Below are 115,343 nucleotides of genomic sequence, written 5' to 3'. Positions count from 1 at the left end.
ATGCTCATAATCCTTTTCTAATCTTTGAAATTCTTCTTTGGAGAAAATATTACTCGTTGAGGTGGATTTCTGATTATTACGCTCGTAAACAATTTTAGTAAACAATATCTTACTGATTTCGTCAAAAGCAGCTTCTGGCGAAAGTTTGTCGTTATTACGAATTACGTTATGACACTGATGTAGAAGTTTTGCAAATTCATCTTTTTCGAAAACCTTTTCATCCTGAAATAATTTTTCTCTTTTTTTATCGTCAATAAGTTCCTCTGCGGTAGGTATTCTCGACAATTCAACACCTAAATTCTTTGGAATCTTTTCTTTGTAAACCTGAAAACATCGTGTTTCTTTACTGTTATGCGTAATAAAAAAATCAGCACTTACCCAAGTCGCATAATTTAATCCCTGATAATAATCTGCTGGCTGAATAGTAACATTATCTGACTTACACTCAACCACTATCGAGGCTAATTCGTGATTATCCTTTGCACCTGCTGTTTTCCAAATAACTATATCTGCACTTGCCCTACCAGTTCCTCGTTGTGAATTTGTAACTTTAAGTTCTTGTGCCATTTGGTTAAAATTATAACCTAATTCATCAACTAAATACTGTATAAATTTTTGTCTCACAATTTCTTCGGGCGTTGCTTCCAACCAAACATCGTCTCCTTTTAAAGGGGCTTTAATTTTACTATTCTTTAATTCAATGTCCATATTAATTGAGTTTGATTTGTAAGTAGTTTGATTTGTAACAAATTCTAAAAGTATAAATACACTTGTCAAATATCGTTAAATTAACCAATGTTTATTGTATCTACATAATTAAATAGTTGATAAAAACCCACGGGGGCTAAATTGGGGGTAATGAAAATGACAATCGTTAACAATATTTAATAGATTTAAAAACAAAAAACCTCGGAATGACCGAGGTTTTGTAGTCATTAAAGACTCATCTGTTTGTAATGTTGTGACCCCGACTGGATTCAAACCAGTAACCGTCAGAGCCGAAATCTGATATTCTATTCAGTTGAACTACGGGGCCTTCTTTATTTATGACTGCGAATTTACAATAAATTATGTTACGACAAAAGCTTTTTTACAATTGTTGAAATTGTTTTTCCGTCCGCTTTACCTGCTAGTTCCGCTGATGCTAATCCCATGATTTTACCCATTGCAGCCATTCCTGAAGCTTCATTTTCTTGGATAAGTCGAGAGATGATTTCTTCCACTTCCATTTCACTTAATTGTACTGGTAAAAACTTCTCAATAACCGCCGCTTGAGACAATTCTGGTTCTGCTAAATCAGGTCGTTTTTGTTCTAGATATATTGCAGCACTTTCGCGACGTTGTTTGATTAAACGTTGTAAAATTTTAATTTCCTCGTCTTCCGAAATTGCTTCTTTTGAACCTGTTTCCGTTTGTGCCAATAAAATAGCCGACTTCACCGCTCTTAACGATTCTAACGCAACCGCATCTTTCGCACGCATTGCCGTTTTAATTTCGTCCATTATTCTTTCAGAAAGACTCATAGTATTTTAGATTTATGATTTTAGAGATATGATTGGCTAAATAGCCCCGATTGAGTGTAAATCCTCGCCATTTTTCTTGGCGAGATTGCAAGGAAAGCGGGAAAATGGATAGCACAAATGCCCTAAACATTCGCTCCTACTTTCTATAGCAGCAATCAAATACGAAGGTAAAAAAAATAACCCGAAAAAAATTTTTTCGGGTTATCAAAGTTTGGTTTGAGTTAATTAATCGACATTGTCATGGAGAAATGAATTGTTCGAACGCAACTGAATGTCGTCGTTACTATCCGTTCCTAATGAAGTCCGCGATTTATTATTGTAATTCGGTGTCGACAAGTCTACTCCAAAGCGCTTGTAAGCAGGCTCTTTTTCGTATTCGTCCACACGCGATGGATTGTTGTGAAATTTATAATTGAATTCTTTCAATTTTCTGCGACGTTCGTCCGCTCTCATTCTTAATGCTTCTTCGATTGGCATTTCTGTAGGCGTAATTGCTTCGTAACTGTTGTCAAATTGCGAATCAGGATTCACCTTCATCGTGATTTTCAGTTCTTCACGTTCTGGTTCTGCTACTTTATCTAATGGTTTTGATTCCAATAAACTGTTCTCCACTTCCATATATTCTTCTAAAGAATACCGAACCACGCCACTTTGATTTACTTCCGTAATTGGCACCACTTGAACCGGTTTATTTACTTCAATATTTCTAGTTTCGTTTGTTAAGTCAAAAATCGCACGTTCTTCCGTTCTCTCAATCGATTGTTTTGCAATTGGCAAATCGAAAGAAAACAATGGTTCATCGATTTTATTAGCCACTACTTGCGAATCGCGAACAAGAATTTCTTTTACTTCTGGTGCTGTAAAATAAAATTCAGCTTCTGGTTTTGAAGGCGAAACGATTTCAAAAGTCACATCTAAATTTTTAATAAATTCAGTTGTTGGAACTAAATTATACTCGAATTTAGGCTCTTCTGTAACTGGAATTTGCATTTCAAAAACAGGCTCTTCCGGCTTTACGTCTTCTACCACTTCAGTATCAAACGAGAAAGTCGGTTGTGTAACGATTGGAGCAAATTCTGTTACCAAATTAGGAACAGATGTAGCTTCAGGCGTTTCATCTTCCATCAAATCATGCACAATAACTTCGTTAGACTTTGCTTCAAAGTTTGGTTGTGAAAAATTAAAGGATTCAATCACATTTTGCGAAAGATTGTGCGTCAACTTTTGCTCATCTTCTAACGAGTGAATGATTTTTTTTGGTTCTGTATTTACAATTTCATTTTGTTGTTCTACATTGAAACCTGTGGCAATAATCGTTACTGCTACAGCATCTCCAAGACTTTCATCTTCACCAACACCCATAATGATGTTTGCGTTGTGACCCGCTTCCACTTGAATGTGGTCGTTGATTTCACCAATTTCGTCAATCGTAATTTCAGTTGTTCCAGAAACGATAAGCAACAATACGTTCTTGGCACCTGTAATTTTATTATCGTTCAATAACGGCGAATCCAACGCTGAAACAATTGCATCTTTAGCTCTAGTTTCACCACTTGCCGTAGCTGAACCCATGATTGCAGTTCCACTGTTTGACAATACGGTTTTAGCGTCTTTTAAATCGATATTTTGTGTGTAATGGTGTGTAATAACTTCCGCAATTCCACGAGAAGCCGTCGCCAATACTTCATCTGCTTTAGAGAAACCGGCTTTGAAACCAAGATTTCCATACACTTCTCTCAACTTATTATTATTGATTACAATCAAGGAATCCACTTGCTTACGCAAACGCTCTACACCTTTTAAGGCTTGTTCTTGACGTACTTTTCCTTCGAATTGAAACGGAATCGTAACAATTCCAACCGTCAATATATCGCGTTCTTTGGCCAATTGAGCAATAACTGGTGCAGCACCCGTTCCTGTTCCACCACCCATTCCTGCAGTAATAAAAACCATTTTAGTGTTGATGTCCAACATTTTTTCAATTTCAGCGATGCTTTCAATAGCAGATTGTTGACCTACTTCTGGATTTGCACCTGCTCCAAGACCTTCCGTTAAGTGAACACCCAACTGAATTTTATTTGGAACTGAACTGCTTTCAAGCGCTTGCGAATCTGTGTTACAAACGATGAAGTCCACTCCCTTAATTCCCTGCTTAAACATGTGGTTAATCGCATTACTTCCACCACCACCTACACCGATAACTTTAATAACATTTGATTGATTTTTAGGTAAATCAAATGAAATACTTCCAAAATCTGAGTTGCTTGTCATATTATTTGGTATTTAATTTTTTTAATATATTCTTTTTCTAGCTTTTTTTTATTCTGCGTTATCTAAAAAGTTCTTGATTTTATCTAAATATTTATCAAAAAACGATTTCGAAATTTTGCTTTGTGTCGATTCTGGTTGAGCGGGAGTATTTGCCTCCACTACTTTTTCTTCGACTTCTTCTTTTTCAATTTCAACAGTTTGTGCAGGTTGACGATAAACTACTTTTTGCTCGACCATTTCTGGTTGGTATTTTACCGCACTATTTGTACCGTTTGCAATACTATTCATCACTAATCCAACAGCGGTAGCATAACTTGGACTTGAAATTTCTTCATCCGAATTACCTGCTAAATGTTCGTTAGGATAACCCAAACGCGTGTCCATTCCTGTAATATATTCTACTAATTGCTTGATGTGTTTCAGTTCAGCACCGCCACCTGTCAATACAATTCCTGCGATTAATTTTTTTCTCGGGTCTTCGTGTCCGTATGCTTTAATTTCAGCGAAAGCCTGTTCTACAATTTCCACCACACGTGCATGGATGATTTTAGAAAGGTTTTTCAGTGAAATTTCTTTCGGTTCACGACCTCTCAATCCTGGAATTGAAACGATTTCATTGTCTCTATTTTCTCCTGGCCAAGCACTTCCAAATTTAATTTTCAGTAATTCCGCTTGTTTTTCAATAATTGAACAACCTTCTTTAATGTCGTCTGTAATCACATTTCCACCGAAAGGAATAACGGCAGTATGTCTGATGATTCCGTCTTTGAAAATGGCCAAATCCGTTGTTCCACCACCAATATCAATCAATGCAACACCCGCTTCTTTTTCCTCTTGGCTTAATACCGCATCGGCTGAAGCCAAAGGTTCTAACGTGATTCCTGACAATTCAATTCCGGCACTTTGAATACATCTTCCCACGTTTCTAATCGAAGAAGCTTGTCCCACCACAACGTGAAAACTAGATTCTAAACGACCCCCATACATTCCCACAGGTTCTTTTATTTCCGACTGTCCGTCGATTTTAAATTCTTGTGGCAATACGTGAATGATTTCTTCACCTGGAAGCATTGCTAATTTATGTACTTGATTGATTAACAAATCAATGTCTTTATCTCCAATAACTTCTTCCGCATTGTTACGGCTGATGTAATCGCTGTGTTGCAAACTACGGATGTGTTGACCCGCAATTCCTACCACCACGTCTTTAATTTTGTAACCCGACTGGTTTTCCGCTTCAGTAACCGCTTGTTGGATCGACTGAATCGTTTGTGTAATATTATTTACCACACCTCGTGCTACACCAAGGCTTTTGGCTTTACCAATTCCTAGAATTTCTAATTTTCCATACTCATTTTTCTTGCCTATCATAGCAACAATCTTCGTTGTCCCTAAATCTAATCCTACGGCAATCGTTTCTTTTTCCATATTCCTTCTATTTTGTACACACCACTTGCTGGGTAAACTTGAGATTTATTACTTTATACGTGTCGATTAATGTGTCGTGCACTGCTTTCTGAAAAAACGCTTTATAATTGTCAAATTTTCGTTCCACCTCGATGGTTTTTCCAAATTCAATGTCGTAATTATAATTTCTATTCGTCATTCGTAAGCTTCCACCCGGCAAAATTTCGATGCCGGTGATGTTTTTTTTCAAAAAATCGTCGTTGTAAATAAACCACAACAAGTCGTACATTTCCTTTTCATTTTTGTCGTTAATTTCACCTAAAACAAGAGGTAATCTTGCTGTTTGAATCTTCGACAACGGCATTCTATTCCCTTTACTGTCAATGTAGAACGAACCTTCTTCATTAAAAATTCGGGCGATGGGCGTTCGTTGCGTTACCATTGCTTTTAAAACCCCATCAATGCTTACAAACACCTCTGACTTTTGTATCATGTCGTGTTCATTGAGCATTTTTTCCAATTTATTCAAAACTACTTTATCTTTACCAATAGTTTTCAACTGTTGGCCATTTTCTATTAACAATTTATTAACCGCTTCATAGCTGACGAAAAGCTCTGCTTTATTGACGAATTCGACTACCGTTTTCTGTGTTTTTCGAGCATTATTTCGCTTTGAAGTGAAGGAATAAAGGAACACTACCAATCCCATCATCAGCACTATTCTGGCGTTAATCCAAAGGTTTTTCCAATTAAACTTTTTCATTCAATGCTTTTTTTATGCTTGGTACCATCGCACCAATATCTCCTGCTCCAATGGTGACAAAGACCGTTGCGTCACTCTTTAAAATTTCGCTAATTAATTCATTTTTGTTAACAACTTTGCTATTGCTGTTGGTCATCTTGCTCAAAAGCCACTCTGATGAAATTCCTTCCATTGGCAACTCACGAGCGGGATAAATGTCCAATAACAACACGTTATCGAATGCGGATAAACTTTTTGCAAAATCGTCGGCAAAATCTCTCGTTCTGCTGAACAAATGCGGTTGAAAAATAGCCAAGACTTTTTGTCCCGGATACAATTCTGAAACCGCTTGATGAACGGCATTAATTTCCGTCGGATGATGGGCATAATCGTCAATATACACCAAATTATCCGATTGTATTTGGTACGAAAACCGTCTTCTGATTCCTTTGAAGGAAGCCAACGCTTTTTTCGAATCTTCGTCTGAAACTCCGTATGTTTTTGCCATTGCGAAAGCCATCAAAGCGTTCGTTAAATTGTGTTTTCCTGGCAAAGCAAATCGAACATCATAAATCACTTCATTGTTTGTTTTTATGTCAAAAATATAAGCACTGTTTTCAATGCGAATATTTGTTGCTTCAAAATCGGCTGGTTCATTTACGCCAACGGTTTTACCTGCAAGAGGCAATTGCGTGGTTACAAACAAATTATTTTTATTTTCAATTTTCGAGGCAAATTCTTCAAACGAAGCTTCGATGGAAGCCTTGTCGCCGTAAATGTCTAAATGGTCTGCATCCATTGACGTGATGCAAGCGATGTTGGGATGTAAATGCAAAAACGAACGGTCAAATTCATCCGCTTCTACAACAGTAACGGTCTTACCATTTCCAACTAAATTTGAATTATAATTTTCAACAATTCCTCCTAAAAACGAAGTCACATCTACGCCACTTTGGAATAAAATATGTGCCAAAATACTTGACGTTGTCGTTTTTCCATGTGTTCCTGCAACTGCAAAACAGAATGTGTTTTTAGTTATAATCCCTAAAACTTCCGCTCTTTTTTTAATTTCAAATTCTCTTTCGATAAAATAATTCCATTGCGAATGTGTTTTTGGAACTGCTGGAGTAATTACAACTAAAGTCGATTCTTTATCAAATTCAGCAGGAATCAAATCAATTCTATCTTCAAAATGAATCGAAATTCCACTTGTGATTAATTCATCCGTTAATTCCGTTGGCGTTTTATCGTAACCCGCAACATTTTTCCCGAGTGTATGAAAATAACGCGCCAAAGCACTCATTCCGATACCTCCGATTCCGATGAAAAAAATGTTATGGATTTTATCTAAATTCATTTTTGTTATTTCTTAATCAATTTTACAATTTCATCTACAATATCTTTTGTCGCATTTGGTTTTGCCAATTGCAACATGTTTTGAGACAATTTTTTTTGTAATTCTTCGTCGTTCAATAACGAATTTATAGTGTTTGTAAATTGGGTATCTAATTCGCTTTCTTTAATCAATAAAGCACCTTCTTTATCAACAATTGCATTTGCATTCTTGGTTTGATGGTCTTCAGCCACATTTGGCGACGGAATGAAAAGTGTTGGTTTTCCCACCAAACACAATTCAGAAACTGATGAAGCGCCTGCTCTTGAAATTATCACATCTGCCGCAGCATACGCTAAATCCATACGGTCGATAAAAGGCAAAACTTGCACATTTGGTTCGTCGTTAAACTGCGAATATTCCTCTTGATACAATTTTCCGCATTGCCATAATAATTGCACATTTTGAGAATTAAAATTGAATAATTCTTTTGCAATTAATTGGTTGATTCTTCGTGCTCCTAAACTTCCGCCTAAAACTAATATTGTTTTTTTAGTAGCATCTAATTTGAAAAATTCAATTCCTTCTTGTCGTTTTTGTTTAAAATCCACTAAATCTTGACGAACGGGATTTCCTGTTAAAACGATTTTATTTCTTGGAAAAAACTTTTCTAAATTTTCATAAGCCACACAAATTTTACTTGCTTTCTTGCTCAACCACTTATTGGTAATTCCTGGAAATGAATTCTGCTCTTGCAAAACCGTTGGAATTCCTGCGATTCCTGCCACACGAAGCAACGGTCCGCTTGCAAAACCACCAGTTCCAATCACGACATCTGGTTTAAAATGACGAATGATTGTTCGAGATTTCAACAAGCTATCTAATAATTTTATTGGGAAAAGTGCATTGTCAAAAGTCAATTTTCTTTGAATTCCTGCAATCCATAATCCTTTTATTGGAAAACCGGATTGCGGTACTTTTTGCATTTCCATTTTATTACTTGCTCCAACAAATAAAATATCGGCATCTGGAAAACGGAATTTTAATTCATTGGCAATAGCAATAGCAGGATAGATATGTCCTCCTGTTCCGCCACCACTTAATATGAATTTTAAATTTTGCATTTTCTTACTTAAATTTTACAGCATCCATCGGATTTCCTACCTCTTCAATTGCGTAATTTTCACCATCAACCATCGCAACGTTCAATTCTTCCGCTTCATCTTCCAACAATTGCTTGTCAATTAATTTCTGTAAAGCGATTTCGCGTTGTTCTTTTTCTTGCAATTCAATTGCGATTTCTTCTTCTTTTTTGGTCACACTTAAAATGATTCCAATCGCAATACTGGTCATCCAGATCGAACTTCCACCACTACTGATTAACGGCAAAGTTTGTCCCGTTACCGGTAACAATTCTACCGCAACTCCCATATTGATTAAGGCTTGAAAAATAATCGGGAAACCCAATCCCACGACTAATAATTTCCCAAACATTGAATTGCATTTGTGTGCTGCAATGATAAATCTAAAAAACAGCAACATGTATAATAGTAACACTCCTAAACCGCCTATTAAACCATATTCTTCAATAATAATAGCGAAGATAAAATCGGAAGATGATTGCGGTAAAAAGTTTTTTTGTACACTCTTTCCTGGTCCCACACCATAAAGTCCACCACTTGCAATGGCTATTTTTGCTTTTTCAATTTGGTAATCATCCTCATCTGGTTTGTCCGTTGTGAAATTTTCAATTCGACTCATCCACGTATCTACTCGATTCGGAAACGCTCCTGGAAATGCTTTTACCACTAGAATGAAAAAAGAAAAAGAAACAATTCCAATCAAAATCACGGTCCCAATGTACTTCAAAGGATATTTCCCGATGAACACCAATAAGATCACCATTGAAAAGATCAAAGCTGCTGTTGAAAAATTGGCAGGAAGAATTAACATCAACGTAATTCCAACCGGCGTCCATAATTCCCACATCGAATTTTTAAAAGTTACAGGTGTTTCGCGTGTTTTACTTAAATAACGAGCCACGTAAATCATCAAAACAATTGCAGCAACTGTAGAAGTTTGAAATGTAATTCCTACAAAAGGCACTTGAATCCACCGGCTTGCATTGGCTCCATCTATTACCGTTCCTTTAAACATGGTATAGGCCAAAAGAATCCAAACTACAGGCAAAAGTACTTTTGAAATCGCTCTAAAATAGTGATAAGGTAACTTATGCAAGTAATAAATAAAAAAGAATCCCACGATAATATGAACGGCGTGCTTAATCAAATAACTCAAGGTATTCCCTGTTCCGTTGTTCATAAAAGCCAAGTTACTACTCGCGCTAAATACAGGCATAAACGAAAACAAGGCCAATAAGGCCACGAATGACCAAATCCCTTTATCTCCTTTTAAATTACTGATTAACGTTTTCATACCTCTTTTTTCTAACTGTATTCTTATAAATTCTGAACCGCTTGTTTGAATTGACGGCCTCTGTCTTCGTAATTTTCAAATAAATCAAAACTTGCACAAGCAGGAGACAACAAAACAGTGTCGCCTTTTTCTGTCAAGTGCTGTGCTGTTTTCACGGCATCTTTCATGGTTGAAACTTCCACCATCATATCGACAATTGACCCAAAAGCATCGATAATTTTCTTATTGTCCACTCCTAAACAGATGATTGCTTTCACTTTTTCGTTGACCAATTCCATCAATTCAGAATAATCATTTCCTTTGTCTACACCACCAACAATCCACACCGTTGGACTTGAGACACTGTCTAATGCAAAAAAAGTTGCATTCACATTCGTCGCTTTTGAATCGTTGATGTATTGCACATTTTGTATTTTCAACACCTTTTCCAAACGATGCTCTACACCTTGAAAATTGGACAAACTTTCACGAATCGTCTGCTTTCTGATTTTCATCAATTGAGCCACAGAAGCCGCCGCCATAGCGTTCTTCAAATTGTGTTTTCCCTCTAAAGCTAAATGTGTTGTGTCCATTGTAAATTCGTTATTGTCGATATTAATTTTCATTGTTATGTCTTGTATTGATGCTCCAGTTTTTACTTGTTTTGTCAGCGAAAAAGGAACTTTATGTGCTTTAATTGTATTGTTTTCTAACCACTTCTGAATCATTTCATCGTCACCGTCGTAAATAAAATAATCGTCTTCGGTCTGATTTTGTATGATTCTAAACTTTGAATCAATGTAATTTTCGTATTTATAATCGTATCGATCCAAATGATCCGGACTCAAATTGGTCAAAATTGCAATGTGCGGATTGAATGTAAAACTCCCATCCAATTGGAAACTACTTAATTCTAAAACGTAGACGTCGAAGTTATTTTCAGCTACTTGCCAAGCAAAACTCTTTCCGATATTTCCACCTAAACCAACATTCAATCCCGCCGATTTGAGCAAATGATACGTCAACATTACGGTAGTTGTCTTCCCGTTACTTCCTGTAATCCCAATCAAGGTTGCATCTGTCAAAGCAGCGGCAAATTCAATTTCAGAAATCACTGGAATTCCTTTCGCTAAAAGCGTCTGAACAATTGGTGCTTTTTCTGGAATGCCCGGACTTTTCATCACTAAATCTGCATTCAAAATCAGCGCTTCTGTATGCTGATTGTCTTCCCACTTTATACCATTAATTGAAAGAACTTCTTTATAATTTTCTTTGATACTTCCAAAATCAGATACAAATACTTCGTATCCCTTTTTCTTACCTAAAATGGCCGTTCCAACACCACTTTCTCCTCCTCCTAAAATCACTAATCTTTTCATTTATCGGAGTTTTAGTGTTACAATCGATAGAATAGCGAGTAAAATTCCTACAATCCAAAAACGGGTAACAATCTTACTTTCGTGGTATCCTTTTTTCTGATAATGATGGTGCAAAGGCGACATTAAAAATATTCTTCGGCCTTCGCCAAAACGTTTCTTGGTATATTTAAAATAGCTGACTTGCAGTACTACTGAAAAGTTTTCGACCAAGAAAATTCCGCATAAAAGTGGAATTAATAATTCCTTCCGAACCGCAATTGCTAAAACCGCGATGATTCCACCAATCGTCAAACTTCCTGTATCACCCATAAAAACAGCTGCTGGATACGAATTGTACCATAGAAATCCGATCAAAGCTCCAACAAAAGCAGCGATAAAAACCGTCATTTCTCCCGAATCTGGGATGTACATTATGTTTAAATAATTAGATAAAATAATATTTCCTGAAACGAACGCGAAAATCCCTAATGCCGTTACTGAAATTGCTGATGTTCCGGCGGCTAAACCGTCAATTCCATCCGTTAAATTGGCACCATTTGAAACGGCGGTAATGATAAAAATTACGACCGGAATAAAAATTAACCAAGCCCAATCGCGGTAATTATCACCTGTCCACGCCAGTAATTCAGCATAATCAAATTCGTTATTTTTGAAAAAAGGAATGGTCGTTACCGTAGACTTTTCCTCAAGATCAGTTTGCGATAATTCAGAAACATTTTGTTCAATTGAATAAGCCGAAACTTTTTTAGAATTTGCGTCGTCGCGAACAGTAACTCCTGGATTGAAATACAAAACCGAACCAACCACCAATCCCAAGCCAACTTGACCAATCACTTTAAAACCACCTTTTAAACCTTGTTTGTCTTTTTTGAAAATCTTGATGTAATCATCTACAAAGCCAATAGTACCCATCCACAACGTGGTCACAATCAACAAAACAATGTATATATTATCTAATTTCGTCAGTAAAACCACTGGAACTAACGTTGCCAAAATAATTATTAAACCACCCATTGTAGGCGTTCCTGCTTTTTCATTTTGTCCTGCTAAACCCAATTCACGAACCGTTTCACCAACTTGTTGATTGCGTAAAAATTCAATAATGCGTTTACCAAAAACGGTCGAAATCAACAGCGATAACAACACGGCAAGTGCAGATCGAAATGTGATGTATTGAAAAACACCCGTTCCCGGAACGTCGAAATTTTTGTCTAAGTATTCAAATAAATAGTATAGCATATATTTTTATTTTTGTAGCATTTGCAAAAATTCCTTTACCATTTTCATATCGTCAAAATCATGTCGAACGCCTTGAATTTCCTGATACGTTTCGTGTCCTTTTCCGGCAATCAGAATTATATCCTGAGCATTTGCCAACTGGCAAGCCGTTTTTATAGCTTGCTTTCTATCTGAAATCGATATTGACTTTTTGTAATTTTGAGCTTCCACTCCTTTTTCCATTTCTTCAATAATCGTTTCAGGATTTTCAGTTCTTGGATTATCTGAAGTCAAAATCACTTTGTCACTCAACTGTGTTGCAATTTGAGCCATAATAGGTCGCTTGGTTTTGTCTCTATCTCCACCACATCCTACCACAGTAATCAGTTGCTCGTTTTTTGTCCGAATGTCGTTAATAGTTTTCAACACATTTTCCAAAGCATCTGGCGTATGTGCATAATCCACAATTGCCGTGATTTTTGTATCTGAAACGATAAACTGAAACCGTCCTGAAACACTTTTTAACTCCGACATCAATCGCAATACTTCTAGTGACTCCAATCCCAATTCAATCGCAGTTCCGTAAATTGCCAACAAGTTATAAGCATTGAACGTTCCAATTAATCGTGTCCAAAGTTCGTCACCATTAATTTTTAACAACAAGCCTGAAATTTGATTTTCAAGAATTAATGCTTTGTAATCCGCATACGTTTTTAAAGCGTAGGTTCTTTTTCGAGCTGCCGTATTTTGCAACATTATCGAACCATTTTTATCATCAATGTTCGTCAATGCAAAGGCGTTTTTTGACAAACCATCAAAAAAAGCTTTCTTCACATCGCGGTATTCATTAAACGTTGGGTGGTAATCCAAATGATCGTGCGACAAATTTGTAAAAACGCCACCTTCAAAGGTCAATCCTTCCGTTCGTTTTTGATGAATTCCGTGGGAACTTACTTCCATAAAGCAAAATTCAACTCCCGCTTCGTTCATTTCTTTCAAATAGAAGTTAATCGTCAATGAATCTGGCGTGGTATGCGTCGCTTTATGCTCCACTTCTCCCACCATAATTTTCACTGTCGATAATAAACCTACTTTGTAACCTGCATTTGTAAAAAGTTGGTACAGTAGAGAAGCAACGGTCGTCTTTCCATTGGTTCCTGTAACGCCAACTAATTTTAAATTTTTAGACGGATTTCCGTAGAAATTAGTCGCCATAAATGCCAATGCCGAATGTGAATTTCCAACTTCTATATAAGTAATTCCTTCTGTAATCTTTTCTGGTAAAGTTTCGCAAACTACCGCAACCGCACCTTGGCTGACTGCTTTTTCAATAAAAGCATGTCCGTCAGAAAGCGTTCCACGAATGGCTACAAAAACATCGTCTTGACTCACTTTTCGTGAATCAAATTCGATTTTATCCACAGATACATCCGTCGATCCATGAACCGATTCTATCGCAACTTTATATAATATATCTTTTAATACCATCATGATAATTCTAATGTGATGAGGGCGTTTTTATCAATTTTATTTCCGGGAAGCAAACTTTGATTTTTTACTTTTCCCACTCCAATAATTTTGACACGCAATCCCATATTCCCTAATAATGCAACGGCATCCATGCCTGTCATTCCTTTTACATTTGGAACTACATCTTGTTTTTTCTGCATTGACGTATAATAAGAGTCGTAACTCGCTTCTTGTTTTACGTCTTTCTTTTTTAAATTCTTAACTTCATTCGTAGTAGGCGAATCGGTAAAAATCTTCTGAGCTATTCTTTTAAATACAGGTCCTGCAACATCAGCTCCGTAAATCCCTTTAGATTTACTCGGTCTGTGAATGATTATTATACAAGAATATTTTGGCTGATCTGCGGGAAAATAACCTGCAAACGAAGAAGCATAGTACATTCCGCTTTCAACCCCTTTTCCTTTTCCGTAATTTACTTGAGCCGTCCCTGTTTTTCCCGCCATCGAAAAATCTTTGGAGTATAATTTTTTACCCGTTCCGTTTTTTACCGTGTTTTCTAATACCGCTCTCACTTTTGCAAGTGCTTCATCAGAACAAATCTTTGGGTTGATAATTTCAGTGTTGAATTTCTTAATTGTTTTATTCCACTCCTTCACTTCCTTGACAAAAATGGGTTTTACCATAATTCCGTCATTGGCAACAGCATTATACAGTGTTAACATTTGCATTGGCGTCACTGAAACGCCATATCCGTACGCCATCCAAGGCAAGGTTAGTCCTGACCAACTTTTACCTTTTACTTGTGGAATAATTGGAATTCCTTCTCCTTCAATCGGCAATCCCAAAGGCTTATTAAAACCGTAACTGTTTATTCTGTCAATAAATTGAGAAGGGTTGTCTTTATAACTATTGTGAATCGCTTGTGCCATAACTGTATTCGATGACACTTCGAAACCGCGGGCCAAACTTATTTTACCATATCCGCCTTTGTGAGAATCACGCACTTTTCTTCGGTAATATTCCACTACTCCACCGTTTGTATCGTAAACCGTACTTGTATCTGCTTTTTTATCATCTAAAAGTGCAATCAAGTCGATCAACTTAAAAGTAGAGCCAGGTTCTTGCGACTCGCCAATTGCATAATTTAATTTCTCGTAATACGTTCCATTGGCTTCTCTTCCAAGGTTTGCAATTGCTTTAACTTCACCTGTATTGCATTCCATAACAACCACACTTCCATGATCTGCTTCGTAATATTCCAACTGCTTCAACAAAGCATGATGGGCAATATCTTGAATGTAAACATCAATTGTAGATACAATATCATACCCATCTTGTGGTTCGATTTCATTATTGTCGCGCAAAGGTTTCCATTGACCTTTTGCGATTCGTTGCTTCAGGATTTTACCGTCTTTTCCATTTAAATAATCTGAAAAAGCGCCTTCAATTCCTGCAATTCTCGTATTCCCATTGTGATCAACTCGTTCGTAGCCAATAGTTCGCTCGGCAATTTTACCAATTGGATGTTCACGAACCGTTTCCTGTTCCACAATGATTCCACCTTTATAAGCTCCTAATTTGAACAGCGGAAAATTTTTGATTCGAATATAATTAGTGTAACTCAAATCACGAGCGACTAGAAAGTACCTGTTTTTTAAAGTTCGAGCTCTTGTTAAACTTGTTCGATATTGATTACTGGGTTTACCAAGCAAAACAGATAATGAATCTGCTAATGCGTTAATATTTGAATTAAAATTAGCATCGCTTGGTGCCAAAGCATCAAAACGAATTCGGTAATTTGGAATAGACGTTGCCAATAAACTGCCGTCTGACGAATAGATATTTCCTTTATTTGCAGGTATAACAAAGTTTTTAACGGAACGCTCTTTAGCTAATTTTCGATAATAGTCGCCTTCTACCCACTGTATATTAGTGAGTTTTACCACAATTGCAATCACAAAAATGACTACCACAATTGCAAAGAGGTAAATTCGATAGGAAATACTTTTATCTTCTATTGCCATAATTTTTGAACGAAATTTTTCTTTTGTTCTGGTGCTTTTACTTTTATTTTTACTGGAGGAACCGATGAGGGTTTGATCTCCTTTTCAATCATTTTTCTTTCGATGGTCGACTCTAATTTCAACTCCATTAATTCCGAACGGCGGTCTACAAATTCAGATCTTAATTCTTTTACTTCGCCTTCTAATGCTTTTATTCTGAAAATTTTTCGCTCGTAATTATTCGTATTTGCAATCATTATAATGGCTAAAAGAATCACGAAAAGAATGAAACCCCAATTCCGATTAGCATCTTCATCGACTAAAAATCGTGCTTTTAAAACATTATAGATTCCACCTTTCATTCGTTCTATCTTTTTTCTGCAATACGCAACTTGGCGCTTCGAGCACGATTGTTGTGGTAAATTTCATCTGCACTTGGAACAATTAATTTCCCAATCGTTTTAAAAGGAACCGTAAAGTTTCCGAAGAAATCCTTTTCAGGTTCGCCATCAAACATTCCGTTTTTCATAAATCTCTTTACCAAACGGTCTTCTAAAGAATGATACGAAATCACACTTAATCGACCTTCTGGAGCTAAAACCTCTAACGATTGTTCTAAAAATTCTTTCAAAACATCCATTTCTTGATTCACTTCAATTCGAATAGCTTGGTACATTTGTGCCAAAATCTTGTGGCTTTTATGAACCGGAAGAAATCTTCCCAAAACATGTTTCAACTGTTCCGTGTTTCTGATTTCCTCATTTTCTCTATATTCCAAAATTGTCCTTGCAATTGCAGGCGCATTTTTTAATTCACCGTAATCAAGAAATACACGACGCAAATTTGCTTCGTCGTATTCATTTACCACTTTAAAAGCGCTTAAATCATTTTTCTGACTCATTCGCATGTCTAATTCGGCATCAAAACGAGTCGAAAAACCGCGTTCTGCTACATCAAACTGATGTGATGAAACCCCTAAATCAGCTAAAATTCCGTCAACTTGACGCACGTTATGGAATCTCAAAAAACGTTTGATGAATCTGAAATTTTCATTTATCAATTCAAATCTTTCGTCCGGCAACGCATTTGCTAAAGCATCTTCGTCTTGGTCAAAAGCAAACAACTTTCCGTTTGGTCCTAATCGACTCAAAATTTCTTTTGAATGTCCGCCGCCACCAAAAGTGACGTCCACATAAATGCCATCCGGCTTTATATTTAAACCATCCACCGTTTCCTTCAGCAAAACTGGATTATGATATTCCATTTCCATCTTCATTTAAATTTCCCATTACTTCTTCAGCCAAATCAGCAAAATCAACATCATCTCCTCCAATTGCTGCTTCGTACAACTCTTTATCCCAAATTTCGACGATGTTTACTTTCGAGGAAAGCACAATGTCTTTTTGAATTGAACCAAAAACCACTAAATCTTTCGGAATTAGCAAACGACCTAAATCATCAATCTCGATAATTTTGACTCCCGCCATAAACTTTCGGATGAAGTCGTTGTTCTTTTTATTGAAACGATTCAACTTGTCGATTTTCAACATCATTAAATTCCACTCTGACATCGGCCACAATTCCAAACACTTGTCAAAAACCGAGCGTTTCAATACGAAACCGTCCTGTAAAGAAGCATTCAACTGCTTTTTTAAAGGCGATGGCAAAAGCAAACGTCCTTTGGCGTCCACTTTACATTCGTATGTCCCGATTATTGAATTCAACATTTGTTTGTTTAATAAGAAGCAAAAATATAAAAAATTTTACCACATCTTACCACTTTTTACCACTTTGTTGATAAGTTTTACCACTTACTACTTTCAAATCTTAATTGTTGATTTTGTGAATATTAAGAAAAAATTATAGATCTATTAACGATTTGTACTGATATCGAAGCATTCAATAATCAAAGCGGTAAATTCACGGTTCAAATTGTAAAATTGACAATGATTTGATAGTCAAAAACTCCAAAGCGTTTTCTTAATTTATAACCATTTCAATTACCCTATTTTAAAAAAATGTTTTTAGCTTGTGACAAAACTTTTGTTAAAAATTATTTTTCAAAAAATGATATTGTTTGAATAAATCCTATATTTGTCGTCTCGACTTTTCGAGGAAATTGGCCCAAATATTTAGCATGGAACACGAATTAAAGAAAGAAGGACGTTACAAATATTTCGAATCAGGTGAAGGAATTCCGATCATTATTCTGCATGGGTTAATGGGTGGATTGAGTAACTTTGATGGTGTTGCCGATTTTTTTCCAGCAAAAGGATATAAAGTAGTCATTCCAGAATTACCCATTTATACGCAAAGTATTCTAAAAACAAATGTGAAGGCTTTCGCCAAATACGTGAAAGATTTCATCACTTTTAAAGGTTTTGATCGTGTGATTTTATTGGGAAATTCACTTGGTGGACACATCGCTCTGTACCACACTAAAATGTATCCAGAAAAAATGCTTGGCCTTGTAATTACGGGAAGTTCAGGTCTTTATGAAAGCGCGATGGGAGACAGTTATCCGCGTCGTGGCGATTATGATTACATTCAAAAGAAAGCAGAAGCGGTTTTTTATGATCCTAAAATTGCTACTAAAGAAATTGTGGACGAAGTTTACCAAATGGCCAATGACCGAATCAAATTGATTAAAACATTGACCATTGCTAAAAGTGCAATCCGTCATAATATGGCGAAAGATTTACCAAAAATGCACGTTCCAACTTGCATCATTTGGGGAAAAGACGACAAAGTAACCCCTCCAGAAGTGGCGTTGGAATTTGACAAACTTTTACCCAATTCTTCCTTGCACTGGATTGACAAATGTGGTCACGCAGCCATGATGGAACAACCCGATGAATTTAACGAAATCATGTATACTTGGCTTAAAAAAGTCAATTTATAACAGATATACCTTTCTATAAAAACCACTATTTGAAGAAAAAACTTTAAATAGTGGTTCTTTTTTTTAACTAACTTTGCCCCAAATCCATTTATAATGAAAATCAATACCGCCGAATTTATCATCAGTAATTCTGAAGTCGACAAATGTCCAAAAGAACCAATTCCAGAATATGCATTTATAGGACGGTCAAATGTGGGAAAATCTTCATTGATTAATATGTTGACCAACCATAAAAATTTGGCTAAAACTTCTGGACGTCCTGGGAAAACGCAGTTGATTAATCATTTTAAAATCAATAACAATTGGTTTTTAGTAGATTTACCGGGATACGGTTATGCGAAAGTTTCAAAGAAAACAAAATCAGTTTTCCAACAGTTCATCACGGATTATTTTGAAACACGTCAGCAGTTGGTTTGTGCATTTGTACTAATTGACATTCGCCATGAAGCTCAAAATATCGACATTGAGTTTATGAGTTATATGGGAGAAAGTGAAATTCCGTTCTGTATTATTTTTACAAAAGCAGATAAAATCAGTAAAACAAAAATTGACTCGCATATTGCCGCTTACACCAAACAAATGTATGCCAATAATTGGGAAGAAATGCCGCAATACTTTGTCACTTCTGCAACGGACGGATTAGGAAAAGAATCGGTTTTAGAATATATTGGAGCGATTAACGATGATTTGTTTAAGAATAATTTATTATAAACTAACTGACTAAAACAATGCAAAAAACACTTCTAACTTTCGTATTTGTATTTTTAAGCACCTATAGTTTCGCTAACAATGAAAATTCTTCTGTCGAAATCATTAAAACCGGTGTTAGTTTCGGAACTGTTTTAGCGGTAGTTATTTCATGGTCTCGAAACAAAAGTTTGCTATTAGCAATTATTCACGGGATTTTTGGATGGCTTTATGTAATTTATTATGCGTTGTTTCTACCTTCAGAATCCAATTTTAAATAGTATAAAAAAAGAGGTCTTTCGACCTCTTTTTTTATTTCACTAAATCCATTTTCTCTGCAAAATATTCACAGAAATCTTTCATGGTATCCGTCATCTGCTGGTCGTCCGTTGCTCGTTGAAACGTATCTGACATCGCCACTAATGTCTGATGAAAAAACTTTTTCATTTCATCAACAGGCATTTCTTTCGTCCATAAGTCAATTCGCAATGTTTCCTGTGCTTTACTGTCCCAAATGGAAAGCATAATTGCTTTTGCTTCTTGCTGGTTTACACCGCCGTCTTCGGCAGACCATTGCAGTTTTTCAGGTACGCGATTTTCATCTAAATCAATTAAGAATTTTATTTCTGAAGTCATTTCTTTTTGTTTAAGGTTTAAGGTTTAAAGTTTGAGATAAAAATTTACTTTATCGACAAACCTCTCGTTTTTGAAAATTACTGTTCGTTTAATCAATTTGAAAACTGAACACTAAAAACTGAACACTACTTCTTTGGTTTGTATTTTGAATTATTAAAAATTGTGGTGGCGTCCATTGTCAAAAGTTCTTTGACATCCACTTTATTGTTTTCAGCGTAAGCACGTACAATTTGCCATCCCAACCAAGCACCTACTCGGCCTGGAGATTCATTGTCAATTTCCAAATAAAATTTAGAAAAAGGCGCTCGGTGAATAAATCGGTTTGCTAATTTAGGATCGGTGTCGTACAGCAAACTTTCGTCAATAAAATAGCGCCACATGTAGCTTTCGTTTTCTTGACACCACTGAATTTGTTCCGGTGTATATCCCATTTTATCCGCATCTGAATAGTCCGGGATCAATAAATCCTTGATGTACAATTGTTTTCCTTCAAAAATCATTTGAGACAAAAGATTTTTGTTTGGATCTTCTGGAATTTGATTGTTTGACAATGCCGCAACCACATCCGGAATTATTTGAGACGACTCAAAATTTTGTCGGATGTACGCTGGAAATTCACTTTTGTAAAACTCATGTTCTTGACCCAAATAGAGTTCTAATGAAATCAACAAATAATTTCCCGTGTAGATCACCTTATTATTGTAATCCATTTCGCTAATCACCGTTACGATTTCGGGCAATCGTGTATTCGGAAAATAATATTTGGCATGTTTGAAAACTGCTTCAATCTCTGTTTTTTGTATCTCGAAATCACCGTACTTTTTTTGTACTTCTTTGTACAAATCCTTCCACATTGCATTATTCATTTTATTGGTCCACACCGAATCTGGCACTCCTTGTGGAAAGAATTCGGGATACGCAGATTTTAATTTGTTTAAATCTTGTGGTGGCGTTTCAAAAAATAATTTATCAAAACGTGCAACTTTTAACGAAACAGGAATTTCCTCAATTTTCTTTTCCGTTTCTGATTGTTCTTTACAGGATGAAATCAAAACAATAAAAGTAAAAAGCAACAGTATTTTCTTCATTTGTACATTTTCTTTTTAGCCCAGATAACAGTGTAAATCCTTTATTTTTTTTCTTTAAAAAAATAAAGATTGCAACGGATAGCTGGAAATAGCTCCTTAAAAAACAGAATACATAGTTTGAAATGCGTCCTTTTTTTATAATTTTAGCGCTAATTAATTTGAGTTGCAAATATACACCGCTTGTTGTTCAAAAACCATAAATGAAATGCAAAAAAAGAATAAAATTGACATTGAAAAAGTAAATAATCAAATTGTAAATTGGTTAAAAACCTACGCTGAAAATGCAAAAGCAAATGGTTTTGTGATTGGGATTTCAGGTGGTGTCGATTCTGCCGTTACTTCGACGCTTTGTGCTCAAACGGGTTTAAAACTTTTATGCGTGGAAATGCCAATTCATCAAGACGCAAAACAAATCAGCCGTGGACGCGAACATATTGATTTTTTAAAAAATAAATTCCCGAATGTTTCAAATGTAGAAGTTGATTTGACACAAACTTTTGACATTTTTAAAAATGCAGTTCCAAAAAGTGCTAATTTAGTCAAATATAATTTGGCTCTAGCCAATTCTAGAGCGCGATTGCGAATGACAACTTTGTACTATTTTGCAGGAATCGATGGATTACTAGTGGCTGGAACAGGAAATAAAGTGGAGGATTTCGGTGTTGGTTTCTTTACAAAATATGGCGACGGTGGTGTTGATTTGAGTCCCATTGCAGACTTGATGAAAAGTGAAGTATACCAATTGGGAACATTTTTAAATATTCCCCGATCGATACAAAATGCCGCTCCAACAGATGGCCTTTTTGGTGATGATCGAACGGATGAAGACCAACTTGGCGCTTCATATGATGAGTTAGAAACTGCCATGTTAGCCGATGAAAAGGGAAAAACAGAACTGGATTTTGAAGGACGCAATTTAGAGGTGTTCAAAATTTACAAACGGTTAAATCGAATCAATAAGCATAAAGTAAATGCAATTCCAATATGTGAAATTAAAAACTTAAGAATTGATTAACTTTTTAACATTTATTTAGCAAACTATATTTTTTTTTATTAGCTTTACCTACCCAAATCATAATACCCATCAAAACTATTTATTATGATAAAGATTAGTATCGCTGATAATCAGCCTGTGGTAATGCACGGAATTTCATGCTTTTTTAAAAACCATTCAAAAATCTCCATTAGTGATACTGTATATCACCTCAAGGATATTGAGGAATCACTGCATCAAAACAAAGTCAAAATCTTAATAATTGATATTGAATTAGAAGGTTTGCATAGTATCAGTGCATTAAAAAAAGTGATACAGAACAATCTTGATACAAAACTTTTAATTTATACGTGTGCGACGGAAAAACTCTTTGGTCTTACTTCTCTCAAAGCAGGAGCTGCAGGATTTATTTCTAAAAAAGCACCACTGGAAGATCTTGAAGCGGGAATTTTAAAAATAGCAGATGGCAAAACTGCTTTTAGCGATGGCGTACACAAAAACGCATTAACATCTTCCTACTTAAACAACGAGCGGATGTATCGGAAATTGTCATCACGAGAGTCAGAAGTTTTGCGGTATTTGATCAGTGGTAAGAAAAACAATGAGATCTCAGAGTTATTAAATCTCAACGAAAAGACGATTAGTACGTATAAGTTGCGTTTGCTCAATAAGCTGCACGTCACCAACTTAATTGACCTCGTAAATAAGGCAAAGACTCTAGAAATCGTTTAACTAAATGTGGTAGCGTGACATCACTCGTCCTAACTTAGACGAAAAAGAACCTATCAACTTGTAATAATCCATCACCATCGACAGCGTTTCTGAATTATCAGCATCGGATGCTGACGAGATTTCTTTTTTTAATTCTTCAATAATTTTATCCACAAGAAACCATCGTAACGTGAGAATGGTTTCCGTTACATATTGACTGATCGTGTGCGATTTTTCTTTGACGATAATGTTCTGTCCTTCCCATTTGTGTAAAGTCACTTTTTCATCTTCCATCAGTACATCCGTCACTTCTTGAGCCAATTCTTGTGGAAGTTGGTTCAAATAATGTTCCGTATTGAACGTTTCATTTTGACGGAAAAAAGTCATGATGTTATTGTAGATGTCTAGAAATAGTGGGTTTGCCAATTCCACCTCATCTTCTTGCAAACTTAAATAAATACGGTCAAACACTTTATAATTGCGTTTTTCAGTGTATTGCTCTATTTCTCCTTCTTCATTATTGCGTAAAAGTACGTCCTCAAATTCCTCCTCCACGTTTCCGTACAGCAATAGTATTTCAATAATTTTTCGTTCAATTTCGTTTTGAACATCGATCTTCTGAGTGCTGCTTACCGAAGAAGAATCCTTAACTACTTCCAGTGGCTTTTGCTGGTCGTTCTTTAATTTTTTTCCTGCTTCAATTGTGTCTTTTTGAATCAATTGAGCAAGCGTACTTACCAAAACTTGTTCTGAAATATCCATGATTCGCGAACATTCCTGAACATAAATCTCTCTTTGAATTCGATCCGGCACTTTAGAAATACTCACCACAATTTCCCGAATCAAATCGGCTTTTTTGACTGGGTCGTGCTTTGCATCTTCCATCAGAAGCGATGCTTTGAACTGAATGAAATCTTTAGAATTGGCTTCTAAATATTCCGTTACTTGTTCAAAATTATATTTTCGGGCAAAACTATCTGGATCTTCTCCGTCTGGAAAACTACATACTTTGACGTTCATTCCTTCTTCAAGAATCAAATCAATTCCGCGAAGTGACGCTCGAAGTCCGGCGGCATCTCCGTCAAAAAGAACGGTGATATTCTTGGTCAAACGATTGATTAATCGGATTTGATCTGGTGATAATGCCGTTCCTGAAGAGGCCACTGTGTTTTCAATTCCGGTTTGATGAAACTGAATTACATCCGTATAACCTTCCACTAAATAACAATTATTCTGTTTTGCAATGGCTTGTTTGGCATGGAAAATACCGTACAAAACTTTGCTTTTATGGTACAATTCGCTTTCCGGCGAATTCAGGTACTTAGCTGCTTTTTTATCATTTGTTAGAATCCGCCCTCCAAAACCAAGCGTTCGTCCCGACATACTTTGAATCGGAAACATCACTCTAGCTCGAAAGCGGTCTAATAAATTTTTATCTTCCTTGACGATTGTGAGTCCGCTTCCTTCTAGAAATTCTAATTTATATCCTTTTCCCAACGCTTCCTTTGAAAACGCATCCCAAGCTTGTGGCGAATATCCGAGTCCAAAACGTTTGATGGTTTCCATGGTGAAACCGCGTTCTTTAAAGTAAGAAAGTCCAATTGCTTTTCCTTCGTCGGTTTCTAAAAGAGTGTGGTTGAAATATTTTTGGGCAAATTCAGATACCAAAAATAAACTTTCGCGAAAATCTACCGTTGCTTTTTGTTCATCGGATTGTTCGGTTTCCTCGATTTCGATGTTGTACTTTTTGGCCAAATATCGGATTGCTTCTGGATACGTAAAATGTTCATGTTCCATTAAGAAAGCAACGGAATTCCCCCCTTTTCCCGAACTGAAATCTTTCCAAATTTGCTTTACCGGTGACACCATAAACGAAGGAGAACGCTCACTTGAAAACGGACTCAATCCTTTGAAATTACTTCCGGCTCTTTTTAATTGTACAAAATCGCCAATGACCTCTTCTACTCGAGCAGTTTCAAAAACGGTATCAATGGTGGCTTGGGTAATCATAGTTTATTTATGGAGGTCAAATATACGCCATTTTGAGGAAGGATAGAAAGACTAAAAGATTTAAAGATTGAAGGATTAAAAGATTTTTATAACGTAAGTTAATGAAACATTAACTCGAAGGGATTCGTGCGACAGCGGTGGTTTTATTTTTTATTTATTTAATTCAGTTTCCATTGCATTTAAGTTTTTTGTGTACTGATTTTCAGATGTAGACCATTTTTCTGCTTCGGTTTTCCAATCTTTAAACTTTGCTTTATCTTTTATTTTAAAATATTCATAAGCTAAATTATATGCAGTCTCTTGAATAAATTCATTCGTTTTGCAAATTTCCTTCAATAATTTATATGTCTCAGATACTTTTTCTAAATTCAAAAGCTTTGTGTAAGTATAAGCTAATTCTTTAAGTGTATAACAATCGGAAGGATCGTTTTTAATAGCTTTTTTTAATGAAGCTTCTGCTTTGTTATATTTTCCTAAAGCGTTATAAGAAAACGCTAATTCCGTTTGTAGTCCTTTAAAATTCGAATCTATTATATCAGCTTTTTCTAGAAAAGTTAATGCTTTTTCACATTCACTCCATCCATTGTACAAATAACCCCAACGATATAATCTTTCCACAGAATTTTCATCAGTTTTGTAAGATGCTAACCAATCAGGTGTTTTCTCAATTTTTAATTCGTTAAATTTTGAATCCGGAATTTCAGCAATCGCAGTTCTATTTGGCTGCAGTCTTACTTTCATAAATCCAATTTCATTATCAGTTGTACTTTCTAAACGAATAAAATTACCATCATTATCTATTTTGAATTTCCCCTCGTAGTTTAGGGTCAAACCTGCTTGTGAATCAACATATATAAAACCAAAAGTGTAAGTGCTATCTTTATCCATTTGGTAAGTAATCCATTTGTCTTCACATTGTACGTTGCGTTTATCAAAATTCAATACACTTTGTGCATTCAAACTAATTGAAAACAAAAATAAAAGTGTAATTATGTATTTCATATTTTATTAATTTTTAAATATTTTTTAATAGTATAACTTCTAACTTATTTACATACTTGATTTTACAACAATTTTACAGCCAAAAACAATTAGGATTTTATGAAAATTGTCATTTATAGTACTTGTAAATATATACAAAAAATATAAAGTTTTGAATTTTGTAACAAGAGATTGAACTTGCTAGAAGAAATAATAATTATTAAAACCCAAGCGAAACAAAAAGAAAAAATGGAAAATTTTGTAGCCCCGATAGCAGTGGAATCTCCTTTTTTAGGGACGAGATGCAACGGATAGCGGGAACATGGAAGCCAAAAAAGCACTATCGATTCGCTCCAGATTATAAAACAAAAAAACGCTTCTCTTTCAAGAAACGTTTTTAAATAACTAAACTAACTCAAATTTTTAATTGAAATCAAAACGGACACCTAACGAAATGTTGTTTTGTTTGATTGCATTGTCTTTAAACAACGGACTTAAATCGTATTTTAGATACAAACTTGTTGATTCGTAACCAATATAAGTACTTAATCCGTAAACAAAATCGTTGACATTAAAGCTTCCTTTAGTTACGTTTCGAGAGTCGTAACCGTCGATATCGTACTTGATAATTTGTTTGGACTTAAAGTTTAAACCTGCGAAACCTCCAATTCCCAAACGGAAACTTTCGTGTGTGTTAAAATAGGTTTTACCGTCTTTCTCTTTCTTGCCCGAAAAATCAAATTCGATATGCATTGGCACCACAATATTGACATTTCGGAAGCGGGAATCTTTCATGTGAACGGGATTTACTTCTAAATCAGTGGTTATTCCATTGTCTACGAAAAGTCGGTTTTCTGTAGGACGAAGGTTGTTGTACATAACCGAAAGTCCGTATTTAAAATGCAGTAAATTGTTGTCTTTAGCAATTCGCGTGTTCCAAGTTACACCCCATTCGTAGAAATGCGAACCCCAATAGCGGTAATCCGAATTAGCCACTTCGCCATCCGTTACCAAATTATTAATTCCGGCTGCGAAAACAAATTGTGAAGTGGTTCTAGCTTCGCCTCGTCTGTAATTGATCGTGTCATTTTTCTTCATGTACTTTGGATTCCAAATTAAAGTGAATCCAGTTCTTGTTTTAATTGTGTCGGTATCTTTGATGTTTCCGTCCACTTTTAATTGTACCACTTCGCTTAATTCTTTTTGGTAATCAGCAACACGCGTTTCAATTTTTTTAGCTCTAATTTCTGCTAGATTTTTCTTTTGTTCATCGGCTTGTGCTTTAGAAATAGTTCCGTTTTCAAGTTGCACATTAACGGCTTCAATTTCAATTTTCAAAGCGGCTTTTTCTTCTTTAGTTACGTTTTCGATGTTGGTTGCAATTTTTCGAACCCGCATTTCAAAGGTTTCTTGGGCTTGGACTTTGGCAAAAAATAAGCACAAGGTTCCTACTAGATAAATGGTAAAATTTTTCATGATTGGTTATTTATTTGATTAATGATTGGTTACTCTAGATTACGTTTGGCAACAGCGACTTTTACTTCTCTGTAGGTTTTATTGACCGATTTCAGGACTCTTTCGCGGAACGAAAGCTCTAATTCTCCGTCAACTTGCGAAAGTAAGTCATTAGAATTTACTTTCACTGGAGCTGCATTTTGGGCAATAGCTTTTGAAGGTTGATCATTATCCACAGAAGCTAATAAAGCATTAGCATCTACTTTAACTTTCGTTTTTTGACTGATGATTGATGATGCATTATTTTTATCATTTGAAACTATTGCTGTTTCAAATGGTTGTTTTTTTTCTGTTTTTACAACTTCTATTTTATCAAGAATGTTATTTGATTTTGTTTTAGAAGTAGCTTTTTGTTTCATTATTACATTTTGCGATGCTACAACCACTTCTGGAATTTCATCTATCACCAGAATTTCAAGCACTTTATCCAATTCATTTATTTTTTCCTGCACTTGATTTTCCTCAATAACTATTTTATTATGTTCTGAATCTACTACCTCTTCGGTTTGATTGAAAAACACGGTTGCAATCAAAATAAATCCCAAAAAACTGGCTGCGAAATACATCCATCGGAAATTGCGTTTTGGTTTCTCGGCAACGGTTAACATTGCGTCAAGTCGGTCCCACGAATTCTCGGAAGGCTTGATTTCTCTTTTGTTGAGTTTATCTCTGAACTGATTTTCCATATTATTCGGTTCCATTGTCATAATTCTTCATTTTGTTAACCAACTCTTGCAGCATTTTTCGCGCATGCGACAATTGTGATTTAGACGTTCCTTCATTAATCCCTAACATTTCGGCAATTTCTTTGTGCTTATATCCTTCGATGGCATAAAGATTGAAAATCATTTTGTAGCCTTCCGGCAATCGGTCAATCAAATTCTGAATATCATCCACCGAAAGATTGCTTTCTATATTGTTAAATCCTTCTTCCTTGTAATATTCGTCTTCTAGAAAACTAACTTTCTTTTGAGCGCGAATAAAGGAAATACTTTCATTAACCATTATCCGCCGAATCCATCCTTCAAAACTTCCTTTGCTTTCAAAATTCTTCAGATTGACAAACACTTTCATGAAAGCGGTAATCATGACATCTTCTGCTTGATGAATGTCTTTAATATATTGGCGGCAGACACTCAACATCTTTGAAGCGAACTTTGAATAAATCTGCTGTTGAGCATGCCGATTGTTTTCGGTTGCTAACAGGATTAGATTTTGTTCTTCTTGATGTAGATTGATAACTTTCATTTTTTGATTTAAGATTTACGAATTAAGATATAGGATTATCCGAAACTCAATTAGTAAATCTGATTTCTATTAGCATAGACGAGATTAGGTAGAAAATGGTTGCATGGAAGTATGAAAAAATTTAAATAAGATTTTTTTCGCCACTGATTAAAAGGATTAGCACAGATTTTTTTAGATATAGTTGAAAATCATTTTAATCTTTTAAATCTGTGGCAAACGATTAGTTATTTCTTCCGTTCAATCACGTAATTTACCATCAAGGTTAATGCGTCTTTATATTCTGATGGAGGAAAGGTGTCTAATAAATGTAACGCTTCTTCTTGAAATTCGACCATTTTTTCTTCGGCATAAAGAAGTCCATTGTTACTTTTGACAAAAGCGATGACTTCTTTAACGCGTTTTCTGTCTTTATTGTGGTTTTTTACGGAGTTTATTAACCACTTTTTTTCTTGGGAAGTACAATGATTTAAGACATGAATTAACGGCAACGTCATTTTTTGTTCCTTGATGTCAATACCTGTTGGTTTACCAATGGCTTCATCGGTATAATCAAATAAATCGTCTTTTATTTGAAACGCCATTCCGATGAGTTCGCCGAATTTTCTCATTTTCTCAACTTGTTCGGCATCTTCGCTTACGGATTTTGCACCAAGAGCACAACATGCGGCAATAAGCGTGGCCGTTTTTTGTCGGATAATGTCGTAGTAAACGTCTTCGGTAATGTCGAGTCGGCGGGCTTTTTCTATTTGAAGTAATTCGCCTTCACTCATTTCTCGAACGGCAACGGAAATGATTTTTAGTAAATCGAAATCGCCATTGTCAATGGAAAGTAGTAAACCTTTTGAAAGTAAATAATCGCCCACTAGTACGGCAATTTTATTTTTCCAAAGAGCATTAATCGAGAAAAATCCACGACGTCTGTTACTATCGTCTACGACATCATCGTGTACTAAAGTCGCGGTGTGAATCAATTCAATAACAGAAGCTCCACGATAGGTTCGTTCGTTTACGGTTCCGCCGGAAATCATTTTGGCAGTTAGAAAAACAAACATCGGTCGCATTTGTTTCCCTTTTCGGTTGACAATGAAATAGGTAATTCGGTTGAGCAACGCCACTTTAGAAGTCATCGAATCATAAAACTTTGTTTCAAAAAGTTCCATTTCAGATAAGATGGGCTGTTTTATTTGCTCGGTGATTTTCATTGAAGGCAAATTTACGGAATTCTGTGGAGATTAATTTAAAAACTCCGACAGAGTTTAAAACTCTTTCGGGAGTTCGTACATCTATTATTTTAAATTTTTACGCTTCTTTATTTGCCAATTGTCCACAAGCAGCATCGATGTCTTTTCCGCGACTTCTACGGACTTTTACAACGATTCCTGAAGCTTCAAGCGCTTTGATGTAAGCGTTTATCGATTCTTCAGAAGCTTGCTGGAATTCGCCGTCGTCAATGGGATTGTATTCAATTAAGTTGACTTTACACGGCACGTATTTACAAAATTTAACCAAGGCGTCAATGGACTCCTTGTTATCGTTGATTCCTTTCCAAACTACATATTCGTAGGAAATTTTGCTTTTGGTTTTTCGGTACCAATATTCTAAAGATTCACGTAATTCTGCTAATGGAAATGCTTTGCTGAACGGCATAATTCGCGAACGAATTTCGTCAATTGCAGAATGCAGTGAAACGGCAAGTTTAAATTTTACCTCATCATCGGCGAGTTTTTTAATCATTTTTGGAACGCCGGAAGTGGAAACCATAATTCGTTTGGGCGACATGCCTAAACCTTCTTCCGAAGTAATCATTTCGATGGCTTTCAACACATTATTGTAATTCATCAACGGCTCGCCCATTCCCATGAAAACGATGTTGGACAAAGGATGGTTGTGGTATAAGCGACTTTCTCGGTCGATGGCAACTACTTGGTCGTAAATTTCATCGGCACCTAAATTTCGCATACGTTTTAATCGGGCAGTTGCGCAAAAACTACAGTCTAAACTACAACCCACTTGACTAGAAACGCAAGCAGTTGTTCGTGTATCTGTTGGAATTAAAACGGACTCCACCACTAAACCATCGTGCAAACGAACGGCATTTTTTACCGTTCCATCTTCACTTCTTTGGATCGTGTCGACATTAATGTGGTTGATGACAAAGTTGTTTTCGAGCATTTCACGTGTACTCTTTGCAAGATTCGTCATATCCGTAAAATGGTGTGCACTTTTACTCCAAAGCCATTCATAAACTTGATTGCCACGAAAGGCTTTATCTCCATTTTCAACGAAAAAAGTTCGTAATTGTTCTTTGCTTAACGCTCTTATGTCTTTTTTATCCTCTTGCATGGTGCAAATTTAATGACTATTTGTTGATTTAGTGTTTTGATATTTTGATAACTTTGTCAAAAAGTAAAAAAATGCACTTTATCTCCGAAGAATTAGAAAGTTACATAGAAAATCATTCGCAAAAAGAACCTGAACTTTTAGCGGCTTTGAATCGGGAAACGCATCAGAAAATCCTGCAACCTCGAATGTTGAGTGGGCATTTTCAAGGAAGAGTGTTGAGCATGCTTTCGAAATTAATTCGGCCGATGCATATTTTAGAAATTGGAACTTATACAGGTTATGCCGCCTTGTGTCTGTGCGAAGGAATGCAGCAAAACGGCAGCTTGGACACGATTGACATTAATGAGGAATTGGAATCCATTCAAAAGAAATACTTTGATTTGTCTCCTTGGAAAAATCAAATACAGCAACATATTGGTGATGCAATTGAGATTATTCCTACGTTAAATAAAAAATACGATTTGGTATTTATCGATGCCGATAAGGAGAATTATCTCAATTATTTTGACCTAATTGTTCCAATGATGAACATGGGTGGAATTATTTTATCCGATAACGTTTTGTGGAGCGGAAAAGTTTTGGAAACACCTGACCCAAGAGATTTAAGTACAAATATCTTATTAGAATACAACAGAAAAATCAATCAAGACCCAAGAGTGGAAACGGTTTTATTGCCGATAAGAGATGGATTGACGGTGAGTCGGGTTTTATAACTCGACATGACCAACCACTTCGAGTGGTTCGCGACTCGGAAAATACTTATCCCGCAGAAACTTATACAAGGTCAATACCAAAAGCGCCATCAAAATTCCCCAAATGTAACCTACTAAAATATCGCCTGGATAATGCAGCCCCAAGTAGATTCGACTGTAAGCGAACACCAACGGCCAAAGGAACATGATTTGAATGTACTTCACACGCGATTTCAAAATCGTATATAAGAAAAAACAAGCCGCCATAGAATTTGACGCATGACCTGAAATAAAACTAAACGTTTTACTGGTATGAACTGCCCTAATAAGTCCATCTAAAGCAGGATCACTTCCCGGACGAAGTCGCACAAAACGGTATTTGAATAAGTGATTAGTTGTTTGATCGGTGATTAAAATAAGCAAGGAAATCATCAGTATGATTAAGATGGCATGCTTCCAACCGAAATGCTTAAAAATTAAATAAAAGAAAATCAAAAATACCGGAATCCAATTGATTTGTTTGGTTATCCATAGCCAAAATCCATCCCAAGGTTCGCTTCCAAAACTATTCAAATAAATAAAAACGTCTCGGTCTAAATTCATTAAATACTCTAACATAATCTAGCGTTGTCTTTTAATTGGTCCGGTTAAATCGTCTAAATTCACTTTCGCTTTCGAAATTTCAGAGTCGATATCAGCTTTAATGCTTTTTACATCTAAGGAGTTATTTAAAACTACATCGTCTTTGATTCCGTCCACATGTTCTTTTAAACTTCCGAATTCAGCGTCAAAACCGCTCGTTAAACTTTTTCTATCTAATCCGTTTTCTTCGGCACTTCGCTGAATTTCGTTTTTAATATCGTCGGTTGCGTGTTTTAATTGTGCCATTCCTTTCGCCATGGTTCGTGCAATTTCTGGTACTTTATCCGCACCAAAAAGCATGATCGCAATCAGTATAATGACAAATATTTCTGAACCTCCAATTCCAAACATAATTTCTTTTATTTACGGTGCAAAGTTACAAAGGAACTTTCCGAATAAGGGACGTATTAACACTTTTTTTACTAGTCAAATTTTGACTTCACTTCTTCTTTTGGCCATGTATTATTTGAAATATCAATATCGGCTGTTTCTAATTCGGCATCTACAATAATTTTTGAAATTCTTTTTTCAGTGGCAAAAGTTCGCGTCACCTTTTCGTCACTTAAATGCCAAATTTGAGCTGGAAAACGATGCTTTTCAACTGAACCGTCTTCTAAAATCAAGTCGACAATCAACGGCATTACTAATCCACCTGGTTTATCAAAAGTCACTTCGTAGAAATAATTTGGCGAATTTAAAGCTGCAATTTCTTTCTTAGTGAAATTGGAATTTAAATATTCTTTAAGCGTCTTAATTTCTTTTACATCTACAGATTTTGGTTTGTCGGACGATTGCATTTCAACGGCATAAACCATTGGTCCTGTCAAGTTATAACGGTTTCTTCGCGAAGATTGTGGCACGTTCAAACCTTTTGGCAGTTCGTCTGTAACCGTAAATAAACGCACGTCTTTAATACCAATATCGTTATAATCCGTGGTGTAAAACCATCCTCTCCAAAACCAATCTAAATCAACAGCAGACGCATCTTCCATCGTTCTGAAAAAATCTTCAGGAGTAGGATGTTTGAATTTCCAACGATTTGCATACGTTTTAAATGCATAATCGAATAATTCGTGTCCCATAACCGTTTCACGCAAAATATTTAAAGCCGTTGCCGGTTTTCCGTAAGCGTTATTTCCAAACTGTCGGATACTTTCTGAGTTGGTCATGATCGGTTCCAAACCACGTTGATCGCCTTTCATATAAGGAACAATTAATCGTGCTGGTCCACGACGACTTGGGAAATCTTTCTGAAATGTAGTTTCGGCTAAATATTGTAAGAACGTATTCAATCCTTCATCCATCCAAGTCCATTGTCTTTCATCCGAATTGACAATCATTGGGAAATAATTGTGTCCTACTTCGTGAATAATCACGCCAATCATCCCGTATTTCGTTTGATCCGAAGTAATGCCTTTTTCGTCTGGACGACCAAAATTCCAACAAATCATTGGGTATTCCATTCCTTGGTCTTCCGCATTTACGGAAACTGCTTTTGGATACGGATAATCAAACGTATAGCTCGAATAACTTTTCAAAGTATGTGCCACGACACGAGTTGAATACTGTTCCCACAATGGATTTCCTTCTTTCGGATAAAGTGATTCTGCCATTACGGTTCGGTCACCCATTTTCACAGCCATGGCATCGTAAATGAATTTTCGAGAAGTTGAAATTCCAAAATCACGCACATTTTCAGCTTTCCAACGCCACGTTTTCGTTTGATTGGATTTACTTTTTTCGGCTTTTTCGGCTTCATCTTGCGTAACAATAACTACCGGATTTTCGTAACTTTTTTCAGCAAGAGCCAAACGTTTTAATTGTGCAGCAGTAAAAACTTGTTCTCTATTTTGCAACACTCCCGTCGCATTCATAATATGATCTGCGGGAACGGTAATATTCACTTCGTAATCGCCAAAAGCTAAAGCAAATTCTCCACCACCCCAAAACTGCATGTTTTGCCATCCTTCCACATCATTATACACTGCCATTCTTGGAAAAAATTGTGCCAAAACGTACAAGTTATTTCCGTCTTTTTCAAAATGTTCGTAACCTGAACGACCGCCTTCTACTCTGTAATTATTAATGTTGTACCACCATTTTATTGTGAAAACCATTTTTGAATTTCCTTTCAAAGGTTCGGCCAAATTAATTCGCATCATCGTTTCGTTAATCGTATACGAAAGTGGTTTGCCGTTTTCATCTACAACCGACATAATATTAAAACCGCGATCTGCTGCTTGCTCCAAATATTTTTTTGAAAAACCTTTCGTGCTTATGGCTTCATCCATGTATGAACTTCCATTTTTCTTGGTCACTGAATTTTTATTTCTTCTGTTTTGGTCCAATTGCAACCACAAATAATCGAGAGACTCTTTCGCATTATTATGATAAGTAATCGTTTCTACGCCTGATAATTTTGCGTTTACGTCATCTAGCACGACGTCCATTTTATAATCTGCTTTCTGCTGATAATATTCGGGACCTGGCGCTCCGGAAGCGGTTCGATACATGTTTGGCGTCGCCATCAAATCATACATTTGACGAAATTTATTAGTATCTACCTGTCCTTTTTGTTTTTCAGGAGCCGTTTGAGCAACTAGAGAAACCGATGAAAAGAAAGTGCAAATGGCAAGAAAGCGATATAAATTCATAAAGCGGATTTTTTTTTGAGACCTTAAAAGTAGGAAAATATTTTTAATTTCTTGAAATCGTTATGTTTTCTACATAATAATCTCCTGTGAAAATATAGTTGTTCTTATTGTTGTAAAAATTGGTTTGAATGATGTTTTGCTGGTCCGAATAAAGGTCTAGCAAAGCGTTATTTTGAATTTTAAAAGAATTGATTTTTTTAATATCCGTAATTTTCAAATAGACAATCACCACGTTATTATCAATTTCTTTACTTAAGAAAACGACCTGTTTCTCTTTTCCGTCGATAGAAACCCGAATATGTTTTGCCAAATATTTTTTCAAAACTGCGACGTCTTGAATCGTTTCCGACTTCTCGCCTAACGTAGTTTTAATTTTGAACTCCTGTTCCAATGCTGCATTCAAATCGTCCATGAATATTCGAGCAGTGATTTCCACTCTTTTTTTCTCGGGAACAAAATCAATTTGATAAATGGAAACGTAAAATTTATGTGCGCCAAAAGAACTTAACAGCACAATGAAAACGGTCGCAAAAAAAAGAGTTGTTTTTTTATTCATCATTTATAAAAGTTCTATTTCTTTGAAGCCAAGTATTCTTGCTTCTTTACTTTCAAAAATTCGATAAGCTCGAAATCATTTGCGATCGAAAGGATTTTCTTTGAATTAGGATCGCTTTCGCAAAAAATTAAAAAAGCATTCGTTTCTGCCGGATCCATATTCAACGTATTTCTAAAAAAATCATCTGAAAATCTATTTTCAACTACGACAGAAAATCGGGTAACATCTCTGTTTTTATTTTTCTGAGCTTCATTTCGTTTGAAAGCGCGAACTAATTTCCGACCAATTTTATTGAAATCCATCATGTACCTGCTGTCTAAATATCCAGGCATTAGCTTATTTTCCGGCGTAGATTGTAAATCATCTTCGTATAATGTTGCAATTGCAGTTTGATTATCTATTTTCGCTTTTAAGGTGGCCACTTTAATATTCTTATTGTCTTTATTCAAATCGCCACTTAATGCATTTGGATTAATAACTACTTCGTCCAATGGACTCGCTTGACTTTCTAATTTAATTTTTAAAACATTAAATTTCAAATCAGCATCGTTTAAAACAAGTATTTGATGTGGGAAATTAAAGCCGGAAAAGATCAAAGTATCCTTTACGCGAACTAAAATTTGAAAAGTTCCATCCTTTTTAGAAACGGTCGCTGTTTTTGCCGTTTTATTGGTAATTAAAATATCCTCAACCGACATTGATTCTGAAAGCACTTGACCATTGAGGACTTCTCTGGGCAGTTTCTGAGCCACCAATCCGCTTGTAATTAATAGTAAGACAAATAGTAATTTACTTTTCATAATCATTTCGTTTTTTAAATTCAGTTGCAATTCGGTATAAATTAAATTCCATTCGCGGTTTGTTTTTACTAGTAATAGCTTCGATTAAAACAGCATCATAAATGGCATAATTTTTAAAAGTACCCAAATATAAGGTTTCAATCCCTAATTTTTCTGTAAAAAAGGCGTCGGTATAATTAAATTCTAATTTTTCAAGAAGGATTTCTTTTTCTTCCGCTTTCAATGCTCTTTTCAACATTGCAGTTCGACCCGAAATCCAATTCATTAATGGATCTAAACCTATCGAACCGCCAGCCATGGTTCCAACATTTAAAGACGCATCGAGTTCAGTTGCTGTTCGAAGTCGTCGTTCTGCCGGTGTATATACTTTCGCCGGACTTGATAAAATTCCTAAAGCAACAGCATTGATCCTCGCATTTTCATAAATTTGAACTTCATCAAGTTGCAAGACTTTAGAAGTCATCTTAATTTCAATACTGCCTTTATTGTAGTCCGATTCTTCCACAATCATTCGCATGTAATCTAAAAATTCTGCAGAAAAAACGAGTAAATCATCGGGCTTTGCTAAAATTGAAAAATTACCTGCTTCATCCGTAATCGCTTCTTTTTCGTTGACCAAATTAATGACGCGAATTCCTTCTAGTTTTGAGTCTTTAACACTAATTTTACCCTGAATAAGTTTCTCTTTCTGTGCAAAAACAGCTGCTGAAGAACACAGAAGAATGATCAAAAATAATTTACTTCGCATCCCGAATTGCTTTATAGTCTGAAGCCAATTTAATCATTATAAATGTGACAAGAAAAGAATTAGTTCCCTTTAACGCTTCTTTTAATTTAAAATCTTCCACGGCAAAATAATGGAATCCTCCAATTTCTTCGACTGGAATTTTAAGTGTTTCTGTGTAAAATTTTTCTGGATAACGTCCATCCAAAGCGGTTAATGCAAACTCTCTTTTTTCAATTGCGATTCCATCTTCTAATACCGCCTTTCGTCCGGAAATTAAATTTAGTAAGCCGTCAACTGGCGAGCTTGATGACGCGTACATCCGACGTTGTGCAACTGTATATTTTTTAGCAGGTTTTGATAAAATACCCAAATCTACTGCATTAATTCTGCTGTAGTTTACAATTTCAACTTCTTCTAATACCGTACTTTTTGAAGTCATTTCAACGGAAATTTTGCCAGAAGCAAACTCATCTTCCTCTATAATTTTACGCATATAATCCAAATGATCCGCACTAAATAATAATAAATCGTCCGGATGAACTTCGATTAAAAACCCACCATTTTCATCAGAAATAACTTCTTCTTCGGTATTTAAATTGATGACGTGAACTCCACTCGCTTTGGCATCAGCCACCCGAATTGTCCCTTTTATCTTGACACTTTTCTGTGCAAATACAAATGTATTAATGAAGAGAAAGAATAAAATACTAGTCGTTTTCATTTTGCTTACTTTTAAATTGACTGTGTTTCTGAATCAAATAAAACGTCATTTTACTTTTCTCTCGATTCTCTAAAATGGTTTTGAATTCTTCTTCGTCCAATATGAAATACGTGAACTCAGTTACTTGATCGGGATCAATTTTGATTTGTGAAATCAGTTCCTCTTTTGGAAAAAAATCCTGAAATTCCTCTAATCGCTTGCGGTTTTTCTCTAAGATAATTTCTTTCTTCAAGCGTTTCGTCTTGCCATTGATTGCATTGAGTATTGGATCTACCTCAATGGAACCACCTAACAATCCTAATAAATGGATGGGTTTAAAATCGCCAGCTGTCTTTAAACGACGTTCCATTGTGGTGTAGCTTTTGGCTGGTTTCTGCAGAATTCCTAAATTGACAGCGTTATAGGTTTTAATTTCTACTTCTTTTAAAACAGTTAGCTTAGAAGTCATTTCGACCGTGATTTTTGATTGCTGAAAATCAGAAACTTCGACGAGTTTTCGCATGTAATCCAAATGATCATTAGAAAAAATCAACACATCTTCAGGTTGCGCAAGGATTGTAAATAATCCGTTGCCGTCACTTTTCACTTCTTGTTCCGTATTCAAATTTAAAATCAAAACATTGGAAGGTCGTGCATTGGGAACACTAATTCTACCTTGAATTTGCTTTCTGTTTTGTGCAATTCCAATTGTAGTAAAAAAGAAGATTAAAAGTGGTAAAGTAATTTTCGTTCCCAAATAGTTTAATTTACAGTTGTTGAATAGATTGTAAATGTATTGGGAAGACTTCCAAATTAAGTCCTAATGCGATTGTAAATATTTGTTAATTAAAACAAACGCAGTTTATTACAAACATTGAATTATTGGCCTATTTCCTTTTAAAAAAACGACCAGCTAAATAAAACACCACTAAAAAAAATACGACAGCAATTGAAACTAATGCTACAAATGCTGTTAAGGTGGAAACTTTGCCCATTATGATTTATTATTTTATTGACATAGTAAAGCTAGTTAAAAATTATAAATCAATTTCAAATATCGAGGTCAAAAGTGGAATTCACCACTAATTTAAAAATTTTAATGATTCCATTTGAAACATTTACAGAAGATTTTTACCTTTAAACTCAAATTATTGATATGAAAAATTTAATTATAGCAAGTACTTCCACACTACACGGTGGCAATTATCTAGAATATATCTTACCGGAATTAAAAATTCACTTTGCAAGTTGCAGTAGTCTCTTATTTATTCCCTTTGCGCGACCTGGCGGAATTTCACATGAAGACTATACTGCTAAAGTAAAAGAAACGTTCGCGACAATCAATATTGACGTCAAAGGAATACACGAATTTGAAGATTATAAGAAAGCCGTTTCAGAAGCAGATGGAATATTTACTGGCGGTGGAAATACGTTTTTACTGGTAGCACAATTGTACAAGTTTCAAGTAATGGATGTTTTAGCCGAAACGCTTAAAAAAGGAACGCCGTATTTAGGAACAAGTGCTGGAAGTAATATTACTGGATTGACGATGCAAACGACAAACGACATGCCGATTATTTATCCACCAAGTTTTCGCACCTTGGGAATGTTGTCTTTTAATTTAAATCCACATTATTTAGATCCGGACCACCAATCAAAACACATGGGTGAAACGCGTGAAACCCGAATTAAAGAATACCACGCTTTTAATACCGTTCCTGTTTTAGGATTGCGAGAAGGAAGTTGGCTTGACGTAAAAGGAAACACGATTACTTTAAAAGGAAATTTAAATGCTCGAATTTTTAGACAAAATCAATCGGCAGAAGAAGTGGAATCAGGAAGTGATTTAAGTACGCTCGGAACGTTGAGTTTATAGCAAAAAAAAAGTCTCAAATTACTTTGAGACTTTTGGAGCGAAAGACGAGGCTCGAACTCGCGACAACCAGCTTGGAAGGCTGGAGCTCTACCAACTGAGCTACTTTCGCTTATCAACGGTGCAAATATAAGTAATAAAATTACTTTATTGCAAACTTTTTTCTCAAAAAAAATTTAAACATTTATAGAAATAGCGTTTTCGAGTTGCTAATTAATTTACCTTTAAAAAGTTATATGCTTAAAAAAATATGCCAAACATCAAAAAAATTACTGCAGAAACTACTTTTAGCGTCAGAAATCCTGTTTTAAGACCTAATCAACCGGTGGAAAGTTGCCGTTTTGAAGGCGATAATTTACCAACAACAACGCATTTTGGATATTTCGAGGATGAAAAGCTCGTTGGAATTGTTTCCGTTTTTGAAAAAGCGAATCCAAATTGGCAAACAAATAAGCAAATACAAGTTCGCGGAATGGCGATTTTGGATGAATTTCAAAAAAAAGGAATTGGCGAGAAGCTAATGCAAGGCGTTATCAATTTGGCACAAGAAAACCAAATGGAATTGATTTGGTTTAATGCAAGAAAAAATGCGGTTCCGTTTTATGAAAAACTAAATTTTCACATTAACGGAACCGCATTTGAAATTGAAACTGTTGGTACTCATTATCTGATGTACCGTTTCATTTAAAGTATTAAGACAAGTGTTTTACATCTTCCTTTTTGTCTAATGAAGGATGGTAGATATATAAACATGATTTGTCTTTTATTGTATTGATAATCTCTTTAGTCATATTCATCGGTATCGCTGGGCAACCCAAACTACGACCTAAACGACTGTGGTTTTTGATAAATGAATCTGCTACATAATCAGCACCATGCATTACAACCGCACGAGCTCTAGCGTTGTCATTCACTCCACGCTCTAAACCGTCTAAACGTAATGAAAGGCCGTGTTTTCCTTGGTAAACTTCACCAGTAGCATAAAATCCTAGACTGCTTTTGTACGATTCTCCTTCGTTTGAAAAAGAATTTGCAAACTCATTGCCCGTATTTCTACCGTGTGCTACAAGAGAATTATAAAGAACTGTTTTTGTGCTTAAATCAATAATCCAAAGACGTTTTGCATTTGATGACAAACTAAAATCAATTAAAGTCAATATGTTTTTTTGAATTTTACCTTTCGCTTGCAAATCATAGAATCCTTTTAATGCTTTAGTAAAACTCTCCACTTTTGGCAATGAAAGTTCGTTTGCATCTAATGAATTGTATAAATTTAAGGCTTTGGCTTCCGCCGAAATGGTAACGTTTGCTGCAAGAATTTTTGTCGATTGTAGGTTAACTTTTGTGTTATCCGAAGCAACTTCGGGGTTAGAACTAAAACTTGCGAACAATAAGAAAAAGAAGGGAAAAATTTTATAAATCATTGATAGTGTTTTTTATACATTAGTAATGAACGAGGCAAAAATATAAAAATTGTCGAGAAAAATAGTCTTATGAAAAACTTTAACAAAAATGTTATTTTCTAAACATTTGAAGCATAATCCGTATTATAATATCACAACTTTTACAAGACTTTAAACGATGATTGTAAAATTTAATTGTGATTCGCTAAAAATAATTGTGAAATGATTAGCTTTGTAGGTATAATACAATGATTATGCCAAAACACCATTTATCGATAAGTATTTTCTTTATAATTCTTTCTTATTCAGGATATTCACAAAAAAAAACGTTACAAACACATTCCATAAATGAGAAAATTTCGATAGACGGAAAATTAGATGAATCTGCATGGCAAACTGTATCTGCAGCGACCAATTTTGTAATGTTTGAACCCGACAATGGCATCGCAATTTCAGCTGAAAAAGAAACCACTGTTCGTGTGCTTTATGATAACGAAGCGATTTACATCAGTGCGGTTTTAAAAGACAACCAACCCGACAAGATTTTAAAAGAGATTACACAAAGAGATAATTTTGGAACCGCCGACCATTTTGGTGTTTTCATTAATGGTTATAACGACGGTCAACAAGATTTCCGATTTCTTGTAAGTGCGGCAGGCGTTCAGATGGATTGCATTGCCACGGAAGGAAATGAAGATTACAGTTGGGATGGAATTTGGGCCAGCGATGTTTCCATAACAGACGAAGGATGGATTGTTGAAATGCGAATTCCGTATGCAGCCTTGCGTTTTTCAAAAGAGAAAATTCAAACGTGGGGAATTAACTTTTACCGGGAAATTAAGCGCGACCGTCAGAAATATTCTTGGAATCCCATAAATTTAGAAGTGGGTGCTTTATTACCACAAACCGGACAATTAGAAGGAATTGAAAATATTGAAACCCCTACTCGACTGTTTTTTATTCCGTATTCTTCGTATTATTACGAAAACAATGCTACAACTTCAAGTCACACTTTTAAAGCAGGAATGGATATCAAATACGGGATTAACGATTCCTTTACTTTAGATGCGATTTTGGTTCCTGATTTTGGTCAAACCGTTTACGATAACGTCGAATTAAATCTCGGACCTTTCGAACAACAATTCAATGAAAACCGGCCTTTTTTCACAGAAGGAACCGACTTATTTAATAAAGGTGGATTGCTTTATTCAAGGAGAATTGGTGGAAGTCCGTCTACTTACGCCACTTCGGAAGATGCCAATATTGAAATTAAAAATCCAACATCGGTCAACTTAATTAATGCTGTAAAAGTTTCAGGAAGAACCAAAAGCGGTTTGGGAATTGGTGTTTTAAATGCGATTACAGAGCGAACATATGCCAATGTATTCGATAAGATTGCACAAAAATCTTCAAAAGTAGAAGTGGAACCTTTGACGAATTATAATGTTTTAGTTATCGACCAAAGATTCAATCAAAACTCGTCCGTTTCCTTTGTCAATACGAATGTTACGCGAAACGGAACTTTTAGAGATGCGAACGTTTCTGCGTTTGTTTATGATTTGAATACTTCAAATAATCGGTACAATCTTTCGGGTGACTTGAAGTACAGTTACATCAATCGTTTTGGAAATGCCGATGATAAAAATGGAATTAATACAACAATTGGCATTGGAAAAAAAGGCGGAAAATGGCGTTACAATGCGGGTGCAAATTATGTTTCGAAAGAATACGACCCCAATGATTTGGGAATAAATTTTATAACCGATTATCATGGAGGCTATGCGAATTTGGGTTATCGTATTTTAAATCCAACGAAATTATTCAACACATTTCGAATCAATTACAACAATTATCTCGAAATTCAGAACACTTCGGGACGGTTGCAGCAAGCTCAATTTAACATCGACATGAAGGCAAATACGCTAAAAAACGATTATTTAGCGTTTGAACTTTATTTGAACCCAATAAAAGTCTATGATTTTTATGAAGCTCGTGTAGAAGACCGATTCGTTACGATACCGCAGAATGTGTACACGGCTTTTATCCTGTCTACGAATTACAACAGAAAATTTGCCCTTGACATTACGCCTTACGGCAAATTTTTCAACGAAAAAGACCGAAAAATGTACGGAATTACGATTGAACCAAGGTACCGATTCAACGACCGACTGCTGATGACTTATTCGCTAGACATGACGCGGTTAAAAAACGATAAAGGATTTGCGGATTTAGATGCAAATGATGAAATTAACTTTTCCAATCGCGATATTCAAACCGTAACTAACGAACTTTCGGCTAAATATGCGATTAATCCGAAAATGACATTGAATCTTGCCGCACGTTATTATTGGGCGATTTCTGAAAATAGAAATTATTTATCTTTGAAAAATGATGGCTCATTGGTTGAAAACAATGTGTTTTCTCAAGATTCCAATATTAATTACAACACGCTTAATTTTGATTTGTCGTATTCTTGGTGGTTTGCACCGGGAAGTGAAATTTCAGTTTTGTACCGCAATAACGGTATGAATTATACTAATTTAATTGACAGAAATATCGGGCCGAATTTCCGAAACCTTATCGATAGTAATTTGAATACGATTTTTTCAGTTAGCGTTCGTTATTTCATTGATTACAATACTATTAAAAGCAGATTTTAAAGTAAAATAGCTTCGTTAAATTTAGTCATAATTGTGACCGAAAACAAAACACCGAACAATCGATTTTTTACATTTGTTTAAAACACAACAACCATGAATAAGAAAGTAATTTTAATGATTTTAGACGGTTGGGGGAAATCTCCGGATCCTAAAGTTTCAGCCATAGACAATGCCCAAACACCTTTTATTGATAGTTTATATAAAAATTATCCTTCTGCTCAACTTCGAACGGACGGTTTAAATGTGGGTTTGCCTGAAGGCCAAATGGGGAATTCTGAAGTCGGCCACATGAATTTAGGTGCGGGAAGAATTATCTACCAAGATTTGGCCAAAATAAATTTAGCTGTTGAAAATCACACGTTAAAAAACGAAAAAACATTAGTGGACGCTTTTGAATTTGCTAAGAAAAACAGTCGCAAAGTTCACTTTTTAGGATTAGTTTCGGATGGCGGAGTTCATTCGCACATCAATCATTTAAAAGGTTTGCTTGAAGCTGCGGAAGATTTTGGTTTGGAAAAAGTATTTGTTCACGCTTTTACAGACGGTCGTGATGTGGACCCAAAATCAGGAATTGGTTTCATTGCCGATTTAGAAACTTTTTTAAGTACGAAAAAAGCAAAATTAGCTTCTGTAATTGGACGTTATTATGCAATGGACCGCGATAGACGTTGGGAACGCGTTAAACTTGCCTACGATTTATTGGTAAACGGAAAAGGAAAACATTCAAAAAATGTTGTGGAAAGTATTCAAGAAAGTTATGATAACGATGTTACAGATGAGTTTATTCATGCAATTGTAATGACGGATGATGCAAATAATCCAATTGCAAAAATCGAAGAAGGCGATGTGGTGTTATTTTTTAATTTTAGAACAGACCGCGGCCGCCAATTGACAGAAGTATTAACGCAATGCGACATGCACGAATTCAATATGCATAAACTGAATGATTTGTATTATGTGACGATGACAAGTTACGACGACACTTACAAGGGAATGCATGTGATTTATGAGAAAGATAATATTACAGAAACTTTAGGAGAAGTCCTTGAAAAGCACGGAAAAAAACAAATTCGTATTGCTGAAACCGAGAAATATCCACATGTAACGTTTTTCTTTTCGGGAGGTCGTGAAGCTGAATTTGTAGGCGAAAGTCGGATTTTACGTCCTTCGCCAAAAGTCGCAACTTACGATTTACAACCTGAAATGAGTGCGTATGATTTGACGAATGCTTTAGTTCCTGAACTAGAAAAAGAAGAAGTTGATTTCGTGTGTTTGAATTTTGCAAACGGAGATATGGTTGGTCATACAGGTGTTATGGAAGCTGCGATTAAAGCTTGTGAAGCGGTTGACAAATGTGTAGAAAAAGTAATTACGACTGCATTGGCTCATAATTACACCACAATCGTAATCGCCGACCACGGAAATTGCGAAACGATGATTAATCCTGATGGTTCACCAAATACGGCTCACACCACGAATCCTGTTCCAATTATTTTGGTAGATAAAGACTTGAAATTCATTAGCAATGGTGTTTTGAGTGATATTGCACCAACCGTTTTAGAATTGATTGGTATTGAAAAACCGAAAGCAATGACGAGACATTCGCTTTTACATTAAATAATTTTAGCCACGAATTGTGCCAATTTTCACTAATAAAATAGTAATCGAGGTTTCATTAAGAAGATTATAGAGTTCATTATCCGTGGGTATTAGGGTAATTCGTGGCAAATAATAATTCAAAATGTTTCATCAAAAGCCAATTTTGTTGAAACATTTTTTTTTGGCGAAAGCCGAATATTATTGAACTAAAAATGGGTGCAAAGTACCGAACCTCGTTTCGCTAAAAATCGTTACTTTTGCACAATCAAAAAATAAGAAAATGATTATCCAGAAATCAAGAGAAGAAATTGAGTTGATGCGTCAAAGCGCTTTACTAGTTTCGAAAACTTTAGGAATGATTGCGACCGAAATCAAAGAAGGCGTAACTACTTTACATTTAGACAAATTAGCAGAAGCATACATACGCGACAACGGAGGAACTCCAGGTTTTCTTGGACTTTACGGTTGTCCATCAACACTTTTAACGAGTGTGAATGAGCAAGTAGTTCACGGTTTACCAACGAACCGACCAATTGAAAATGGCGACATCGTATCTGTAGATTGTGGTGCAATTTTGAATGAATTTTATGGCGACCACGCTTATACTTTTGAAATTGGCGAAGTGGCTCCCGAAACTAAAAAACTACTTCAAGTTACGAAGGAATCTTTATACGTTGGAATTCGGGAATTGAAGATAGGAAATCGTGTGGAAGATGTTGGAAATGCGATTCAAACGTATTGTGAAGCACATAAATATACGGTTGTTCGCGAATTAGTTGGACACGGATTAGGACGCAAAATGCACGAAGATCCAGAAATGCCAAATTATGGTAAAAAAGGACGTGGAAAATTATTCGTTGAAGGAATGGTTGTCGCAATTGAACCGATGATTAATCTTGGAACGAGAAATATCAAAACGTTAAAAGACGGTTGGACGATTGTTACGGCTGATAGAAAACCAAGTGCACACTTTGAACACAATGTAGCAATTGTAAATGGAAGACCCGAATTGCTTTCAACTTTTGGCTATGTTTATGAAGCGTTGGGAATTGTTTCTGATGAAGAAAATGAATTTAGAATGCAACCTTTAGTTTTATAATTTTACACAGATTTCACAGATTTTCACGAATTAAATTTGGATTAATTTAAATTGAAAGGAATTAAATTCTTTTTGTAAAAGTTTACACAGATTTACTTCGTCTCTTCTAGCATAGCTCTCGGGTCACAGATTTACACGAATTAAATTTGGCTTATGGATGATTTTTATTTGAAAGAGGAAACCTATAAAATTATAGGATTGTGCATGGAAGTGCATAGGATTCTTGGTAAAGGTCATAGTGAAGTTGTTTATAAAGATGCATTGGAATATGAGTTTAAAATAAATTCAATTCCGTTTCAAAGAGAAAAAATATATGAAATTGCATATAAAGAAATAATTTTACCTCGAAAATATATAGCCGATTTTGTAGTGTTTAATGAAATCATTTTTGAAGTGAAAGCTATTTCTCAATTAACATTGAGCGACACCAAACAAACTTTAAATTATCTTGCGTGTTCTCAAAATAAATTAGGTTTAATTATAAATTTTGGCGAAGACAGCTTAAAATACAAACGAATTATTCTTTAAAAATCTTTGTGAATTAGTGTAATCTGTGTGAAAAACGATTCATTAAATTCCTTTTAAAATTCAATGAAAAAAATATTCAAATTCATTTTAAACACAATTCCCCGCCCGCTATTAATTCGGATGAGTTATGTTGCGCGACCAATTATGGCTTTTGCTTTGAAAGGTTCGACGTACACAGACCCGATTGACGGAAAGAGTTTTAAAAACTTCTTGCCTTACGGTTACGGAACACAGCGAAATAATGTTCTATCGCCAAGTACTTTGTCGTTAGAACGGCATCGATTATTGTGGCTTTATTTGAATAATGAAACTGATTTTTTCACGACTCCAAAAAAAGTATTGCATTTTGCTCCTGAACAAGCATTTTACAAACTATTTCGGAATCAGAAAAATTTAGATTACACCACAACCGATTTGTTTTCGCCTTTGGCTGATGTAAAAGCGGACATTTGCAATCTACCTTTTAAAGATAATACGTACGACATCATATTGTGTAACCACGTTTTAGAACATATTCCTGACGACACGAAAGCAATGCAGGAATTATACCGCGTATTAAAACCAGGCGGAATGGGAATTTTCCAAATTCCACAAGATTTAAATCGGGAGAAGACTTTCGCAGATGATACGATTGTTGACCAAAAAGAGCGTGCTAAAATATTTGGACAATACGACCACGTTCGGATTTATGGACGTGATTATTTTGATAAATTAAGAAGCATCGGATTTAAGGTAATTGAAGAAGATTATACCAAGAAGTTAAGTCCCGAATTGGTTACAAAATACTGTTTAGCACCTAGAGAAATTATTCCAATTTGTTACAAATAAAAAAAGCCTGATTTTAAAATCAGGCTTTACTTTTTCAATTCACTAAAAATTAGTTTTCCGGCATCAAGATTCCGACAACTTTATCTTTCGATAAATATTTCTTGGCTACATCTTGCAAATCTTTTGTGGTAAGTGCTTTGATTCTTTCTTCCATTTTCAAAACATCAGAAGCTGCAGTTCCGTTTGTGTAAGCACGAGTCAAAGTTGATAACCAAAAACGATTTTCTTTACTGTCCTTTTTGAAATCTGCCAACTCCCCTTCTTTGTATTTAGCTAAATCAACGGCTTGAGGTCCATCTTTAATTATTTTATTCAATTCACGTAAAGCAGATTGCGTTAATTTTTCAGCATTATCTGGGCCGCAAGGAAACGAAATATTAAAACTATACGAACCATAAGGCACTTTACTCATACTTCCACGTGCACTAATTCCGTAAACACCGCTTTCGTTCTCGCGCAATTCCTCGATTAATTTGATAGTCAAAACTTCTCCTAAAGCTTCCATTGCTAACGCTTCTTTTGGCGAATAAGTCGTGTCACCAAAATACATAATCGTTACGTTACTTTTAGGGTCTGTTCCCTTATTTACGACCTTTTTTAAATCCCCTTTTGGCATTCTGAAACCTAAATCAGTCATTTTTTCACGCTCCTTTGTACTTGGTAAACTTCCCAAATATTTAGCAGCATACTCTTCCATTTTAGCGTCATCCACATTTCCTACGAAGAAGAATTCAAAATCGCCTGCATTCGCAAAACGCTCTTTATACTTGTTGTACGCCAACTCATAATTTGTTTGTTCCCACGCTTTATCGTCAGGAATTATTCCGAAGAATCTTGGATTGTCTTTCAATAAAAACCCATAAAATTCTTTTTGGAAATAGAAATTCGGAGTCGAAGCCATATTTTTATAAAACGAATTCTGCTTCTGTTTGTAACCGTCAAACGCCTCTTTGTCCATATTCAAATCCGTGAAATACGCATGCGTCATTTGGAACAAATACTCTAAATCTTTTGGAGTTGCACTTCCGTTAAATCCTTCTGAAGTACTTCCAATGTATGGATTCACATTTGCAATTTTACCCGTCATGAATTTATTGATGTCGTTCAATTTCAAACCTGAAAAACCTGCTTCAGTCAAAGCTCCATTCGCAAATTGAGTTTGTCTCAACTCGTCATTTGAATATAAATTACTACCTCCAAAACTGATTCCACTCATCAGAATCTCATCATTTTTGAAATCGGTTTTCTTGTACGTTACTTTCACACCATTAGAAAGTGTCAAAGTAGTAGTGCCAATTTTAGCATCTTTTTCTCTTTTAACAACAGTTCCAGCTTTCACATCTTTACGCAACAAACTTGAAGCAACTTCTGAATCTTCGTAAGCTGTAATTGCATCTGTATTTACTTTCAAAGCTGATAAAACTTCTGCTTCACTTGGCAATTTCAACCCTTCTTTTTCAGGTCCAGTCAAAATAACCACGCGATTATCCTCTTTGATATAATCGTTAATCAATCCATTAATGTCTTTCAATTCAATTGTCGGCAACACTTTTACAAGCATATTGTACGTCCATTCAATTCCCGGAGTTGGTTCTTTTTCTAAAAAATGCGCTTGATATTCACCCACAAAACTAGATGAATTTGTTTTATTACGGTCATTGTAAGCATTTTCCATTCCTGCTACGAAATCCGATTTTGCACGTTCTAATTCTCCCTCTGTAAATCCGAATTTCTTTACACGTTCGTTTTCAGTAACCAACACTTTCAACGCGTCCAATTGTTTGTCTTCAGCCGACATAGCAAAGGATTGATACGCTTCTTTAGTTCTCGCATACGTTCCGCCGTGGTACGAATATCCGTAAGTAAACGGAGGTGTTGGAGAATTCGCTAACTCACCCAAACGGTTATTTATCATCGTTGAAAACAATCCTTCGACCATTTCTTTTCTGAAGTCGCCCACCGTTACCATTGGTTTTGGCATTTCATAATCTTTATAAATCAATTGCACTTGAGCAGAAGGCGCTTCTTTGTCGCTTTCAACTGCTACGAAAGTCTCCTTATGATTCGGCACTTCGTAAATTGTTCTTGGACGCTCATTTTTAGGATTTTGATACGAAGAAAAATGCGCTTTCACTTTTTTCTCCATTTCATCCACATTAATATCACCCACAACAATTACACTCATCAAATTTGGTCGGTACCAATCTTTGTAGAAACTTACTAATTTATCATGAGTAAAATTTTCTAAAACTTCTTTTTTACCAATAGGAAGTCGGTCCGCATAATGCGATTTGTACATCATTTTAGGCATGAACCTTCCCATCATTCGTTTTCCAGCTCCAAGACCAATTCGGTATTCTTCTAAAACAACACCTCTTTCTTTGTCGATTTCAGCAGGAGTTAAAACCGCATTAAAAGCCCAATCTTCAATAATTTGAAACCCTTTTTCTAATTTTTCAGGGTCGTCAGAAGGAATCGGTAAGAAGTAAACTGTTTCGTCAAAACTCGTGTACGCATTCAAATGCTGTCCGAATTTCACACCGATACTTTGCAAATAATCAACCAATTTGTTTTTAGGAAAATTCTTTGTTCCATTGAAACACATGTGTTCCATAAAATGTGCTAATCCTTGTTGGTCATCATTTTCCAAAATTGAACCTGCATTTATAACAAGTCGTAAGTCAACTTTGTTTTCAGGTTTTGCATTTTGCTTAATGTAGTAGGTCAATCCGTTCGCTAATTTTCCAGTTCTAACACTAGAATCAAATGGAATTAACGCATCACTTTTCATTTCTTGCGCTACCATAGTTACCGGTAAGGCTAATAAAAACAAAAGCGTTCTTGTAATTTGTTTCATATATAATTATTTAATTGGTTGCGGAAATTTAAGAAATAACTATTATTTGTGTGTTTTATTGTGTATTTTTTAACTATAATGCAAAATTTATTGAAAAATAATGCCGCAGTTCTTTATTACATTAAGTCTACAACATGAATATACTCTTATTAAAAAACATCTAAAATGAAATAACTATATTTACACAGTAGAAAAATAAATCTTATGATTACCCAAAAACAATTACTGTCTTTTCTGATTTGGATTTTTTTCGTTCCAACGTTACTTCAAGGTCAAACTGCTGAAATAATTCCTCCCTACAATATAAAAACGGTGTCTTTTGTGCAAAATGGCGCTAATGTGGTTCCTATATTTAATATTAGAGAAGGATTTCAGTTTCAGTTTGACGATTTATTCGGCGATGAAGCCAATTATTTTTACACCTTGACGCACTACGATTACAATTGGAACGAATCAGAACTTTCAAAAGCAGAATATATCGATGGTTTTGACGACCAAAGGATTCAGAATTATGAAAATTCATTCAATACCTTGCAATTGTATTCCCATTATACATTGAGTTTTCCTAACAAATTTACTCGCTTTAAAGTAACGGGAAATTATATTTTGACGATTTTGAACAACAATAAAGAAGTAGTTTTCAGTCGAAAATTCATTCTTTATGAAGATTTAGTTTCGGTACCGATGCAAGTTAAACGAGCAAGAAATGGAAAGGTTATCGATTACAAGCAAAATTTAGAATTTTCTATAAAATCGGAAACGCTCCAATTTCAAAATCCATTGAATAATGTGAAAATTATGCTGTTGCAAAATGGCAGTTTTAGTACAGCGATCAAAAATGTAAAACCAATGTACACGATTGGCAATGATTTGATTTACAAATACGATGCAGAAACCCAGTTTTGGGCAGGAAATGAGTTTCTGAATTTTGACAATAAAGACATTCGTGCGGTTAACAATACTGTCGCTAAAGTGACTTCTAATCAAACCTATAATTCGATTTTGTATATCAACGAAGCGCGAAAAAATAAATTATATACCTTTTTCCCCGATGTCAATGGTAATTTCTTCGTCCGAAATTTGAATGCTGAGAACAATTATGTAGAAGCTGATTATGCTTGGGTATTTTTCAGTCTTTCGGCTCCTGATTATTTTGGCAAGAAAAATATTTACGTAAACGGAATGTTCAACAATTACAGATTGGCTGAAGAAAATAAAATGGACTATAATGCGAAAACCGGACTTTACGAAAAAGCATTATTCATAAAACAAGGCTTTACTAATTTCCAATATGAGATTGCCGACAAAAATGGAACTGTAGATTCTGAAAACGCGATTGATGGGAATTTTTATCAAACTGAAAATCAATACACCGCATTAATTTATTACAGAGAAAACGGACAACGGTACGACCGCGTGGTTGGAAGAGGAAGTGCGAATTCTGAAAACATTACTAACTAGTGTAAAATTTGGTTTCCTCTCCTTTTTGAAGTATTTTTATCAAATATTATAAACGAATTTCGCTGAAAAAATAGTTTTACAATGGTTACACAAATAACAAGAGGTATAAAAATATCGGTTTTGACTAGTTTTGAAGGTACTTACTTTAAAAACTACAAGGTCAACTTTGCTTTTAGTTACCAAATTACCATTGAAAATCACAGTAAAGATTCCGTTCAATTGATTTCTCGAATGTGGGAAATTTTAGATTCTTTAAATGACAAAGAAACGGTTATTGGCGAAGGTGTAGTTGGCAAAAAACCCGTTCTTAAACCCGGAGAAAGTCACACGTACAAATCAGGATGTCTTTTGTCGTCGCCTTTTGGAGCGATGAGAGGGTATTTCAATATGATTAATTTTACATCAACGAAAAACTTTAAAGTGATTGTGCCAAGTTTCAAATTGAGCACTCCTTTTGCGTTGAATTAATCTACAGATTTCCGAATCAAAACAATTTCCTCTTTCGTAACCGCGAAAATCGTATCACCTTCCTGTGGTTTCATGATGCCCAATCCTGTAAAGGCTCCGAAAGCAGGCAGAATCATTTGATTTTTTCGTTGAAAAAAACACGGCAATTTTAGATGACCTCTTCCCAAACCTCGCAACACAATTCCCGGATGAATATGGCCTGAAAAATTAAACATCCTTTCTACTTCTGTAGGATGATGCGTTAATAAAAAATCGTCCATTCGGATATAATCAACAACTTTTATTCCGTTATTGATATAGTTTTGAGCGTCAATAATATCGTGATTACCGACAATCAAGACAATTTCGCAAGTACATTCCTTTGACCACTTCACAAATAAATCCCACTCGCTATTCTTTGTGCTGTGAAATAAATCGCCTAGAAAAAGAATGGTTGAAGCTTTAAAAAAATCAACTACTTCTATCAACTTTTCGAAATTTTTATGCAAAGCATCATTAGGAATTGCGAAACCATTTTTTCTAAAATGCGTTACTTTTCCCAAATGAACATCGGCAATTAGTAAAGTGTTTTTTTCGTTCCAAAATAAAGCACCGCTGGAATGCATGGTGAATAATTGGTCATTAATCGTAGTTTCAAGAATCATATAATTTTATAGATTGCTCGCTTTGCGAACAGTATTTTGTTTGCCACAAATTACACGTATTTTCACTAATTAAATCGTAATATTTCTGTAAAAAAATATTGTTTTTAGCCACTAATTGCACGAATTTTTACTAATTAATGATAAGTTTTAGAGCATAGAGAAATTCTTAATCAGACAAAAACTTTTCAATGTCGAACATTAATACTATCAAAATTATTTGTAAAAAAAATTCGTGCTCATTAGTGAAATTCGTGGCAAAAATTCACCACATTATTTCAAATAAGAAGCCGTCATTTTTTTAATTCGCTCCGCTAATGTTTCGCTTGATAATTTTTCGCGCAGGCGGTCCGTAATAATCGGAAAACTAAACGGCGTTGGTTTTGAACATTCCTTCACTACGATTTTTTGTTTTGCAATTCGTTCCAAAGCCAATAAAAGTCGGCCTTCTTCGAGTTGGTGTTCAAATGTTTCTCGATAAGCTTGTTGCAGTAATAAATTATCGGGTTCATAATCTTTAAAAACTTCAAATAATAATTGTGTTCCACTTTGCAAATGTTTTGTTTTAACTGCTTTTCCAGGCATTCCCGTGAATACTAAACCGGCAATTACGGCGATGTCGCGGAATTTTCTTTTCGCCATTTCAGTAGCATTTAAGCTTTGCTGCAAATCAGCGTGAATATAGGAAGTGGATAATAAATTGTTATCCAATAAATCTTGAATAGAAAATTCTTGGTCAGATAATAATTCAAATCCGTAATCATTATATGCCAAAGAGAATGTGATTGGAGTCAATAAACTCATACGATACGCCAAAACACTTGCCAAAGCTTCATGTACAAATCTACCTTCAAACGGATAGAATATTGCGTGATAACCTTCTCGCGTTTTGAACGTTTCTATTAAAAATTCATCCGCGTTAGGAATGATTGATTCTTTTCTTTGTCTTTTAAAAATCACTTCTAATGCTTTCAACTCAACCGATAATTCATCAGGTTGGTTTGCCAAATGAATTTCTTGTCGCAACAATTCACTCATTTGTGCCGAAAATGACATTCGTCCGCCCGACCAACTCACCACTTTAGATTTACTTCCCGCCGGAGCTTTTTGAACCAACACTTGCATGTTTTTAATCGCAAAAAGTTGCAGTCTTTTTCCACCGAAAATAAAAGTGTCGCCCGGCTGTAATCGCGACGCGAACGATTCTTCAATCGAGCCAATATAGCCACCGCTTAAAAATTTGACACTCATTGAAGCATCACCAACGATAGTTCCAATCTGCATTCTGTGATGCATTGCCGTTCGCCGACTTCGGATAATCATCAAACCGTCTTCGTCTAGTTCTACTTTTTTAAATTCATCATAAGCTTGCAAACTTTGACTTCCATAAACCAAAAAATTCAAAATCCATTGCCAATCTTCTCTCGTAATATGTTGGAAACAAAACGTAGATTTTACTTCCTTATAAATTTCATCAGGATAAAATCCATCTGAAACCGCCAACGTATTTAAGTATTGAATCAACACATCATAACTGTTCAAATACGGAACTCGATCTTCAACTAAACCTAACTTAACCGCTTTTCGCAATGCAGAAGCTTCAATCAATTCCATCGCATAAGTTGCCAAGAAATAAACGCGGCTTTCTTTACCAGGTTGGTGTCCACTTCTTCCCGCTCTTTGTAAAAATCGGGCGACACCTTTTGGACTTCCAACTTGCACAATCGATTCTACAGGTGCAAAATCGACACCTAAATCTAAACTTGAAGTACAAACCACGACTTTCAGTTCCTCATTCCGAATCGCATTTTCCACCCAATGACGTGTTTCCCGACTGATACTTCCGTGATGCATTGCCATTTCTCCTGCAAATTCGGGATATTTTTCGAGTAAGTTTTGGAACCACAACTCACAAGCCGATCGCACATTTGTAAAAACTAAAGTTGTCTTACTACTTCGAATTATTTCCGCAACTTGGTCCAACAAATGCAAACCCATGTGACCTCGATACGGATACGTTTCCATTTTCTCTGGCAATATGGATTCAACACGAATCTTTTTATTGATTTTCGCACTTATTAAAATCGTTTCGTCTGGATTTTGTTCGATACCAAATAACACTTCTTGGGCCTGCGCCAAATTGCCAATTGTTGCTGAAATACCCCAAACCTGTAATTTTGGAACTATCGTTTTCAAACGAGAAAGCGCCAATTCCATTTGAACACCTCTTTTGGTTCCTAATAGTTCGTGCCATTCGTCTATTACAATCGCTTCGCAGTTTTTGAATATTTTTTCGTAGCCTTTTGTAGCCAATAATAATTGCAAACTTTCGGGAGTTGTAATTAGCAAATCAGGCATTTTGGTTTTCTGTTTCGCGCGGTCTGAAGCAGAAGTATCCCCTGTCCGAATGCCAACCGTCAAAGGCAATTCCAAATCAAGAATCATCTTTTCTGCCGCTTGTTTTATTTCAATTGAAAGCGCTCGCAAAGGTGTAATCCAAATTGCTTTTAATCCCGGAGGTGCTTTTTCTTTATAGTGTTTATTTTTACGAATGTAATTGAGGACAATTGGAATCCAAAGTGCAAATGTTTTTCCACTTCCTGTTGGCGCGTGAAGTAAACCGTTTTTTCCTTGCAAAAATGCTTTCCAAGTTTCTAATTGAAATGGGAATGGGTTCCAACTTTGGCGTTGAAAGAATGATTTTCCTATGTCGATTAGTTCTTTTTGATTCATTTATTTTATTTCGGTTTATTATTTTTCTCGCTTTATTGTTTTTTATCTCGCAAAGGCGCAGAGACGCAAAGGTTGGAATAATTAAGTTATCGGGTATTTAATTATTTTTTTTAATCAAATACTGAATATTTCACGTACAAATATTTACGTAATTCGCTTTGCGTCTTCGCGCCTTTGCGAGACAATTTTTCAAATACTTATCAAGCAATTACTTTATTCCTCAACATCACTACCAATAATCATACTCTTCAAATCATCAACTGAATTCGCTTCCTCAATTTTTTTATCTAATCGCCAACGCAAAATTCTTGGAAATCGCGTAGCAATTCCACTTTTGTGTCGTTTGGAAAGTGCAATGCCTTCAAATCCAATTTCGAAAACCAATTGTGGCGTTACACTTCTCACCGGACCAAAACGTTCGAGTGTGTTTTTCTTTATAAAATCATCTACTTTTCTGAATTCGGCATCGGTAAGTCCGGAATAGGCTTTTGCAAAAGTCACTAATTCCCGCGTTCCATCTTCCTGATTTTGCCATAAGGCAAAGGTATAATCCGTAAATAAATTGGATCGTCGACCAGAACCTCGCATCGCATAAGTCAAAACGGCATCAATGGTCAAAGGAGCAATTTTCCATTTCCACCAATCTCCTTTTTTTCGTCCAACGAGGTAAGGTGAATCATTTTTCTTGAGCATCAATCCTTCGCTTTTCATTTCTCGGGAACGCGTTCGCTCTTCGGTTAATTCTTCCCAAGTAGAGAATTGAACTCTTTCCGAAAGTCGGATGGGTAAACCTTTATTTTTTATTTCTTCGAATAATTTTTCTAATAACAAGCGTCTTTCTTGATAAGCAACCGTTCTAATATCTTCGTTTTTCCATTCTAATATATCATAGACTTTCAGAATTACGGGTGTTTTTTTCAACAAAGCTACACTTACTGTTTTTCTTCCGATTCGGGTTTGCAAGTCGTTGAACGTTCCAATATCGCCGTTTGGAAAAGGCAAAATTTCCGCATCTAAAACTGTTCCGTCGGGAATTACATTTATGAAGGCGCCAAATTCGGGGTATTTATCGGTCACCAATTCCTCTCCTCGACTCCAAACAAAAATTTGCCCGTCGCGAATGATGGTTTGCGAACGGATGCCGTCCCATTTGTGTTCGGCACTCCAATCGCTTGGATTTCCTAAATCTTTGATGTCCATTTCTAACGGATATGCCAAATAAAATGGATAGGGTTTGGAAATATAATCACTGCTTTTTTCGTCTAAAATTAACTCTTGATAAGTAATTGTTGACGGTTCCCAATTTCCCATTAATTTGTATGCCAATACGTCTTCGTCAAGGTTTTCGGCTTTCGCCAAAGCACGCGTCATTAATTTTTGGCTAACTCCAATTCGGAAACTTCCTGTTATTAATTTAGTGAAGACAAAACGCTCGTAATAATTTAAAGCCAACCAATTTTCGTGTAAATAGACTTTCTTTTCTTCTTCTGATTTCTTTTTTAGAGCAATGATTTCTTCGAGGAAAGTGGTCAAACTTTTATCAGTACTATTGTCTGTGGTTGGAATTATCAAACCAATTGTTTCAGCTAAATCGCCAACAATGTGGTAACTTTCTTCAAAAAGCCACATTGGAATATTTGCTAATTCATTTGCCCAAAGCCGTAAAAGTGTTGTATTTACAGGTCTCGGCGGACGACGATGCGACAACAATGCAATGGTCCATACTTTATCTGTTGGCGGAGCTTCACGGAAATAATCCGTCAAGGCTTCGACTTTTAAAGTAGTTTTATTGGTACTGTCGAGAATCCGAATTAAGGTGGCAAACATTTTCATTATGTCAGTAGGGTTTTCGTTTTTGATACTTTTGTCACAAGTTCTTCACTCTCCATTTCCTTTTCGCCTTTCCCTTGCATTTCGCCTAATTCTCCTTCGTATTGGGTTTTCGCAGTTCGCGCATCGTAACCTAATTCACGTAAATATTTTGAAAACAAATCGCTGTAACCATGTGTTGCAATTATTTTTTCAGCACCGGTTGCCGATATACTTTCCAGTAAACCTTGCCAATCACAATGGTCGCTTAACACGAAACCTTTATCCACCGCTCTGCGTCTTCTTGCTCCACGAAATGCCATCCATCCGCTGGCCGAACCAGTAACGTAAGGTGTCATTTTTTGAATCCAAGTACTTCCGTGGGCACTTGGCGGAGCCAAAACAATATTTCCTAAAAGTTGTTCTTTTTTAGTTTCCCGAGTGACTAATGTGGTTTCCGGAAAGTCGACTTGTGCACGAAGCACTTGCGTCATATTCTCAATCGCTCCGTGAGTGTAAATTGTTCCGATACTTGGGTCAAGAAATTTAAGTAGTCGTTGTGCTTTTCCCAAAGAATAACCAAACAGAACAGATGTTTTTCCTTCCGCTCTGTTTTCAGCCCACCATTCGTTTACATCATTCATCACTTGTGCTTGCGGCAACCATTTAAAAACAGGCAATCCAAAAGTACATTCGGTAATAAACGTGTGGCACTTTACAACTTCATACGGAACGGAAATTCCATCGTCTTCGGTTTTATAATCGCCAGTAAAAACCCAAACTTCGCCTTTATGTTCGACACGAATTTGAGCCGAACCAATAATATGACCTGCGGGATGAAAAGAGAATTTCACGTTGTTGATAACGAAAGTTTCATTCCATTCTTTACCCACTACATTTGTAACTCCGAGTCGGTGTTTGATGATTGGAACATTACTTGAATGTGTGATGTAGCGTTCATTTCCCCACATGGCATGGTCGGCATGACCGTGAGTGATAATAGCATTTTTGACTGGTTTCCACGGGTCGAGGTAAACGTCGGCTTGGGAACAGTAAATGCCTTTGTCGTTAAATTCAAGTAAGGGTGTTGTCATGTGTTTTGTTTTTTTCTAGGTAATTTATTTTAACTCGCAATAATGACAATCAAAGTTGGAAAGTTCCAAAAATCTTATAACCAAAAGTGATGTGACGCTTCTTTCATTATCCTGACAACATATAAGAAATCTGTCAATCAATATTAATTATTTATTTTAGTACTAAGCCCCCTTTTTGTCCAAATAATTACCATTCCGTTTTTAGCATTTTGCCCAAAATACTTTACTTCTTGAGGCTCCAGTTTTATAATTATATCAGCAATTTCTTTTTCTTCTAAATTTTGAAGTACTTTCTTAGCTTCGAAATGAAAAACTTTCTTATTATCGACGTATAGCACGGGGTCAGTTCCACCGGTGAATATGTGCTGAGATGAACCGTAATAAATATCAGTGAATAATTTTTTTACTTTTCTATATTTTTTTCGAACAATTTTAGGTTTTAAAATTGATGCGTAACTAATTAAGATTACATCATTACGACCGATTCCAATTTGTCCTTCGTTTTTAATGGAAGTGATTCCAGATATAACCTGACTTATATTTCGCAACTTATCATTTAAAATAAGACTGTCATTTTCAGAATATGGGACGCCATTTATCACAAATACAGTATTTGAACGTAATTTAAAAGTTTCAATTAATTGTCCTCTTTCTAAAATTTTAATTTTGGCCTCATCATTATGAATTCCTACTTGAGCATATGAAATTTGAAATAATAAAAATACTAATATTAGATAATTTAAATTTGTCATTTGTACAATTTTTAAATGTGAAAAATTGCTTGATATTACTCTAGTGAAATAGGTAATGTGTAAAGTTGACTTCCATCTTTGGCACTTTCTTCAAATAAAATTAATGTTAGTGCCGAATTCTGTTCCGCTTTTTTTGCTTCAAAAGTGAAATCAAAATCACCCCATTCTGGTGCTCCAATTGTTGTGGTCGTAAATCCGTCAATTATAACATAATGTCCGTCTTCAACTGACCAATTTATTGTGGCTTCGAAAACTTGAGCTTGACCTTTTACTCGAAATTTATTGTCGCCCAATTTTTCCAAAGTAACTTTTCGGAATCGTTCATTTTTATATTCTTTTAAAACTTCGCTTTGTTCTATAGGTTTTTCAACTTGTATTGTATCTGCGGAAACAGTATTTGTAATTATTTCCGTCTCACTAGATTTGTTTTTATTACACGCGAAAACGGTAAAAACTAAAAATATAAGTAAGTGTTTCAATTTCATTTTGTGATTTTTAATAGGTTTTTACTACGACTACTTTTCGTTTTCGCAGTTGTAGTAAATTTAATGAAAATTGTAAGTCCTGAATTATAACTTCTCTAGTCATTAGTTGTGAAATTTTGCAATTTAATACACAGTTCCGAATCGCACATTAAATTTTAGAACTAAAAACAGAAAAATTATAATCAAGGATGTTGTTGTAATTCTCTATCTTTATTAAATACAAAAAAATAGTACACTATGAGTTTAATAGATTTAATCACTGGAAATACTGGAAATAAAGTTGCTGAAGATGCTGAAAATAAATTCGGAATCAGCAAAGGTCAGATGATTGGGTTGGCGGCTGTGGCTGTTCCACTTATTATAATGTATTTAAAAAACAAGTCGGAAGATTCAGATGAAGCTGAATCTTTAAACAAAGCATTGGACAAAGACCATAATGGTAGTATTTTAAACAATCCTTCAGAAGCGCTGGAAAAAGAATCGGAAGGAAATTCCATTTTGGACCATATTTTTGGTGATAAAAAAAGTGATATGGAAAGTTCTCTAGCAAACAAAACAGGAATTTCGATGAGTACAATTGGACCATTGTTGGCAACTTTAGCTCCGCTTGTTATGGGTTACATTGGTAAACAAAAGCAAGATTCAGGCGTTTCAAGCGGCGGTGGATTGTCGGATTTACTTGGTGGGATTTTAGGAAAAGCATCTACTGATGCAAAAGCGGAACCTAGTAATCCTTTGAATGATATATTAGGCGGATTGCTTGGCGGTGGAAATAGCGCATCAGGTGGAAATCCTTTGAACGACCTACTTGGTGGACTGATGGGTGGTGATTCTAATAAAAAATCGGACGAAGGTGGTTTGGGTGGACTTTTAGGAGGATTGTTTGGTAAGTAAAATTTTCTTATAATATAGGAACCGTTTCAGTTGAAGCGGTTTTTTTTTGGATTATTAGTATTAAGAAGATTGAAATTTGCGAAGTTCGTACACCTCTTTTAAACTAAATTCCACGAAAAAATTTGGGGATAGCAGTGAACTTCGACTCGTTAGAAACGCTTGCATAAGTTGGCTAACTATATTTGTATTTAATGAATTTTAAATATATTTTTAACGGGAACAAATAGACCACCAAGAATGAAAAAAATTACGTTAGTGATTGCCGTGTTTTTTACACTAGCAAATACGTATGCTCAAAGAGAACAGGGTTTTAGAGTTGGACTAGATTTCGGAGTGGCTTTGCCTTCGGGCGGAGGTAGTGGTTTGCTCTTTTCTTTGGAGCCTAAATATAACATTAGGGATAATATGAATGTTGGTTTACGAATGGGTGTGGCTGCAATGGTACCTACTGTTATTAGGATAGATGGCAAAAATACTAGTGGACATATTGCCGCTAATGGCTCTTATGTAGCCACTTATGACTACTATTTTAATAAGGACGGCAGCTCTTTTGCTCCTTATATTGGAGGAGGTGCAGGTTATTACGGAGTTGCAAATTTTAAATTAGATGAGGATGTTTATTATGATAGTTCAGAAGGTAGGTGGGAAACAGACGGGAAATTCGGTGCTTTAGTGAGAGGCGGATTTGAGTGGGCTAAATTTAGAATTGGAGTTGAATATAATATGATTCCAGAATCGCTTTTGCAAAATAATTCAGGAGTTAAAAATGGGACCGTATCTAATTCATACATCGGAATTCATTTGGGCTTCTTTTTTGGTGGAGGAAAATGGGGCGGATAAAATAAGTTTTTTTCAAAATAAATAATCCCATAAATTTTTACTTATTTATGGGACTATTGTAACATCATCAAGGTTTTTTTGGTGTCGGTTTTTTTCGCTCACTTTTCTTTGTTCCACCTGCCATTTCATACTGCGAACTGTTTTTGCCATATTTGGCAGCAACCCCACTCAACACACGTTCATTCCAATCTTTTAGCACGTCAATTTGTGCAATGCATGAATTGTATAAATCATCAATGGTGCTCAATGCGGTATTGTAGGCATTCAAATCATCAGCAAACTTGTTTACTTCCGCTTCATACTTGGCTGCGGTTATATCGCTGCCTAAATCTAAAGATTTATCAATACTTTTAATAGATGCCAAGCGCGTTTTTGCCTTGTCAAAGTCCGGAACTCGAATTAATTTTTTTCGTGCCATACTACTGTAATTTAAATTGTTACAAGTCAAATGTATGTAATAATTTAATACAAAATTATTTTTCAGAATATTATTTTAAGAGTTGTTTATTGTTTTTTAGGAAAGGTTTCTTTTACCGTAGAGTACACAAGTAATAAATGTATAAACGAGATTAATAAAGTAGTTCACGTTTATTGATTGTTAGTTCTAGTTATTAATAAAGTAGTTTACGTTTATTGATTGGTAGTTCTACTTATTAATAAAGTAGTTCACGTTTATTGATTGGTAGTTCTAATAATTAAAAAAGTAGTTCACGTTTATTAATTTGTAGATCTAGTTATTAATAAAGTAGTTCACGTTTATTGAATGGTAGTTCTAGTTATTAAGAAAGTAGTTTACGTTTGTTGAATGGGAGTTTTATGTTAATCATTTTTTTTAGATATGTTGCTATTGATGCTCGTGCGAGCGTCAAGCTCGTACCCAATTACGAAGGAAAATTTGTTATTATATTACTTGGGTGGCACGAGCGGGACGCTCGCGCTGGCGGGGGTGGAGGAGGAGGAAGCATTTTATAATTTAATTTTTCAAAATCTATTTTTCCATTTATTTTTTTGAATTCAGTTTTGCTTATTAATATTTTGATTTTTTCGGCAAGTTCATAAAATTCTTTTGGACCATTATCGCCATAAACAAAAATTGAATCTATTTTTTTATCACGTTTTATTATAAATCTAAAAGCTTCGCCATCTTGTAAATGTTCGTCAGAATAACTCGTCTTATATTTTGAAAAATCAATTTTTTCAAGCAAATCGAATAAAGAGTCTTTTTCTTCTTTTCTTAAGATTCCAAATTCATCCTTTTCAGGATTAGGAAATCTTGTTTGAAGATAAATTGAATCAAAAGAATTCAGTTTTATTGAATAATCAAAAGGCATTGATTCATTAGAGAAAATGAAAGTTTTTATTGAACTTGTTTTTTCTTTACAAGAATTTATTAAAATCACTAAAAATAAAACGTAAAATATTTTCAATTTATTCATTGTTTTTAGGTCTAAATTTCTGATTCTGCGGTATAATTACTGCCAACTAGTAAATGTTCTTAAGTTTTTACAACTTTCTCCAAATATAAATCATTTAGGTTAATTATCCTCTCTCACAAAATCAGATCAATAACCAAATGAGATAATTAATAAATTACTTCGACTTTTAGCTAAAAAGATCTGATCCTTCGGATTAACAAATATCCGTGAAGATATTTCTGCAAAAGTCATGTGACCCTTCCGTAGTCAAGATGACAAAGTTGTGCTTGATGTAATTTCACTTTCTTCAAAACCCAAAACACCCCCAAAAAAACCCAAGAAACTCCCCTAGCCGCGACAGAAAGGAGCATCCTCGCTTTTTTTCGAGCGAGATGCGGGATGATGGCGGGAATAAGGAAACCTGAAAAAGCACTACCGATTCGCTCCTAATTGTAGTACTGAAAATGTTGATGTTGTCTTAAAAATAGACTTTTGTAAATCTGATTTTGTACATTTGCCGCAGATTTTTTTTGATAAATTTATAAAATACGATATTATGTTAAAAGGATTTTTTAATGTGCCTAAAGCGGTTAACGAGCCGGTGAAATCTTATGCACCAAATAGCCCGGAGAAAAAAGCGGTTTTAGAAGCTTATAAAAAAATGTGGAACGAGAAGATTGAGGTGCCTAGTTACATAGGTAGCGAACAAATCAGAACGGGAAACACTGTAAATATGACGGCACCTCACGACCATAAACATGTGGTTGGGACGTACCATCTTGCAGAGAAAAAGCACATTGAGCAAGCGATTACGGCTGCTCTTGATGCGAAAGAAAACTGGGCAAACTTGGCTTGGGAACAACGTGCAGCGATCTTCTTGAAAGCGGCAGAGTTAGTTGCTGGTCCGTACCGTGCGAGAATTAACGCGGCTACGATGATTGCGCAATCAAAGACGATTTATCAGGCGGAAATTGACGCTTCTTGTGAGTATATTGACTTCTTGCGTTTTAACGTGGAGTTCATGACGCAGATTTATGCAGACCAACCAAAATCAGATTCATCTGTTTGGAACCGTTTAGAATACCGTCCTTTAGAAGGATTTGTATATGCAATTACTCCTTTTAACTTTACGGCTATTGCAGGAAATCTTCCGGCGAGTGCTGCATTGATGGGAAATACAGTGGTATGGAAACCGGCTGCAACGCAAGTTTTTTCGGCTGAAATATTGATGCAAATTTTTAAAGAAGCAGGTTTACCTGATGGTGTTATCAATATGGTTTTAGGCGATTCTGAAATGGTTTCGGAGGTTGTTTTATCTAATCCAAATTTAGCTGGTGTTCACTTTACAGGTTCGACAGGTGTATTTAATAGTATTTGGGGAAAAATTGGAACAAACATTGGCAACTATAAAACGTATCCAAGAATCGTAGGTGAAACGGGTGGAAAAGATTTCATCGTTGCACATCCAACTGCAAATGTGAAACAAGTGGTTACGGGAATTTCTCGTGGTGCTTTTGAATTTCAAGGTCAAAAATGTTCGGCAGCTTCAAGAGCTTATCTTCCGCAAAGTATGTGGGCTGAAGCCAAAGACTTGTTGATTAAAGACGTGAAATCTATGAAAATGGGTTCGCCAGAGGATTTTGGAAATTTTGTGACTGCAGTTATATCTGAAAAATCATTTGACAAATTAGCAAAATTCATCGACCAAGCGAAAGCGGACAAAGATGCGGAAATCATCGTGGGTGGTGGTTATGACAAATCGAAAGGATACTTTATTGAGCCTACGGTTATCGTGACTACGAATCCAAAATATGCAACTATGGAAACGGAATTATTCGGTCCTGTGATGACTATTTACGTTTACGAAGATGCAAAATGGGCTGAAACGTTGAAATTGGTTGACGAAACTTCTCCTTACGCCTTAACTGGTGCGGTTTTCAGTGGAGACCGTTATGCAATTGCTGAAGCGACTGAAGCGTTGAAAAATGCAGCTGGTAACTTCTACATCAACGACAAACCTACGGGAGCTGTTGTTGGTATGCAACCTTTTGGTGGAGCGAGAGCTTCGGGAACGAACGACAAAGCGGGTTCTGCATTGAACTTGTTGAGATGGGCTTCGCCAAGAACAATTAAAGAAACTTTTGTTACTCCGGAAGATTATAGATATCCGTTTTTAGGGGAATAATCTTTGTTGTCAGTTGACAGTTGTCGGTTGACAGTTTTGAGCAATTTATAGGATAACCGAGTCAATTAGTTGGCTCGGTTTTTTTTGTTTTAATATTTTTATGATTTTAAAATTTAAAAAAACTGCTTTTTATATATAAATGAGAACGCCGATTTATATAAATCGGCGTTCTCATTTATATATCTTTCTATCTTTTTGTCCTTAAATCTTACAATCCTAATTTACGCTTTAAACTTCAAAGGCAAATGCACCACTTTCTTAGTTTCGAAGAATTCATCTTCAAAAAACTCAGCGATGTTGTACTCTTTGGCGCTTGGAAAGTCTTTTAGTTCTTCGGTTAAATCGCCACCTTTTAGGTAGAGAATTCCGTTTTTAAGTTGGTGTTTGTTTTGCTTTTTGATCTTGGTTTTCACCCAAGAAACGAAATCAGGCATATTGGTAACGGCACGACTGACGATAAAGTCGAAATCTCCTTTTACGTTTTCAGCACGCATTTGTTCTGCTTTAACGTTTTTTAATCCTAATTCTTCAGCAACGGCTTGCACCACTTTTATTTTTTTCAAAATAATGTCAATCAAATAAAAACGCGTTTCTGGAAATAAAATCGCTAATGGAATTCCTGGAAAACCGCCACCCGTTCCTACGTCTAAAATGTAAGTTCCTGGTTCGAAAGGTTGGATTTTTGCAATTGCCAACGAATGCAATACATGTTTGGTGTACAATTCGTCAATATCTTTACGCGAAATCACGTTGATTTTGCCATTCCATTCGGGATATATTTGGCCTAATTTTTGAAACTGTTGTTTCTGAACATCAGATAGGTTAGGGAAATACTTGGTTATTTCTTCCATTTTAAACTTTTTTACAAAAGTAAGAATTTTAAAAGGCAAATATTTAACCTTTGTGTTGTGTTTTCAATTTTATTATTTTTTATCTTTGACGATCTTTATTTATTACATTTAAATACTATATGAATACCAATATACCCACGTTTTCAAAGCAAGACAGCCTTAAGTTTTTCCGAACGTTAAACTCAAGAGTGAACGCTTATTTTAAGGAAAACAACTTACAAAAAACCGGAAACTGGAAATTGCACGTGAAAGCCGCAATCATGTTTATCTTGTTTCTTACGCCTTACTTTTTAATTTTAACAATAGAAGACATGCCGTTTTGGGTAATGCTTTTGTTATCAGTTGTCATCGGAATCGGTATGGCTGGCGTTGGAATGAACGTAATGCACGACGGAAATCACGGTTCGTATTCGAACAAGTCTTGGTTGAATAAATTTATGGGTGGAAGCATCTATATTTTGGCTGGAAACGTTCACAACTGGCAAGTGCAACACAATGTTTTACACCATACGTATACGAATATTCACGGTCACGATGAAGATTTAGATGCAGGAAGAATTATTAGATTTACGCAAGAAGCGCCTTGGTATAAATTTCATAAATTCCAACATTATTACTCGGTTTTCCTTTACGGATTACTGACATTCAACTGGGCTTTGACTACAGATTGGAAACAAATGAAAGCTTATTTGAAACGTAAATTATCTTACGGCGAACCGCAAAATCCTGCAAAATTATGGACGGTTTTAGTAATAACTAAAATTATTTACATCTCGCTTTGGTTGGTTTTACCAATGGTTATTGGAATCGCTTGGTGGAAAGTTGTAATAGGATTTTTTGTGATGCATTACACAGCTGGTTTGATTTTAAGTATTGTATTTCAATTAGCACACGTAGTTGATGAAACTACAAATCCATCTCCAAACGAATTAGGCGAAATGGAAAACACTTGGGCAATTCACCAATTGTACACAACGGCAAATTTTGCTCCAAAAAATGCAATTGTAAACTGGTTTACTGGTGGTTTAAATCACCAAGTAGAACACCATTTATTCCCACACATCAGCCACGTTCACTATGGTAAAATTGCAGAAATTGTAAAGCAAACCGCAAAAGAATGCAACTTGCCGTACCATGAATTTCAAACAATGACTGGAGCGGTTGTTGCTCATTTCAAACACTTGAAAGAGCTGGGACAAAAACCAATGATGGTAGCTTAAATAGTTGATCGAAATTTAAAAAATTTTGAATATTTCACTCATAAATAAATCGGCACGGATTTCAAAAATCACGTTGCCGATTTTTGTTTTTTTAATAAATAAGGATTCGTATTTCTGGTTTAATAATCTGAACTAAAGCCTTATATTTGTAACTAAATAATAACATTTTAAACTTTATTCCATGAATCAATTATCGGATAGAATTAATAAGGTATCAACTTCACAAACCTTGGCTATGGCTGCTTTAGCTCGTGAATTAAAAGCACAAGGTAAAGATATCATCAGCTTAAGTTTAGGTGAACCTGACTTTAATACACCTGACTTTATTAAAGAAGCTGCTAAAAAAGCAATTGACGAAAACTACAGTACGTATTCGCCAGTTGATGGTTATATGGATTTGAAACAAGCGATTTGCAAAAAATTCAAACGTGATAACGATTTAGATTACACACCTGCAAATGTAGTTGTTTCTACAGGAGCGAAACAGTCGTTATATAATATTGCACAAGTAATGATTAACGAAGGTGATGAGGTAATTCTTCCTGCACCATACTGGGTTTCTTACTACGAAATTGTAAAAATGGCGGGTGGAATTCCTGTTGAAGTTCCTACTTCAGTTGAAACGGATTTCAAAATAACACCAGAACAATTGCAAGCTTCGATAACTCCAAAAACAAAAATGATAATGTACAGTTCTCCTTGTAATCCAAGTGGTTCTGTATTTAATCGTGAAGATTTAACTGCTTTATCAAAAGTGATTTTGGCACAGAAGCAAACTATTTATGTCGTTTCAGATGAAATTTACGAACACATTAATTTTTCTGGAACATTCTGTAGTATTGCATCAATCCCAGGAATGTTCGACAGAACAATTACTGTGAATGGTGTTGCAAAAGCATTCGCAATGACAGGATGGAGAATCGGTTACATCGGAGCTCCAGAATTCATCGCAAAAGCGTGTACAAAAATGCAAGGACAAGTTACTTCCGGTGCAAATTCAATTGCACAAAGAGCAACAATCGCAGCTGTGGAAGCGGATCCAAGTGTTTTAAATGATATGGTTGCTGCTTTTAAAAGTCGTAGAGATTTAGTTGTGAAATTAATTCAAGATATTCCAGGATTAAAGTTGAACGTTCCTGAAGGTGCATTTTATGTGTTCCCTGACGTTTCTTCGTACTTCGGAAAAACGTTGAACGGAACTGAAATTAAAGATGCTACTGATTTTGCGATGTATCTTTTGGCGGAAGCCAATGTTGCTACAGTAACAGGCGAGGCTTTTGGAAATCCTAACTGCTTGCGATTATCTTATGCGACAAGCGAAGAGGAATTAACGGATGCTTTGACAAGAATCAAGAAAGCATTAGCTTAAATAAAGATTTTATATAAAATGGAAACCCCGAAATTTTTTAGATTTCGGGGTTTTTGCTTATTTAGAAAATACACATTATCTGCATTTACATTATAAATCCAATATTCTTTTTAAAATTACAATATCTATACTACTCTTTTTACTTTTATCATATATAGAAGCTAACACGACATTTTTATTACTTACATTAATTATGGTTTCATAAGTGATTATTCTAGCGCCTCCACTTTTGCCTTTTCTTTTTGAAGTTATATTCAGCCTAATTTTTTTAAAACCATCACCAAGATTGGTAGCAAGCATAAGTTCTTTCTCAATATTTTCTTCAAACAGAAGTAAATCATTTTTAATGACGAATGCTTTTTGAGCAAGTTTTTAAATTCTCGCTTAAAATGCTCACTAACAATGACATTATACTTCATCTAAAAAAGATTTTAAAGATTGTCCCTTTTTTTTACCTAATGAAAGTTCTTTTATTTCAGGCATAGCTTTTTTCAATCTTCTTAAATAGTTTTTATCTTCATTACTTAAATTACTACCTGAAATAGTATCGCTTGACAAATTCTCATCAACTAGCTTGGGAGACTGCAAAACCTTAACTCCCATTTCCAAAGCTATTTCTTTCAGTAATAAAAGTTTCTTTTTCGAAGTGCTGTCTAATACTAAAGTCATAATTTCTATTATTTTATACTCAAAGATACGAAAAACACGGCAATCTTATTTCTACTTTATTGCACACATAAAACAATTGCTGTCGCTTCAATTTCAATTAACCAATCCCGATTTCCCAACATTGAAACTCCGACTAAAGTGCTCGCGGGATAATTTTCATTTCCAAGAAATTCTTTTCTAACTTTTCTAAAAACCGGCAAATCAATTTCAGGATTGAAATTCACTATATAAGTGCTTATTTTTACTACATCCTCAAATGTAGCACCACACTCTTTCAATAGAACTTCTAAATTTCGAAAAGTAGCAATAGTTTGTTGCTCTAAATCTTTTCCTTCGCCAATCTGTCCAGAAATATGAAGCGTTTTGTATCCTTCAGCTTCTACAACAACTACTTGCGAAAAACCTTCGTTCGGATGGAGATATTCTTTTTTTATCATTTGTTTTTTTCTATGCGGTAATAATTATTTCTATTACTGAATTCAAATTTACAATTAAACAAAAAAGGATAGTTGGCAAATGTCAAAAATTATATTTCTTTCACTGCTAAATCTATTTTATTAATGTTACAAAATTTATCTTTGTCGAAATTAAATTTTCATCCCATTGGCAAAAATAGTATTACTCGGTTCTATAAAAATGGAAAACATTGGAGGATGCTATGCCGTATTATTTGGCTTACCATTTAGTCTACTACTTTCTTATGCGATTTTCAAACCTACACTTCTATTAGATGTATTTCAAGAAATTGCTGATTTTGGGCTTCAAGTAACATCCTTGTTTTGGGGAATTATCTATCCTATTCTTTATCTTATCATTTTATTTATTTCCGGTAGAAATATAACTTTAATAGCTAACAAATCAACTTTTCAAATAATATCAAAATTATCCTTTTCTTCAACTATTAAAATTATCGCAGTTTTGTTCTTTTTATTCGTAGTCGACAAAATAATAAACGGTATTTCAACATCCGTAATTCCTATTACATCTTTAATTGTTTTTTCACTTATTGCTTTATTGTCTATTATTTTTATATCAACAATTATAAATTTTATCGTAAGTTTTTTCACTGTGAAAGCTATTCGAATTAAATTTCAAAACAAACAAAACACTAACTAATGGCAAAAATACTATTACTCGGTTCAGGCGAACTTGGAAAAGAATTCACAATTGCAGCTCAACGAATCGGTCAAACGGTAATTGCTGTTGACAGTTACGAAAATGCACCAGCGATGCAAGTTGCCAATGGATTTGAAGTCATCAATATGCTAAATGGTGCGGAACTAGATAGAATTGTTGCTAAACATAAACCAGATTATATTGTTCCCGAAATTGAAGCCATCCGAACGGAACGTTTCTACGATTACGAAAAACAAGGAATTACAGTTGTTCCATCTGCGAAAGCGGCGAATTTTACTATGAATCGAAAAGCAATTCGAGATTTAGCTGCAAAAGAATTAGGACTAAAAACAGCCAAATATCAATACGCTACTACTTCCGAAGAATTACAAAAAGCAGTTGCAGAAGTGGGGATGCCTTGCGTGGTAAAACCTTTGATGAGTTCGTCGGGAAAAGGGCAATCGACTATTAAAGTGGAAGCGGACATTGAGAAAGCATGGAATTATGCACTTGAAGGTTCGCGTGGTGACATGATTGAAGTAATTGTAGAAGCCTTTGTGAATTTCAATTCAGAAATTACACTTTTGACGGTTACCCAAATTAATAACCCAACGCTTTTTTGCGCACCAATTGGTCACCGACAAGAACGTGGTGATTATCAAGAAAGCTGGCAACCGGCAATTATTTCGGACAAGGATTTATTTGAAGCTCAAGATATGGCTGAAAAAGTTACCGAAGCTTTAGGTGGCGCTGGAATTTTTGGTGTTGAATTTTTTATCGCTGACGACGGCGTTTATTTCTCCGAATTATCTCCAAGACCTCACGATACCGGAATGGTAACTTTGGCGGGAACGCAAAACTTTAATCAATTTGAACTGCATCTTCGTGCGATTTTAGGTTTTCCAATATTCGAAATCAAATTAGAAAAAGCGGGTGCAAGTGCTGTAATTTCTGCGAAAGAAAATTCAGAAGACATAACGTACTCTGGTTTAGAAAAAATAGCTGCTTTACCGAAAACTGATTTTAGAATCTTTGGAAAAAAAACCAGTCGACCCTGCCGAAGAATGGGAGTTGCGTTGACTTACGACACTTTGGAAACTCCAATTGAAGAAGTGGTGGAGCGGGCTGTTGAAGCCGCAAAATTGGTTCAATTGAAATAGAAAATATAATTTCAAGGAAATATTCTATTTAAATTTTGCCACAGATTCAAAAGATTACCACAGATTTAATCTTTTAAATCAAAATAATCTGTGGCAAAAAAATATTTATTTATTTCATTTTTTTCTATATTTAAAGAATGAATTTACTCCTTAAAAATATCGCAAAACACGTTACTTTAACTCCCGAGGACGAAGGACGTGTTTTGTTTTTGACTGAACCTCAAACTTTCAAAGCAAAAACCATTTTACTAAAACAGGCTGATGTTTGTACGCAATCTTATTTTGTGATCAAAGGTATTTTAAGAAGTTACACGATTGACGAAAATGGCGTTGAACACGTAGTCAGTTTTGCTTGTCCCGAATGGTGGATTGCCGATATGTACAGTTATCTCTCACAACGTCCAGGCCAACTTTTCATCGAAGTAATTGAAGATGCAGAAGTTATTGTATTGACTAAAGAAAATCAGGAAAAGCTTTATTCTGAAGTTCCTAAAACGGAACGTTTCTTCCGAATTTTAATTGAAAATTCGTTAATAGCAAATCAAAAGCGACTCATTAATAACCTAACTTTTACTGCCGAAGCGCGTTACGACATTTTTACGAAAAAATTTCATTCTATTCTCCCCTATCTTCCGCAAAAGCAAATTGCCTCTTACATTGGCGTGACTCCTGAATTTTTCAGCCGAATGAAAGCCAAACTTTTGAAAAAATAATTTCATAATCTAGGTCAAGTGCATTTTCTGTAGACGCTTTGTAAATTTGTATTATACAAATCAATAAAGTGAAAAGACATGAAAAATACAGTTTTACATAAAGCCGATTCTCGAGGTCATGCCGACCACGGTTGGCTAAATGCGCATCACAGTTTTAGTTTTGGAAGTTGGTTCAATCCAAATCGTGTTCAATTTGGTGCTTTAAGAGTTTTGAATGACGATACGATTGCAGCCGGAATGGGTTTTGGAACACACGGACACGACAATATGGAAATCATTACGATTCCACTTGAAGGCGATTTGGCTCACAAGGACAGTATGGGAAATACCGAAACCATCAAAACGGGAGATATTCAAGTAATGAGTGCTGGAACGGGAGTTCAACATTCAGAATTCAACCCAAATGACGACATGCGAACTAAACTGTTTCAAATTTGGTTGTTTCCAAACAAACAAAATGTAACGCCTCGTTACCAACAAATTACTTTAGACAATTCATTACAGAAAAATGATTTTGCTCAAATTCTATCTCCAAATGTTGATGATGAAGGAGTTTGGATTCATCAAGATGCATGGTTTTACTTGAGTGATTTTGATGCCAAATTTTCAAAAGAATTGACTTTAAAAAAAGAAGGAAATGGTTTCTATATCATGAATATTGAAGGCGAAATTGAAGTGGACGGTGAGAAATTAGAAACTAGAGATGCGATTGGAATTTCAAATGCTTCTGAAATTGAAATTAAAGCTACTAAAAATTCAAAGTTTTTAGTAATGGAAATTCCGATGAAAAATTAATTTGATAATCCAGGTCAAGTAAATAAAATTTGACAAACAATAACTTTGTCTTATAAAAATTAACAACAATAAAAAAATATAAAAATGGCAACAACTAAATGGGCAATTGACCCAACACATTCAAGCATAGGATTCGTAGTTAAACACATGATGTTTACAAATGTTAGAGGAAATTTCGAAAAATACGAGGCAACAATCATTTCTGATGAAGCCGATTTTTCTAACGCAACAATTGAATTTTCTGCAGATGTTGATTCAATTAATACAAACAACGCTGATAGAGATAAACACTTAAAAAGTGCTGATTTTTTTGATGTAGAAAATAATCCAAAATTAACTTTCAAAGCCTCTTCTTTTACAAAAACAGTTGACGATTACGAAATCGCAGGAGATTTAAGTATGCATGGAATTACAAAATTTGTAAAATTTCCAGCAGAATTCAGCGGATTAATGACTGACCCATGGGGAAACACAAAAGCAGGTTTGAATATTTCAGGGAAAATCAATCGTAAAGATTGGGGATTAAACTGGAATTCAGCTCTAGAAACAGGTGGTGTTTTAGTAAGCGAAGACGTAAAGTTGGATGTTGAATTACAACTTTTAAAACAATAATTCAACTGCTATTGTAAGAACTAGCTAAATTAAAAATATCAGAAACCCTGTTTTAGTATTAAAACAGGGTTTCTTCATTTTATATATGTCGATCAATTTTAAAATTGCCGTTATCGGGAACTATTTTACTATAGTACCCTATTCTCTTTTTCAGCTTTAGTTTCTAATTTATTTCCATAAGCAACGCCAAAAAGCATTCCGATTGGAATACCTATTAGCAAACCTAATGCTATTTTTCCAAGTAAAACACCAAAAGCTAAACCTAATGCAGGTCCTAAAGTTAAGCCTAATGGTAGGTATTTACGCTTAAACTTACCCTTCTTAATTAATCCGAATTTCTCCTCAACATACAATTGCAAATTCGAGATTTCAATGAGTTGTGTTCTATTATAACGCAATTTTCCATCGTTTTTTTGAGGCATATCATTAATCACGTATTCTAATTTTGAACGCAATTCTACATCAGTAACCATACTACCCTCTTCAATTCTTGACAAAAGATTTGTAAAATAGGTATAGCTTACATGTTGTTTTTCCAGAATCGAAAACTGTTTTGTTTTACTATCCAAAGTTACTTTCATTTCTTTCTCCCAATTTTCCATAATATCTATATTTTGCTATATCGTAGTATTTATTTTTTTCCAATCGAAAGATTATCAAAATCTGAAACGTCAATTATCTGTTCCATATCGACGTCAAAATGAATTCGAATACTATCGCCCACATTTGTCACCGGAAGTTCATTTGACAATTGGGACGAACCCACGAAAATCGACGGACTGTCTTTTACCATAAAGTAGTAGAAACTATTTCCATTTTTAATATCGTTTGAAATTCGTGTGATTACAGAGCTTAAATTTTTCTTGGTCGTCAAACTTTTCGCATCTAAACCATTATCCGCCATATTATAGACGTTTTTATACGACATCAAGGTTTCCCGCATTGTATTTCCAACACCTACAATTGTATAATCTTTTATAGAAACCATCGCAAACATTTTTACCAACCCACCATCATCTTTCAACGTCATTACATAGGTAGGAATATTATTAATCACATACGGAATCGGCAATGAAGCGTGATATCCTTTCTCTTGCACTTTTCCTTCTGCTGAACTTTGAGCTGCATATTCTGTCGCACCACTTTGTCTGTAATAAGTTGTTTCTTTTGTTCTTGTGTCAACCAAAACAAAACCAACCGTTGATTCTTCTTTGCCTACAGATGACAATCCGGTGTACCAATACGATTTGTGATTTTCGCCGTAAACTAACGTCAAACCTTCTGTCGTTTCTAACTTATTTTCATTCGACCAGTTCCAATACCCTTGTACATATTCGCCCCAATCAGAAAGCTGTTCTTCAATTAAATGCAAAGGTTGAATTCTATCTACCCAAAGTGGTGTATCCGTCATCGAATATTGAGTGATTTCACCCGTTTGTGCATTTACAACAAGCGTTCCTGTAGCATCGCTTCCGCCAAAACCTACTTTTTTATCATAAGTTGTCACTACCCAAAAAGGCAAACCTGCATCGTCAATTTCAAAACTAAAATCAGTTAAACCAATTGTTGCATAACCGCTAAAATAAACGTGTCGCTCGATTTCTGAACCAAAAAAAGCTTCAGGTTGGTACTTGATTTTAACTGCTTTTCCGTTTACTTCCTGTACTAGTTTTACATCCCGTTCATTAGTTGCAGAAACCATTACATAACCTGGAGTTCCTTCACTATTATTAAACCATTTTAGAAAACCGGTGTGCAAAAGTGGCGCGACCCAATACAATTCATTATTTACTTTCTGAATGGTGAAGTCTCCAATTTCCGCTTGACTACCTAATGAAGGTTGTGAACCAATAATTTTTTCACCCAATAACATCGCTAATCGTTCATCAACAACACGAATTTCATCCAAAGAAATCGGTGCGATGTGATTTTTCAAGTCGTTACCGTTTTTAACTTCACCTATTAAGCTCCGATAATCTTCACTTCTAAACATGGGTAAGGAGGTAACTAATGGTACAATAATTACATAAGCGAGAACAATAGCAATTAATATTTTGAAAATTTTACTCGGCTTTTCTCTCACTATTAATTGTTTATTAACCGGATTGACCGCTAGTTTTGTGAAAAGTACCACGCCAATTAACAGTAACAATAAAATCAAAATGGGCAACTGCACAAAACCATAATTTAGCACGGGTTGACCAAAATAAAACATAAGAAATGCAACAAAAACTAAAATAACAACTGCGAATATTTTTTTCATGACTTAATTATTGATTGTTTAATAAGTCGCATTTAAACGTGAATGTTACACTTATTCTCGATTAAGTTTTCAAATGCATTGCAAAGTGATTGAGAAATTGGTTTGAATTAATTAAATACAGTATTTTTGTTTTTCTATATTATAAAAAAATTCAAATATGAAAGCATATATATTTCCAGGACAAGGCGCTCAATTTACAGGAATGGGTAAAGATTTGTATGATAATTCTCCATTAGCCAAAGAAATGTTCGAACAAGCGAATGCTATTTTAGGTTTCAGAATTACAGATATCATGTTTGAAGGAACTGCAGAACAATTGAAAGAAACGAAAGTAACACAACCCGCTATTTTCTTGCATTCCGTTATTTTAGCAAAAACTTTGGGCGAAGAATTCCAACCTCAAATGGTTGCTGGACATTCTTTAGGCGAATTTTCTGCTCTAGTTGCGAATGGCGCTTTATCTTTTGAAGACGGATTACAATTGGTTTCCAAAAGAGCTTTGGCAATGCAAAAAGCGTGTGAAATCAAACCATCCACAATGGCTGCCGTTTTAGGGTTAGCCGATAATGTTGTGGAGGAAGTTTGCGCTTCAATTGATGGAATTGTAGTTGCAGCAAACTATAATTGTCCAGGTCAATTGGTGATTTCGGGAGAAACTTCTGCTGTTGAAAAAGCATGTGAAGCAATGAAAGTAGCTGGTGCAAAACGTGCATTGATCTTACCTGTTGGCGGTGCTTTTCATTCGCCAATGATGGAACCGGCTCGTGAAGAATTAGCTGCAGCAATTGAAGCGACTACATTTTCAGAACCAAGTTGCCCTGTTTATCAAAATGTAACCGCTACCGCAGTTGCTGATGCAAATGAAATTAAGAAAAACTTGATTATACAATTAACAGCTCCTGTAAAGTGGACGCAAACAGTTCAGCAAATGATTGCAGATGGAGCAGACTCGTTTACGGAAGTAGGACCAGGAAAAGTACTGATTGGTTTGGTTGGAAAAATCAACAAAGAAGCGGCTGTTTTTTCGGCTTAATTTCCTTAAAAATTTATATCTTACAAATCCTCATTTAGTACATAAATGGGGATTTTTAAATTAAAACCTATGAATAAACTAATTGAAATTCTACAAAAGCAAAAAAACATAAAAGTCATCGCTCCTGAAATTGAGTACGAAGATTATGTGGCGTTCGATTTATCGGCTCCCACAACTGACAAATTGAATTTACCTTTAACGGATGCGAATGCATTTGAGGATTTTGTTGAAAGTCATTTAACGAAAAATAATTCGAAAGTCGCTTACGGCGGATATTTAGAACACCGAAATTTGTACCAAAGAAGTACGGTTTTCAAGGACGTTAATGTTGAAGAACGCAACATTCACATCGGTTTGGATTTATGGATAAAGGCGGGAACTGATGTTCTAGCAGCTTTAGATGGAACCATTCATAGCTTTCAAAACAACACAGCCTTGGGTGATTATGGTCCGGCAATTATTTTAGAACATCAAATTGAAGGCTTGACTTTTTATACTTTGTATGGACATTTGAGTTTGGAAAGTTTAGATGGAAAACATGAAGGTCAAAAAGTTAGTAAAGGAGAAATTATTGCTCAACTTGGAGCACCACCTATAAATGGTGATTATGCACCACATTTGCATTTTCAAATAATTAAAGATTTGCAAGGAAAAAAAGGTGATTATCCGGGAGTTTGTTCGAAAACGGAATTGAGCTTTTATAAGGAAAATTGTCCAGACCCGAATTTATTACTGCAGATTAAATAAGTTGAGCTTCAGAACAGTGGTTGTTTAAAATGCCTGTAACCAAATAACTCGTTTTATTCTTTTCGAAAAATATATACCAAGTAGTTCGAGCGTTTGATTTATAGAAGATATAATTTGCTCCTAAATGAAGTAAACCCTTGGGTGTTGATTTGTGGGGAAATATATGGACACTTTTTTCAATGAACTCATAAATTTTTTCAACATATAAATCTACATTTTCAACATATGAAAAATAGTCGTCAACGTATAATTTATTAATAAGTGTATCTAAATAATAAATCACCTCAACTTCAATAATTACATCTCTTTTTTCCACCACTCACGCATCAATGATTTCGAAAGTTTCTTCGCCTCTTCAATCGTCAAACCTTTAGCAAACTGTTTGTCAAAATCAAAGTCTTTGCCAATTCCTTTTTGCTGCTTTCTTTCGTTATAAACAGTTGAAGGCTCTTCTACGTTTTTCTTATTTGTGCTATCCTTTTCCATGGCAAAATATTTATATTCAAATGTAGTGAATTTATAAAATTGAATTTCAAATAGTTATAATTATTTCAATTCAATCTTATCCAAAACTAATTTAAAATTTTCTTCCCTTTTATTGCCAATTAAAAACACAATTTCTTCAAAAAAATCACTTTCGAAATTTGGCAAATCTAATTTTCGACCTCGAAAAGAAGGATATAAATCAGATAATTTAATTTCAATAGTTTGCCATTCTCCCGACGTTTTGAAAGTTGTGATATACGAATAAGAAGTGCTAGATTTGTCTTTTATGCGAAATTGATAGTCTTTGCCATCACCTTTTAAAGTTATCAAAACTGCACTGTTTTCTGTTACAGCTACTTTTTCAAACTGATATCGAACGGATGAAAATCCACCATTATTTTCTAATGAAATTTTCCCTTCGAAAATACCGTGTCCGTCACTATCAATCGAAAATCGTCCGTTGGATCGTCCACCCATTACTACGTCATCAACAATTCTCCAATCATTTGCAGAAGCGCTCTTGTCGAAATCATATATCGTTATTGTACTCATAAATAGAATTAATTGAATTAAAAAAAGTTTCATTTTACATCATTTTCTCTTTTAAAGATAAATAATATAAAATGAAACTTTTAAAATTTTGCAAAACAGTAAGAAACGTTTATGCTCTAATTTTTTGTTCCCATTTCCAGGCACTTGCTAAACTTTCTTCCAAAGTCGATTGTGCTTTCCATCCTAAAACTTCGTTCGCTTTATCCGTATTGGCGTAAGCCGAAGTAATATCGCCTTCTCTTCTGCCAACAATTTTATAATTTAATTTCTGATTTGAAACTTTCTCAAAAGCATGAATCACTTCTAAAACCGAGCTTCCTGTTCCTGTTCCTAAATTAAAGGTTTCTACTTTATCAATATTTTTATTTTCTAAAAGTCTTTTTAAAGCAACAACGTGGGCTTTCGCCAAATCAACTACGTGAATGTAGTCGCGAACTGCTGTTCCATCAGGCGTTGGATAATCGTCACCGTAAACCGCTAATTGTTGACGCAGTCCCATTCCTGTTTGTGTAATAAACGGCACTAAATTTTGTGGAACACCAATTGGCAATTCCCCAATTTCAGCCGTTGGATGTGCTCCAATTGGATTGAAATATCTCAATAAAATTGATTTGATATTCGAAACTTTAGCTACTTCCGTAATGATTTCCTCACCAATTTGTTTCGTGTTTCCATAAGGAGACATCGCCATTTGAACAGGAGCATCTTCGGTTATTGGCATTTTTTCGGCTTGACCGTAAACGGTACAAGAAGAACTAAATATGAAACTAGCATCGTCTTTTTTCTGTAATTCTTGCAACACGTAAACCAATGTATTGATGTTATTTTCGTAATACAACAACGGATTTTCAACACTTTCACCAACCGCTTTAGAAGCAGCAAAGTGAATCACTCCATTTATATCGTTGTGTTTTTCAAAGAAAGAAATTACAGCATTTTTTTCACGCAAGTCCATCTTTTCAAAAACCGGTTTTTTACCTGAAATATTCTCAATTCCCACCAAAACTTCTTCAGAAGAATTGGATAAATTATCAATAATTATCACTTCAAAACCTTCATTTTGCAATTCCACAACCGTGTGAGAGCCTATAAATCCTAAACCTCCTGTTACAAGTACTTTCATAAGTGCTATTTCGTTTTTTGGTGTTTTACGGTATAATCAAATACCTTGTTTTGTTCTTTATCTACAAAAATGTACTGCAACGAAAGATCGTTTTCCCGATAGTCTTTCATTGCTTCATTTGTATCTATGTTCATTTGTGCACGCGATTTCATAGTGTTTTTTACTTCGTCTAAATCAATTTCAGTAGAATCCTTTACTACATTTACCAAAGTATAATGATAATTTAGTGTTGAATTTTCGACCGAAGTACTGTCTAATCTCGTTTCAGCATCCACCATTTTAGGCATTGTTTTATTCATTTCTTTCGAAACGGTTACAAGCATCTCATTAGGTGTAGCCTCATTTCTAGAAAAGAAATAATCAACCGCAAAATAAGCAACTGCAAAACTTACTATAAAAACGACAATTTGAAGCGGGCTAATTTTGCTCGACTTATTTTCCATTGATTATTTATTAAAAAAGTCTAAAACTGTTTTTGTAATAAAGGATATTTGGTCGTCTTCTAATTCCGTATGCATTGGCAAGGAAATCACTTCTTGAATCAATTGATTTGTAACAGGAAAATCTTCCTCTTTGTAACGCGAATCCTTGTAAGCCTTCTGACTGTGCAACGGAATTGGATAATAAATCGCACAAGGAATTTCGTGGTCTAACAAATGTTGCATCAATGCATCGCGATTTGCATTTACAATTCGCAAAGTATATTGGTGAAAAACGTGGCAATCGCAAACGTCACAAATCATTGGTGCGATAATATTTTCATGACCTTCAAAAGCCGCTGAATATTTTCGAGCTGCATTTTGACGAGCTGAATTATATTGGTCTAACAAAGGCAATTTTGCATTTAAAACCGCAGCCTGAATACTGTCTAATCTCGAATTTACCCCCACAACATCATGGTGATACCGAACGTACATTCCGTGATTTACAATTCCACGAATTGTGTGCGCCAAAGCATCATCATTCGTGAAAATCGCTCCACCGTCTCCATAACAACCTAAATTTTTAGAAGGAAAAAATGAAGTTGAACCTACGTGACCAATAGTCCCAACTTTAGTTTTTTCGCCTTTTCTATTTGTGAAATTAGCACCAATTGCTTGTGCATTATCTTCAATAACAAACAAATTATGTTCGTTTGCAATGTCCATTATCGCATCCAGATTTGCCGCACGGCCAAATAAATGAACAGGAACAATTGCTTTAGTCTTTGGCGTAATCGCTTTTTTAATTGCGTCAATCGAGATATTCATATTTACTAAATCCACATCAACCAAAACTGGCGTCAATTGCAGTAAAGCAATCACCTCCACCGTTGCGGCAAATGTAAAATCAGCAGTGATCACTTCATCGCCGGGTTGCAAACCCAAGCCCATCATGGCAATTTGCAACGCATCTGTTCCATTTGCACAAGGAATCACGTGCTTAACGCCCATATACGTTTCCAGATTTTTCTGAAAAGCATACACTTCCGGTCCGTTTATGTAAGTATTGGTATCTAAAACCGTTTGAATTGAAGCGTTTACGGTCTCCTTTATTTTTTCATATTGACTTTTAAGGTCAACCATTTGAATTTTTTTCATCTTAAGAATACGATTTAAAATCAAGCAAAAATAAACATTTAATGACGCTTAACCAATGAAATTAGAGCAAAGTAATGTAATTTAGCCCTAAATTTTTTTGAATGCATTTTCTTTACAATCTCATAACTTACATTGCTTCCTTTTTAGTAAAGGTGATTGCGTTATTCAGTCCCAAAATAAAATTGTTTGTTGACGGACGAAAAGATGTTTTTACAACTTTAAAAAGTCAGATTTCTCCTACAGATAAATGCATTTGGTTTCATGCCGCTTCCTTGGGTGAATACGAACAAGGTTTGCCTGTAATGGAAGAAATAAAAAACCGATTTCCAAATCATAAAATCGTACTTACGTTCTTTTCTCCTTCAGGTTATGAAGTTCGGAAAAATACGAAAGCTGCAGATGTAGTAGTTTACTTGCCTTTAGACACGCCTTCAAATGCGAATCAATTTATTGAGCTTGTTCGTCCTGAAATGGCTTTCTTTATCAAATATGAATATTGGCCAAACTACTTAAACGAACTTAAAAAACGAGAAATCCCAACCTACTTAATATCCGGTGTTTTTAGAAAAAATCAATTGTTTTTTAAATGGTACGGCGGATTTTACAGAACAGCTCTGAATGCTTTTCATCACTTTTTTGTACAGAATTCCTCTTCAAAAGAACTTTTATTGGAATTAGGAAAAACAAACGTTACTGTTTCAGGCGACACTCGTTTTGACAGAGTCGCAGCAATTTTAGAAAAAGACAATTCGTTAGATTTTATTTCAGCATTTAAAAATGATGCGTTGACAGTTGTTGTGGGAAGTTCATGGCCGAAAGACGAAGAATTATTGGTGAATTTTATTAATTCTACAAATCACAATGTGAAATTTATCATTGCACCTCATAATATTAAAAGCGAACAAATTGCAGAATTAAAGAAAAGTATTACTAAAAAAACAATTCTGTTTTCTGAAAAGGAAGAGATTCTGAAACAAGTTCAGAATGACAATAAAATTCAAAATGACAAAATATCGGATTACGATGTATTCATCATTGACACAATCGGGATTTTAACCAAAATCTACAGCTACGCAGATATCGCTTATGTGGGTGGCGGATTTGGAAATCCCGGCGTCCACAATATTTTAGAACCGGCAACTTTTGGTGTTCCAATAATTATTGGTCCAAACTATTCTCATTTTGCGGAAGCAACAGCTTTAGTAAATATGGAAGGTTGCGTATCAATTTCAACACAAAAGGAAATGGATGAAGCCTTCGAAAATTTAATTCGCAACGAAGACATTCGGGCTGATAAAGGACATATTTCCAGCACTTTTGTGCAAATGAATAAAGGAGCGACGACGACGATTCTCAATCAAATTTTGAACTTATAGACTCAACTTTTCTTTAAAAGCACTGGCTTGTCTTCTAGAGATTTCAACTTTATTCTCATTTGGTAAATGAACTAGGAGATTGCCACTGAACCAAGGGTCGATTTGGGTGGCATACTGGATATTGATAATCTGATTTCTATTCGCCCTAAAAAAAAATTCTTCGGGTAATTTTGCTTCAATCTGATTGAGTGACTTTGCAACAATTGCTTTTTTATCTTTAAAAAATACTTTGCTGTAGTTTCCGTCGACTTCAATTAAGTAAATATCTTCAATTTTCACGAGCCAACATTTCTCTCCATCCTTAATGAAAATCTGATTGGACAACGCTAATTTTCGTTCATTATTAGTTTGTTTGTCGGCAACAATCTGTTTTACTTTTTCAATTGCAAGTGCGAATCTTTTGGGGTTAATTGGTTTTAACAGATAATCTAGTGCATTGTATTCAAATGACTTAATTGCATATTCATCAAAAGCAGTTGTAAAAATTGTAATAGGAACATCATCTAACATTTCCAATAATTCAAAACCGTCCTTTTCCGGCATATTAATATCTAGAAAAAGCAAATCCGGACGTAATTCAGTAATTAGCTTGAATCCATCATCAACATTTTCTGCTTCGCCAATGATTTTAATTTCAGCAAAATCTTTTATCAATTCCTTGAGCTCATTTCTAGCTAATCGCGAATCTTCAACAATTACTGCATTAATTTTATTCATCTTTCTGTTTTAATGGTAGTATTATCGTAGCAATTACATTGTTTTCAATTTCTTCTAACTTAAATGAAGCTTCTTTTCCATACAAAAGCGAAATTCTATCTTTAATATTCTTCAGTCCAAGTTGTGTAGATTCTTGACTTATAGTAAGTTGTCCCGTATTTTGCACTTCTATAATCAAATTATCCTTTGAAATTTTCGTGGTTAATTTCACTAAACCACCTTCTCTATAATTTGAAATTCCATGCTTAATTGCATTTTCAACCAAAAGCTGAATGACCATTGGCGGAATTTTCATATTCAAAGTTTCGGGTTCAATTTCTTTGATAAACTGCAATCGCTCTTCCATCTGAATTTTAGAAATTGCGATGAAATTGTCAACTACTTCAATTTCTTCCTCTAATTTAATCGAATCCATATCGTTTTTCAATAATGAAAATCGCAACATTTCAGAGAGTCTTGTAATCATTTCTCTCGATTTATTTGGGTCTTCCAAGACAAGTCCTCGAATATTATTGAGACTATTGAACATGAAATGTGGATTAATCTGTCCTTTCAAAGTATTCAACTTTGCCTCTTTCAGACTGCCTTCAAGTTCCAATTTATTCAACTTAATTACATTTAAATATTGAAAAACTTCATAAGAAGCGACAACAAAAAACCATACTAAAAAAGCTACAAAGAAAAATGGGATGTTCGCTAATTTCATCAAAAAGCTCAACTGATCACTAAAAGTTCTATCCAAATAGTAAACTGCCGGAATATCTAACATCGGCCATAATAAAATATGATACAACACTTGCACTCCAAAGAAAACAGCTACCAAAATCACAACGTTCTTTTTTTTAACGTTTGAAAAATCAATTGATTTTTCAAAAAGATACAAGATAATGTAAGACAGTAGAAAACCTAAAATGGCGCATAATGTTCCTTCTGCTATAAGATAATTAAATCGGTTCTGATGGCTTGATGTCCAAATCTCCACTTCGAAAAAACCGTATGACAATTTATCAAAAGTAAGGGTAGAGAAAACATACAACATCCACCCTATTAAGTTTATGATGTGGTACTTATAACTTCTAGTTAATTTCATTATTCTATTTTATAATCCTTTGCCTAAATTAATAGTTGATTAGCCAAAGTTAGTATTTATAAATTTTATCAATCCACTAAAATCAATTCGTGATAAAATATTTTAATTTTTGATGCTTTTACCCTTGAATACTAAAACAACCACATGATAAAATCCATCACTATTTCAACCAATGCTATTGCTAATGCGATCATAATTTCTAATTTTTAAATGTGAAATAAAATTTAACTCTTTTTTGATATTCGAATTTACTTCTAATCCAACCATTGAAAGTTCAAAAAATGACGAGTGGTATTTTTTAATAGATGAGCGGTTTGAATCCTGAAATGTTTATGAAATTAAGTTTTATGAAAATTATAATAGTGATATTCTATCAAAGTAATTATCTTGTGCTTATGGTCGATTCTATTCAGTTCAAGCTTTTCCCACTGATAAGTATCATACCACAACCTTTTTAGAAAAAATATATGATAGAATTTCATCCTTTAAAGAAATCCGATATCGAATTAATTGTTCCAATGATGGAAGATTTTTACGCAATCGATAATTATCCAATAGAAGCTGAAACCACTAAAAAATTGTTTCAAACTTTTATTGAAAATGAAAATTTTGGCAATTGTTGGCTAATCTCACACGACCAAATTATTGTTGGCTATGTAATTTTAACCTACATGTTCAGTTTTGAGTACCAAGGAAAAATCGCTTTCCTTGACGAATTATATTTGAATGAAAACGCAAGAGGCAAAGGAATTGGAAAAACGACACTTGAGTTCGTACACGATCAAGCAATTCAAAAAGAGTTGAAAATCATTTATTTGGAAATTGAATCACATAATGAAGTAGCTAGAAAACTTTATTTATCAAACGACTATATTATTCACAATCGGCATTTAATGAAGCTTACGCCAAAGCCCTAAAAAATGTTAATTCTACACGTTTTAGGACTTAAAATAGTATATTGCCGAACATTTCGTCCAAAGCGAAGTGTTTTTTTGTTTTTACTAAAACCCATTATTACATGAAATTTTTAAAAGTACTTTTGTTATTTTTCGTTGTACAAACCCAAGCCCAACAAGGCGGAATGTGGATTCCCTCGTTATTAGAAGGAATGAACGAAACAGAAATGAAAAATTTAGGCATGAAAATGTCGGCTTCCGATATTTACGATGTCAATAAATCGAGTTTGAAAGATGCCGTTCCGCATTTTAACGGAGGTTGTACTTCCGAAGTAATTTCTCCAAAAGGACTTTTACTTACAAACCACCACTGTGGCTACAGCCAAATTCAAGCACATTCATCAGTAGAAAATGATTATTTGACCAATGGTTTTTGGGCGATGAAAATGGAAGATGAATTGCCAAATAAAGATTTGGACGTTACTTTCATTGTAAAAATTGAAGACGTAACCAAACAAATTTTAAATGGCGTTGAAGCCCTAACTTCTGAAGTTGAAAAACAGAAAAAAATTCAACAGAACATTGCCGATTTAAATAAATCATTTCCAAAAGAAAGCTTTCAGGAAATCAAAATTAGAACCTTTTTTGAAGGAAATCAATACATGCTTTTCGTAACTGAAACGTTTCTTGACGTTCGATTAGTGGGAGCGCCACCAAGTTCAATTGGGAAATTTGGCTCAGATACAGACAATTGGGTTTGGCCAAGACATACAGGTGATTTCTCTTTATTTAGAATTTACGCAGACAAGAACAATCGTCCAGCGGCTTATTCAAAAGACAACGTGCCTTATACTCCTAAACACTTTTTACCGGTTTCGCTTGACGGCGTTGCAGAAGATGATTTCACTTTAGTTTTTGGTTATCCAGGACGAACTACCGAGTATTTACCGGCAGTTGCAGTAGAACAAATTGTAAACGAAACGAATCCAGCGAAAATTGAAATTCGAGACCGTGCTTTAAAAGTAACGGACGGATTTATGCGTAAAGACCAAGCGATTAAAATTCAATATGCATCGAAATACGCAGGAATTGCAAATTATTACAAAAAATGGATTGGCGAGACGCAAGGTTTGAAGAAATCAAACGCCGTTCAAGTGAAGAAAGACCAAGAGAAAGCGTTTCAACAAAAAGTTGTTAAAGCAGGAAAACAAGCGGAATACGGAAACTTACTAGCAGATTTCGATAAGAATTATGCAGAAATTTTACCTTATACTTTAAGTCGTGATTATTTTATGGAAGTGGTGTTAAGAAATACGGAACTTCTTGGTCTAGGTTTCAAATTATACCAGTTGGAACAAGTTCAAAGCACAAGAGGAGATCAAGCATTTACAGACCGTAAGAACAATTTGCGTGACGGTTTAGGTGATTTCTACAAAAACTTTAATGTTCAAGTGGACGAAAAAGTGTTTGAACAACTGATTGATTTGTATTTAAATAAGTCTCCACAGCAGTTCATACCTTCAAATTTGAAAAACACCAATATTGCACAATTGACAGCATCCGTTTACGGAACTTCAAAAATGACTACGTATGAAGGTGTGAAAGAATTATTGACAGGTGATACGCAAACCGTATTGAAAAACTTGAATAACGACAAAGGATACCAGTTGGTAAAAACATTAGCTGACGCCTTCTTGAAAGACGTAAATCCTAAATTTGAATCCATAAATACTGAATTAAGTGCGTTGCAAAGAACGTACATGAAAGCACAATTGGAGTTAAACAAAGATTCTCGTATTTTCCCGGATGCGAATAGTACATTACGAGTAACTTACGGCGTTGTAAAAGGATACGAACCACGAGATGCGGTAGTTTACACACCGGTAACTTATTTAGACGGAGTTATGGAAAAATACATTCCAGGCGACTATGAATTTGATGTTTCGGAAAAATTGATTGACTTATACAATAAGAAAGATTACGGTCCTTATGCTGAAAATGGAAAAATACCTGTGAACTTCATTGGAACAAACCACACTACAGGAGGAAATTCAGGAAGTCCAGCGATTGACGCTCATGGAAATTTAGTTGGTTTGAACTTCGACCGTGTATGGGAAGGTACAATGAGCGACATCTATTACGACCCTGCTATCTGCAGAAACATCATGGTAGACATGCGGTATGTACTATTTATCATCGATAAATATGCAGGTGCAAAACATTTAGTAGATGAAATGAAATTAGTTCACCCAAAAAAGAACAAACAATCGTCTAAAAAACAGAAGGTTAAAAAAAATAAGAATAAAAATTAACGATTATTAAGTTTTCTTTATGGTTTTGTGTTTTTGGCACAGTAATTGTAAATCACTTTATCGTTGAAGAGGTATTTATTTTTTTTGAAAATTTTTACAAAAAAAAATTATCGTATCAAAAAATTTATATCTTTGCATCGAATTAATAATTAACCTTTTATAAAAAGTAAGATGAAAAAAGCATTTTTAAGTTTAGCATTAGTATTGGCATTAAGCGTTTCTTTCGTATCTTGTAAAGATACTAAAACTGAAGAAACTACAACTGAAGAAACTACAATCGAAGTTCCAGTAACTGAAGAAACTACAACTGAAGTTTCTGTTGATACTATGGCTGTTGAAACTACTACTGAAACTACTACTGAAGTAGCTCAGTAATTGTAACAAATTACAGAAAAAATGAACCTCGCTTTTAGCGGGGTTTTTTTTTGCTTTTTTTTTAGTCGACAAAAACCGGTGCGCCAGAAAAATCCAAAACTTCTGCTTTAGAAACATATAATGCCACTTCAGCAATTCCTTTTGCTAACCGCAATTCTGTATTGAATTTCCTACTCTTAGCATATTCTTTTTCACCAATCATAAGTTTGTAGAAAAATGCCCCATTCGACGCTTTAAACTTTATACATTGAGCATCTGCCGCATTTGCTTTAATGATTTCAATATCTTCCTCACAATACATTTTAAGCTCATAGGACTTACTACTGAATACAATTTTTCCTTTGCGTGAAGTGTACACAAATTTATATTCGTCGTTGTGTTTTTTAGAAATAACGAAAGCCCCCATTTATGAAGAATTGGTTTTGGAAATTGAAAAAATTTAATGAAAATTGAATCTAGATTTGTAAAGTCAAGATATCTAAAAGCTCAATTTTATTTTTGAAATTTCTTGTAGGCAATCTACTTTTTAATTAAAGATTTTCAAAGTGAAATTATTTAGCTTTTTTTAATTTAAATACAAGTACACTTTATACCAAAAAAAAAGCCCGTAATTTTCATTACGAGCTTTAGTACTCAGAGCGGGACTTGAACCCGCACGAACATTGCTGTTCACTGGATTTTAAGTCCAGCGTGTCTACCAATTTCACCATCCGAGCGATTTACCTTTTTGTTGGATATAATTTTTTTAAAAAAATTAATTAAAGATATCCACCATCCGAGCGTGTATTGTAGAGCGAAAAACGGGGCTCGAACCCGCGACCTCGACCTTGGCAAGGTCGCGCTCTACCAGCTGAGCTATTTTCGCATTTCAAAATCTTAAAGAACTGCTTCACTATTGCTGTGATGCGGGTGCAAATGTAGCACTTTTATTTACTTGTGCAAACGTTTTTTTAAATTATTTCCAATCTAATTTATAACCTTCTGAAAATGTACTTTTTAAAAATAAAATTTTAACAAACTTATTTTTTAATTAGCATCCGCTTGATTTCATTCAACTTCATTAAAGCTTCTACAGGCGTCAACGTATTGATATCAATATTTAAAATTTCGTCTTTGATTTCTTCCAATAATGGGTCGTCCAAATTAAAAAAGCTCATTTGCATTTCCTGTGTTTCATTCTTCACGCCGTCCAAAGCTTCGGAAGAATGGTTTTTTTCTAATTTCTTCAAAATCTTTTGAGCACGAAGAATAACGGTTTGTGGCATTCCCGCCATTTTTGCCACGTGAATTCCGAAACTATGAGCACTTCCTCCTTTTACCAACTTTCGAAGAAAAAGTACATTGTCTTTTAATTCTTTCACAGAAACATTATGGTTTTGGATGCGACCAAAAATATCCGACATTTCATTCAACTCATGATAATGCGTTGCAAAAAGTGTTTTAGGTTTTGAAGGATGTTCGTGCAAATATTCGGCAATTGCCCAAGCGATAGAAATTCCGTCATACGTACTTGTACCGCGACCTATTTCATCTAACAATACTAAACTTCTATCCGAAATATTATTCAAAATAGAAGCCGTCTCATTCATCTCGACCATAAACGTAGATTCGCCCATCGAAATATTATCAGATGCTCCTACTCTAGTGAAAATTTTATCCACAACACCCATCCTAACGGATTCCGCAGGAACAAAACAACCCATTTGAGCCAACAATACGATCAAAGCCGTTTGTCTCAAAATAGCTGATTTACCGGACATGTTCGGTCCCGTAATCATGATTAATTGTTGGGTTTCCCGGTCTAGAAATAAATCATTTGCAATGTAGGGCGTTCCAATTGGCAATTGCTTTTCAATCACAGGATGACGTCCATTTTTAATTTCCAACTCAAAACTATCGTCTAAATCTGGACAAACATATTTATTTTCAACTGCCAATTGCGTGAAAGAAGTCAAGCAATCCAACTGTGCAATTAAATTCGCATTCAGCTGAACGGGTTTTATGTACGTTGAAATCCAAACCACTAATTGTTCAAAAAGTTCAGATTCTAATTTTTGGATTTTCTCTTCCGCACCAAGAATTTTTGTTTCGTATTCTTTTAATTCTTCCGTAATGTAGCGTTCGGCATTAACAAGCGTTTGCTTCCGAATCCATTCGGTTGGCACTTTGTCTTTATGGCTGTTTCGAACTTCGATGTAATAACCAAATACATTATTGAACGCAATTTTCAAAGAAGAAATTCCCGTTCGTTGTGATTCGCGCTTTTCAATTCCATCCAAATAATCTTTTCCGGATGTTGAAATCGCTCGTAATTCATCTAATTCTTCATTAATTCCTTTAGCGATCGCATTCCCTTTGGCTAAAGCCACTGGAGCATCTTGATTCAACGTAAGTTTGATTTTTTCGCGAAGCAAATCGCAACTGTGCAAGCTATCTCCAATAATCTTAACCGCTTCGTTTTTACTTTCCAATGCAATTTTCTTAATCGGAATAATGGCGTCGAGCGAATCTTTCAAATAAATAATTTCTCGTGGGCTTACTTTTCCCGCAGCGATTTTAGAAATCAAGCGTTCTAAATCAGAAATTTGTTTGATTTGGTATTGAATATTTTTCAGCAAATCTTTATTGTCTTTCAAATAAGCAACCACTTGATGGCGTTTCTGAATGGCTTTCATATCTTTCAACGGCAAAGCCAACCAACGTTTCAACAACCGACTTCCCATCGGCGAAATGGTCTTGTCAATCACGTCCAAAAGCGTTACTGCATTTGGATTGTAACTGTGATAAAGCTCTAAATTCCGAATCGTAAATCGGTCCATCCAAACGTAAGCATCTTCCGCAATTCGCTGTAAAGTTGAAATATGTTGTCGTTTATTGTGTTGCGTTTCCGATAAATAATACAAAGCCGCTCCCGAAGCGATAATTCCTTCTTGCAAATCTTCCACGCCAAAACCTTTCAATGAATTGGTTTGAAAATGATTTGTCAATAATTCAAACGCATATTCTTCCTTGTAAATCCAATCTTCCAAATAAAACACATGAAAATCTTCGCCAAAAGTGGCTTTGAAATCTGCCTTATTTACTTTTGGCACCAAAACTTCACTCGGATTAAAGTTTTGCAATAATTTATCGATGTATTCTTCATTTCCCTGAGCCGTCAAAAATTCCCCTGTAGAAATATCTAAAAAGGCGACTCCAATATTTTTTTTACCAAAGTAAACCGACGCTAAAAAATTGTTCGATTTGGAATGCAACACTTCATCGTTCATCGAAACACCTGGTGTAACCAATTCCGTCACGCCACGTTTCACAATGGTTTTGGTCATTTTTGGGTCTTCCAATTGGTCGCAAATCGCCACCCGAAGTCCGGCTTTTACCAATTTTGGCAAATACGTATTCAAAGAATGATGTGGGAATCCTGCCAAAGCCGTTTCAGTTTCAGAACCTGCTCCACGTTTCGTTAAAACAATTCCAAGAATTTTAGAAGCCCGAACGGCGTCTTCACCAAAAGTTTCATAGAAATCGCCTACGCGAAAAAGCAAACAAGCATCTGGATATTTTTGTTTAATATCATTATACTGTTTCATCAGCGGCGTTTCTTTAACTTCTTTTTTTGGTGCTTTCAAGGTTGTGTATTTATTTTTTGAATGAAATTTGAGTTAGCGAATTTAAAAATTTTATAAGTTTAAACCGATACTATATAAAATTTAATTCAATTTTAAGAAAACATACTACTCAATATCATTCTATTTCTTTAAATTTGTCATTATCAAACTATAAAAATCATTTTACAATGAAAAAAGGTATATTATTATTTTCAGCAGTAGCGCTTTTATCGTTCTCTGGATCTTTTGCACAAGAGTCTTCTAAGAAAGCGACAAAAGTAAAAACTTCGAAGGTGGTTGTTGCTCCAAAAGTACAAGGAGCTGGAATGAGTTTCACAAATGAAACAATGGATTACGGAACGATTGAGCATAAAGCTGATGGAAACCGTGAGTTCGTTTTCACAAACAACGGAACTGAGCCTTTAATCATTATGAATGCACAAGGTTCTTGTGGTTGTACAGTACCAACTTGGCCAAAAGCGCCAATCGCACCAGGAGCTTCAGCAACAATTGGTGTTAAATACGACACAAATCGTCCTGGACCGTTTACTAAAACGTTTACTTTAACGAGTAATGCAAAAGAAACACCTTCAAAAGTGTTGACAATTAAAGGAAATGTAAAAGCAGCTGAAGCAACTCAAACTGCAGTTAAAAGCTAAATAAAATAAAATATTTAAGAGAAAGCTTCCTGAAGAGGAGGCTTTTTTTTTGTTCAATCAAGCATATAATAATGAGAAAATTAGAAAATTCTGAATTAGACCGAAAAACGGTTGAAGATTTTAAAACGGCTTCAAAAACACCATTAATTATCGTGATGGACGACATCAGAAGTTTGCACAATATCGGTTCGGTTTTTAGAACAGCGGATGCTTTTTTAATAGAAAAAATTTATCTGTGTGGCATTACCGCAACGCCTCCTCACAAAGAAATTCAGAAAACAGCACTTGGTGCGACTGAAACGGTAGCTTGGGAACACAATAAAAATGTGCTTGACGTCATCAAACAATTGCAATCAGAAAACGTGACTGTTTTAGCCATTGAACAAGTGGAACAAGCTTATTTATTAGACGAGTTTGTTGTTGATTCTAGTAAAAAGTATGCGTTGGTTTTTGGTAACGAAGTCTACGGTGTTTCTCAAGAAGCGGTTGCTTTGTGCGACGGCTGTGTTGAAATTCCACAATTGGGAACGAAACATTCATTAAACATTGCCGTGAGTGCGGGAATTGTAATTTGGGATTTATTCAAGCAGTTAAAAGCCTAATTTTTTGAAAGCGCTTTCTCTATTTCTTCCAAAATAAAAATATAATCGGATTGGTTTTTGACGAAATCTCTATCGGAAACATCAAGTACTAAAATATTCAAATCGGGGTGCGTTTTGATAAAATCAAAGTATCCCTGATTTATTTTCTCTAAATAGTCCGCCGGAATTTCTTGTTCGTAACTTCTACCGCGTTTTTTGATGTTTTGCAAAAGACGCTCGGTGTTTTGGTACAAATAAATGTACAAATCCGGTTTTGGAATTTCTTTGTAAATAATTTCAAACAACTTTCTATACAAACGAAATTCATCTTCTGTCACCGTAACTTTTGCAAAAATAAGCGATTTAAAAATGTGATAATCGGCAACGATAAAGTCTTTAAACAAATCAAGTTGTGCTAAATCATCTGAAATTTGTTGGTATCTGTCCGCTAAGAAAGACATTTCCAACGGAAAAGCATAACGTGCTTGGTCTTTATAAAATTTTGGTAAAAACGGATTGTCGGCAAAACGTTCTAGTATTTTTTTTGCATTGAAATCATCGGCGATTTTATGTGCTAAAGTGGTTTTTCCTGCACCAATATTTCCTTCAATCGCTATGAAATTATAGTTGTTGATTTGTGTCTTTTTAAACGGATTGTCAACTGAATCAATCACTTTACATTCACCTTGGTCTGTACAGTTTGCTATTAACTCTTGAACATTTTGATTTAAAACAGGATGCACAAAATCCGTGTCTAAATCATTCATTGGCAACAAAACAAACAATCTGTTTTGCATTTGAGGATGAGGGATATGCAGCGAATACGTTTCAATCTTTTCATCATTGCAACTGATAATGTCAATGTCAATCGGTCTTGCTTTATAACCTACTTCATCTGTTCGCCTGCGGCCTAATTTTTTTTCAATTTTTAAAACTTTGTTTAAAACTTTAGAAACTGGTTTAGAAGTATGTACCAAAATGGCGCAATTATAAAAAGGTTCGCTTTCAAAACCCCATGCAGGTGATTCGTATAATTTAGATACAGATATTACAGTAGCAACTTCCCGATTAATAGCATCAATCGCTTGCTGAATCATACTTTTTCGGTCGCCTTGGTTGCTTCCAATTGATAAAACGATTTTATTTTGCTCCTCCATAGATTGCAAATTTAATTAAAACTAGTTCTAAAAAAAGTAAAACACTTTCAGTTCCTCTATTTTTTAAAAAATTCTCATTCGAGTGTAACAATTTCCTTGTTTAACCGACTTATCAACTAAAATAAAAGAATATGAGATTTTTAGGAAATGTATTGGCAACCATCGTCGGGTTGTTTGTATTTATCATGATTTTCGTTTTTGGAATCATTTTTATCGGCGTGATTTTCGGTGGTGATTCTGAACTTGTGAAAGTGGAGAATAATTCAGTTATCGAATTGAATTTGAAAAACGTTACGAGTGATTACACCGGAAAATTCACTGACCCGTTAGTAACTTTATTTCAAGGTGAAAACAAAGTTGGATTTACCGAAATTTTGAATGCAATTGGAAACGCAAAAACAGACGATAATATTAAAGGAATCACCATCGTCAATAATTATTCAATGCTAGGAATGGCTCAATTGAAAGAATTGCGTGACGAATTAAATCGGTTTAAAAAATCAGGGAAATTTATCGTTTCGTATGCTGATGTATATTCACAAAAAGAATATTATTTAAATTCAGTAGCGGATACGATTTACTTGAATCCATTGGGAGAAATGGATTTCAAAGGATTGTCATCTGAAGTGATGTTTTTCAAAACGCTGCAAGAAAAAACAGGGGTAAAAATGGAAGTGATTCGTCATGGAAAATATAAAAGTGCCGTTGAACCTTTTATTTCTGACAACATGAGTGATGCGAATCGCGAACAAATTACGGCTTTGCTAAACTCCGTTTGGAGCGGAATTGCAAGTGATATTGCAACTTCACGAAAAATTTCAATTGAAGAATTGAACACCGTTGCTGATGGACTTTTAGCGCGAACGCCTGAAATGGCAAAAGCGGCGAAACTGATTGACAAAGTAGGTTACGAAGACCAATTTCACGCAGGAATTAAGAAAGCGTTGAAAGTGGAAAAAGACAAGGAATATAAGAAAATTGACATCGTTGATTATGCTTTGAACAACAATACGAAACCGAAAAACGAAAGTTCTGAAAACCGAATTGCAGTTATTTATGCACAAGGAGAAATTCGTTCAGGTGAAGGTGGTGTGAATTATATTGGTGAAAAATCAATGAATCGTGCGTTGAAAGAAGCACGTGATAATAAAAACATCAAAGCAATTGTTTTACGAATTGACAGTCCGGGTGGAAGCGCTTTGACTTCTGAATTGATTTGGCGTGAAATTGAATTGACTAAAAAAGTTAAACCTGTTGTGGTTTCTATGGGAAATGTGGCCGCTTCTGGAGGTTATTACATCGCTTGTAATGCGGATAAAATTTTCGCAGAAAACTCAACAATTACTGGTTCTATAGGTGTTTTTGGAATGTTGCCTAACTTTTCTACTTTGACAGAGAAAATCGGAATTCATACCGAACAAGTTTCTACACATACGAATTCGGCTGATTACAGTCCGTTTGTTCCTTTGACTGATAATTTCCGTGCATTCACACAAGAAAGCATCGAGCGTATTTATAAAACTTTTGTAAATCGTGTGGCAACTGGTCGAAAATTGACTTTCGAACAAGTGGATGAAATTGGTCAAGGAAGAGTTTGGACTGGCGCTGAAGCGTTGAAAATTGGTTTAGTGGATGAAATTGGAGGCATGGACAAAGCTTTGGCGGAAGCGGCAAAATTGGCTAAAATCAAAGAATACCGTACAATTAATTTCCCGGAATTTGATACAAAATTTGGCGAGATGTTTGCTGGATTTCCTTTCGCATCTTCAAAAGCTGCGTTGATTGAGGAAGAAATTGGCACAGAAAATTACAAAATTTGGCAGCGTGTAAAAGAAATTTCGAATAGAAGCGGTATTCAAACCGTTATGCCTTATGAGTTAATTATAAAATAAGAAAAAAAATAGTTATTATTAAGCCAACTTATTTAATTTTGTTAGATAAGTTGGCTTTCTATTTAATAATTTTGTCGCTAAAGATTCTGAATTATGTTGAAAAAGATTTTAAAAATAACGGGGATTGTACTTTTAATTCTCATCATCGCACTTATTTCTATTCCTTTTATTTTCAAGGATAAAATCAAGCAAATGGTGGTCACTTCCATCAATCAAAACTTGGATGCAACTGTTGCATTTGAAGATATTGATTTGAGTTTGCTTAAAAGTTTTCCGCAGGCTAATGTGACAATTGACAAATTGAGCATCATCAACAAAGCGCCGTTTGCAGGAGATACGTTATTGTATTCGGGTGAAGTGAATTTAAAAATGTCGGTTAAAGAACTTTTTAAAGGCGACGGAGAAGCGATGAATATTGAATCTTTTTATTCAAAAGACGCGAAAGTAAATATTTTGTTTGACAAAAATGGTCTTGGAAATTTTGACATCGCATTGAAAGACGACAAGGCTGATGATAGAAAAGATAGCAAACCTTTTGTATTGAATATTCAGAATTACGAATTTGAGAATTTGAAATTCAAATATTTTGATGAAATGTCGAAAATGAAATTGGTTATTGATAGTTTGAACCACAAAGGAACGGGGAATTTTGCCGCATCTAAACTTGATTTGGATACAAAAACAACAGCACGAGTTTCATTTGATATGGATTCTACGAATTACATGAAAAACATAAAACTGGATTTGGATGCCGTTTTAGGAATTGATTTAGAACAAAGCAAATACACTTTCAAAAAGAACACAGCCTTGATTAATCAACTGCCGTTGGAGTTTGACGGTTTTATTCAAATGGTGGAAAATGGTCAGAATTACGATTTGAGTTTTAAAACCCCAACTTCTTCGTTCAAAAACTTTTTGGGTGTAATTCCGGCTCAATATGCTGGAAATTTAAAAACAGTTCAAACTACAGGTGATTTTACAGTTGTAGGTTTTGCAAAAGGGATGTTGACCGAATCTACGGTTCCAAAATTCAACATTGATATTTCATCTAAAAACGCTTCATTCAAATATCCTGATTTACCGAAATCAGTGACCAATATTATGATTGACACCAAAATCATTAACGACAGTGGTTTAATGAAAGACACTTACTTGAATGTAGACCAACTTTCCTTCCGTATTGACGAAGATGTTTTTGATGTGAAAGCAAAAGTGAAAAATATCACTGAAAATCCGTTAATTGATGCAGCTTTGAAAGGAACTATTAATTTAGCGAATGTTTCAAAAGCATATCCAATCAAATTAACAACGCCACTTTCGGGGGTTTTGAAAGCGGATATCGTGACAAAATTTGACATGGAATCGATTGATAAAAGTCAATACGAGCGAGTTCAAAATTCAGGAAATGTAAGCATTACCGGTTTTAAATATACGGATGACGACAAGAAAGTGTACACCATTAATCGAGCGGTTGCTCAATTTAATCCCTCGACGATTAACTTGCAAGAACTTGATGTAACGACCGGAAAAACGGACTTACAAATCAATGGTGTTTTAGAAAACTTCTACGGGTTCTTGTTCAAAAAAGGTGACATTCAAGGAACGTTTAATTTGAAATCCAATCAAATCATGGTAAGTGATTTCATGACGAAAACGGTTGAAAATGAAAATTCAAAAGCTACTAAAGAAGAAATTAAAGTTCCGAAATTTTTAAATGTAAAATTAAATGCTTCCGCAAACAGCGTGGTATATGATAATTTGAACTTAAAAAATGTGTCTGGAGTTTTGTTGGTGAAAAACGAAGCGGTGACGTTGCAAAATGTAAAAACTAATATTTTCAATGGCTTGATTACGGCAAATGGTTCGGTTTCTACCAAAAGTAAAATACCCGTTTTTGCAATGGAATTGGGATTAAATGGTGTTGACATTCAACAATCGTTTACGCAACTTGACATGTTAAAAAGCATTGCACCAATTGCAGGAATTATCAATGGAAAAATAAATTCAACGATTCATTTGAACGGAAATTTAGATGCTAAAGAAATGACTCCGGATTTGAAATCGATGACGGGTGACTTGTTTGGACAATTGCTATCCACAACGGTAAATGCTAAAAATTCACAATTACTAACCACTTTAAGCAGTGCTGTGAAATTTATTGACTTGAGTAAAATCAATTTCAATGATTTAAAAACACAACTGACTTTTAAAGATGGAAAAGTCATTGTTAAACCATTTGACTTGAAATACCAAGACATTAAAGTAACTGTTGGGGGAACACATGGTTTTGATCAATCGATGAATTACGATTTGAAATTCAACGTTCCGGCGAAATATTTGGGAAGTGAAGTCAATAATTTATTGGCAAAACTTACTCCGGCAGAATCAGCGAAACTTGAAAATATTCCTGTAAATGCAATGATGACGGGAAGTTTTAGCAGTCCGAAAATTTCAACGGATATGAAATCGGCGGTAACTAATTTGGCAAACCAATTGGTACAACAACAAAAAGACAAATTGATTAATCAAGGAACGACTGCTCTTGAAAATTTAATAAAAGGAAATCCGAAAGAAAAAGACACGACGAAAGCGCCAACTAAAGAAGAAGTAGTTAAGGACAAAGCCAAAGATTTAATCAATGGATTGTTTGGTGGGAAAAAGAAATAATTGAGCTTTTATAAATGTAGAAAGTACTTTTAAACACTGTTTAAAAGTACTTTTTTATTATACGGAAATTCGAACTTTATAACCTTCGTTGCTTCGCACGTTGAAAACAGTTCCATCTTCAAAAATTAAATATTGTCCTTTAATTCCTATCAACTTTCCTTGAAAACTTGGCGTTTTATCTAAACTTAAGCTCGTAATTTTCTTCGGGTAATGCAAAACAGGATACTGTAACGACGTAACATCAAAAGCGTTTATATCGAAATAATCCCGAACTTCATTTGGAAGTAAAGCGGCAACTTTATTTTTTTCGTCCATCAAATCGACTTCTACAATATCGTTGGTCAGCATTTTTCGCCAATTGGTTTTATCTGCAAAATGACTTTTTAAAGCGACTTCGGTAATTCCTGCTAAATATCGGTTTGGCACTTCCACAATGGCTAAAGCTTGTTCGGCACCTTGGTCAATCCATCTTGTGGGAACTTGCGTATTTCTCGTCACTCCTACTTTCACTTCGCTCGAAGATGCAAAATAAACGATGTGAGGTTTTAACTGCACTTGTTTCTCGTATTCTAAATCTCGGTCTTCGATTCCTAAATGTGCGGTACTTAATTCGGGTTTCATAATCCAATCGCCAACGGCTGGACTGCTGTAAAAACAGTCGTAACAAAAACCTTGACGAAAAATTTTCTTTTGTTTTCCGCAATTTAAACATTGAAAGCCGTCAAAAATTAGTTCCACTTCTTTGCCAAGTAACTGATTGACGTTTAGAAAACTATTTTCAAAAACAAGGTAATATTGAATGGGATTGCCCAATTCCGTTTGCATCTTAGTTAGAATTCCTTCGTACGTCATCAGATATTTAAATTACAGAGTAAGTATTTTGTGCTATTTTTTGTTATTTTTGGTAAAGTTAGAAATTCAACAACCATTATCATAATTTAAAATGGCGTTACCAATTATTAATTCTGTTGCCTCGTGGATTTTAAAAAAACGAATTCATCAGATTGAATTGTTTATGAAATATCCGAATGAGGTTCAGGAGGAGTTGTTGATGAATTTAATTCGCACAGCAGAACGAACCCAAATTGGGCTCGAATATGATTTTGAAAGCATAAAATCCTATCAAAATTTTGCTGACAGAGTTCGCATTTCAACCTACGAATGTCTCGAACCCATTATTGAAAAAACACGAAAAGGCGAACAAAATATTTTTTGGCCTACACCTATAAAGTGGTTTGCAAAATCAAGCGGAACCACCAATTCCAAAAGTAAATTCATCCCTGTAAGTGCGGATGCTTTGGAAAATTGCCATTATAAAGCAGCTAAAGATTTGCTTTCCCTTTACCTCAACAACAACGAAGAATCCCAATTATTTACCGGCAAAAGTTTGCGTCTTGGCGGAAGCAAACAATTGTATGCCGACAACAATACTTTCTTTGGTGACTTGTCTGCTATTTTGATTGAAAACATGCCTCTGTGGGCTGAATTCAGTAGTACGCCAAGTAATAAAGTTTCGCTGATGGACGATTGGGAAATAAAACTCGGTGCGATTGTGAATGAAACCCGTTATGAAAATGTCACTAGTTTTGCGGGAGTTCCTTCGTGGATGCTGGTTTTATTGAATAAAGTTTTAGAAGAAACGCAGAAAACAAATTTACTTGAAGTTTGGCCCAATGCCGAAGTTTATTTTCACGGAGGTGTCGCTTTTGACCCTTACAAAGAACAATACAAAGCCTTATTCCCGAATAAAAACTTTCAATATTACGAAATATACAATGCTTCCGAAGGATTTTTTGCCATCCAAGATTTGAATAATTCGAGCGATTTATTGTTGATGTTGGACTATGGAATTTTCTACGAATTTATTCCGATGGAAACATACGGTACTTTAGAACAGAAAATCATCCGCCTTGCTGACGTAGAAATCAATAAAAACTACGCGATTGTGATTACTACAAATTCTGGTCTTTGGCGTTATCAAATTGGCGATACCGTTCGGTTTACTTCATTAAATCCCTACAGAATTCGAGTAACAGGACGAACGAAACACCACATTAATGTTTTTGGCGAAGAATTGATTATTGAAAACGCTGATAATGCAATTGCGAAAGCCTGCCAAGCCACAAATTCAGAAATGATGGATTATTCGGTCGCTCCTATTTTTATGGAAGGGAAAGAAAAAGGCGCTCACGAATGGATTATTGAATTTAGAAAAAATCCTGCTGACGAAGCGCTTTTCAAAAAAGTATTGGATGAAAGTTTGCAAGCCTTAAATTCAGATTACGAAGCAAAAAGATATAATAATATGACGTTGAACGCTCCCGTTGTTCACTTTGCAAGACGCCAACTTTTTTATGATTGGTTGAAAAACGAGAATAAACTGGGTGGTCAAAATAAAATTCCACGTCTTTCGAATCAGAGAGATTATGTGGAGCAATTATTGCTTTTAAATCAAGAAGTTGTTCGAAATTAAAATGAATTTCAACTAGAAACAAAAAATCCCATCATTGCTGATGGGATTTTAATATTTATATAAAATTCGGTAATTAGATGATTAACATCGCGTCACCATATGAGTAGAATTTGTATCCTTCTTTGATTGCTTCAGCATACGCTTCCTTCATCAAATCATGTCCTGTAAAAGCAGAAACCATCATTAATAAAGTTGATTTTGGCGTATGGAAATTGGTAATCATACAATTAGCAATACTAAAATCGTGTGGAGGAAATAAAAATTTATTTGTCCAACCGTCAAACGTATTCAAGGTTCTCGCTGAAGAAACGGCACTTTCAACGGCTCTCATTGAAGTCGTTCCAACTGCACAAATACGTTTCTTTTTTATTTTCGCATTGTTCACGATGTCACAAGTTTCTTGCTTGATAATCAACTCTTCTGAATCCATTTTATGTTTCGATAAATCTTCTACCTCAACTGGATTAAAAGTTCCTAAGCCTACGTGAAGGGTTACTTCTGCAAAATCAACACCTTTAATCTCAAGACGTTTTAATAAATGTTTTGAAAAGTGCAAACCTGCAGTTGGTGCTGCAACCGCTCCTTCAACTTTTGCATAAATCGTCTGGTACCGTTCTTTATCTTCTGGTGTAACTTCACGGCTGATGTATTTAGGAATTGGAGTTTCTCCAAGTTCGGTCAATTTACTTCTGAATTCTTCGTAAGAACCGTCGTATAAAAAGCGTAATGTTCTACCTCGTGAAGTTGTATTGTCAATAACTTCAGCAACCAAAGAGTCGTCGTCGCCAAAATATAATTTATTTCCAATACGGATTTTACGAGCTGGATCTACTAAAACATCCCACAAACGTTGTTCCGCATTTAATTCTCTCAATAAAAACACTTCAATTCTAGCTCCTGTTTTTTCTTTGTTTCCAAATAAACGTGCTGGAAATACTTTCGTATTATTTAAAATTAATACATCACCTTCATCGAAATAATCGATAACGTCTTTGAACATTTTGTGCTCAATTGTCTTTTTTTCTCGGTTGATCACCATTAAACGAGATTCATCACGATTTTCTGCAGGATATTCTGCAAGAAGTTCTGTAGGTAAATTAAACTGGAACTGAGATAATTTCATAATAAGTATTAAAAGTAAAGTATGAAGATTTAAGTATCAACACGTAAGATTTTAAATCCTTATTTATTGACCTAATTGCAAAGATACGACTGTCAACTAGGCGTTGTCAAGTAAAACGAGGTTTATTTTCGTCATCCCTTATGTAGCAAGGGATTGCTTTCAAAATAAAAGCAGTAAAAACCCAATGTTGTGTTAAAATTAGCTTTATACATTTATTTTATTGAAATACCAATCCTCTTTAAATCTTCCCAAAAATCAGGATATGACTTAGAAACTACTTCAGCATCTTCAATTAGGAGCGAAGTTTTCAAAGCTAATGGGGCAAATGCCATTGCCATTCGGTGGTCTTGATAGGTTGCGATGGATACATTTTCAGAATAATCGAAATCTTTTGGAGCAGCTTTTAAAAGTAATGAATCAGCCGTTACAGAAATAGTTGCACCTAATTTAGAAAGTTCTGTTTTCAACGCTTCTAACCGATCCGTTTCTTTTATTTTCAGCGTATGCAAACCTGTCAATTCGCAGCCAAGTCCGAGTCCAAAACAAGTTACTGCAATGGTTTGGGCAATGTCTGGACAATTGTTTAAGTTGTATTTTAGTTGTACGTTGTCGGTTGTAGGTTGTAGGTTTTTGTTGGAATTGATATTGTAATTGACCTTTGAAATTGTAATCGTTTCATTGTGGTTGAAAATAGTTTCAACTCCAAAATCTTTATAAATTTCGACTAAGTTCGAATCTCCTTGCAAACTATCCCTTTTATAACTTGAAAGTGTAATTTGGGTTCCAATTGCGGAAAGTGCTACAATTGAATAAAAATAGGAAGCGGATGACCAGTCGGATTCAACCGTTATGGTTATAGGTTGTAATTTGTAGTTTGCAGGTTGTATCGTGATGGTTTTGTTTTCAAAAGAAGTTTCCACACCGATTTCTTTCAACAACGCCAGCGTCATTTTGATATACGACAACGAAGTGATTTCGCCTTTCAAATGCAATTGCAAACCGTTTTTTAATTTTGGAGCAATTAATAATAGAGCGGAAATAAACTGGCTGGACGTATTGGCTTCAAGCGAAACTTCCCTTTTTTGTAATTCCGTTCCTTTAATTCGTATTGGCGGAAAGCCCACTTTTTCTTCGTACGAAATTTGAGCACCTAAAGTATTTAAAGCTTCAACAAGAATATGAATCGGACGTTCTTTCATACGAGAAGAACCTGTGAGAATTACGTCATTATTGGGTTGAATAGCAAAATAGGCCGTTAGAAATCGCATGGCTGTTCCGGCGTGGTGCACATCTACAGTTATCGGTTGACCGTTATCAGTTGTCAGTCTTGAAATTTGTGATAATGCGTGAACCATGACTTCTGAATCATCAGAATTGGATGTGTTTTCTAAAGTTAAGTTTGGAAACAAAGCTTGAAGCAACAGCAATCGGTTGGTTTCTGATTTTGAACCGGTGATGCTAATTTCCGAGCTGGGTTTTATTTTAGAATGTTGTAAATGTACTTTCATGAATCTTTTTTCTTAAAACGGTTTCTGATCCACGGGAACACAAACACCTCAGCTAATCCCCACATGATGCCAAAGAAAATTGCTCCTTTAAAAATTTCCAAAGTCGAAGATTTAGACCCGGAAAAGGTCAGCAGGATTCCGTAGAACAGTCCCATTCCTAAAAACCCGATGATAAAAGTAGTTAATTTCGATTTCATTATGGTGACTATTGTTTGTCAACATTTTTATTGCGATTCAAATAAAACAACAGTACAGACATAAAAACAGATTGAAAACCCGCACGAAATAAGTACGAGTTGGAACACTTAGTTCCCCAATCAAAAACACACGTTTTATCGTCTTCCAGAATATAAAACATGCCGAAACTAACTAGCGTGGCGATTACAAAAATGATTAAAAAGCGTTTTAATTTTGAATTCATTACTTCAGTTTTTCGTTGTTTTTATGGCGGTCTTTGTCGCGGTTTGATTTCAATTCTAATTTTTTATCAAATGCTTCTTGCAAATTAATTCCCGTTTGATTTGCCAAACACAAAACTACAAAAACGACGTCCGCCAGCTCTTCGCCCAAATCTTTATTTTTATCGCTTTCTTTTTCAGATTGTTCGCCGTATCGTCGGGCGATGATTCGCGCTACTTCGCCTACTTCTTCCGTCAATTGAGCCATATTGGTCAATTCATTAAAATACCGAACGCCGTGTTCTTTAATCCAATTGTCAACGTCAAGTTGGGAGTTTTGTAAATCCATGGTTATATTTTTTTAAGTACAATTTTCTCTTTTTGTTTGTCTACCAGTTGGCCGAAAAAGCGTTTCAACGACGAATAATAATCAGCGGGAACGCCTGAATAATTAATTTCCATAACTACTGATAGTTGGATTTGATTACCCGTCGAAGCGATTAAGTACTTGAATGTACCTATGTTTTTTTCGACTGCAATGTTAATAGGTTGTGGCAACGATTCTATTTCATATCCTTCCGGAATCGCGATTGTAAAATTATAACGTTCTTGGTAAGGAAAAGAAAAATCAAGTGGGAAGTTTCGTGTTTCTAATTTAAATGGATTTACAGTTGACGTGTAAAACAACATCGGTGAAAAATACATTTTACCACCAATTCTTTCGGTCAAATTATCATTTTTAAATTCAAAAACCTCCACTACTGGTTGGTCTAAATCAGTGGCATTTGAAACTTCATACTTTTCAACTTGCAGTCCCGGATACCTGTTTTCCAATCGCTCTAAGTACGTCTCTTTTGACATCGACTGGTAATTTTCTCTGAAAACAAAACTTTTATAATCCACATATTGATCTCTGACAGATCCTGAAACCATTCCATCCGTGTCAATTTTAGCCATTACAGCAACTGCTTCTCTTGCATTTGTTTGCGGCATCAAGTCAATTTCCTTTGAAGTTTTATCTTCCCGAATCATTCTACCTGTCCAGTTCAAAGCGCGAATCGGAATAATATTTGGCATTGAATTTTTAGAAGTTGCATCTAATAAAATACCTTTATTATCCTCCAATTCAATTCCTGCAATTACATAATTAAAAGCACCACGCGTTGGAAAAAGTGAAATACCATTTGACCGAGTACTTACTAAGATAGGATTGGAATTTATTTTCGCATAACGCAACATGGCAACCAACATTAAATTAATATCAGCCACATTTCCCACTTTTTCAGCATAGGCTTTCTTCACACCTAAATCAGTATAGTAACCGTACTTTTCATTCCAATTCATTCGGTTTTTTACAAAGTTAAAAATCAACATGATTTTTTCATCGCGCGAAGCTATACCGTTTAACAGCACATCTATGTCTTTCTCAAAATAAGATTTCTTATTCAATTCATCGCCAAAATAATCCGACTCGTAAATGGTTTTTGCCACCGAAGCCCAGTCTGTAGCAAACGATTTAACTCCTTGTTCGGGGAAGTTGGTAGTCGCTAATTCGTATTGAATCATAGACGTATAATTGTCCATATTGTTTACATAAGGCTCTTCTTTTATCGCTTTTATATCTTTACCAGTGTATTGAATTTGTGAATTATTATAATTTTTAGTGAATGCAACGACCACTTTTTCTGGAGAAACTTTAATGTCTTCAAAACCTTTTAAAAACACTTGGTATTTAAAATATTCAGGAATAGTCACTTCATAAAACACATTATTTACAGGAATTTCATGTTGAAAATACCAATCGGGAAAATAAGTTGCATACGGTGTTTTCAAGGTGTATTTATATTCCACAATACTGCCTTCTTTCACATTAGGCAACGTGATTTTCTTTACGTTATAATTGTCGTTGATCTTCTCCTGAAATTCTCCATCACTCTTTAATTTCGTGCGTACCACTTTACCATCAACCAAATTAAAAGTCGCAGCATCATCAAAAAACAAGCGGATTGCTTGACCTCCTGTATAGTAGGGCACTTCTAAATTAGCATAACTATAACCGTCTTTTTTATAGATTTTTATTTTTGCTGTTACTTCGTTTACCAATACAAATCGACCTTCGGAAGTTAACTCAAAAAACACTTTACCGGTTTTGTGTAAATAAGCTGCGGATGCAGACGAATCAAGCGGATGCACTTTTTCAGCTAATTCTTCGACTGTAACACGATTCAAATTAAAATTTTGGCTAAAAGCCGCACTACAAAGTAGCAAAAGTGCGATTACTGAACTTATCTTTTGGGTCATAATTTAGGGTTTTTTAATCAATACTATTTTGGCATTATCCATTTTACCTATACTTTCAATAAATTTTCGAAAAGTATCGTACTCGTCCTTTTCGTAAAGTCCTGCATTTAATTGATAGGTTCTTTTATACTGCAAGGTATGATCAGCAGTCAAAATATATTCTGTTTTGTAGTGTCCAAATTTATTCTTTATTTCAAAAGGATCTGGCTTTGCTTCAACGGCATAATCGGACGGCAATTGAATGGTTATTTCATCATAATCAGCGAAACCACGATCTACTTCAAAGGGATTATTTCGAGTTCTGTACCGCTGTGGAACCGCTCTTAACGGATTGAAAGCATTTATGGAAAACATCATTCTACCGCCGCTGATCGTTGCATAATTTGCTGCTTGTAAAGAAATGGCTTCTTGAAATTCAACGTTCTCTTTGTCATTTGTGAAGTTGATTTTCTCTAAATTCAAATTGTTGATGTGCCAAAAGTAATTCTTGTAAAATTTCGTTCGCTCCTCAGCCGATTTTTCTTCATTGCCAAATTTACTGTCGTATTGTATTCCTCTAGAATTGATTGTTACCGAACCCTTCAATGTTCCTGCATTATCAATTGCAAAATTTCCGGAGCTAATCTGTGAATTTTTCTCCGCTATAAATTCATGTGTACGAATGATTTCTCCGCCTTCAGGTTTGATCATTAATGCCAGTCTATTGTCGGTAAAATCACCTTGAAAGCCAAAAGGCGTTACTTGACTCGTGCATTCCAACCATTGAATTTTACCCTCGACTGGCACACCCAAAATGACGTGATTCCCTTGCATAGAAACAAAATCGTCCTGCAAACTTCTGATTTCACTGCCGCCATAAATAACGGTATAATAAGAAGGAACTCCTACAATTTGTAAAAGTGAACGGGTATAATTTGTCAACGCTTTACAATCGCCATAGCCTAAACGGTCAACATCCTTTGCAAGCATCGGTTTCCATCCGCCAATTCCGAGTTGGATGCTTATATACCGCGTTTTGTCCTGAACGTATTGGTAAATTATTTTTGTAATTTTAAGCGGATCCTTTTCAATACCAACTAACTGCTTGATTTTATTCTGCGTTTCTAAAGGAAGTTCCGTCGTGTTTTTAAGAAGGCTTTCATGCATCCAAGACCCAAATGATTTCCAATCTGAAGCAACACCTTCCACTCCTTCAAGATTGAAAGCGGTCAAACCAAACAAGACGTGGGGAAAAAAGTTCTGGTACGATGGCGAATAATCTTCGTATTTATAGGGCGGAATTGCTGTTGCAGAAAATGTTATCGAATTAGCTGTTTCCTTTTTAATTATTTTGACTCCTGAATCAAAATTTAATTCTTTGTATTTAAACCCCAACTCAGGTAGATAGTTAATAGTTACAGAAGCCATTTCCACTCCAACATTTGTAGATTCTGAAGGATACCAAGAAGGAATAAATGCGGTATTTGAAGTTTCAACAACACTTTCAAAAACGATGGTAAAGGGATAAATTGTGGGTATATAGTCGAGATAAACCAATTTATTATCGGTAATTATGGAACCTTCTGAGATTGAAACTTCTTTAAAATCGCGGCGTTTCAATTTTTTTATTTCTGTTCCCTCTCTGTTTAAAATTACGGCTTCAATTGATTTTATCTTTGAAGAATTGTTAAAGTACTCACTCGCATCCATGTGACGCAATCCTTTATCATTCAGAACTGTTACTACACTTTTCGTAGAAACAGTCATGGCTTTTCGGGAGGAAATAATAACGTCTTTCTGTTTTAAACGAACAACAGCATTGGAGTTTTCAATTAAATCTTGAGAAATAATTGAAATATTATAATTTTCATTTTGAGAAAACAATACAGTTGAGGCGGCGATAAAAATCAGTGTAAAGAAGGACTTCATGGAACGTAAATTTATTCAAAAATATAATTTTTATTTAGAAATAATTAACAATTCATTCTTTATTTTTAGAATCCATTAGTAAGGTTATTCATGCTTAAGTTACTTACTGAATGTAATCTTCCTAAAGCTTCATTCAGACTCAAATCTTTTTAAGAACAATCTTCTCCATTTGTTTTTCTACAATTTGTTTATAAAAGTCTTTTAAAGAAGGATAATCAATTGGATTTACAATTGGAATTTCAAGATCATGTGTGATTGAAAGAAGAATTTGATTTCCATTAATTTGTGAAAGATATTTAAAACTAGCGCTATTGCTTTCCATTTTTACATGAGCAGAAGTTGGTATTGATTCTACCATATATCCTTCTGGAATTTCTATTACAATATTAAATTTGTCCTGAAATGGAAATCCGAAGTCTACGGGATACTCTCTTTTCTCTTGATCAAACGGATTTTTTTTTGAACCAAGAAAAAGCAGTGGGGAAACAAAAATTTTACCGCCTACGACATCAGAAAAATCACCTCCTGTAAAAGAAAAATTTTCTTGAATTGGCTCATAAATGTTCTGTTCATTATTACGTTCGTATGCAGAAATTTGAATTCTATCAAAGGTGTTTTCTAATTTTTCAAGGTATTGTTCGTCATTTAAGCCAACATATGCACTTCTGAAGATTTGGGCATTGTAGTCTGAATATATTTTTCTGATTTTTCCTGAAACGGATCCGTCTTGATCAATTTTATAAGTCAACGAAATTTTTTCTTTAGAAATTATTTTAGGCATTAAATCAATAGTTTCAGAAGAGCCATCGGCTCTGATTAATCTTCCAAACCAATTTAATGCTCGAAAAGGAATTTGATTTGGTAAAGAATATTTGTCCGAAGCATCTAAAAGCGTAATAATATCACCGTCTTCAACAGCGGTTATAACATAATTGTAAGCACTTTTATTCGGAAAAAAGGCGATTCCATTTGAGCGCGTACTTACCAAAACAGGTCTTGCGTTAAAACCTGCATTTTTTAGCATAGCAGTCAGCATCAAGTTAATTTCTGCACTATTACCCGTTTTTTGTTTGTAAGCTATTTTAACTCCCTCATTACAGTAATATCCATTATATTTATTCCAATTCATTCGTCCTTTTACAAATTCAAATATGGCTAATAATTTCTGATTCTTATCAGTAACATTTGATAAAACTGCATTCAAATCCTCTTCAAAATAATTTTTTTTATTAAGCTCGCCACCAAAATTTTCATCTTCGTAAATTGTTTTAACAATCGATTCCCAGTCAGTCGCATATGACTTTGGCGACATGTTTGGGAAATTTTGCGAAGCTAATTCGTGCATTACTGAAGAAGAATAATTTTCGATATTAGTTACAAATTCTTCATCCTTTGCCGCATCTATATTTTTTATAACATACTTTACCACGTTCGATTGAAACTCTATTTTATCATTTGAAAACGATGTTGAAACTTTAAGCGAACCGTTCCTTTGTTTAGCGTTAATAACAACTGAATTACTTTTAAATGATTTTGTAACTACAGGTGTCAGAAATCCTTTAAAAAAACTATTGTATTTATAATATTCTGGAATATCCGTTGTGTATTCTGAGTAATTAACCGGAATTTTATCTTGAAATTTCCATTCAGGAAAAGTGCCTATAAATGGAGATTCGATCGTATATCTATATTCAATTACTGACCCTTCCTTAACATTTGGCATTGTCATTTTTGAAAGGCCCCAAAATTTATTTTTCTTTTCCTTAAATTCTCCGTCGCTTTTTAACTTTGTTTTCTCAATTTTCCCATCGACAAGATTGTACGTAATCGCTTTTGAAAACCAAACTTGTTCTACAGGATTTGAACCAATATAAAATTCCACAGCTTTAGTAGCCCAATCATAACCTTCTTTTTTATAAATCTTGAGACGTGCCTCTACTTCGGTTACAATTGTAAATCCATCTTTATCCGTATATTTAAAATAGGTTTTTCCTTTATTATACAATAATGCCGCAATTGCCGAACTGTCTTTCGGATGCTCTTTTTCTTCTAACTCTTTCACCGAAACTTTTCCCAACTCAAATTCTTGTGCATTAACTGAAATAAAACCAAGCAGGATTCCAATAAAAAACATTTTTTTTAAAACGTTTGTCCCTACTTTTTTTGTGTTTAGATATTTCATAATATTGATTTTGATTTAATAGAAAAGCTGGCAAATTGTTTTTTCTAACTCCACCTCAAATACGCTTCACTTACCTATAAAAATGTATTGACAATAGAACATTTTTACTTCGAGAGCATATTCTAAGTTGGTTAAATTATTTTCCTTCTGCAGGAGATTCATTTTTTTGAAATGATACCAACTGCAATAACGAATCACACTAAAATTTGTGATAACAGCTTCAAAAATATAATTTTTATTTAGAAATAATTAACAATTCATTCTTTATTTTTAGAATCCATTAGTAAGGTTACAGGACCATCGTTTAATAACGCAACTTTCATATCCGCTCCAAAAGTGCCGGACTGAACAGGTTTACCTAAATCAATTTGAATTTGCTTTAAAAAAGCTTCGTATAAAGTAATAGATATTTCAGCTTTTGCAGCTTTAATGTAGGAAGGTCGGTTTCCTTTTTTTGTGGAAGCATGAAGTGTAAATTGACTGACCACGAGTATTTCGCCATCGGTATCTTTTACCGATTTATTCATTACTCCTTCTTCGTCAGCAAAAATCCGAAGGTTTGTGATTTTTGAACTCAACCATTGAATGTCTTCTAGAGCATCAGCATTTTCAATACCAATTAAAACAAGTAATCCCGATTGAATTTGAGCAGTAATTTGATTTTCAATAGTAACAGATGCAGAAGTAACGCGTTGAATTACAGCTTTCATTTACGAGATATTTGATTTAAGACTTATGATGTATGTTTATAAATTACGAATAGAAAACCATTTCAGCAATTTAAGTTCCATTGAATACTGAGCACTAAAAATCTGAACACTGACTACTTATTTACTCACTTTTTCTAGTATCATCGCTGGCTACTCTGTCGTCGTTGTAAATATCCGTTCGGTAATGATCGTCGTCGCCTTCTAAGATTTTGAGGTAACTTCGGTAACGCGACCAAGCGATTTCATCTTTTTCGAGTGCATTTTTTATAGCACAATGCGGTTCTTCTTTGTGCAAACAATTATTGAATTTACACTGGTCTTGTAGTTTAAAAAATTCAGGAAAATAGCCGCTGATTTCTGACGGTTCCATGTCAACCATTCCGAAACCTTTGATTCCAGGCGTGTCAATAATTCGAGCGTCAAAACTCAAATCATACATCTCGGCAAAAGTTGTAGTGTGTTGTCCTTGTTTACTCGCTTCTGAAATTACTTTCGTTTTTAGATGCAGCGAAGGCTCCATTGCATTTACTAAAGTAGATTTCCCTACTCCAGAATGGCCAGAAAACATACTCACTTTGCCAGTCATCAATTCCTTTAACTTTTCAACACCTTTCATTTCTGTTGAAGAAACTCGGAGGCATTCGTATCCTATTTGCTCATAAACATATTGCATGTACAACTGCTCATCCAATGTAGCTTCATCAAAGGTGTCTATTTTATTAAACACTAAAATAGTTTCAATTCCGTAGGCTTCCGCTGTAACCAAAAACCGATCGATAAAGTTGAAAGTCGTTGGAGGATTATTAATCGTAATCAATAAAAAAACACGATCAATATTTGACGCGATAATGTGCATTTGGTGCGATAAATTCACCGATTTCCGAACAATGTAATTCGTTCTTTCGTGAATTTTATGAATAGAACCCGTTACTTTATCCGAAGTTTCGTCAAGTTCATAATCCACATGGTCGCCAACGGCAATGGGATTTGTACTTTTAATTCCCTTCATCCGAAACTTACCTTTAATACGGCATTCAGTGAATTTACCATCCGAACCTTTAACGGTGTACCAACTTCCAGTAGATTTATAAACAATTCCAGTCATGGGGCAAAGGTAAAACTTATTCTTAATATAGTGTTAGTCGATTATTTCAAAAAAAGGTAAAAAAAAAAGACTGAAATAAATCAGTCCTTTTACTATTTTTTTAATCTTCAATAATCATTCTTCCAAGCTTATCTTTCTTTCTGCGAGAGGAATAAGTAATGTATTCTTTGCTCGTTTTTCTGTAATAAACGCCGGGCCTGATCACTAGTTCGTTTTTAATCGCTTCTTCAGGATCTTTACGCTCCATTGTTCCATTTTCGTTGAAGACAAACATAGAAGGAACGGCATTGTTATAATTACCCATTGATTTTATTTTCTCAATATCAGTAATTCCTTTGTTTTTAACATGGTCATTTATTACCACGCTTAACTTGTCGTCTGCATAAATTGGAATCGCACCCAAATATTCAGGTCCTTTTCCCAATTGTGCTAAAGGAATTGAAATTGCCATTCCAACACTAAATGATCCCGATTGGGCTCCAATAAAAAGATTAAATGACATGGTCGTCACAGAAGCAGTTTGCTCTTTTGGAATAACATTACTCCACTGAAGTGAACCGTCCGGATTTAAAGAAGTAACAATAATCTCATTTTTTATGTAAGTTACCGGTGTAAATGCCAAAGGTCCTATTCCTGAACTTTGTCCTACAACAATCATTTGGTATTCAGATAAAATAATTAATCCGCCGTCGTTTCTCTCAATAAGATTTGTGATGTTATACAATGGTTTCACATCCTTGCCCTTTTTAGCTCTTCGTTCCCCAATCAATTTAACTTTAGTAGGATAGTCAAACTCATTAAATTTAACTGGAGCTGCTGCATTTGAACTCATGTCAACTGAAGCATTGTAAACGCCTTTCAATTCTAAATTTGCTCTTCCGCTTTCGCGAACTTCGGAATAAAAGCCAACTAATTTCAATGTGTTTTTATTTGTTGAAATCATTTTACAATTAATAATTGAATTTCCTTTTAAATCGATGTTGACAATTTCTTTTTGGTAATTATTTGCTTTTTTAAAGGCAAAAATTTGAAATTTCTCCACGTGTTCTTTTTTCTTAGAATCACGGTAACTTTCATTAACAACTACAAATGCGTCGTTTTGAAAATTGAGTTCAAAGTCGGCAATGGTAAATTCAAAATCTTTTTTAGAAGAGTCATCAAACTGGACTTTTTCAACATTGGTAAAGATTGTTTGCAGTTTGTCGTCAAAAAGTTTGATTTCATATTTTACCGCATCTTCTTTTTTAAATAATGAAGTATGCATAATCAGTAAACTATTCTCGTCATTTGCTAATTTCATGTAAAAATTACCTCGCAAGGACTTTTTTTCAACCTCAGCACTAAATAATGTTGCACCTGTTTTACTTAAAATTCCTTTATCAGAAACTTCTGTTCCCACAAGATTGAAGATTTTTTCTTTTCTATTGTACGTACTTCCAATAGCGTATAATTTTCCATTGAGCAAATAAATATCTTCAAATTCAACTTCTTTTCCATTCAAATTAGGAATTACGATTGCATTTGAAGAAATCATTTTCATCGTCGAAGATTCGAAAATTTTGATGAAAAAATCATCTTTTTTAAGAGCGAGTGCGTAGATTTTATCATCATTTTCACCGATGATTTTGACAATTTTCTGACCATCGTCCGCTAATTCGTCTCCGTAGGTCAAGTTAATTTTGTCTAATTTATTCTGGGCGTAAAACCCTGAGGTTCCCAAAAGAAGGAAGGTTGCAACGAGTAATAGTCTCTTCATAAGTGTTTGTGTAAGATGGTTTTTTTTTAGGTTGCGATATTACAAAAAAACCATCTTTATAACACAATAATTTGAAGAATTTTTACTAAAAAACTATTTATTTATCACTTTCTCTTGATGACTGATACTTTCTTGGTGAATTGCTTTGAAAAAACTCAAGATAAATTCCTCACTCAATCCTTTCTGACTTCCCTCCTGTTTCATTCGGTCTAGAATTTCCATCCAACGCTGATTTTGCAATACAGAAATTTTATTGTCTTTCTTCAAATTACCAATGGCTTCCGAAATTTGCATTCGTTGGCCCATAATTTCTAAAAGCTTACTGTCTGAAGCATCAATTTTAGCACGAAGTTGGGCGATTTCTATTTTATAATTGGCGCTTTCACAGCTTTTATTTTTCACTTTTAATTCTTCGAAAATTTCTTTCAGTCGGTCTGGCGTGACTTGTTGAGCTGCATCACTCCAAGCATTATCAGGATCAATGTGGGTTTCAATCATTAAACCATCGTAATTCAAATCTAACGCTTGTTGCGAAATTTCGTGAATCAAATCGCGTCGACCTGCAATGTGCGATGGATCGCAAATTAAGGGTAATAAGGGAAAACGATTTTGCAAATCAATTGCCACTTGCCATTCCGGATTATTGCGGTATTTGGTTTTTTCATACACCGAAAATCCACGGTGAATAACGCCTAAGTTTTTAATTCCCGCACCATACAAACGTTCTACACCACCAATCCACAAACTTAAATCAGGATTGACAGGGTTTTTGACCAAAACAATTTTATCCGTGTTTTGCAACGCATCTGCAATTTCTTGCACCGCAAAAGGATTTACAGTAGTTCGAGCGCCAATCCACAAAACGTCGATGTCGTGTTCGAGCGCTAATTTTACGTGAGCTGCATTAGCCACTTCCACCGCCATTAACATTCCTGTTTCTGCTTTTGCTTTTTGGAGCCACTTTAAACCAATCGCGCCAACGCCTTCAAAAC

General features: G+C 35.0%; 106 protein-coding genes and 4 tRNA genes (2 of these 110 running past the window's edge). 36 read left to right on the top strand and 74 right to left on the bottom strand.

What is annotated here, in order from left to right:
• The 16 genes from YWA_RS0101630 to YWA_RS0101555 form a co-directional block, all read right to left on the bottom strand.
• Positions 1 to 708: the beginning of an N-6 DNA methylase gene (locus tag YWA_RS0101630; RefSeq protein WP_022826752.1), read on the bottom strand. 1,593 nt of this gene lie to the left of the window's left edge; only the first 708 of its 2,301 coding nucleotides appear in the window; it begins with the start codon at positions 706 to 708; its stop codon lies beyond the left edge, outside the window.
• A 254-nt stretch (positions 709 to 962) separates the two neighbouring features.
• Positions 963 to 1,036: transfer RNA gene (locus YWA_RS0101625), tRNA-Arg, on the bottom strand.
• A gap of 37 nt (positions 1,037 to 1,073) precedes the next feature.
• A complete protein-coding gene (locus YWA_RS0101620) occupies positions 1,074 to 1,523 on the bottom strand; it encodes a GatB/YqeY domain-containing protein (RefSeq protein ID WP_022826751.1) in 450 nt (149 codons plus the stop codon).
• 225 nt (positions 1,524 to 1,748) lie between these two features.
• Complete coding sequence (gene ftsZ / locus YWA_RS0101615) at positions 1,749 to 3,794, bottom strand: cell division protein FtsZ (RefSeq protein ID WP_022826750.1); 2,046 nt, start codon at positions 3,792 to 3,794, stop codon at positions 1,749 to 1,751.
• Between the two features lie 48 nt (positions 3,795 to 3,842).
• A complete protein-coding gene (gene ftsA / locus YWA_RS0101610) occupies positions 3,843 to 5,222 on the bottom strand; it encodes a cell division protein FtsA (RefSeq protein ID WP_022826749.1) in 1,380 nt (459 codons plus the stop codon).
• Between the two features lie 7 nt (positions 5,223 to 5,229).
• Positions 5,230 to 5,964, bottom strand: coding sequence for a cell division protein FtsQ/DivIB (locus YWA_RS0101605; RefSeq protein ID WP_022826748.1), 735 nt, complete (start codon positions 5,962 to 5,964; stop codon positions 5,230 to 5,232).
• A complete protein-coding gene (gene murC, locus YWA_RS0101600) occupies positions 5,951 to 7,300 on the bottom strand; it encodes a UDP-N-acetylmuramate--L-alanine ligase (protein WP_022826747.1) in 1,350 nt (449 codons plus the stop codon). The genes YWA_RS0101605 and murC overlap by 14 nt, the downstream gene beginning before the upstream one ends.
• Positions 7,301 to 7,305: 5 nt before the next feature.
• On the bottom strand, positions 7,306 to 8,400 hold the full coding sequence (murG, locus tag YWA_RS0101595) for an undecaprenyldiphospho-muramoylpentapeptide beta-N-acetylglucosaminyltransferase (protein ID WP_022826746.1): 1,095 nt from the start codon (positions 8,398 to 8,400) through the stop codon (positions 7,306 to 7,308).
• Positions 8,401 to 8,404: 4 nt separating this feature from the next.
• Positions 8,405 to 9,712, bottom strand: a complete 1,308-nt coding sequence (locus YWA_RS0101590; RefSeq protein WP_022826745.1) for an FtsW/RodA/SpoVE family cell cycle protein — start codon at positions 9,710 to 9,712, stop codon at positions 8,405 to 8,407.
• A gap of 23 nt (positions 9,713 to 9,735) precedes the next feature.
• Positions 9,736 to 11,070 carry a UDP-N-acetylmuramoyl-L-alanine--D-glutamate ligase gene (gene murD, locus YWA_RS0101585; protein ID WP_022826744.1) on the bottom strand — a complete coding sequence of 445 codons (1,335 nt, stop codon included), beginning with the start codon at positions 11,068 to 11,070 and terminating at the stop codon, positions 9,736 to 9,738.
• Complete coding sequence (gene mraY, locus YWA_RS0101580) at positions 11,071 to 12,309, bottom strand: phospho-N-acetylmuramoyl-pentapeptide-transferase (protein WP_022826743.1); 1,239 nt, start codon at positions 12,307 to 12,309, stop codon at positions 11,071 to 11,073.
• 6 nt (positions 12,310 to 12,315) lie between these two features.
• Positions 12,316 to 13,779 carry a UDP-N-acetylmuramoyl-L-alanyl-D-glutamate--2,6-diaminopimelate ligase gene (locus YWA_RS0101575; protein WP_022826742.1) on the bottom strand — a complete coding sequence of 488 codons (1,464 nt, stop codon included), beginning with the start codon at positions 13,777 to 13,779 and terminating at the stop codon, positions 12,316 to 12,318.
• Positions 13,776 to 15,782 carry a penicillin-binding protein gene (locus YWA_RS0101570; protein WP_022826741.1) on the bottom strand — a complete coding sequence of 669 codons (2,007 nt, stop codon included), beginning with the start codon at positions 15,780 to 15,782 and terminating at the stop codon, positions 13,776 to 13,778. Before YWA_RS0101570 ends, YWA_RS0101575 begins: the two co-directional genes overlap by 4 nt.
• Positions 15,773 to 16,123, bottom strand: coding sequence for an FtsL-like putative cell division protein (locus tag YWA_RS0101565; protein WP_022826740.1), 351 nt, complete (start codon positions 16,121 to 16,123; stop codon positions 15,773 to 15,775). The genes YWA_RS0101570 and YWA_RS0101565 overlap by 10 nt, the downstream gene beginning before the upstream one ends.
• A 5-nt stretch (positions 16,124 to 16,128) precedes the next feature.
• The gene (gene rsmH / locus YWA_RS0101560; RefSeq protein ID WP_022826739.1) at positions 16,129 to 17,037 is read right to left on the bottom strand and encodes a 16S rRNA (cytosine(1402)-N(4))-methyltransferase RsmH; all 909 of its coding nucleotides are present in this window, start codon (positions 17,035 to 17,037) and stop codon (positions 16,129 to 16,131) included.
• Positions 17,012 to 17,485 (bottom strand): division/cell wall cluster transcriptional repressor MraZ, encoded by a 474-nt coding sequence (locus YWA_RS0101555; RefSeq protein ID WP_026718504.1) that lies wholly within the window; start codon positions 17,483 to 17,485, stop codon positions 17,012 to 17,014. Before YWA_RS0101555 ends, rsmH begins: the two co-directional genes overlap by 26 nt.
• A gap of 413 nt (positions 17,486 to 17,898) precedes the next feature.
• On the opposite strand from YWA_RS0101555, the gene YWA_RS0101550 reads away from it, so the two are divergent.
• The 3 genes from YWA_RS0101550 (at position 17,899) to YWA_RS0101540 (ending at position 19,631) form a co-directional block, all read left to right on the top strand.
• Positions 17,899 to 18,663 (top strand): alpha/beta fold hydrolase, encoded by a 765-nt coding sequence (locus tag YWA_RS0101550; protein WP_022826737.1) that lies wholly within the window; start codon positions 17,899 to 17,901, stop codon positions 18,661 to 18,663.
• Between the two features lie 93 nt (positions 18,664 to 18,756).
• Positions 18,757 to 19,374, top strand: a complete 618-nt coding sequence (gene yihA / locus YWA_RS0101545) for a ribosome biogenesis GTP-binding protein YihA/YsxC (RefSeq protein WP_022826736.1) — start codon at positions 18,757 to 18,759, stop codon at positions 19,372 to 19,374.
• Between the two features lie 17 nt (positions 19,375 to 19,391).
• Positions 19,392 to 19,631 (top strand): hypothetical protein, encoded by a 240-nt coding sequence (locus tag YWA_RS0101540; protein WP_022826735.1) that lies wholly within the window; start codon positions 19,392 to 19,394, stop codon positions 19,629 to 19,631.
• A 31-nt stretch (positions 19,632 to 19,662) separates the two neighbouring features.
• Here the strand turns inward: YWA_RS0101540 and gldC are convergent, their stop codons facing one another.
• Both gldC and gldB read right to left on the bottom strand, forming a co-directional pair.
• Positions 19,663 to 19,986, bottom strand: coding sequence for a gliding motility protein GldC (gene gldC, locus YWA_RS0101535; protein WP_022826734.1), 324 nt, complete (start codon positions 19,984 to 19,986; stop codon positions 19,663 to 19,665).
• A gap of 125 nt (positions 19,987 to 20,111) precedes the next feature.
• The gene (gldB, locus tag YWA_RS0101530; RefSeq protein WP_022826733.1) at positions 20,112 to 21,074 is read right to left on the bottom strand and encodes a gliding motility lipoprotein GldB; all 963 of its coding nucleotides are present in this window, start codon (positions 21,072 to 21,074) and stop codon (positions 20,112 to 20,114) included.
• A 205-nt stretch (positions 21,075 to 21,279) separates the two neighbouring features.
• Here gldB and nadE point away from each other — a divergent pair, with 205 nt between their 5' ends.
• Together nadE and YWA_RS0101520 are read left to right on the top strand one after the other, a co-directional pair.
• On the top strand, positions 21,280 to 22,089 hold the full coding sequence (gene nadE, locus YWA_RS0101525) for an NAD(+) synthase (protein WP_022826732.1): 810 nt from the start codon (positions 21,280 to 21,282) through the stop codon (positions 22,087 to 22,089).
• An 84-nt stretch (positions 22,090 to 22,173) separates the two neighbouring features.
• Complete coding sequence (locus YWA_RS0101520) at positions 22,174 to 22,800, top strand: response regulator transcription factor (protein WP_022826731.1); 627 nt, start codon at positions 22,174 to 22,176, stop codon at positions 22,798 to 22,800.
• On the opposite strand, the gene dnaG is transcribed toward YWA_RS0101520, so the two are convergent.
• From dnaG to rlmN, 7 genes are all read right to left on the bottom strand, one after another.
• Positions 22,801 to 24,789 carry a DNA primase gene (dnaG, locus tag YWA_RS0101515; protein ID WP_022826730.1) on the bottom strand — a complete coding sequence of 663 codons (1,989 nt, stop codon included), beginning with the start codon at positions 24,787 to 24,789 and terminating at the stop codon, positions 22,801 to 22,803.
• Between the two features lie 150 nt (positions 24,790 to 24,939).
• Entirely contained in the window at positions 24,940 to 25,791 is an 852-nt protein-coding gene (locus YWA_RS0101510; RefSeq protein ID WP_022826729.1) for a tetratricopeptide repeat protein, read from the bottom strand.
• A gap of 402 nt (positions 25,792 to 26,193) precedes the next feature.
• Positions 26,194 to 27,246 carry a hypothetical protein gene (locus YWA_RS0101500; protein WP_022826727.1) on the bottom strand — a complete coding sequence of 351 codons (1,053 nt, stop codon included), beginning with the start codon at positions 27,244 to 27,246 and terminating at the stop codon, positions 26,194 to 26,196.
• Positions 27,247 to 27,275: 29 nt separating this feature from the next.
• Complete coding sequence (locus tag YWA_RS0101495) at positions 27,276 to 27,992, bottom strand: hypothetical protein (protein ID WP_157505275.1); 717 nt, start codon at positions 27,990 to 27,992, stop codon at positions 27,276 to 27,278.
• Positions 27,973 to 28,533 carry an RNA polymerase sigma factor gene (locus tag YWA_RS0101490; RefSeq protein ID WP_022826725.1) on the bottom strand — a complete coding sequence of 187 codons (561 nt, stop codon included), beginning with the start codon at positions 28,531 to 28,533 and terminating at the stop codon, positions 27,973 to 27,975. The genes YWA_RS0101495 and YWA_RS0101490 overlap by 20 nt, the downstream gene beginning before the upstream one ends.
• Before the next feature lie 224 nt (positions 28,534 to 28,757).
• Positions 28,758 to 29,735: a polyprenyl synthetase family protein gene (locus tag YWA_RS0101485; RefSeq protein ID WP_022826724.1), complete on the bottom strand. Its 978-nt coding sequence runs from the start codon at positions 29,733 to 29,735 to the stop codon at positions 28,758 to 28,760.
• Between the two features lie 97 nt (positions 29,736 to 29,832).
• On the bottom strand, positions 29,833 to 30,876 hold the full coding sequence (rlmN, locus tag YWA_RS0101480) for a 23S rRNA (adenine(2503)-C(2))-methyltransferase RlmN (protein ID WP_022826723.1): 1,044 nt from the start codon (positions 30,874 to 30,876) through the stop codon (positions 29,833 to 29,835).
• Between the two features lie 71 nt (positions 30,877 to 30,947).
• On the opposite strand from rlmN, the gene YWA_RS0101475 reads away from it, so the two are divergent.
• Positions 30,948 to 31,589, top strand: a complete 642-nt coding sequence (locus tag YWA_RS0101475) for an O-methyltransferase (RefSeq protein WP_022826722.1) — start codon at positions 30,948 to 30,950, stop codon at positions 31,587 to 31,589.
• On the opposite strand, the gene YWA_RS14480 is transcribed toward YWA_RS0101475, so the two are convergent.
• The 8 genes from YWA_RS14480 to YWA_RS0101435 form a co-directional block, all read right to left on the bottom strand.
• On the bottom strand, positions 31,584 to 32,186 hold the full coding sequence (locus YWA_RS14480; protein WP_022826721.1) for a phosphatase PAP2 family protein: 603 nt from the start codon (positions 32,184 to 32,186) through the stop codon (positions 31,584 to 31,586). The genes YWA_RS0101475 and YWA_RS14480 overlap by 6 nt on opposite strands.
• A 3-nt stretch (positions 32,187 to 32,189) precedes the next feature.
• Entirely contained in the window at positions 32,190 to 32,561 is a 372-nt protein-coding gene (locus YWA_RS0101465) for a Sec-independent protein translocase subunit TatA/TatB (RefSeq protein WP_022826720.1), read from the bottom strand.
• Positions 32,562 to 32,632: 71 nt separating this feature from the next.
• A complete protein-coding gene (locus YWA_RS0101460) occupies positions 32,633 to 34,864 on the bottom strand; it encodes a M1 family metallopeptidase (RefSeq protein ID WP_022826719.1) in 2,232 nt (743 codons plus the stop codon).
• Positions 34,865 to 34,907: 43 nt separating this feature from the next.
• Positions 34,908 to 35,423, bottom strand: a complete 516-nt coding sequence (locus tag YWA_RS14475; protein ID WP_022826718.1) for a DUF6702 family protein — start codon at positions 35,421 to 35,423, stop codon at positions 34,908 to 34,910.
• 11 nt (positions 35,424 to 35,434) lie between these two features.
• The gene (locus tag YWA_RS0101450; RefSeq protein WP_157505274.1) at positions 35,435 to 36,220 is read right to left on the bottom strand and encodes a hypothetical protein; all 786 of its coding nucleotides are present in this window, start codon (positions 36,218 to 36,220) and stop codon (positions 35,435 to 35,437) included.
• Positions 36,210 to 36,968: a hypothetical protein gene (locus YWA_RS0101445; RefSeq protein ID WP_022826716.1), complete on the bottom strand. Its 759-nt coding sequence runs from the start codon at positions 36,966 to 36,968 to the stop codon at positions 36,210 to 36,212. The genes YWA_RS0101450 and YWA_RS0101445 overlap by 11 nt, the downstream gene beginning before the upstream one ends.
• Positions 36,958 to 37,668 carry a hypothetical protein gene (locus YWA_RS0101440; protein WP_022826715.1) on the bottom strand — a complete coding sequence of 237 codons (711 nt, stop codon included), beginning with the start codon at positions 37,666 to 37,668 and terminating at the stop codon, positions 36,958 to 36,960. Before YWA_RS0101440 ends, YWA_RS0101445 begins: the two co-directional genes overlap by 11 nt.
• Complete coding sequence (locus tag YWA_RS0101435) at positions 37,655 to 38,404, bottom strand: hypothetical protein (RefSeq protein WP_022826714.1); 750 nt, start codon at positions 38,402 to 38,404, stop codon at positions 37,655 to 37,657. The genes YWA_RS0101440 and YWA_RS0101435 overlap by 14 nt, the downstream gene beginning before the upstream one ends.
• A 399-nt stretch (positions 38,405 to 38,803) precedes the next feature.
• Between YWA_RS0101435 and pepE the strand changes: the two genes are divergently transcribed.
• A complete protein-coding gene (gene pepE, locus YWA_RS0101425) occupies positions 38,804 to 39,523 on the top strand; it encodes a dipeptidase PepE (RefSeq protein WP_022826712.1) in 720 nt (239 codons plus the stop codon).
• Between the two features lie 33 nt (positions 39,524 to 39,556).
• Here pepE and YWA_RS0101420 read toward each other — a convergent pair.
• Positions 39,557 to 39,632 (bottom strand) — tRNA-Gly (locus YWA_RS0101420).
• A 138-nt stretch (positions 39,633 to 39,770) separates the two neighbouring features.
• Between YWA_RS0101420 and YWA_RS0101415 the strand changes: the two genes are divergently transcribed.
• The gene (locus tag YWA_RS0101415; RefSeq protein ID WP_022826711.1) at positions 39,771 to 40,208 is read left to right on the top strand and encodes a GNAT family N-acetyltransferase; all 438 of its coding nucleotides are present in this window, start codon (positions 39,771 to 39,773) and stop codon (positions 40,206 to 40,208) included.
• Positions 40,209 to 40,212: 4 nt separating this feature from the next.
• On the opposite strand, the gene YWA_RS14470 is transcribed toward YWA_RS0101415, so the two are convergent.
• The gene (locus YWA_RS14470) at positions 40,213 to 40,944 is read right to left on the bottom strand and encodes a murein L,D-transpeptidase catalytic domain family protein (protein ID WP_022826710.1); all 732 of its coding nucleotides are present in this window, start codon (positions 40,942 to 40,944) and stop codon (positions 40,213 to 40,215) included.
• 233 nt (positions 40,945 to 41,177) lie between these two features.
• On the opposite strand from YWA_RS14470, the gene YWA_RS0101405 reads away from it, so the two are divergent.
• The 5 genes from YWA_RS0101405 to YWA_RS0101385 all read left to right on the top strand — a co-directional run bounded on the left by YWA_RS0101405 (position 41,178) and on the right by YWA_RS0101385 (position 47,637).
• Positions 41,178 to 43,583, top strand: coding sequence for a DUF5916 domain-containing protein (locus YWA_RS0101405; RefSeq protein WP_022826709.1), 2,406 nt, complete (start codon positions 41,178 to 41,180; stop codon positions 43,581 to 43,583).
• 93 nt (positions 43,584 to 43,676) lie between these two features.
• Positions 43,677 to 45,200: a 2,3-bisphosphoglycerate-independent phosphoglycerate mutase gene (gene gpmI, locus YWA_RS0101400; RefSeq protein WP_022826708.1), complete on the top strand. Its 1,524-nt coding sequence runs from the start codon at positions 43,677 to 43,679 to the stop codon at positions 45,198 to 45,200.
• 262 nt (positions 45,201 to 45,462) lie between these two features.
• On the top strand, positions 45,463 to 46,281 hold the full coding sequence (gene map, locus YWA_RS0101395) for a type I methionyl aminopeptidase (RefSeq protein ID WP_022826707.1): 819 nt from the start codon (positions 45,463 to 45,465) through the stop codon (positions 46,279 to 46,281).
• Positions 46,282 to 46,434: 153 nt separating this feature from the next.
• Positions 46,435 to 46,809 (top strand): GxxExxY protein, encoded by a 375-nt coding sequence (locus tag YWA_RS0101390; RefSeq protein WP_022826706.1) that lies wholly within the window; start codon positions 46,435 to 46,437, stop codon positions 46,807 to 46,809.
• A 63-nt stretch (positions 46,810 to 46,872) separates the two neighbouring features.
• Positions 46,873 to 47,637 carry a class I SAM-dependent methyltransferase gene (locus YWA_RS0101385; RefSeq protein WP_022826705.1) on the top strand — a complete coding sequence of 255 codons (765 nt, stop codon included), beginning with the start codon at positions 46,873 to 46,875 and terminating at the stop codon, positions 47,635 to 47,637.
• Between the two features lie 49 nt (positions 47,638 to 47,686).
• On the opposite strand, the gene YWA_RS0101380 is transcribed toward YWA_RS0101385, so the two are convergent.
• The gene (locus tag YWA_RS0101380) at positions 47,687 to 50,494 is read right to left on the bottom strand and encodes a M16 family metallopeptidase (protein ID WP_022826704.1); all 2,808 of its coding nucleotides are present in this window, start codon (positions 50,492 to 50,494) and stop codon (positions 47,687 to 47,689) included.
• 204 nt (positions 50,495 to 50,698) lie between these two features.
• Here YWA_RS0101380 and YWA_RS0101375 point away from each other — a divergent pair, with 204 nt between their 5' ends.
• Together YWA_RS0101375 and apaG are read left to right on the top strand one after the other, a co-directional pair.
• Positions 50,699 to 51,955, top strand: coding sequence for a type IX secretion system plug protein (locus YWA_RS0101375; protein ID WP_022826703.1), 1,257 nt, complete (start codon positions 50,699 to 50,701; stop codon positions 51,953 to 51,955).
• A gap of 81 nt (positions 51,956 to 52,036) precedes the next feature.
• Positions 52,037 to 52,423 carry a Co2+/Mg2+ efflux protein ApaG gene (gene apaG / locus YWA_RS0101370; RefSeq protein ID WP_022826702.1) on the top strand — a complete coding sequence of 129 codons (387 nt, stop codon included), beginning with the start codon at positions 52,037 to 52,039 and terminating at the stop codon, positions 52,421 to 52,423.
• Here apaG and pdeM read toward each other — a convergent pair.
• The 6 genes from pdeM to YWA_RS14465 form a co-directional block, all read right to left on the bottom strand.
• Positions 52,420 to 53,067 (bottom strand): ligase-associated DNA damage response endonuclease PdeM, encoded by a 648-nt coding sequence (gene pdeM, locus YWA_RS0101365; RefSeq protein ID WP_022826701.1) that lies wholly within the window; start codon positions 53,065 to 53,067, stop codon positions 52,420 to 52,422. The two genes, apaG and pdeM, sit on opposite strands and share 4 nt — an antisense overlap.
• Positions 53,068 to 53,337: 270 nt before the next feature.
• Positions 53,338 to 55,797 carry a ligase-associated DNA damage response DEXH box helicase gene (locus tag YWA_RS0101360; protein WP_022826700.1) on the bottom strand — a complete coding sequence of 820 codons (2,460 nt, stop codon included), beginning with the start codon at positions 55,795 to 55,797 and terminating at the stop codon, positions 53,338 to 53,340.
• A gap of 213 nt (positions 55,798 to 56,010) precedes the next feature.
• On the bottom strand, positions 56,011 to 57,630 hold the full coding sequence (locus YWA_RS0101355; protein ID WP_022826699.1) for an ATP-dependent DNA ligase: 1,620 nt from the start codon (positions 57,628 to 57,630) through the stop codon (positions 56,011 to 56,013).
• Positions 57,630 to 58,700: a ligase-associated DNA damage response exonuclease gene (locus YWA_RS0101350; protein ID WP_022826698.1), complete on the bottom strand. Its 1,071-nt coding sequence runs from the start codon at positions 58,698 to 58,700 to the stop codon at positions 57,630 to 57,632. The genes YWA_RS0101355 and YWA_RS0101350 overlap by 1 nt, the downstream gene beginning before the upstream one ends.
• Before the next feature lie 143 nt (positions 58,701 to 58,843).
• On the bottom strand, positions 58,844 to 59,452 hold the full coding sequence (locus YWA_RS0101345; protein WP_022826697.1) for a hypothetical protein: 609 nt from the start codon (positions 59,450 to 59,452) through the stop codon (positions 58,844 to 58,846).
• Positions 59,453 to 59,487: 35 nt separating this feature from the next.
• Positions 59,488 to 59,937, bottom strand: coding sequence for a Gmad2 immunoglobulin-like domain-containing protein (locus YWA_RS14465; RefSeq protein ID WP_022826696.1), 450 nt, complete (start codon positions 59,935 to 59,937; stop codon positions 59,488 to 59,490).
• A 237-nt stretch (positions 59,938 to 60,174) separates the two neighbouring features.
• Here YWA_RS14465 and YWA_RS0101335 point away from each other — a divergent pair, with 237 nt between their 5' ends.
• Both YWA_RS0101335 and YWA_RS0101330 read left to right on the top strand, forming a co-directional pair.
• Positions 60,175 to 60,831 carry a DUF937 domain-containing protein gene (locus YWA_RS0101335; protein WP_022826695.1) on the top strand — a complete coding sequence of 219 codons (657 nt, stop codon included), beginning with the start codon at positions 60,175 to 60,177 and terminating at the stop codon, positions 60,829 to 60,831.
• Positions 60,832 to 61,068: 237 nt separating this feature from the next.
• Positions 61,069 to 61,671 carry a hypothetical protein gene (locus YWA_RS0101330; RefSeq protein ID WP_022826694.1) on the top strand — a complete coding sequence of 201 codons (603 nt, stop codon included), beginning with the start codon at positions 61,069 to 61,071 and terminating at the stop codon, positions 61,669 to 61,671.
• Between the two features lie 67 nt (positions 61,672 to 61,738).
• Here YWA_RS0101330 and YWA_RS0101325 read toward each other — a convergent pair whose 3' ends face one another.
• Together YWA_RS0101325 and YWA_RS0101320 are read right to left on the bottom strand one after the other, a co-directional pair.
• Positions 61,739 to 62,089, bottom strand: a complete 351-nt coding sequence (locus YWA_RS0101325; RefSeq protein ID WP_022826693.1) for a hypothetical protein — start codon at positions 62,087 to 62,089, stop codon at positions 61,739 to 61,741.
• A 463-nt stretch (positions 62,090 to 62,552) separates the two neighbouring features.
• Positions 62,553 to 63,107 (bottom strand): DUF6438 domain-containing protein, encoded by a 555-nt coding sequence (locus YWA_RS0101320; RefSeq protein ID WP_022826692.1) that lies wholly within the window; start codon positions 63,105 to 63,107, stop codon positions 62,553 to 62,555.
• A gap of 535 nt (positions 63,108 to 63,642) precedes the next feature.
• On the opposite strand from YWA_RS0101320, the gene pruA reads away from it, so the two are divergent.
• Positions 63,643 to 65,271 carry an L-glutamate gamma-semialdehyde dehydrogenase gene (gene pruA / locus YWA_RS0101315; RefSeq protein WP_026718501.1) on the top strand — a complete coding sequence of 543 codons (1,629 nt, stop codon included), beginning with the start codon at positions 63,643 to 63,645 and terminating at the stop codon, positions 65,269 to 65,271.
• A 221-nt stretch (positions 65,272 to 65,492) separates the two neighbouring features.
• On the opposite strand, the gene rsmG is transcribed toward pruA, so the two are convergent.
• Positions 65,493 to 66,122 (bottom strand): 16S rRNA (guanine(527)-N(7))-methyltransferase RsmG, encoded by a 630-nt coding sequence (rsmG, locus tag YWA_RS0101310; RefSeq protein ID WP_022826690.1) that lies wholly within the window; start codon positions 66,120 to 66,122, stop codon positions 65,493 to 65,495.
• Between the two features lie 119 nt (positions 66,123 to 66,241).
• On the opposite strand from rsmG, the gene YWA_RS0101305 reads away from it, so the two are divergent.
• Together YWA_RS0101305 and YWA_RS0101300 are read left to right on the top strand one after the other, a co-directional pair.
• Entirely contained in the window at positions 66,242 to 67,342 is a 1,101-nt protein-coding gene (locus YWA_RS0101305) for a fatty acid desaturase family protein (protein ID WP_022826689.1), read from the top strand.
• A gap of 181 nt (positions 67,343 to 67,523) precedes the next feature.
• Positions 67,524 to 68,711 carry a pyridoxal phosphate-dependent aminotransferase gene (locus YWA_RS0101300; RefSeq protein ID WP_022826688.1) on the top strand — a complete coding sequence of 396 codons (1,188 nt, stop codon included), beginning with the start codon at positions 67,524 to 67,526 and terminating at the stop codon, positions 68,709 to 68,711.
• A 90-nt stretch (positions 68,712 to 68,801) separates the two neighbouring features.
• Here YWA_RS0101300 and YWA_RS15250 read toward each other — a convergent pair whose 3' ends face one another.
• The 3 genes from YWA_RS15250 to YWA_RS0101285 all read right to left on the bottom strand — a co-directional run bounded on the left by YWA_RS15250 (position 68,802) and on the right by YWA_RS0101285 (position 69,817).
• Entirely contained in the window at positions 68,802 to 69,011 is a 210-nt protein-coding gene (locus YWA_RS15250; RefSeq protein ID WP_051126911.1) for a hypothetical protein, read from the bottom strand.
• 108 nt (positions 69,012 to 69,119) lie between these two features.
• Positions 69,120 to 69,380: a hypothetical protein gene (locus YWA_RS0101290; RefSeq protein ID WP_022826687.1), complete on the bottom strand. Its 261-nt coding sequence runs from the start codon at positions 69,378 to 69,380 to the stop codon at positions 69,120 to 69,122.
• Positions 69,381 to 69,436: 56 nt separating this feature from the next.
• A complete protein-coding gene (locus YWA_RS0101285; protein WP_022826686.1) occupies positions 69,437 to 69,817 on the bottom strand; it encodes a RidA family protein in 381 nt (126 codons plus the stop codon).
• Between the two features lie 166 nt (positions 69,818 to 69,983).
• Here YWA_RS0101285 and YWA_RS15605 point away from each other — a divergent pair, with 166 nt between their 5' ends.
• The 5 genes from YWA_RS15605 to YWA_RS0101260 all read left to right on the top strand — a co-directional run bounded on the left by YWA_RS15605 (position 69,984) and on the right by YWA_RS0101260 (position 73,776).
• A complete protein-coding gene (locus YWA_RS15605) occupies positions 69,984 to 70,496 on the top strand; it encodes a hypothetical protein (RefSeq protein WP_157505273.1) in 513 nt (170 codons plus the stop codon).
• Positions 70,496 to 71,656, top strand: coding sequence for a formate-dependent phosphoribosylglycinamide formyltransferase (purT, locus tag YWA_RS0101275; RefSeq protein WP_022826684.1), 1,161 nt, complete (start codon positions 70,496 to 70,498; stop codon positions 71,654 to 71,656). The genes YWA_RS15605 and purT overlap by 1 nt, the downstream gene beginning before the upstream one ends.
• A 137-nt stretch (positions 71,657 to 71,793) precedes the next feature.
• Positions 71,794 to 72,369: a Crp/Fnr family transcriptional regulator gene (locus YWA_RS0101270; RefSeq protein ID WP_022826683.1), complete on the top strand. Its 576-nt coding sequence runs from the start codon at positions 71,794 to 71,796 to the stop codon at positions 72,367 to 72,369.
• A 78-nt stretch (positions 72,370 to 72,447) separates the two neighbouring features.
• The gene (locus tag YWA_RS0101265) at positions 72,448 to 73,164 is read left to right on the top strand and encodes a pirin family protein (RefSeq protein WP_022826682.1); all 717 of its coding nucleotides are present in this window, start codon (positions 72,448 to 72,450) and stop codon (positions 73,162 to 73,164) included.
• A gap of 84 nt (positions 73,165 to 73,248) precedes the next feature.
• A complete protein-coding gene (locus YWA_RS0101260; protein WP_022826681.1) occupies positions 73,249 to 73,776 on the top strand; it encodes a YceI family protein in 528 nt (175 codons plus the stop codon).
• Positions 73,777 to 73,904: 128 nt separating this feature from the next.
• Here the strand turns inward: YWA_RS0101260 and YWA_RS14455 are convergent, their stop codons facing one another.
• Both YWA_RS14455 and YWA_RS0101250 read right to left on the bottom strand, forming a co-directional pair.
• Positions 73,905 to 74,378, bottom strand: coding sequence for a DUF389 domain-containing protein (locus YWA_RS14455; RefSeq protein WP_022826680.1), 474 nt, complete (start codon positions 74,376 to 74,378; stop codon positions 73,905 to 73,907).
• A gap of 29 nt (positions 74,379 to 74,407) precedes the next feature.
• On the bottom strand, positions 74,408 to 76,039 hold the full coding sequence (locus YWA_RS0101250; protein WP_022826679.1) for a hypothetical protein: 1,632 nt from the start codon (positions 76,037 to 76,039) through the stop codon (positions 74,408 to 74,410).
• Positions 76,040 to 76,196: 157 nt separating this feature from the next.
• Here YWA_RS0101250 and fabD point away from each other — a divergent pair, with 157 nt between their 5' ends.
• Positions 76,197 to 77,072: an ACP S-malonyltransferase gene (gene fabD / locus YWA_RS0101245; protein ID WP_022826678.1), complete on the top strand. Its 876-nt coding sequence runs from the start codon at positions 76,197 to 76,199 to the stop codon at positions 77,070 to 77,072.
• 69 nt (positions 77,073 to 77,141) lie between these two features.
• The gene (locus YWA_RS0101240; RefSeq protein WP_026718499.1) at positions 77,142 to 77,819 is read left to right on the top strand and encodes a peptidoglycan DD-metalloendopeptidase family protein; all 678 of its coding nucleotides are present in this window, start codon (positions 77,142 to 77,144) and stop codon (positions 77,817 to 77,819) included.
• A 297-nt stretch (positions 77,820 to 78,116) separates the two neighbouring features.
• Here the strand turns inward: YWA_RS0101240 and YWA_RS0101230 are convergent, their stop codons facing one another.
• The 5 genes from YWA_RS0101230 to YWA_RS0101210 all read right to left on the bottom strand — a co-directional run bounded on the left by YWA_RS0101230 (position 78,117) and on the right by YWA_RS0101210 (position 81,560).
• On the bottom strand, positions 78,117 to 78,305 hold the full coding sequence (locus tag YWA_RS0101230) for a hypothetical protein (protein ID WP_022826675.1): 189 nt from the start codon (positions 78,303 to 78,305) through the stop codon (positions 78,117 to 78,119).
• Between the two features lie 60 nt (positions 78,306 to 78,365).
• Entirely contained in the window at positions 78,366 to 78,857 is a 492-nt protein-coding gene (locus tag YWA_RS0101225) for a CIA30 family protein (protein ID WP_026718498.1), read from the bottom strand.
• Between the two features lie 109 nt (positions 78,858 to 78,966).
• On the bottom strand, positions 78,967 to 79,980 hold the full coding sequence (galE, locus tag YWA_RS0101220; RefSeq protein WP_022826673.1) for a UDP-glucose 4-epimerase GalE: 1,014 nt from the start codon (positions 79,978 to 79,980) through the stop codon (positions 78,967 to 78,969).
• A gap of 5 nt (positions 79,981 to 79,985) precedes the next feature.
• On the bottom strand, positions 79,986 to 80,423 hold the full coding sequence (locus YWA_RS0101215) for a hypothetical protein (protein ID WP_022826672.1): 438 nt from the start codon (positions 80,421 to 80,423) through the stop codon (positions 79,986 to 79,988).
• Between the two features lie 3 nt (positions 80,424 to 80,426).
• Positions 80,427 to 81,560, bottom strand: a complete 1,134-nt coding sequence (locus YWA_RS0101210) for a DegT/DnrJ/EryC1/StrS family aminotransferase (RefSeq protein WP_022826671.1) — start codon at positions 81,558 to 81,560, stop codon at positions 80,427 to 80,429.
• A gap of 101 nt (positions 81,561 to 81,661) precedes the next feature.
• Between YWA_RS0101210 and YWA_RS0101205 the strand changes: the two genes are divergently transcribed.
• A complete protein-coding gene (locus tag YWA_RS0101205; RefSeq protein WP_022826670.1) occupies positions 81,662 to 82,936 on the top strand; it encodes a 3-deoxy-D-manno-octulosonic acid transferase in 1,275 nt (424 codons plus the stop codon).
• Here YWA_RS0101205 and YWA_RS0101200 read toward each other — a convergent pair.
• A complete protein-coding gene (locus YWA_RS0101200; RefSeq protein WP_022826669.1) occupies positions 82,931 to 83,653 on the bottom strand; it encodes a LytR/AlgR family response regulator transcription factor in 723 nt (240 codons plus the stop codon). The genes YWA_RS0101205 and YWA_RS0101200 overlap by 6 nt on opposite strands.
• Positions 83,646 to 84,743 (bottom strand): sensor histidine kinase, encoded by a 1,098-nt coding sequence (locus YWA_RS0101195; protein WP_022826668.1) that lies wholly within the window; start codon positions 84,741 to 84,743, stop codon positions 83,646 to 83,648. Before YWA_RS0101195 ends, YWA_RS0101200 begins: the two co-directional genes overlap by 8 nt.
• Before the next feature lie 467 nt (positions 84,744 to 85,210).
• Between YWA_RS0101195 and YWA_RS0101185 the strand changes: the two genes are divergently transcribed.
• The 3 genes from YWA_RS0101185 to YWA_RS0101175 all read left to right on the top strand — a co-directional run bounded on the left by YWA_RS0101185 (position 85,211) and on the right by YWA_RS0101175 (position 88,326).
• On the top strand, positions 85,211 to 85,660 hold the full coding sequence (locus YWA_RS0101185; RefSeq protein WP_022826666.1) for a GNAT family N-acetyltransferase: 450 nt from the start codon (positions 85,211 to 85,213) through the stop codon (positions 85,658 to 85,660).
• A 101-nt stretch (positions 85,661 to 85,761) separates the two neighbouring features.
• Positions 85,762 to 87,951 (top strand): S46 family peptidase, encoded by a 2,190-nt coding sequence (locus YWA_RS0101180; RefSeq protein WP_022826665.1) that lies wholly within the window; start codon positions 85,762 to 85,764, stop codon positions 87,949 to 87,951.
• A 171-nt stretch (positions 87,952 to 88,122) separates the two neighbouring features.
• The gene (locus tag YWA_RS0101175) at positions 88,123 to 88,326 is read left to right on the top strand and encodes a hypothetical protein (RefSeq protein WP_022826664.1); all 204 of its coding nucleotides are present in this window, start codon (positions 88,123 to 88,125) and stop codon (positions 88,324 to 88,326) included.
• Between the two features lie 61 nt (positions 88,327 to 88,387).
• Here the strand turns inward: YWA_RS0101175 and YWA_RS0101170 are convergent, their stop codons facing one another.
• From YWA_RS0101170 to mutS, 4 genes are all read right to left on the bottom strand, one after another.
• The gene (locus tag YWA_RS0101170) at positions 88,388 to 88,732 is read right to left on the bottom strand and encodes a hypothetical protein (RefSeq protein WP_022826663.1); all 345 of its coding nucleotides are present in this window, start codon (positions 88,730 to 88,732) and stop codon (positions 88,388 to 88,390) included.
• A gap of 224 nt (positions 88,733 to 88,956) precedes the next feature.
• A tRNA-Leu gene (locus YWA_RS0101165) sits at positions 88,957 to 89,042 on the bottom strand.
• Positions 89,043 to 89,118: 76 nt separating this feature from the next.
• Positions 89,119 to 89,191 (bottom strand) — tRNA-Gly (locus tag YWA_RS0101160).
• Positions 89,192 to 89,345: 154 nt separating this feature from the next.
• Entirely contained in the window at positions 89,346 to 91,913 is a 2,568-nt protein-coding gene (gene mutS, locus YWA_RS0101155; RefSeq protein WP_157505289.1) for a DNA mismatch repair protein MutS, read from the bottom strand.
• Between the two features lie 206 nt (positions 91,914 to 92,119).
• Here mutS and YWA_RS0101150 point away from each other — a divergent pair, with 206 nt between their 5' ends.
• Positions 92,120 to 92,590 (top strand): DUF1573 domain-containing protein, encoded by a 471-nt coding sequence (locus YWA_RS0101150; protein WP_022826661.1) that lies wholly within the window; start codon positions 92,120 to 92,122, stop codon positions 92,588 to 92,590.
• Between the two features lie 71 nt (positions 92,591 to 92,661).
• Positions 92,662 to 93,192, top strand: a complete 531-nt coding sequence (locus YWA_RS0101145; protein WP_022826660.1) for an RNA methyltransferase — start codon at positions 92,662 to 92,664, stop codon at positions 93,190 to 93,192.
• Here YWA_RS0101145 and folK read toward each other — a convergent pair.
• Positions 93,189 to 94,328: a 2-amino-4-hydroxy-6-hydroxymethyldihydropteridine diphosphokinase gene (gene folK, locus YWA_RS0101140; protein WP_022826659.1), complete on the bottom strand. Its 1,140-nt coding sequence runs from the start codon at positions 94,326 to 94,328 to the stop codon at positions 93,189 to 93,191. The two genes, YWA_RS0101145 and folK, sit on opposite strands and share 4 nt — an antisense overlap.
• Positions 94,329 to 94,459: 131 nt before the next feature.
• Here folK and sppA point away from each other — a divergent pair, with 131 nt between their 5' ends.
• The gene (gene sppA, locus YWA_RS0101135; protein WP_022826658.1) at positions 94,460 to 96,220 is read left to right on the top strand and encodes a signal peptide peptidase SppA; all 1,761 of its coding nucleotides are present in this window, start codon (positions 94,460 to 94,462) and stop codon (positions 96,218 to 96,220) included.
• Positions 96,221 to 96,313: 93 nt separating this feature from the next.
• Positions 96,314 to 98,887 carry an AsmA-like C-terminal region-containing protein gene (locus YWA_RS0101130; protein WP_022826657.1) on the top strand — a complete coding sequence of 858 codons (2,574 nt, stop codon included), beginning with the start codon at positions 96,314 to 96,316 and terminating at the stop codon, positions 98,885 to 98,887.
• A 57-nt stretch (positions 98,888 to 98,944) separates the two neighbouring features.
• On the opposite strand, the gene YWA_RS0101125 is transcribed toward YWA_RS0101130, so the two are convergent.
• Positions 98,945 to 99,739: a DUF2797 domain-containing protein gene (locus tag YWA_RS0101125; RefSeq protein WP_022826656.1), complete on the bottom strand. Its 795-nt coding sequence runs from the start codon at positions 99,737 to 99,739 to the stop codon at positions 98,945 to 98,947.
• A gap of 91 nt (positions 99,740 to 99,830) precedes the next feature.
• Here YWA_RS0101125 and YWA_RS0101120 point away from each other — a divergent pair, with 91 nt between their 5' ends.
• The gene (locus YWA_RS0101120) at positions 99,831 to 101,360 is read left to right on the top strand and encodes a GH3 auxin-responsive promoter family protein (protein WP_022826655.1); all 1,530 of its coding nucleotides are present in this window, start codon (positions 99,831 to 99,833) and stop codon (positions 101,358 to 101,360) included.
• 73 nt (positions 101,361 to 101,433) lie between these two features.
• On the opposite strand, the gene queA is transcribed toward YWA_RS0101120, so the two are convergent.
• From queA to YWA_RS0101060, 11 genes are all read right to left on the bottom strand, one after another.
• Entirely contained in the window at positions 101,434 to 102,483 is a 1,050-nt protein-coding gene (queA, locus tag YWA_RS0101115; protein WP_022826654.1) for a tRNA preQ1(34) S-adenosylmethionine ribosyltransferase-isomerase QueA, read from the bottom strand.
• A 212-nt stretch (positions 102,484 to 102,695) separates the two neighbouring features.
• Positions 102,696 to 103,991 (bottom strand): 3-phosphoshikimate 1-carboxyvinyltransferase, encoded by a 1,296-nt coding sequence (aroA, locus tag YWA_RS0101110; RefSeq protein WP_022826653.1) that lies wholly within the window; start codon positions 103,989 to 103,991, stop codon positions 102,696 to 102,698.
• Entirely contained in the window at positions 103,988 to 104,188 is a 201-nt protein-coding gene (locus YWA_RS0101105) for a hypothetical protein (RefSeq protein WP_022826652.1), read from the bottom strand. The genes aroA and YWA_RS0101105 overlap by 4 nt, the downstream gene beginning before the upstream one ends.
• A gap of 223 nt (positions 104,189 to 104,411) precedes the next feature.
• On the bottom strand, positions 104,412 to 104,738 hold the full coding sequence (locus tag YWA_RS0101095; RefSeq protein ID WP_022826650.1) for a nucleotide pyrophosphohydrolase: 327 nt from the start codon (positions 104,736 to 104,738) through the stop codon (positions 104,412 to 104,414).
• Between the two features lie 2 nt (positions 104,739 to 104,740).
• Complete coding sequence (locus tag YWA_RS0101090) at positions 104,741 to 106,690, bottom strand: DUF3857 domain-containing protein (protein WP_022826649.1); 1,950 nt, start codon at positions 106,688 to 106,690, stop codon at positions 104,741 to 104,743.
• A gap of 3 nt (positions 106,691 to 106,693) precedes the next feature.
• The gene (locus tag YWA_RS0101085; RefSeq protein ID WP_022826648.1) at positions 106,694 to 108,598 is read right to left on the bottom strand and encodes a DUF3857 domain-containing protein; all 1,905 of its coding nucleotides are present in this window, start codon (positions 108,596 to 108,598) and stop codon (positions 106,694 to 106,696) included.
• A gap of 139 nt (positions 108,599 to 108,737) precedes the next feature.
• On the bottom strand, positions 108,738 to 110,780 hold the full coding sequence (locus YWA_RS0101080; RefSeq protein WP_022826647.1) for a DUF3857 domain-containing protein: 2,043 nt from the start codon (positions 110,778 to 110,780) through the stop codon (positions 108,738 to 108,740).
• A gap of 257 nt (positions 110,781 to 111,037) precedes the next feature.
• Entirely contained in the window at positions 111,038 to 111,490 is a 453-nt protein-coding gene (dtd, locus tag YWA_RS0101075; RefSeq protein ID WP_022826646.1) for a D-aminoacyl-tRNA deacylase, read from the bottom strand.
• Positions 111,491 to 111,611: 121 nt separating this feature from the next.
• Positions 111,612 to 112,595, bottom strand: a complete 984-nt coding sequence (gene rsgA / locus YWA_RS0101070; RefSeq protein WP_022826645.1) for a ribosome small subunit-dependent GTPase A — start codon at positions 112,593 to 112,595, stop codon at positions 111,612 to 111,614.
• A 100-nt stretch (positions 112,596 to 112,695) separates the two neighbouring features.
• The gene (locus YWA_RS0101065; RefSeq protein ID WP_022826644.1) at positions 112,696 to 114,351 is read right to left on the bottom strand and encodes a hypothetical protein; all 1,656 of its coding nucleotides are present in this window, start codon (positions 114,349 to 114,351) and stop codon (positions 112,696 to 112,698) included.
• A gap of 93 nt (positions 114,352 to 114,444) precedes the next feature.
• Positions 114,445 to 115,343, bottom strand: partial view of a bifunctional 3-deoxy-7-phosphoheptulonate synthase/chorismate mutase type II gene (locus tag YWA_RS0101060; RefSeq protein ID WP_022826643.1) — the 3' portion only. 184 nt of this gene lie beyond the right edge of the window; only the last 899 of its 1,083 coding nucleotides appear in the window; its start codon lies beyond the right edge, outside the window — the gene reads right to left on this strand; its stop codon occupies positions 114,445 to 114,447.

Source organism: Flavobacterium antarcticum DSM 19726, from assembly GCF_000419685.1.
Classification (GTDB): Bacteria; Bacteroidota; Bacteroidia; order Flavobacteriales; family Flavobacteriaceae; genus Flavobacterium; species Flavobacterium antarcticum.
This window is presented reverse-complemented; position numbering and strand designations above follow the sequence as displayed.

What these genes read in the sequence shown, in the direction of transcription:
- YWA_RS0101620 (WP_022826751.1), bottom strand. Translation starts at nt 1,523, where the DNA reads ATGAGTCTTTCTGAAAGAATAATGGACGAAATTAAAACGGCAATGCGT.
- ftsZ (WP_022826750.1), bottom strand. Translation starts at nt 3,794, where the DNA reads ATGACAAGCAACTCAGATTTTGGAAGTATTTCATTTGATTTACCTAAA.
- ftsA (WP_022826749.1), bottom strand. Translation starts at nt 5,222, where the DNA reads ATGGAAAAAGAAACGATTGCCGTAGGATTAGATTTAGGGACAACGAAG.
- YWA_RS0101605 (WP_022826748.1), bottom strand. Translation starts at nt 5,964, where the DNA reads ATGAAAAAGTTTAATTGGAAAAACCTTTGGATTAACGCCAGAATAGTG.
- murC (WP_022826747.1), bottom strand. Translation starts at nt 7,300, where the DNA reads ATGAATTTAGATAAAATCCATAACATTTTTTTCATCGGAATCGGAGGT.
- murG (WP_022826746.1), bottom strand. Translation starts at nt 8,400, where the DNA reads ATGCAAAATTTAAAATTCATATTAAGTGGTGGCGGAACAGGAGGACAT.
- YWA_RS0101590 (WP_022826745.1), bottom strand. Translation starts at nt 9,712, where the DNA reads ATGAAAACGTTAATCAGTAATTTAAAAGGAGATAAAGGGATTTGGTCA.
- murD (WP_022826744.1), bottom strand. Translation starts at nt 11,070, where the DNA reads ATGAAAAGATTAGTGATTTTAGGAGGAGGAGAAAGTGGTGTTGGAACG.
- mraY (WP_022826743.1), bottom strand. Translation starts at nt 12,309, where the DNA reads ATGCTATACTATTTATTTGAATACTTAGACAAAAATTTCGACGTTCCG.
- YWA_RS0101575 (WP_022826742.1), bottom strand. Translation starts at nt 13,779, where the DNA reads ATGATGGTATTAAAAGATATATTATATAAAGTTGCGATAGAATCGGTT.
- YWA_RS0101570 (WP_022826741.1), bottom strand. Translation starts at nt 15,782, where the DNA reads ATGGCAATAGAAGATAAAAGTATTTCCTATCGAATTTACCTCTTTGCA.
- YWA_RS0101565 (WP_022826740.1), bottom strand. Translation starts at nt 16,123, where the DNA reads ATGAAAGGTGGAATCTATAATGTTTTAAAAGCACGATTTTTAGTCGAT.
- rsmH (WP_022826739.1), bottom strand. Translation starts at nt 17,037, where the DNA reads ATGAAGATGGAAATGGAATATCATAATCCAGTTTTGCTGAAGGAAACG.
- YWA_RS0101550 (WP_022826737.1), top strand. Translation starts at nt 17,899, where the DNA reads ATGGAACACGAATTAAAGAAAGAAGGACGTTACAAATATTTCGAATCA.
- yihA (WP_022826736.1), top strand. Translation starts at nt 18,757, where the DNA reads ATGAAAATCAATACCGCCGAATTTATCATCAGTAATTCTGAAGTCGAC.
- YWA_RS0101540 (WP_022826735.1), top strand. Translation starts at nt 19,392, where the DNA reads ATGCAAAAAACACTTCTAACTTTCGTATTTGTATTTTTAAGCACCTAT.
- gldC (WP_022826734.1), bottom strand. Translation starts at nt 19,986, where the DNA reads ATGACTTCAGAAATAAAATTCTTAATTGATTTAGATGAAAATCGCGTA.
- gldB (WP_022826733.1), bottom strand. Translation starts at nt 21,074, where the DNA reads ATGAAGAAAATACTGTTGCTTTTTACTTTTATTGTTTTGATTTCATCC.
- nadE (WP_022826732.1), top strand. Translation starts at nt 21,280, where the DNA reads ATGCAAAAAAAGAATAAAATTGACATTGAAAAAGTAAATAATCAAATT.
- YWA_RS0101520 (WP_022826731.1), top strand. Translation starts at nt 22,174, where the DNA reads ATGATAAAGATTAGTATCGCTGATAATCAGCCTGTGGTAATGCACGGA.
- dnaG (WP_022826730.1), bottom strand. Translation starts at nt 24,789, where the DNA reads ATGATTACCCAAGCCACCATTGATACCGTTTTTGAAACTGCTCGAGTA.
- YWA_RS0101510 (WP_022826729.1), bottom strand. Translation starts at nt 25,791, where the DNA reads ATGAAATACATAATTACACTTTTATTTTTGTTTTCAATTAGTTTGAAT.
- YWA_RS0101500 (WP_022826727.1), bottom strand. Translation starts at nt 27,246, where the DNA reads ATGAAAAATTTTACCATTTATCTAGTAGGAACCTTGTGCTTATTTTTT.
- YWA_RS0101495 (WP_157505275.1), bottom strand. Translation starts at nt 27,992, where the DNA reads ATGACAATGGAACCGAATAATATGGAAAATCAGTTCAGAGATAAACTC.
- YWA_RS0101490 (WP_022826725.1), bottom strand. Translation starts at nt 28,533, where the DNA reads ATGAAAGTTATCAATCTACATCAAGAAGAACAAAATCTAATCCTGTTA.
- YWA_RS0101485 (WP_022826724.1), bottom strand. Translation starts at nt 29,735, where the DNA reads ATGAAAATCACCGAGCAAATAAAACAGCCCATCTTATCTGAAATGGAA.
- rlmN (WP_022826723.1), bottom strand. Translation starts at nt 30,876, where the DNA reads ATGCAAGAGGATAAAAAAGACATAAGAGCGTTAAGCAAAGAACAATTA.
- YWA_RS0101475 (WP_022826722.1), top strand. Translation starts at nt 30,948, where the DNA reads ATGCACTTTATCTCCGAAGAATTAGAAAGTTACATAGAAAATCATTCG.
- YWA_RS14480 (WP_022826721.1), bottom strand. Translation starts at nt 32,186, where the DNA reads ATGTTAGAGTATTTAATGAATTTAGACCGAGACGTTTTTATTTATTTG.
- YWA_RS0101465 (WP_022826720.1), bottom strand. Translation starts at nt 32,561, where the DNA reads ATGTTTGGAATTGGAGGTTCAGAAATATTTGTCATTATACTGATTGCG.
- YWA_RS0101460 (WP_022826719.1), bottom strand. Translation starts at nt 34,864, where the DNA reads ATGAATTTATATCGCTTTCTTGCCATTTGCACTTTCTTTTCATCGGTT.
- YWA_RS14475 (WP_022826718.1), bottom strand. Translation starts at nt 35,423, where the DNA reads ATGATGAATAAAAAAACAACTCTTTTTTTTGCGACCGTTTTCATTGTG.
- YWA_RS0101450 (WP_157505274.1), bottom strand. Translation starts at nt 36,220, where the DNA reads ATGAAAAGTAAATTACTATTTGTCTTACTATTAATTACAAGCGGATTG.
- YWA_RS0101445 (WP_022826716.1), bottom strand. Translation starts at nt 36,968, where the DNA reads ATGCGAAGTAAATTATTTTTGATCATTCTTCTGTGTTCTTCAGCAGCT.
- YWA_RS0101440 (WP_022826715.1), bottom strand. Translation starts at nt 37,668, where the DNA reads ATGAAAACGACTAGTATTTTATTCTTTCTCTTCATTAATACATTTGTA.
- pepE (WP_022826712.1), top strand. Translation starts at nt 38,804, where the DNA reads ATGAAAAATTTAATTATAGCAAGTACTTCCACACTACACGGTGGCAAT.
- YWA_RS0101415 (WP_022826711.1), top strand. Translation starts at nt 39,771, where the DNA reads ATGCCAAACATCAAAAAAATTACTGCAGAAACTACTTTTAGCGTCAGA.
- YWA_RS14470 (WP_022826710.1), bottom strand. Translation starts at nt 40,944, where the DNA reads ATGATTTATAAAATTTTTCCCTTCTTTTTCTTATTGTTCGCAAGTTTT.
- YWA_RS0101405 (WP_022826709.1), top strand. Translation starts at nt 41,178, where the DNA reads ATGCCAAAACACCATTTATCGATAAGTATTTTCTTTATAATTCTTTCT.
- gpmI (WP_022826708.1), top strand. Translation starts at nt 43,677, where the DNA reads ATGAATAAGAAAGTAATTTTAATGATTTTAGACGGTTGGGGGAAATCT.
- map (WP_022826707.1), top strand. Translation starts at nt 45,463, where the DNA reads ATGATTATCCAGAAATCAAGAGAAGAAATTGAGTTGATGCGTCAAAGC.
- YWA_RS0101390 (WP_022826706.1), top strand. Translation starts at nt 46,435, where the DNA reads ATGGATGATTTTTATTTGAAAGAGGAAACCTATAAAATTATAGGATTG.
- YWA_RS0101385 (WP_022826705.1), top strand. Translation starts at nt 46,873, where the DNA reads ATGAAAAAAATATTCAAATTCATTTTAAACACAATTCCCCGCCCGCTA.
- YWA_RS0101380 (WP_022826704.1), bottom strand. Translation starts at nt 50,494, where the DNA reads ATGAAACAAATTACAAGAACGCTTTTGTTTTTATTAGCCTTACCGGTA.
- YWA_RS0101375 (WP_022826703.1), top strand. Translation starts at nt 50,699, where the DNA reads ATGATTACCCAAAAACAATTACTGTCTTTTCTGATTTGGATTTTTTTC.
- apaG (WP_022826702.1), top strand. Translation starts at nt 52,037, where the DNA reads ATGGTTACACAAATAACAAGAGGTATAAAAATATCGGTTTTGACTAGT.
- pdeM (WP_022826701.1), bottom strand. Translation starts at nt 53,067, where the DNA reads ATGATTCTTGAAACTACGATTAATGACCAATTATTCACCATGCATTCC.
- YWA_RS0101360 (WP_022826700.1), bottom strand. Translation starts at nt 55,797, where the DNA reads ATGAATCAAAAAGAACTAATCGACATAGGAAAATCATTCTTTCAACGC.
- YWA_RS0101355 (WP_022826699.1), bottom strand. Translation starts at nt 57,630, where the DNA reads ATGAAAATGTTTGCCACCTTAATTCGGATTCTCGACAGTACCAATAAA.
- YWA_RS0101350 (WP_022826698.1), bottom strand. Translation starts at nt 58,700, where the DNA reads ATGACAACACCCTTACTTGAATTTAACGACAAAGGCATTTACTGTTCC.
- YWA_RS0101345 (WP_022826697.1), bottom strand. Translation starts at nt 59,452, where the DNA reads ATGACAAATTTAAATTATCTAATATTAGTATTTTTATTATTTCAAATT.
- YWA_RS14465 (WP_022826696.1), bottom strand. Translation starts at nt 59,937, where the DNA reads ATGAAATTGAAACACTTACTTATATTTTTAGTTTTTACCGTTTTCGCG.
- YWA_RS0101335 (WP_022826695.1), top strand. Translation starts at nt 60,175, where the DNA reads ATGAGTTTAATAGATTTAATCACTGGAAATACTGGAAATAAAGTTGCT.
- YWA_RS0101330 (WP_022826694.1), top strand. Translation starts at nt 61,069, where the DNA reads ATGAAAAAAATTACGTTAGTGATTGCCGTGTTTTTTACACTAGCAAAT.
- YWA_RS0101325 (WP_022826693.1), bottom strand. Translation starts at nt 62,089, where the DNA reads ATGGCACGAAAAAAATTAATTCGAGTTCCGGACTTTGACAAGGCAAAA.
- YWA_RS0101320 (WP_022826692.1), bottom strand. Translation starts at nt 63,107, where the DNA reads ATGAATAAATTGAAAATATTTTACGTTTTATTTTTAGTGATTTTAATA.
- pruA (WP_026718501.1), top strand. Translation starts at nt 63,643, where the DNA reads ATGTTAAAAGGATTTTTTAATGTGCCTAAAGCGGTTAACGAGCCGGTG.
- rsmG (WP_022826690.1), bottom strand. Translation starts at nt 66,122, where the DNA reads ATGGAAGAAATAACCAAGTATTTCCCTAACCTATCTGATGTTCAGAAA.
- YWA_RS0101305 (WP_022826689.1), top strand. Translation starts at nt 66,242, where the DNA reads ATGAATACCAATATACCCACGTTTTCAAAGCAAGACAGCCTTAAGTTT.
- YWA_RS0101300 (WP_022826688.1), top strand. Translation starts at nt 67,524, where the DNA reads ATGAATCAATTATCGGATAGAATTAATAAGGTATCAACTTCACAAACC.
- YWA_RS15250 (WP_051126911.1), bottom strand. Translation starts at nt 69,011, where the DNA reads ATGCTTGCTACCAATCTTGGTGATGGTTTTAAAAAAATTAGGCTGAAT.
- YWA_RS0101290 (WP_022826687.1), bottom strand. Translation starts at nt 69,380, where the DNA reads ATGACTTTAGTATTAGACAGCACTTCGAAAAAGAAACTTTTATTACTG.
- YWA_RS0101285 (WP_022826686.1), bottom strand. Translation starts at nt 69,817, where the DNA reads ATGATAAAAAAAGAATATCTCCATCCGAACGAAGGTTTTTCGCAAGTA.
- purT (WP_022826684.1), top strand. Translation starts at nt 70,496, where the DNA reads ATGGCAAAAATACTATTACTCGGTTCAGGCGAACTTGGAAAAGAATTC.
- YWA_RS0101270 (WP_022826683.1), top strand. Translation starts at nt 71,794, where the DNA reads ATGAATTTACTCCTTAAAAATATCGCAAAACACGTTACTTTAACTCCC.
- YWA_RS0101265 (WP_022826682.1), top strand. Translation starts at nt 72,448, where the DNA reads ATGAAAAATACAGTTTTACATAAAGCCGATTCTCGAGGTCATGCCGAC.
- YWA_RS0101260 (WP_022826681.1), top strand. Translation starts at nt 73,249, where the DNA reads ATGGCAACAACTAAATGGGCAATTGACCCAACACATTCAAGCATAGGA.
- YWA_RS14455 (WP_022826680.1), bottom strand. Translation starts at nt 74,378, where the DNA reads ATGGAAAATTGGGAGAAAGAAATGAAAGTAACTTTGGATAGTAAAACA.
- YWA_RS0101250 (WP_022826679.1), bottom strand. Translation starts at nt 76,039, where the DNA reads ATGAAAAAAATATTCGCAGTTGTTATTTTAGTTTTTGTTGCATTTCTT.
- fabD (WP_022826678.1), top strand. Translation starts at nt 76,197, where the DNA reads ATGAAAGCATATATATTTCCAGGACAAGGCGCTCAATTTACAGGAATG.
- YWA_RS0101240 (WP_026718499.1), top strand. Translation starts at nt 77,142, where the DNA reads ATGAATAAACTAATTGAAATTCTACAAAAGCAAAAAAACATAAAAGTC.
- YWA_RS0101230 (WP_022826675.1), bottom strand. Translation starts at nt 78,305, where the DNA reads ATGGAAAAGGATAGCACAAATAAGAAAAACGTAGAAGAGCCTTCAACT.
- YWA_RS0101225 (WP_026718498.1), bottom strand. Translation starts at nt 78,857, where the DNA reads ATGAGTACAATAACGATATATGATTTCGACAAGAGCGCTTCTGCAAAT.
- galE (WP_022826673.1), bottom strand. Translation starts at nt 79,980, where the DNA reads ATGAAAGTACTTGTAACAGGAGGTTTAGGATTTATAGGCTCTCACACG.
- YWA_RS0101215 (WP_022826672.1), bottom strand. Translation starts at nt 80,423, where the DNA reads ATGGAAAATAAGTCGAGCAAAATTAGCCCGCTTCAAATTGTCGTTTTT.
- YWA_RS0101210 (WP_022826671.1), bottom strand. Translation starts at nt 81,560, where the DNA reads ATGAAAAAAATTCAAATGGTTGACCTTAAAAGTCAATATGAAAAAATA.
- YWA_RS0101205 (WP_022826670.1), top strand. Translation starts at nt 81,662, where the DNA reads ATGCATTTTCTTTACAATCTCATAACTTACATTGCTTCCTTTTTAGTA.
- YWA_RS0101200 (WP_022826669.1), bottom strand. Translation starts at nt 83,653, where the DNA reads ATGAATAAAATTAATGCAGTAATTGTTGAAGATTCGCGATTAGCTAGA.
- YWA_RS0101195 (WP_022826668.1), bottom strand. Translation starts at nt 84,743, where the DNA reads ATGAAATTAACTAGAAGTTATAAGTACCACATCATAAACTTAATAGGG.
- YWA_RS0101185 (WP_022826666.1), top strand. Translation starts at nt 85,211, where the DNA reads ATGATAGAATTTCATCCTTTAAAGAAATCCGATATCGAATTAATTGTT.
- YWA_RS0101180 (WP_022826665.1), top strand. Translation starts at nt 85,762, where the DNA reads ATGAAATTTTTAAAAGTACTTTTGTTATTTTTCGTTGTACAAACCCAA.
- YWA_RS0101175 (WP_022826664.1), top strand. Translation starts at nt 88,123, where the DNA reads ATGAAAAAAGCATTTTTAAGTTTAGCATTAGTATTGGCATTAAGCGTT.
- YWA_RS0101170 (WP_022826663.1), bottom strand. Translation starts at nt 88,732, where the DNA reads ATGGGGGCTTTCGTTATTTCTAAAAAACACAACGACGAATATAAATTT.
- mutS (WP_157505289.1), bottom strand. Translation starts at nt 91,913, where the DNA reads ATGAAACAGTATAATGATATTAAACAAAAATATCCAGATGCTTGTTTG.
- YWA_RS0101150 (WP_022826661.1), top strand. Translation starts at nt 92,120, where the DNA reads ATGAAAAAAGGTATATTATTATTTTCAGCAGTAGCGCTTTTATCGTTC.
- YWA_RS0101145 (WP_022826660.1), top strand. Translation starts at nt 92,662, where the DNA reads ATGAGAAAATTAGAAAATTCTGAATTAGACCGAAAAACGGTTGAAGAT.
- folK (WP_022826659.1), bottom strand. Translation starts at nt 94,328, where the DNA reads ATGGAGGAGCAAAATAAAATCGTTTTATCAATTGGAAGCAACCAAGGC.
- sppA (WP_022826658.1), top strand. Translation starts at nt 94,460, where the DNA reads ATGAGATTTTTAGGAAATGTATTGGCAACCATCGTCGGGTTGTTTGTA.
- YWA_RS0101130 (WP_022826657.1), top strand. Translation starts at nt 96,314, where the DNA reads ATGTTGAAAAAGATTTTAAAAATAACGGGGATTGTACTTTTAATTCTC.
- YWA_RS0101125 (WP_022826656.1), bottom strand. Translation starts at nt 99,739, where the DNA reads ATGACGTACGAAGGAATTCTAACTAAGATGCAAACGGAATTGGGCAAT.
- YWA_RS0101120 (WP_022826655.1), top strand. Translation starts at nt 99,831, where the DNA reads ATGGCGTTACCAATTATTAATTCTGTTGCCTCGTGGATTTTAAAAAAA.
- queA (WP_022826654.1), bottom strand. Translation starts at nt 102,483, where the DNA reads ATGAAATTATCTCAGTTCCAGTTTAATTTACCTACAGAACTTCTTGCA.
- aroA (WP_022826653.1), bottom strand. Translation starts at nt 103,991, where the DNA reads ATGAAAGTACATTTACAACATTCTAAAATAAAACCCAGCTCGGAAATT.
- YWA_RS0101105 (WP_022826652.1), bottom strand. Translation starts at nt 104,188, where the DNA reads ATGAAATCGAAATTAACTACTTTTATCATCGGGTTTTTAGGAATGGGA.
- YWA_RS0101095 (WP_022826650.1), bottom strand. Translation starts at nt 104,738, where the DNA reads ATGGATTTACAAAACTCCCAACTTGACGTTGACAATTGGATTAAAGAA.
- YWA_RS0101090 (WP_022826649.1), bottom strand. Translation starts at nt 106,690, where the DNA reads ATGACCCAAAAGATAAGTTCAGTAATCGCACTTTTGCTACTTTGTAGT.
- YWA_RS0101085 (WP_022826648.1), bottom strand. Translation starts at nt 108,598, where the DNA reads ATGAAGTCCTTCTTTACACTGATTTTTATCGCCGCCTCAACTGTATTG.
- YWA_RS0101080 (WP_022826647.1), bottom strand. Translation starts at nt 110,780, where the DNA reads ATGAAATATCTAAACACAAAAAAAGTAGGGACAAACGTTTTAAAAAAA.
- dtd (WP_022826646.1), bottom strand. Translation starts at nt 111,490, where the DNA reads ATGAAAGCTGTAATTCAACGCGTTACTTCTGCATCTGTTACTATTGAA.
- rsgA (WP_022826645.1), bottom strand. Translation starts at nt 112,595, where the DNA reads ATGACTGGAATTGTTTATAAATCTACTGGAAGTTGGTACACCGTTAAA.
- YWA_RS0101065 (WP_022826644.1), bottom strand. Translation starts at nt 114,351, where the DNA reads ATGAAGAGACTATTACTCGTTGCAACCTTCCTTCTTTTGGGAACCTCA.